At 55.9% G+C, this 115,343-nt stretch carries 100 protein-coding genes (2 of these 100 only partly in view); 52 read left to right on the top strand and 48 right to left on the bottom strand.

Annotated features, from left to right (window positions below; all coding sequences use genetic code 11):
- From parE to IE102_RS14160, 5 genes are all read left to right on the top strand, one after another.
- Window positions 1–663 carry the final stretch of a DNA topoisomerase IV subunit B gene (gene parE / locus IE102_RS14180; protein ID WP_189487782.1) on the top strand. The gene continues 1,446 nt to the left of window position 1, outside the view, so only the last 663 of its 2,109 coding nucleotides appear in the window; its start codon lies off the left edge, out of view; it ends in the stop codon at window positions 661–663.
- A gap of 130 nt (window positions 664–793) precedes the next feature.
- Window positions 794–2,248 (top strand): DEAD/DEAH box helicase, encoded by a 1,455-nt coding sequence (locus IE102_RS14175; protein WP_189487781.1) that lies wholly within the window; start codon window positions 794–796, stop codon window positions 2,246–2,248.
- A gap of 101 nt (window positions 2,249–2,349) precedes the next feature.
- A complete protein-coding gene (locus IE102_RS14170; RefSeq protein WP_189487779.1) occupies window positions 2,350–3,411 on the top strand; it encodes a GGDEF domain-containing protein in 1,062 nt (353 codons plus the stop codon).
- A gap of 76 nt (window positions 3,412–3,487) precedes the next feature.
- Window positions 3,488–4,231, top strand: a complete 744-nt coding sequence (locus tag IE102_RS14165; RefSeq protein ID WP_189487777.1) for a lysophospholipid acyltransferase family protein — start codon at window positions 3,488–3,490, stop codon at window positions 4,229–4,231.
- Window positions 4,232–4,323: 92 nt separating this feature from the next.
- Entirely contained in the window at window positions 4,324–4,725 is a 402-nt protein-coding gene (locus tag IE102_RS14160) for a hypothetical protein (protein ID WP_189487775.1), read from the top strand.
- On the opposite strand, the gene IE102_RS14155 is transcribed toward IE102_RS14160, so the two are convergent.
- The 9 genes from IE102_RS14155 to IE102_RS14115 form a co-directional block, all read right to left on the bottom strand.
- Entirely contained in the window at window positions 4,703–5,089 is a 387-nt protein-coding gene (locus IE102_RS14155; RefSeq protein WP_189487773.1) for a HesB/IscA family protein, read from the bottom strand. The genes IE102_RS14160 and IE102_RS14155 overlap by 23 nt on opposite strands.
- Window positions 5,090–5,233: 144 nt before the next feature.
- Window positions 5,234–5,635, bottom strand: a complete 402-nt coding sequence (locus IE102_RS14150) for an SUF system Fe-S cluster assembly protein (RefSeq protein ID WP_189487771.1) — start codon at window positions 5,633–5,635, stop codon at window positions 5,234–5,236.
- Between the two features lie 10 nt (window positions 5,636–5,645).
- Window positions 5,646–6,863 (bottom strand): aminotransferase class V-fold PLP-dependent enzyme, encoded by a 1,218-nt coding sequence (locus IE102_RS14145; RefSeq protein WP_189487769.1) that lies wholly within the window; start codon window positions 6,861–6,863, stop codon window positions 5,646–5,648.
- A complete protein-coding gene (gene sufD, locus IE102_RS14140) occupies window positions 6,853–7,887 on the bottom strand; it encodes a Fe-S cluster assembly protein SufD (protein WP_189487767.1) in 1,035 nt (344 codons plus the stop codon). The genes IE102_RS14145 and sufD overlap by 11 nt, the downstream gene beginning before the upstream one ends.
- Window positions 7,887–8,636: a Fe-S cluster assembly ATPase SufC gene (gene sufC, locus IE102_RS14135; protein ID WP_189487765.1), complete on the bottom strand. Its 750-nt coding sequence runs from the start codon at window positions 8,634–8,636 to the stop codon at window positions 7,887–7,889. The genes sufD and sufC overlap by 1 nt, the downstream gene beginning before the upstream one ends.
- The gene (locus IE102_RS14130; RefSeq protein ID WP_189487764.1) at window positions 8,636–8,968 is read right to left on the bottom strand and encodes a hypothetical protein; all 333 of its coding nucleotides are present in this window, start codon (window positions 8,966–8,968) and stop codon (window positions 8,636–8,638) included. Before IE102_RS14130 ends, sufC begins: the two co-directional genes overlap by 1 nt.
- Before the next feature lie 5 nt (window positions 8,969–8,973).
- Window positions 8,974–10,440: a Fe-S cluster assembly protein SufB gene (sufB, locus tag IE102_RS14125; protein WP_189487762.1), complete on the bottom strand. Its 1,467-nt coding sequence runs from the start codon at window positions 10,438–10,440 to the stop codon at window positions 8,974–8,976.
- Window positions 10,440–11,585 (bottom strand): cysteine desulfurase family protein, encoded by a 1,146-nt coding sequence (locus IE102_RS14120; protein ID WP_189487760.1) that lies wholly within the window; start codon window positions 11,583–11,585, stop codon window positions 10,440–10,442. The genes sufB and IE102_RS14120 overlap by 1 nt, the downstream gene beginning before the upstream one ends.
- A gap of 4 nt (window positions 11,586–11,589) precedes the next feature.
- A complete protein-coding gene (locus tag IE102_RS14115) occupies window positions 11,590–12,153 on the bottom strand; it encodes an Rrf2 family transcriptional regulator (RefSeq protein ID WP_229807775.1) in 564 nt (187 codons plus the stop codon).
- Between the two features lie 230 nt (window positions 12,154–12,383).
- Between IE102_RS14115 and IE102_RS14110 the strand changes: the two genes are divergently transcribed.
- Window positions 12,384–13,028 carry an alpha/beta hydrolase gene (locus IE102_RS14110; protein ID WP_189487758.1) on the top strand — a complete coding sequence of 215 codons (645 nt, stop codon included), beginning with the start codon at window positions 12,384–12,386 and terminating at the stop codon, window positions 13,026–13,028.
- Window positions 13,029–13,034: 6 nt separating this feature from the next.
- Here the strand turns inward: IE102_RS14110 and IE102_RS14105 are convergent, their stop codons facing one another.
- Window positions 13,035–14,174 (bottom strand): anhydro-N-acetylmuramic acid kinase, encoded by a 1,140-nt coding sequence (locus IE102_RS14105; RefSeq protein WP_189487756.1) that lies wholly within the window; start codon window positions 14,172–14,174, stop codon window positions 13,035–13,037.
- A gap of 105 nt (window positions 14,175–14,279) precedes the next feature.
- On the opposite strand from IE102_RS14105, the gene tyrS reads away from it, so the two are divergent.
- The gene (gene tyrS, locus IE102_RS14100; RefSeq protein WP_189487754.1) at window positions 14,280–15,539 is read left to right on the top strand and encodes a tyrosine--tRNA ligase; all 1,260 of its coding nucleotides are present in this window, start codon (window positions 14,280–14,282) and stop codon (window positions 15,537–15,539) included.
- Window positions 15,540–15,585: 46 nt separating this feature from the next.
- On the opposite strand, the gene IE102_RS14095 is transcribed toward tyrS, so the two are convergent.
- Window positions 15,586–19,743 (bottom strand): YhdP family protein, encoded by a 4,158-nt coding sequence (locus IE102_RS14095; protein WP_189487752.1) that lies wholly within the window; start codon window positions 19,741–19,743, stop codon window positions 15,586–15,588.
- Window positions 19,744–19,852: 109 nt separating this feature from the next.
- Here IE102_RS14095 and IE102_RS14090 point away from each other — a divergent pair, with 109 nt between their 5' ends.
- From IE102_RS14090 to IE102_RS14075, 4 genes are all read left to right on the top strand, one after another.
- Window positions 19,853–20,377, top strand: a complete 525-nt coding sequence (locus IE102_RS14090) for a peroxiredoxin (RefSeq protein WP_308429930.1) — start codon at window positions 19,853–19,855, stop codon at window positions 20,375–20,377.
- Between the two features lie 202 nt (window positions 20,378–20,579).
- Window positions 20,580–21,722: a peptidoglycan DD-metalloendopeptidase family protein gene (locus tag IE102_RS14085; RefSeq protein WP_189487750.1), complete on the top strand. Its 1,143-nt coding sequence runs from the start codon at window positions 20,580–20,582 to the stop codon at window positions 21,720–21,722.
- Window positions 21,706–22,275: a bactofilin family protein gene (locus tag IE102_RS14080; protein ID WP_189487748.1), complete on the top strand. Its 570-nt coding sequence runs from the start codon at window positions 21,706–21,708 to the stop codon at window positions 22,273–22,275. Before IE102_RS14085 ends, IE102_RS14080 begins: the two co-directional genes overlap by 17 nt.
- A 133-nt stretch (window positions 22,276–22,408) precedes the next feature.
- On the top strand, window positions 22,409–23,323 hold the full coding sequence (locus IE102_RS14075; protein WP_189487747.1) for a YihY/virulence factor BrkB family protein: 915 nt from the start codon (window positions 22,409–22,411) through the stop codon (window positions 23,321–23,323).
- A gap of 23 nt (window positions 23,324–23,346) precedes the next feature.
- Here IE102_RS14075 and prfB read toward each other — a convergent pair.
- The 3 genes from prfB to IE102_RS14060 form a co-directional block, all read right to left on the bottom strand.
- A protein-coding gene (gene prfB / locus IE102_RS14070; RefSeq protein WP_189487745.1) for a peptide chain release factor 2 occupies window positions 23,347–24,469 on the bottom strand; the annotation gives its coding sequence in 2 pieces (ribosomal slippage) (window positions 23,347–24,399 and window positions 24,401–24,469; 1,122 coding nt in all).
- Window positions 24,470–24,529: 60 nt separating this feature from the next.
- On the bottom strand, window positions 24,530–26,875 hold the full coding sequence (locus IE102_RS14065; protein ID WP_229807774.1) for a penicillin-binding protein 1A: 2,346 nt from the start codon (window positions 26,873–26,875) through the stop codon (window positions 24,530–24,532).
- Window positions 26,876–27,160: 285 nt separating this feature from the next.
- Window positions 27,161–28,432: an N-acetylmuramoyl-L-alanine amidase family protein gene (locus IE102_RS14060; RefSeq protein ID WP_189487743.1), complete on the bottom strand. Its 1,272-nt coding sequence runs from the start codon at window positions 28,430–28,432 to the stop codon at window positions 27,161–27,163.
- Between the two features lie 569 nt (window positions 28,433–29,001).
- On the opposite strand from IE102_RS14060, the gene IE102_RS14055 reads away from it, so the two are divergent.
- The 4 genes from IE102_RS14055 to IE102_RS14040 all read left to right on the top strand — a co-directional run bounded on the left by IE102_RS14055 (window position 29,002) and on the right by IE102_RS14040 (window position 35,323).
- Window positions 29,002–31,809 (top strand): Rne/Rng family ribonuclease, encoded by a 2,808-nt coding sequence (locus IE102_RS14055; protein ID WP_189487741.1) that lies wholly within the window; start codon window positions 29,002–29,004, stop codon window positions 31,807–31,809.
- Window positions 31,810–31,938: 129 nt separating this feature from the next.
- A complete protein-coding gene (locus IE102_RS14050) occupies window positions 31,939–33,324 on the top strand; it encodes a M48 family metalloprotease (RefSeq protein ID WP_189487739.1) in 1,386 nt (461 codons plus the stop codon).
- A 12-nt stretch (window positions 33,325–33,336) separates the two neighbouring features.
- A complete protein-coding gene (locus IE102_RS14045) occupies window positions 33,337–34,116 on the top strand; it encodes a DsbA family protein (protein ID WP_189487737.1) in 780 nt (259 codons plus the stop codon).
- A 103-nt stretch (window positions 34,117–34,219) separates the two neighbouring features.
- Window positions 34,220–35,323, top strand: a complete 1,104-nt coding sequence (locus IE102_RS14040) for a glycosyltransferase (RefSeq protein WP_189487735.1) — start codon at window positions 34,220–34,222, stop codon at window positions 35,321–35,323.
- Here the strand turns inward: IE102_RS14040 and IE102_RS14035 are convergent.
- Entirely contained in the window at window positions 35,316–36,113 is a 798-nt protein-coding gene (locus tag IE102_RS14035) for a thiazole synthase (RefSeq protein ID WP_189487733.1), read from the bottom strand. The two genes, IE102_RS14040 and IE102_RS14035, sit on opposite strands and share 8 nt — an antisense overlap.
- Window positions 36,114–36,233: 120 nt before the next feature.
- Window positions 36,234–36,434, bottom strand: coding sequence for a sulfur carrier protein ThiS (gene thiS, locus IE102_RS14030; RefSeq protein WP_189487731.1), 201 nt, complete (start codon window positions 36,432–36,434; stop codon window positions 36,234–36,236).
- A 113-nt stretch (window positions 36,435–36,547) separates the two neighbouring features.
- Between thiS and aroQ the strand changes: the two genes are divergently transcribed.
- The 4 genes from aroQ to aat are packed head-to-tail and all read left to right on the top strand — an operon-like array spanning window position 36,548 to window position 39,552.
- Window positions 36,548–36,991 carry a type II 3-dehydroquinate dehydratase gene (gene aroQ / locus IE102_RS14025; RefSeq protein WP_189487729.1) on the top strand — a complete coding sequence of 148 codons (444 nt, stop codon included), beginning with the start codon at window positions 36,548–36,550 and terminating at the stop codon, window positions 36,989–36,991.
- A 26-nt stretch (window positions 36,992–37,017) separates the two neighbouring features.
- Window positions 37,018–37,491: an acetyl-CoA carboxylase biotin carboxyl carrier protein gene (gene accB, locus IE102_RS14020; RefSeq protein ID WP_189487727.1), complete on the top strand. Its 474-nt coding sequence runs from the start codon at window positions 37,018–37,020 to the stop codon at window positions 37,489–37,491.
- A 7-nt stretch (window positions 37,492–37,498) separates the two neighbouring features.
- Window positions 37,499–38,851, top strand: a complete 1,353-nt coding sequence (accC, locus tag IE102_RS14015) for an acetyl-CoA carboxylase biotin carboxylase subunit (protein ID WP_189487725.1) — start codon at window positions 37,499–37,501, stop codon at window positions 38,849–38,851.
- Between the two features lie 50 nt (window positions 38,852–38,901).
- Window positions 38,902–39,552, top strand: a complete 651-nt coding sequence (gene aat / locus IE102_RS14010) for a leucyl/phenylalanyl-tRNA--protein transferase (RefSeq protein WP_189487723.1) — start codon at window positions 38,902–38,904, stop codon at window positions 39,550–39,552.
- Here aat and IE102_RS14005 read toward each other — a convergent pair.
- Both IE102_RS14005 and IE102_RS14000 read right to left on the bottom strand, forming a co-directional pair.
- A complete protein-coding gene (locus IE102_RS14005; RefSeq protein ID WP_229807773.1) occupies window positions 39,535–40,299 on the bottom strand; it encodes a DUF2155 domain-containing protein in 765 nt (254 codons plus the stop codon). The genes aat and IE102_RS14005 overlap by 18 nt on opposite strands.
- 12 nt (window positions 40,300–40,311) lie before the next feature.
- Complete coding sequence (locus tag IE102_RS14000; protein ID WP_373295608.1) at window positions 40,312–40,713, bottom strand: NADH:ubiquinone oxidoreductase subunit NDUFA12; 402 nt, start codon at window positions 40,711–40,713, stop codon at window positions 40,312–40,314.
- Between the two features lie 274 nt (window positions 40,714–40,987).
- Between IE102_RS14000 and IE102_RS13995 the strand changes: the two genes are divergently transcribed.
- Together IE102_RS13995 and IE102_RS13990 are read left to right on the top strand one after the other, a co-directional pair.
- Entirely contained in the window at window positions 40,988–43,768 is a 2,781-nt protein-coding gene (locus tag IE102_RS13995; RefSeq protein WP_189487719.1) for a TSCPD domain-containing protein, read from the top strand.
- A gap of 53 nt (window positions 43,769–43,821) precedes the next feature.
- Window positions 43,822–44,307 (top strand): pentapeptide repeat-containing protein, encoded by a 486-nt coding sequence (locus IE102_RS13990; RefSeq protein ID WP_189487717.1) that lies wholly within the window; start codon window positions 43,822–43,824, stop codon window positions 44,305–44,307.
- A gap of 121 nt (window positions 44,308–44,428) precedes the next feature.
- Here the strand turns inward: IE102_RS13990 and aspS are convergent, their stop codons facing one another.
- On the bottom strand, window positions 44,429–46,282 hold the full coding sequence (aspS, locus tag IE102_RS13985) for an aspartate--tRNA ligase (RefSeq protein WP_189487715.1): 1,854 nt from the start codon (window positions 46,280–46,282) through the stop codon (window positions 44,429–44,431).
- 160 nt (window positions 46,283–46,442) lie between these two features.
- Between aspS and upp the strand changes: the two genes are divergently transcribed.
- From upp to IE102_RS13965, 4 genes are all read left to right on the top strand, one after another.
- Window positions 46,443–47,072: a uracil phosphoribosyltransferase gene (upp, locus tag IE102_RS13980; RefSeq protein ID WP_189488037.1), complete on the top strand. Its 630-nt coding sequence runs from the start codon at window positions 46,443–46,445 to the stop codon at window positions 47,070–47,072.
- Window positions 47,073–47,153: 81 nt separating this feature from the next.
- Window positions 47,154–47,837, top strand: a complete 684-nt coding sequence (locus IE102_RS13975) for a P-loop NTPase family protein (RefSeq protein WP_189487713.1) — start codon at window positions 47,154–47,156, stop codon at window positions 47,835–47,837.
- 41 nt (window positions 47,838–47,878) lie between these two features.
- Window positions 47,879–50,149, top strand: a complete 2,271-nt coding sequence (locus tag IE102_RS13970) for an RNA degradosome polyphosphate kinase (RefSeq protein ID WP_189487711.1) — start codon at window positions 47,879–47,881, stop codon at window positions 50,147–50,149.
- Complete coding sequence (locus IE102_RS13965; RefSeq protein WP_189487709.1) at window positions 50,130–51,614, top strand: Ppx/GppA family phosphatase; 1,485 nt, start codon at window positions 50,130–50,132, stop codon at window positions 51,612–51,614. Before IE102_RS13970 ends, IE102_RS13965 begins: the two co-directional genes overlap by 20 nt.
- Here IE102_RS13965 and rnd read toward each other — a convergent pair.
- Complete coding sequence (gene rnd, locus IE102_RS13960) at window positions 51,611–52,759, bottom strand: ribonuclease D (protein WP_189487707.1); 1,149 nt, start codon at window positions 52,757–52,759, stop codon at window positions 51,611–51,613. The genes IE102_RS13965 and rnd overlap by 4 nt on opposite strands.
- 67 nt (window positions 52,760–52,826) lie before the next feature.
- Here rnd and purM point away from each other — a divergent pair, with 67 nt between their 5' ends.
- The 3 genes from purM to IE102_RS13945 all read left to right on the top strand — a co-directional run bounded on the left by purM (window position 52,827) and on the right by IE102_RS13945 (window position 56,611).
- Window positions 52,827–53,867 carry a phosphoribosylformylglycinamidine cyclo-ligase gene (gene purM, locus IE102_RS13955; RefSeq protein ID WP_189487705.1) on the top strand — a complete coding sequence of 347 codons (1,041 nt, stop codon included), beginning with the start codon at window positions 52,827–52,829 and terminating at the stop codon, window positions 53,865–53,867.
- Complete coding sequence (gene purN / locus IE102_RS13950; RefSeq protein ID WP_189487703.1) at window positions 53,868–54,446, top strand: phosphoribosylglycinamide formyltransferase; 579 nt, start codon at window positions 53,868–53,870, stop codon at window positions 54,444–54,446.
- Window positions 54,447–54,550: 104 nt separating this feature from the next.
- Window positions 54,551–56,611 carry a S46 family peptidase gene (locus IE102_RS13945; RefSeq protein WP_229807772.1) on the top strand — a complete coding sequence of 687 codons (2,061 nt, stop codon included), beginning with the start codon at window positions 54,551–54,553 and terminating at the stop codon, window positions 56,609–56,611.
- Between the two features lie 128 nt (window positions 56,612–56,739).
- Here IE102_RS13945 and ndk read toward each other — a convergent pair whose 3' ends face one another.
- Window positions 56,740–57,156, bottom strand: coding sequence for a nucleoside-diphosphate kinase (ndk, locus tag IE102_RS13940; RefSeq protein ID WP_189487701.1), 417 nt, complete (start codon window positions 57,154–57,156; stop codon window positions 56,740–56,742).
- A 108-nt stretch (window positions 57,157–57,264) separates the two neighbouring features.
- Here ndk and IE102_RS13935 point away from each other — a divergent pair, with 108 nt between their 5' ends.
- Window positions 57,265–59,160, top strand: coding sequence for an ABC-F family ATP-binding cassette domain-containing protein (locus tag IE102_RS13935; protein ID WP_189487700.1), 1,896 nt, complete (start codon window positions 57,265–57,267; stop codon window positions 59,158–59,160).
- A gap of 117 nt (window positions 59,161–59,277) precedes the next feature.
- Here IE102_RS13935 and IE102_RS13930 read toward each other — a convergent pair whose 3' ends face one another.
- From IE102_RS13930 to IE102_RS13920, 3 genes are read right to left on the bottom strand one after another with little or no spacing between them, the layout of a single operon-like run.
- On the bottom strand, window positions 59,278–59,628 hold the full coding sequence (locus IE102_RS13930; RefSeq protein WP_189487699.1) for a proteinase inhibitor i78: 351 nt from the start codon (window positions 59,626–59,628) through the stop codon (window positions 59,278–59,280).
- Window positions 59,625–60,074 (bottom strand): DNA polymerase III subunit chi, encoded by a 450-nt coding sequence (locus IE102_RS13925; protein WP_189487698.1) that lies wholly within the window; start codon window positions 60,072–60,074, stop codon window positions 59,625–59,627. Before IE102_RS13925 ends, IE102_RS13930 begins: the two co-directional genes overlap by 4 nt.
- A gap of 5 nt (window positions 60,075–60,079) precedes the next feature.
- Window positions 60,080–61,555: a leucyl aminopeptidase gene (locus tag IE102_RS13920; protein WP_189487697.1), complete on the bottom strand. Its 1,476-nt coding sequence runs from the start codon at window positions 61,553–61,555 to the stop codon at window positions 60,080–60,082.
- Between the two features lie 272 nt (window positions 61,556–61,827).
- On the opposite strand from IE102_RS13920, the gene lptF reads away from it, so the two are divergent.
- From lptF to rsmA, 6 genes are all read left to right on the top strand, one after another.
- On the top strand, window positions 61,828–62,979 hold the full coding sequence (lptF, locus tag IE102_RS13915) for an LPS export ABC transporter permease LptF (protein WP_189487696.1): 1,152 nt from the start codon (window positions 61,828–61,830) through the stop codon (window positions 62,977–62,979).
- Entirely contained in the window at window positions 62,976–64,118 is a 1,143-nt protein-coding gene (locus IE102_RS13910; RefSeq protein ID WP_189487695.1) for an LptF/LptG family permease, read from the top strand. Before lptF ends, IE102_RS13910 begins: the two co-directional genes overlap by 4 nt.
- A gap of 76 nt (window positions 64,119–64,194) precedes the next feature.
- Window positions 64,195–66,765 carry an LPS-assembly protein LptD gene (locus tag IE102_RS13905; protein ID WP_189487694.1) on the top strand — a complete coding sequence of 857 codons (2,571 nt, stop codon included), beginning with the start codon at window positions 64,195–64,197 and terminating at the stop codon, window positions 66,763–66,765.
- A gap of 59 nt (window positions 66,766–66,824) precedes the next feature.
- On the top strand, window positions 66,825–68,195 hold the full coding sequence (locus tag IE102_RS13900) for a peptidylprolyl isomerase (RefSeq protein ID WP_229807770.1): 1,371 nt from the start codon (window positions 66,825–66,827) through the stop codon (window positions 68,193–68,195).
- 15 nt (window positions 68,196–68,210) lie between these two features.
- On the top strand, window positions 68,211–69,212 hold the full coding sequence (gene pdxA, locus IE102_RS13895; protein WP_189488031.1) for a 4-hydroxythreonine-4-phosphate dehydrogenase PdxA: 1,002 nt from the start codon (window positions 68,211–68,213) through the stop codon (window positions 69,210–69,212).
- Window positions 69,202–70,083, top strand: coding sequence for a 16S rRNA (adenine(1518)-N(6)/adenine(1519)-N(6))-dimethyltransferase RsmA (gene rsmA / locus IE102_RS13890; protein ID WP_189487692.1), 882 nt, complete (start codon window positions 69,202–69,204; stop codon window positions 70,081–70,083). Before pdxA ends, rsmA begins: the two co-directional genes overlap by 11 nt.
- Here rsmA and IE102_RS13885 read toward each other — a convergent pair.
- The 8 genes from IE102_RS13885 to fabD form a co-directional block, all read right to left on the bottom strand.
- Complete coding sequence (locus tag IE102_RS13885; protein ID WP_189487690.1) at window positions 70,016–70,669, bottom strand: DUF2971 domain-containing protein; 654 nt, start codon at window positions 70,667–70,669, stop codon at window positions 70,016–70,018. The genes rsmA and IE102_RS13885 overlap by 68 nt on opposite strands.
- Before the next feature lie 3 nt (window positions 70,670–70,672).
- Window positions 70,673–71,314, bottom strand: a complete 642-nt coding sequence (gene gmk, locus IE102_RS13880; RefSeq protein WP_189487688.1) for a guanylate kinase — start codon at window positions 71,312–71,314, stop codon at window positions 70,673–70,675.
- Window positions 71,304–72,200, bottom strand: coding sequence for a YicC/YloC family endoribonuclease (locus IE102_RS13875; protein ID WP_189487686.1), 897 nt, complete (start codon window positions 72,198–72,200; stop codon window positions 71,304–71,306). Before IE102_RS13875 ends, gmk begins: the two co-directional genes overlap by 11 nt.
- 14 nt (window positions 72,201–72,214) lie before the next feature.
- Window positions 72,215–73,273 (bottom strand): endolytic transglycosylase MltG, encoded by a 1,059-nt coding sequence (gene mltG, locus IE102_RS13870; RefSeq protein ID WP_189487684.1) that lies wholly within the window; start codon window positions 73,271–73,273, stop codon window positions 72,215–72,217.
- Window positions 73,274–73,275: 2 nt separating this feature from the next.
- Window positions 73,276–74,559: a beta-ketoacyl-ACP synthase II gene (gene fabF, locus IE102_RS13865; RefSeq protein ID WP_189487682.1), complete on the bottom strand. Its 1,284-nt coding sequence runs from the start codon at window positions 74,557–74,559 to the stop codon at window positions 73,276–73,278.
- Window positions 74,560–74,655: 96 nt separating this feature from the next.
- Window positions 74,656–74,895, bottom strand: coding sequence for an acyl carrier protein (locus IE102_RS13860; RefSeq protein ID WP_189487680.1), 240 nt, complete (start codon window positions 74,893–74,895; stop codon window positions 74,656–74,658).
- A gap of 180 nt (window positions 74,896–75,075) precedes the next feature.
- Window positions 75,076–75,816 (bottom strand): 3-oxoacyl-[acyl-carrier-protein] reductase, encoded by a 741-nt coding sequence (gene fabG / locus IE102_RS13855; protein ID WP_189487678.1) that lies wholly within the window; start codon window positions 75,814–75,816, stop codon window positions 75,076–75,078.
- 18 nt (window positions 75,817–75,834) lie between these two features.
- Window positions 75,835–76,776, bottom strand: coding sequence for an ACP S-malonyltransferase (fabD, locus tag IE102_RS13850; RefSeq protein ID WP_189487676.1), 942 nt, complete (start codon window positions 76,774–76,776; stop codon window positions 75,835–75,837).
- Between the two features lie 147 nt (window positions 76,777–76,923).
- On the opposite strand from fabD, the gene IE102_RS13845 reads away from it, so the two are divergent.
- The 14 genes from IE102_RS13845 to IE102_RS13780 all read left to right on the top strand — a co-directional run bounded on the left by IE102_RS13845 (window position 76,924) and on the right by IE102_RS13780 (window position 92,811).
- Window positions 76,924–77,538: a LysE family translocator gene (locus tag IE102_RS13845; protein WP_189487674.1), complete on the top strand. Its 615-nt coding sequence runs from the start codon at window positions 76,924–76,926 to the stop codon at window positions 77,536–77,538.
- A gap of 162 nt (window positions 77,539–77,700) precedes the next feature.
- Window positions 77,701–79,671 (top strand): alpha/beta hydrolase family protein, encoded by a 1,971-nt coding sequence (locus tag IE102_RS13840; protein WP_189487672.1) that lies wholly within the window; start codon window positions 77,701–77,703, stop codon window positions 79,669–79,671.
- Between the two features lie 115 nt (window positions 79,672–79,786).
- A complete protein-coding gene (locus IE102_RS13835) occupies window positions 79,787–80,335 on the top strand; it encodes a peroxiredoxin (RefSeq protein WP_189487669.1) in 549 nt (182 codons plus the stop codon).
- A 229-nt stretch (window positions 80,336–80,564) separates the two neighbouring features.
- Window positions 80,565–80,945, top strand: coding sequence for a 30S ribosomal protein S6 (gene rpsF, locus IE102_RS13830; RefSeq protein ID WP_189487667.1), 381 nt, complete (start codon window positions 80,565–80,567; stop codon window positions 80,943–80,945).
- Between the two features lie 13 nt (window positions 80,946–80,958).
- A complete protein-coding gene (gene rpsR, locus IE102_RS13825) occupies window positions 80,959–81,234 on the top strand; it encodes a 30S ribosomal protein S18 (RefSeq protein ID WP_189487665.1) in 276 nt (91 codons plus the stop codon).
- A 12-nt stretch (window positions 81,235–81,246) separates the two neighbouring features.
- Window positions 81,247–81,834, top strand: a complete 588-nt coding sequence (gene rplI, locus IE102_RS13820) for a 50S ribosomal protein L9 (RefSeq protein WP_189487663.1) — start codon at window positions 81,247–81,249, stop codon at window positions 81,832–81,834.
- A gap of 89 nt (window positions 81,835–81,923) precedes the next feature.
- Window positions 81,924–82,565, top strand: coding sequence for a TIGR02466 family protein (locus IE102_RS13815; protein WP_189487662.1), 642 nt, complete (start codon window positions 81,924–81,926; stop codon window positions 82,563–82,565).
- A gap of 267 nt (window positions 82,566–82,832) precedes the next feature.
- The gene (locus IE102_RS13810; protein ID WP_189487660.1) at window positions 82,833–85,238 is read left to right on the top strand and encodes a TonB-dependent receptor plug domain-containing protein; all 2,406 of its coding nucleotides are present in this window, start codon (window positions 82,833–82,835) and stop codon (window positions 85,236–85,238) included.
- A 179-nt stretch (window positions 85,239–85,417) separates the two neighbouring features.
- The gene (locus IE102_RS13805) at window positions 85,418–86,926 is read left to right on the top strand and encodes a replicative DNA helicase (protein WP_189487658.1); all 1,509 of its coding nucleotides are present in this window, start codon (window positions 85,418–85,420) and stop codon (window positions 86,924–86,926) included.
- An 81-nt stretch (window positions 86,927–87,007) separates the two neighbouring features.
- Window positions 87,008–88,378 (top strand): DNA repair protein RadA, encoded by a 1,371-nt coding sequence (gene radA / locus IE102_RS13800; RefSeq protein WP_189487656.1) that lies wholly within the window; start codon window positions 87,008–87,010, stop codon window positions 88,376–88,378.
- Window positions 88,379–88,485: 107 nt separating this feature from the next.
- Window positions 88,486–88,998, top strand: coding sequence for a CvpA family protein (locus tag IE102_RS13795; protein WP_189487655.1), 513 nt, complete (start codon window positions 88,486–88,488; stop codon window positions 88,996–88,998).
- A 126-nt stretch (window positions 88,999–89,124) separates the two neighbouring features.
- On the top strand, window positions 89,125–90,630 hold the full coding sequence (purF, locus tag IE102_RS13790; RefSeq protein ID WP_189487653.1) for an amidophosphoribosyltransferase: 1,506 nt from the start codon (window positions 89,125–89,127) through the stop codon (window positions 90,628–90,630).
- A 12-nt stretch (window positions 90,631–90,642) separates the two neighbouring features.
- Complete coding sequence (locus tag IE102_RS13785; protein ID WP_189487651.1) at window positions 90,643–91,386, top strand: SDR family NAD(P)-dependent oxidoreductase; 744 nt, start codon at window positions 90,643–90,645, stop codon at window positions 91,384–91,386.
- Window positions 91,387–91,467: 81 nt separating this feature from the next.
- Entirely contained in the window at window positions 91,468–92,811 is a 1,344-nt protein-coding gene (locus tag IE102_RS13780; RefSeq protein WP_189487649.1) for an aminotransferase class III-fold pyridoxal phosphate-dependent enzyme, read from the top strand.
- A gap of 75 nt (window positions 92,812–92,886) precedes the next feature.
- Here IE102_RS13780 and der read toward each other — a convergent pair whose 3' ends face one another.
- The 7 genes from der to IE102_RS13745 form a co-directional block, all read right to left on the bottom strand.
- The gene (gene der / locus IE102_RS13775) at window positions 92,887–94,509 is read right to left on the bottom strand and encodes a ribosome biogenesis GTPase Der (protein ID WP_189487647.1); all 1,623 of its coding nucleotides are present in this window, start codon (window positions 94,507–94,509) and stop codon (window positions 92,887–92,889) included.
- Window positions 94,510–94,548: 39 nt separating this feature from the next.
- A complete protein-coding gene (locus tag IE102_RS13770) occupies window positions 94,549–95,949 on the bottom strand; it encodes an outer membrane protein assembly factor BamB family protein (RefSeq protein WP_189487645.1) in 1,401 nt (466 codons plus the stop codon).
- 50 nt (window positions 95,950–95,999) lie between these two features.
- Complete coding sequence (locus tag IE102_RS13765; RefSeq protein WP_189487644.1) at window positions 96,000–96,803, bottom strand: tetratricopeptide repeat protein; 804 nt, start codon at window positions 96,801–96,803, stop codon at window positions 96,000–96,002.
- Between the two features lie 149 nt (window positions 96,804–96,952).
- Window positions 96,953–97,741: a 3-methyl-2-oxobutanoate hydroxymethyltransferase gene (panB, locus tag IE102_RS13760; protein ID WP_373295612.1), complete on the bottom strand. Its 789-nt coding sequence runs from the start codon at window positions 97,739–97,741 to the stop codon at window positions 96,953–96,955.
- 72 nt (window positions 97,742–97,813) lie between these two features.
- The gene (locus IE102_RS13755; protein WP_189487640.1) at window positions 97,814–98,251 is read right to left on the bottom strand and encodes a hypothetical protein; all 438 of its coding nucleotides are present in this window, start codon (window positions 98,249–98,251) and stop codon (window positions 97,814–97,816) included.
- Complete coding sequence (locus tag IE102_RS13750) at window positions 98,248–98,880, bottom strand: RNA polymerase sigma factor (protein WP_189487638.1); 633 nt, start codon at window positions 98,878–98,880, stop codon at window positions 98,248–98,250. Before IE102_RS13750 ends, IE102_RS13755 begins: the two co-directional genes overlap by 4 nt.
- Before the next feature lie 24 nt (window positions 98,881–98,904).
- Entirely contained in the window at window positions 98,905–99,282 is a 378-nt protein-coding gene (locus tag IE102_RS13745; protein WP_189487636.1) for a DUF6249 domain-containing protein, read from the bottom strand.
- 183 nt (window positions 99,283–99,465) lie between these two features.
- Here IE102_RS13745 and IE102_RS13740 point away from each other — a divergent pair, with 183 nt between their 5' ends.
- The 3 genes from IE102_RS13740 (at window position 99,466) to IE102_RS13730 (ending at window position 103,454) form a co-directional block, all read left to right on the top strand.
- Window positions 99,466–100,074 carry a PadR family transcriptional regulator gene (locus tag IE102_RS13740; protein ID WP_229807768.1) on the top strand — a complete coding sequence of 203 codons (609 nt, stop codon included), beginning with the start codon at window positions 99,466–99,468 and terminating at the stop codon, window positions 100,072–100,074.
- Window positions 100,075–100,881, top strand: a complete 807-nt coding sequence (locus IE102_RS13735; protein ID WP_189487634.1) for a siderophore-interacting protein — start codon at window positions 100,075–100,077, stop codon at window positions 100,879–100,881.
- Between the two features lie 191 nt (window positions 100,882–101,072).
- Window positions 101,073–103,454 (top strand): cadherin-like domain-containing protein, encoded by a 2,382-nt coding sequence (locus tag IE102_RS13730; RefSeq protein ID WP_189487633.1) that lies wholly within the window; start codon window positions 101,073–101,075, stop codon window positions 103,452–103,454.
- Window positions 103,455–103,595: 141 nt separating this feature from the next.
- On the opposite strand, the gene IE102_RS13725 is transcribed toward IE102_RS13730, so the two are convergent.
- From IE102_RS13725 to IE102_RS13685, 9 genes are all read right to left on the bottom strand, one after another.
- The gene (locus tag IE102_RS13725) at window positions 103,596–105,758 is read right to left on the bottom strand and encodes a TonB-dependent receptor domain-containing protein (protein ID WP_189487632.1); all 2,163 of its coding nucleotides are present in this window, start codon (window positions 105,756–105,758) and stop codon (window positions 103,596–103,598) included.
- 209 nt (window positions 105,759–105,967) lie between these two features.
- Window positions 105,968–107,323: a sensor histidine kinase gene (locus IE102_RS13720; RefSeq protein WP_189487631.1), complete on the bottom strand. Its 1,356-nt coding sequence runs from the start codon at window positions 107,321–107,323 to the stop codon at window positions 105,968–105,970.
- Window positions 107,313–107,996 carry a response regulator transcription factor gene (locus tag IE102_RS13715; protein WP_189487630.1) on the bottom strand — a complete coding sequence of 228 codons (684 nt, stop codon included), beginning with the start codon at window positions 107,994–107,996 and terminating at the stop codon, window positions 107,313–107,315. The genes IE102_RS13720 and IE102_RS13715 overlap by 11 nt, the downstream gene beginning before the upstream one ends.
- A 369-nt stretch (window positions 107,997–108,365) precedes the next feature.
- On the bottom strand, window positions 108,366–109,502 hold the full coding sequence (locus IE102_RS13710) for a carbohydrate porin (protein ID WP_189487629.1): 1,137 nt from the start codon (window positions 109,500–109,502) through the stop codon (window positions 108,366–108,368).
- Between the two features lie 355 nt (window positions 109,503–109,857).
- Window positions 109,858–111,816 (bottom strand): HAMP domain-containing methyl-accepting chemotaxis protein, encoded by a 1,959-nt coding sequence (locus tag IE102_RS13705; protein WP_189487628.1) that lies wholly within the window; start codon window positions 111,814–111,816, stop codon window positions 109,858–109,860.
- Window positions 111,817–112,311: 495 nt separating this feature from the next.
- Window positions 112,312–113,388 carry an alkene reductase gene (locus IE102_RS13700; protein WP_189487627.1) on the bottom strand — a complete coding sequence of 359 codons (1,077 nt, stop codon included), beginning with the start codon at window positions 113,386–113,388 and terminating at the stop codon, window positions 112,312–112,314.
- A gap of 57 nt (window positions 113,389–113,445) precedes the next feature.
- A complete protein-coding gene (locus tag IE102_RS13695; protein WP_189487625.1) occupies window positions 113,446–114,234 on the bottom strand; it encodes an SDR family NAD(P)-dependent oxidoreductase in 789 nt (262 codons plus the stop codon).
- Between the two features lie 55 nt (window positions 114,235–114,289).
- Window positions 114,290–115,300: an NADP-dependent oxidoreductase gene (locus tag IE102_RS13690; RefSeq protein WP_189487623.1), complete on the bottom strand. Its 1,011-nt coding sequence runs from the start codon at window positions 115,298–115,300 to the stop codon at window positions 114,290–114,292.
- A gap of 33 nt (window positions 115,301–115,333) precedes the next feature.
- Window positions 115,334–115,343, bottom strand: the end of a protein-coding gene (locus tag IE102_RS13685; RefSeq protein WP_189487621.1) for an oxidoreductase. 818 nt of this gene lie beyond the right edge of the window; 10 of the gene's 828 nt are visible here — the last part of the coding sequence; its start codon lies beyond the right edge, outside the window; the stop codon is at window positions 115,334–115,336.

Here is a 115,343-nt window from a genome sequence, read left to right as displayed (position 1 = left end):
GATACTGAACTGTTTCTGGTTGAAGGTGACTCCGCCGGCGGCTCCGCCAAACAGGCCCGCAACCGTAATACTCAGGCCATTCTGCCTCTGCGCGGTAAAATCCTGAACGTGGCGTCGGCCACCGGCGATAAGGCCAAGGCCAATCAGGAACTGTCTGATCTGGGGCTGGCGCTGGGCGTACAACCCGGCGCGCGCTTCAAGGAGGAAGATCTGCGCTATGAACGCATCGTCATCATGACCGATGCTGACGTCGACGGCGCCCATATCGCGTCCCTGCTGATTACCTACTTCTATCGGACCATGCCCGCCATGATCCGGAACGGAAACCTGTTCCTGGCCATGCCGCCACTCTACCGCATCAGCCATGGCTCCAAGACCGTGTATGCGCGTGATGACGCCCATCGCACTGAGATTCTGGAAAAAGAATTCAAGGGCAAGAAACCTGAAATCGGCCGATTTAAGGGTCTGGGTGAAATGATGCCGGCTCAGCTCAAAGAAACCACCATGGACCCCAAAACCCGCACCTTGGCGCGGGTGGTTCTGCCTGAGAGTGAGGATGCGGTCGAAAGTCTGGTCGAGACCCTAATGGGCCGCAAACCTGAATTGCGCTTTCGCTATATTCAGGAAAATGCAGAGTTCGTCAGCGAGGATCTTGACGTTTAAGCGTTCTGAATTTGCCCGCAAAGCTTTAAACTTCAAAGAAACCGGCTTTTTCACAGAATAGCTGTTACACCAAACGGCTATTCTGTGTATAAGGCCGGTTTATCGCGTATGCCCCCGGTTAAAGAGTTTCATGACAAAGTTCACCGATCTTGGATTAAGCCCCGAAGTTTTAAAGGCCATAGCTGAGACCGGCTATGACACGCCGACGGCTATTCAGGAACAGGCGATCCCCGTGGCCCTGACTGGCCTTGATGTCCTTGGCATTGCGCAAACCGGAACCGGTAAGACCGCCGCCTTCACCTTGCCGATGATCGAACGTCTGGCCGCTGGCCGGTCGCGCGCCCGTATGCCGCGCGCCATCGTTCTGGCCCCTACCCGCGAACTGGCCGATCAGGTATCCGAAGCCTTTGAAAAATATGCCAAGTATCACAAGCTTAACTGGGCACTTTTGATTGGCGGCGTGTCGATGGCCGATCAGGTGTCTAAGCTTGATAAGGGCGTAGACGTTCTGATTGCCACTCCCGGCCGTTTGCTGGATTTGTTTGAGCGCTCAAAAGTCATGCTCAATGGCGTGCAAATCATGGTGGTTGACGAAGCCGACCGGATGCTGGACATGGGCTTCATTCCTGACATTGAGCGTATTTTTAAGCTCACCCCGCCGACGCGTCAGACCCTGTTTTTTTCGGCCACTATGGCGCCGGAAATTACCCGCATCACTCAGGCATTTTTGAAAAATCCTGTCCGCATCGAAGTGTCACGCCCGGCCACGACGGCTGAAAATATTCGCCAGTTTGTCTACCGCGTCCCCGGCAGCAATGCCTTGAATGCAGCCAAGGCCAAGCGCATCGCGTTGCGCGCTATTATTTCAACGCTGGAAATCAAGAACGGCATCGTGTTCTGCAACCGCAAAACCGACGTTGATATCGTAGCCAAATCCTTATCGGTTCACGGCTTTAACGCAGCCCCAATCCATGGCGACCTCGATCAGGCCCTGCGTATGAAGACGCTCGATTCCTTCCGCAAAGGCGATCTGACCTTGCTGGTGGCGTCTGATGTGGCCGCGCGCGGGCTTGATATTCCCGATGTCGGTCATGTGTTTAATTTCGATGTCCCCCACCATGCCGATGACTATGTTCACCGCATTGGACGTACCGGTCGCGCCGGTCGCTCAGGCGAAGCCTATCTTCTGCTGTCGGGTGCCGATGAGAAAAACTACGATAAGGTACTGAAACTTACGAAAAAAGAACCGGAAACCCTTTCGATTGAAGTCGATTTCAGCGCCATGTCTGAAGATAGCGACCGTAAATCGTCGCGCCCAGACCGCAAACCCCGTCGCAGCGATCGGGATAAGCCCATAAAGGCAGTCACAAAAACCGAGCCCGAAGCCGAAATTCAATCCGAACCGGCCGTTAATGAAAACGCGGTTATCGAAAATATCGTTGATAAGCCCAGACCATCACGCCGTCGAAGCCGCACAGAGAAAGTCTCTGAAACTAAAGAAAAATCAAACGATTACGAGACAACGGCCGAGGGTTTTGGCTGGCACGTCCCCGCCTTCCTGTTGCGTAGCGTCGATTTAAAATAATAAAAATTTAGAAAAATTCTCAATCGCGTTAACCGCCTGTCAGAGAAGTTGGGCTAAGGTCGCCATTGTCACATAGAATCAGGTGACGCAAGGAAGACCAAATGAACAACGACATAGAAGTAAGTGTCCGTGGTCCAAACTCATACGCCTTAGCGCAGGACGCGTTGAAGCTTATGGAAGAACATGGTGTGTGGCCGACGCCACTCAACTATGAAATCTGGCTCTATGTTGCCGGTGACCCGCAATGCGCCTTGGCTCAGGAAGTCCTGAGACTTGTTGCCAGCGGAGAGAAAATCACCGAAGAAATCAGCGATAGCCTGGCGTCGAAATTCATTGCGCGCCTGAAGCTGAATGATGAAGTCCGCGACGCGGGCCTTAAGCTGTCCAAAGAATTGCATACGATCACTGAGGTCATCAGTGACGTGCAATCTTCCCAGAAAAGCTATTCCACGACGCTGGAAAGTGCACGTCAGTCTCTTAACCTAGCCGATGCGGGTGTGCTGAAAAATCTGGTCGACAACCTGTCGGCGGCAACCAATGTCGTCCTTGACCATCATCAGTCATTACAAACGCGCCTGAGCGATTCATCGCGTGAAATCAATCGCTTACGTAAGCACCTTGATCAGGTGCGTATGGAAGCTATGACCGACGCCCTGACTAATCTGGCGAACCGTAAGGCGTTTGATGAGCAATTGGATAAGCAGTGTGAAGGCGATGACGTCTCAAAACCGCTGACGCTGGCGGTAATCGATATCGACCATTTCAAGCGCTTCAACGACACCTGGGGTCATCAGACCGGCGATCAGGTTCTGCGCTATGTGGCCAGTGTTCTGGCCCGTATTGGCCGCCCGCCCGCCCTTGCCGCCCGCTATGGCGGCGAAGAGTTTGGCATGTTGTTCCCCGGCCAAACAGCTACCGAGGTCGCTCGTATTCTCGATGAAGCCCGTCAGGAAATTTCAACACGTGTGTTGAAACGCCGCTCTACCAACGAAGACCTGGGTACAGTCTCAATATCGGTCGGTCTAGCTCAACGCGAGTTTGCCGAAGACCCGTTTGATCTGATGGACCGTGCCGATAAAGCGCTGTATCTGTCCAAAAACAATGGCCGCAACATGGTGACTGTCGCTGAGTCCACTCAGGTCAAGGATTTTAATGTCGCCTGACGCGCGTTAACATAGGCTCGCCAAATCAGCTAAAGTCTTATACGTCTTTGAGAGCTATGACTCTTAAGGCCTGACCATGCGCAGTTTTCTGTTCGCCAGCGCTTACTGGCTCTTTTCGATATTTTACAGCCTTATGGCGCTGCTACTTACAGTTTTACCGGGCCGCCGCCCGGTGCTTTGGGTTATTCAGCGCTATACCCGCCGCATGGTCTGGGCGATGCAGCATCTGGCTGGCATCCGGCTTGAAGTCAGAGGCCGCGAACACATCCCGTCACAGCCTGTAATCTTTGCCGCCAAGCACCAGTCGTGGGGCGATGGCTATTGCATATATTCCCAATTCAATGATCTGGCCTTTGTGACGGGTGATCACCTCGAAAAATTTCCCTTTATGTCGACCATCCTGCGTAAGCTGGGGGCGATTGTTGTCAATAATTGCGGTGGCATCGAAGCCCGCAAGGCTCTGGCCGACCGTTCACAAAAAGCCAGTGATGATGGCCGCCACATTCTGATCTATCCGGAAGGCCATTTGTCAACGCCCGGCACCTATCACCGTTATCGCTCAGGTGTGTGGCACATGTACCGTAATTTCAATCGGCCCGTCGTGCCGGTGGCGACCAATCTGGGGCTATTTTGGCAGGAAGAACGCTATGAAAAGTCACCGGGTACGGCGGTCTTGCAGTTTATGGAACCGATCCCAACCGGCCTTGATAAGGTGGAGTTTATGGCACGCTTGCAGCGGACCATTGAAACCCAGACCCAAACCCTGATCAGCGAAGCCACCGGCATCCCATTCCAGCCATCGACCATAGTTTCTGAATAAAACTATTTGGGAAAACAACAGGTTTTGAGGCTTTATTAAGCTGGCTGCACTATGACAGTTCATAGTATCTATTTGCGTACAGGCCCAAAATCATGCCCGCGGGTTTTCGAGTGAGTTACCGCATCGACGAAACCAAAAATCGCCTGCTGGTGACGGTCAGAGGCGCTTACGAGGGGGCGACCCTGATTGATGCTCTGATTGATGTTTATGGGCAAATCGACCAGCCTTGGTCTTACGACCGGGTGATGGATATGCGCGCCGCCGAAGGCTTTACCACCCTGCACGATTTGATGAGAGCCGCTCAGGCACTGGCCGAAATGGCTGGTTCTCCACCCCCTCTACGTAAACGATTGGCCCTGATCTCAAAAGATCCGCTGGATAAACCGCGTTTGGCAGGCATTGGCGATATATTCGCAAAGGATTATATACAAACCTTTGAAAGCCTTGATGAAGCCCTGACCTGGCTGGATACTAATCCGCCTGAACCGGCGTGATAGTCACGCTTTCGCCGCACCCGCAGGCATCAGTCTCATTCGGGTTATTGAACACGAATTTTGAGGACAGTTTCGTCGTCTCATAATCAATGACCGTACCGACCAGATAAAGCACCGCCTTGGGCTCAATCAGGATGGTGACATCCTTATCGGTTACGACCTCATCCAACGGATCAGCCGCTTCGGCATAGCTTAAGACATATTCCTGCCCTGCACAGCCGCCGGCCTTCACGCCCACGCGCAGGCCCGCATAAGGCTTATCGGCTTTCGCCATAATCGCCTTGACTTGCTTCGCCGCCGCGTCCGTCAAACTGACGATCGCAGGCCTCGGTCGACGGGGTCGGAAAGAAACAGCGGTTTCCATGATCACTAAGCCTTAAAAGACATTCGCGGCATTGAGTTTACATAAATGCAAAAATTATCGAAGGGCCGCCCCAAGATAATTTTTTCGATCTAACAACACCCTCAAAGTACACTGAGCGCAGCGAAGGACTTTGAAGGTGAGTACCTAAAACATATTAAGCTGAAGCTTAGCTTCGTCGCTCATTTTCGATGAATCCCACGGCGGCTCAAAGATCAGATTAACATTGACACTGTTAACGCCTTGCACGCCCATAACGGCCTGCTCGACCCAGCCCGGCATCTCACCCGCCACAGGGCAGCCCGGCGCCGTCAAGGTCATGTCCACGGCCACATCGCGATCATCAGACACATCGACGCGGTAGATCAGCCCCAACTCATAAATATCAACCGGGATTTCCGGATCATAGACGCTTTTGAACGCCCCAATCAGGTCTTCGGTCAGGCGCGACAGTTCGTCCTCAGACAAGCCGGACGGGGCTTCGCGCGCGAACAGTTCCGCCTGCGGATGCTCCGGTTCCTCATGAAGATTGATGATGTGGTCGGACATATCGATAACCTTACTCAAAAAAACTTTGGGCCTTTTGGACCGCCACGATCAGAGCGTCGATCTCATCTTCGGTATTATAAAGCGCAATGGACGCCCGCACGGTTGAGGTCACCCCAAGGCGCGTCATCAGTGGTTCGGCGCAATGTGTACCGGCCCTTACCGCTATATTGTAGCGATCAAGGATTTGTGCAACGTCATGGGCATGTGCCTGACCTAAAGAAAAGGTCAGGATCGAGCCTTTATGTGCCGCATGGCCATGCACCTGCAGACTATTGATACCGCGCAAGCCCTCATAGGCGCGATCATACAGCGCCATTTCATGGGCAATAGTGGCATTACGATCAAACTGAGACAACCATTCGATCGCAGCCGTAAGACCGATGACCTCAAGGATCGCAGGTGTACCCGCTTCAAACCGATGCGGCGGTTCGGCATAGGTGATGCGCGCTTTGCTGACGTGTGCAATCATCTCACCCCCGCCCTGATAGGGTGGCATGGCGGCCAACAGATCGTACTTGCCGTAAAGTACGCCAAGGCCCGTTGGGCCATAAAGTTTATGGGCCGAAAAGACGTAGAAATCGCAATCCAGGGCCTGCACATCGACCGGCAAATGGACCACGCCCTGACAACCATCGATCAGGACCTTGGAGCCCACAGCATGAGCCTTAACGACAATCTCGGACACCGGATTGATGGTGCCCAGAACATTCGACATATGTGAGATGGCAACTAGCTTGACCTTATCCGTCAACAGTTGATCAAAAGCCGCCATATCGAGGCTGCCGTCATCCAGAATCGGCACCCATTTCAGTACCGCGCCGATGCGCTCCGCCAGCATATGCCACGGCACGATATTAGCGTGATGCTCCATTTCGGAGATCAGGATTTCGTCACCGACTTTGATAAATGATCCAAAACTAAAGGCGACCAGATTGATGGACTCAGTCGCTGACTTGGTGAAGATCACCTCTTCGACGCGCGCGGCATTGATAAAATGCGCCACGGTCTCACGGCCTTTTTCAAAGGCATCGGTCGTTTCATTCGCCAGCGCATGAAGGCCGCGATGGACATTAGCGTAGGATGTCGCGGCGTGCGCGCTCATCGCCTCCAGCACCTGACGCGGCTTTTGCGCGCTGGCCCCGCTATCGAGATAGATCAGGGGCTTACCCTTGATCTCCCGTGACAGGATCGGAAAATCGGCGCGGGCCTTATCGACGTCAAACGCCATAAAAGCCTCCGGCCTTAGCCTCAACAAACTCCAGCACCGCCGCGCGCAGTTGATCATCATCAATGGCTTCAATCACCGGGACGATAAAGGCCTGCATCAAAAGGCCGCGCGCGGTGGCTTCATCCATACCGCGCGACATGCAGAAAAACAGCGCGTTTTCATCCAGATTGCCGATGGTATTGCCGTGCGCACACTGCACGTCATCGGCATAGATTTCCAGTTCCGGCTTAGCGCGCACCCGTGCCCCGTCGTTCAGGATCAGGGCCTGATGGCGCATGCGGGCGTCGGTGCCGTCGGCACCTTTTTGCACCAGAATACGCCCCTGGAACACGACCTGAGCCTGATCCTTGACCAGCCCCTTGATCGCCTGCGTCGTCACACCATTGATGTGTTGATGATCAAGGCGGGTGGTGTAATCGAAATGGGTTTTGTTCTTCAAAAGGTACGCGCCGTCCATGCGGACTTGCGCCCCATGACCGGCGTGGGTGACGTGGCTTTCAAAGCGCTGAAAAGCAGAGCCGGTCGAAATTACGGTCTGCACATAGTGGGCATTTGGCGCGGTATCAATCGTTGATTGACGCACAGAGGTGGCCGTTTCTGGCTCATCCATGACCACAACCCGCTCAAGGCGCGCACCCTCGGCCAGAGTGAATTCAAGCTCACTGTGAACCGCGTAGTTACCTTTACCCTCGTAGGTTTCAAACAGGATCAGATGCTCACCAGCCGCAAGATCAACCCGGCCTGTGTTCTGGAAACCGGCCACCCCATCCAGACGCCCGCGCGCCCAGTGCCGCAGCCACAGCTTGCCATTTGCCGCCTTAACCGCCGCCTCAAGACCGCTGTAGTCCGCGCCAAAGACGTTATGGATATGAAAGCCATCCAGCACCAATTTAGGGGCTGCGATGTCCGTCGAAACCTCCAACTCACGCGGCGTGATCCGCAGATGACGCGCCAGATCGGAATATTTCCATTCCTCATCCCGCCTCGTCGGCCAGGTTATGGGATCGAACAGATCAAACGCCATTATGCCGCCTCGCCCAGGTACTCATCATAGCCGCGCGCTTCCAACTCATGCGCCAGTTCCGGCCCGCCCGAATGGGCAATGCGACCATCAACCAGAATATGAATCCGGTCCGGTGTAATATGATCCAGCAAGCGCTGATAGTGGGTGATAACCAGCATCCCGCGATCGGGCGCACGCAGGGCATTCACGCCCTCGGACACGACCTTAAGCGCGTCGATATCGAGGCCGGAATCGGTTTCATCAAGGATCAGAAACTTCGGCTTGAGCAGCGCCATTTGCAGCACTTCCATGCGCTTCTTTTCGCCGCCGGAGAAACCAACATTGAGCGGACGCTTAAGCATGTCCATGTCGATTTTCAGCGACTTGGCCACTTCGCGGGTCGTTTTCAGGAACTCAGGCGCTGACATTTCGTCTTCGCCGCGCAGCTTACGCTGGGCATTCAAAGCCGTGCGGATAAAGGTCAGGGCCGGGACGCCGGGAATTTCGAGCGGATACTGAAACGACAGATAAAGCCCGGCAGCGGCGCGCTCATGCACGTCCTTTTCCAGCAGGTCTTCGCCGTTCAGTGCTGCCGATCCGGCTGTCACCTCATAGTTGGAACGCCCCGCCAGCGTATAACCGAGAGTCGATTTACCGGCGCCGTTCGGGCCCATGATGGCATGGACTTCGCCCGCCGGCACGTCGAGCGTCAGACCCTTAAGGATGGTTTTGTCATCAACGCTGACGGTGAGATTTTGGATATTAAGCATTATTGAGAAAACCTTTTCATATGAAGGTCATCACCGACCTCACACAGGTATTTGAGTTTTGCTGTAGCAAGACAAACATTGGCGTTTACGAAGGCCGAGGGCGTATCATCCACTTCCAGCCATAGCCAATCGACGTCACCATTTGCAGCACCAAGAACGACGAGACGGATTCCCGGCAGAAGCCCGATTGGCCCATCACCATCAACGTAATATTGCTCGACAGCCTCTATTGGGGTGACAACCGAATACATCCTTACTGGATTCCCGGCAGAGTCGACAGCTTCACCATCAAACCACACGACATTGGATTCTCGAAGTTTCAGGTCAGCCATAACCGTCACCCCACACTCCCTTCAAGACTGATGGCCACCAGTTTTTGCGCCTCAACGGCAAATTCCATCGGTAGTTCCTGCAACACATCGCGCACGAAGCCATTGACCAGAAGGGCGACCGCTTCTTCCTGGCTCAAGCCACGCTGCATAGCGTAGAACAGTTGATCTTCACTCAGGCGCGTGGTCGTGGCTTCATGCTCAAACTGCGCCTTGGCGGTATCGGCTTCGACGTAGGGCACGGTGTGGGCCGCGCAGGTTTTACCAATCAGCAGGCTGTCGCATTGGGTGAAGTTCCGCGCCCCTGCCGCCCGCGCATGTGCCGAGACCAGACCGCGATAGGTGTTAGACGACTTACCCGCCGAAATGCCTTTGGAGATGATGCGTGAGCGGGTGTTTTTACCCAGATGGATCATCTTGGTGCCGGTATCGGCCTGCTGCATGCCGTTGGTGACCGCGATCGAATAGAACTCACCGACGCTGTCATCACCGCGCAGAATGCACGACGGATATTTCCAGGTGATGGCCGATCCGGTTTCCACCTGCGTCCATGACACTTTCGCCCGCGGTTCACGACAATCGGCGCGCTTGGTGACGAAGTTATAGATACCGCCGCGACCTTCCGCATCACCGGGATACCAGTTCTGCACGGTCGAATATTTGATCGAGGCGTCCTCTAAGATCACAAGTTCAACCACGGCGGCATGAAGCTGATTTTCATCGCGCATGGGGGCGGTGCAGCCCTCAAGATAGGAAACGTAAGATCCCTTATCGGCAATAATCAGCGTGCGCTCAAACTGGCCGGTTTCCGACGCATTGATGCGGAAATAGGTCGAAAGCTCCATCGGGCAGCGCACGCCGGGAGGGATATAGACAAACGATCCGTCCGAAAACACCGCCGAATTAAGCGCCGCGAAATAGTTATCCGACTGCGGCACAACCGTGCCCAGATATTTACGCACCAGTTCAGGATGCTCACGCAAAGCTTCTGAAATTGAACAAAAAATAACGCCTGACTTACTGAGTTCATCCTTGAACGTCGTCACAACCGACACCGAGTCAAACACAGCATCAACCGCATACCGTGGCGCACCTTCGACACCGGCCAGCACCATCTGTTCTTTCAGAGGTATGCCTAATTTCTCATAAACGCGCAGCAGTTCCGGATCGATTTCATCCAGCGATTTGGGTGCGACCTTTTGCTTAGGGGCAGCGTAATAATAGAGATCCTGATAATCGACGCGTTTGTAATTCAGCTTGGCCCAGTCGGGCTCATCCATCGACTGCCAACGCTCAAACGCTTCCAGACGCCATTGCAGCATCCATTCCGGCTCATTCTTTTTTGCGGAAATGAAACGCACGATATCGGCATTGAGGCCCTTGGGCGCAAACTCCATCTCGATGTCCGAGACGAAACCGTGCTCATAGGTCTCAAGTTTTTGAACCGTATCAATGGTTTCCTTAACGGCAGCCATCAGGCTTGTTCCTTTATATTCAACTTAGTCGACTGGCGGGCGCGAAACGCTTCGTATCCGCCCGACCACACTTCAAAAAACCGCTCCCAGTCCGTAGGCTGGCTAGACCAACCGGTCGATATACGCAAGACCCCGCCCGACAGGTTTTCCAGCCCCATAGCGTTCAGGACACGGCTTTGCTTGACCTTACCCGACGAACAGGCCGAGCCAGAACTGACGCAAATCCCGGCCATATCCATATGAATCAACTGCAATTGCGACGACCAGTCCGGCACCGCCAGACAGGTGATACCTGACACCCGCGCCACATCCTCACCTATGATACGAGCACCAAGCTCTTTCAGAGCTTCCTCAGTTGAGGTTTGCTGAGGCAACCGTTCACATAATTGTGCCTCCAAAGCTGCTGCTCCAAAGGCCGCCAACCCCGCGACATTTTCAGTCCCGGCCCGCAAGCCCTGTTCCTGACCACCGCCCGTGATCATGGGGATAATTGTATGGTCGCTATTATATACCAAAGCGCCCACACCCACCGGGCCACCAATTTTGTGCGCCGTTAAAGTCAGGCTATCCACACCCAAAGCCTCAAAATCAATATTGATTTTTCCTGCCGCCTGCACAGCATCGACATGCAACCATCCACCCGCCGCATGGACAATCTCAGCAGACTCAGCCACCGGCTGAATAATGCCGGTTTCATTATTGACCAGCATCAGCGCTACAAACGCCTTGCCCTCCACCTGGGCCAGCAGCGCTTTTAAGGCCTCAAGATCAGCCAGCCCTGATGGTAACAGCGGCCATTTCAGAACGGGTTTACCCACATAATTCGCGGCCGTATAAATACTATCGTGCTCACCGTAACTGATGATCAGGTGGGTTATGTTATCGCGAACCCGCGCCTGATGAAGGGCTAGATTATTGGCTTCGGTGCCACCAGAGGTAAACACCAGCTTGGCACCATGTCCGCCAACCAGATCAAGGACTTGCGCGCGCGCCTCTTCGACGATCATTTTCGCCTTGCGTCCCAGGCTATGTACCGATGAGGCATTTGCCCCAAGCTCAAATGTGGCAAGCATGGCCTCACGCGCCTGCGGCCTGAGCGGCGAGGTGGCGGCATGATCCATATAAAGAACGGTTGAGGCGGACATAGCTTTAAGACACCATCTCCTGATCGCGGGCAATTTTATCAATATTGATTTTATGACTACCGTTGAATGAAGCCGGGACATTAAGCGCATCTGCGTCCGTCGTCTTACGGGTGCGCTTAAGGATCACGTCGCTCAACGACACCTTCGCCAGATAGTCATGGATGGCAAGGCCCAAGTCTTCCCAGAGGTTATGGGTCAGGCAACGCTGACCACCGGGCATACAGCCGATTTCGCGGGCCGCATTTTCTTTGGACAGCCGCTTATTGGCCCCAAGCTTATTGGACGTCAGGGCACAGCGCGTCGCCTTGATCGGCTCATCAACCGCCACCACGATTTCGGCAACAAACAAGGCATCCGATGACCGGGCCAGCGAATAGCCACCACCGGGTCCCCGTGCACTTTTAACCAGCCCGGCTTTGCGCAGGCGGGCAAACAATTGTTCCAGATAGGACAGCGAAATCTGCTGGCGTTCCGAAATCTCAGACAGCGATATGGGCTTACCCTGACCATGCAGCGCCAGATCCGTCATCGCCATCACGGCATAACGCCCCTTGGTTGACAAACGCATATGAAATCCTTCGCCAAAAGCCTGAACCGGACTGTCATTTGCACAAATAGGCAGTGACCGAGCGTCACTGACAAAAATCTGCGCAAACTGAAAACTTTGTGCTATGACCCGCGCAGATAGCGGACAAAATGCCCGACTAATGCGCTAGGTTATTCGGACTTAATAATTCCGACCGCGTTAGTCAAGTAATTTGGCCGTCAAATTTGTTATATTTGTCACAAGGTGAATTAATGCCCGAAGTCATTCTGGCCGGAGCCGCAGGTCGCATCGAAGCCCGCTACACGCAAGGCAAAACAGAAAACGCCCCGATCGCCCTCATCCTGCATCCGCACCCCAAGGCGGGCGGCCACATGAATAATCCGGTCACGGTGCAATTGTTCCACCTGTTCATGACGCGCGGGTTTTCAGTTTTACGCTTTAATTTCCGCGGCGTCGGCAAATCCCAGGGCGAATTTGATGCCGGCATTGGCGAACTGGCCGATGCGGCCACCGCCCTCGATTGGCTTCAGGCCAAAAACCCGACCGCAGCGCAATTCTGGGTCGCGGGCTATTCGTTCGGTGCCTATATCGGTATGCAACTTTTGATGCGCCGCCCTGAAACCGATGGCTTTATTTCGGTATCGCCGCCGACCAATGCCTATGATTTCAGCTTTCTGGCCCCCTGCCCGGCGTCGGGCCTGTTCGTCAACGGCGCCAACGACAGCGTGGTGCCGCCGTCCGAAGTTGACCGCGTCGTGGCCAAGCTGCGCAGTCAAAAAGGCATCGTCATTGACCACGAACTGGTGCCGGACGCGACCCATTTCTGGATGGATCAGTTACCGGAAATCGAACAGCGCGTCGGATCATACCTCGATAAGCGCCTGTCGAACGCCTGACAACCTTCAGCGGGCGGAGGGTATATTCAGCCGCCCGCCCGTTAAAGGTTGAGGCACACCGGTCGTTGCGGGGAACGAGATCGGCATAGACCGCAGCGACCTCACCGCCATATAGGCAAAAGCCTCGGCCTCGATCGCCCCACCGCGCCAGCCAAGGTCTTCGGACAGATAAAGCTGGGTTCTCAGATCAAGTTTTGTGCGTAATCTGTTGACCAGATACGCATTTTGACGACCGCCACCAGCCAGAACGACGGCCTTGGGGGCAACACCCGACATCCGGATAGCGAGCAACAGACTTTCCAGCGTAAATTCGCACAATGTCGCCAGACCATCCTCAAAACCTAACCCGTCTACACCCGCCAGCGTAAAATCATAACGGTCTAACGATTTGGGCGCAGACGCTGAGAAATACGGGTGGCTGAGATAGGCCGCCACCAGCGCTGGGTCAGCCGTCCCGTGTGCTGCCCACGCACCACCCGCATCGTAGTGTCCCCGGCCATGCTTTTGCACCCACTGATCCATCAGGCCATTAGCCGGGCCGGTATCCATAGCCGATATATCGCCCGCCTCATCAATGACCGTGATATTGGCTACCCCGCCCAGATTGACCACCACCACAGGCAAGCCTAGTACCGCCTGCGCCACCAGAGCGCGATGATAAACGGGGGCCAGCGGTGCCCCCTCTCCGCCCGCGGCCACATCGTTGATGCGGAAATCAGACACCACCCGCACGCCGGTCATGTCCGCAAAAGCCTGCCCATCAAACAACTGCACGGTCCGCCCTGGCACGCCTGCCTTGGGGCGCTCATGCAGCACGGTTTGACCATGCACGCCCAGCAGATCGAAATCGCTAAAGCTCAGGCCCTGTTCAGCCAGAAAACCTTGCGCCGAAGAGAAATGATAATCCGTGATGACCTTGCGGGCTTCGTTGAAAATCTCAGGCTCCGGCGTTCCACGCGGCCAGCTAAGCGCCGCCTTCACCGTGGCTTGCAACACCGCGCGCACCGTATCCGGCATGGGGCGTTCAGCCCAAGGCCCAAAGGTCAGGCGCTGCTCACCATCGGTCTCAAGCACCGCCATATCGATGCCATCCAAAGATGTGCCGGTCATGAAGCCCAGAACCTTAAACACACCCGTACCTGACATACGATTCTTCCCTATGGTTTTCGCGCAGGTCTATGTTATGACGCCTTTCCCTTAAGGTCGAGGCGAATTAGTCCCGCTCTTTTTCTCCAACCATTCGATAGAGATATGACCGCAACCAGCTTCAAATCCGATTTCCTTAACGTCCTGAGCGAGCGTGGCTTCATCCACCAGTGCACCGACGCAGAGGCCCTTGATACGCTCCTTCTTGCGGGGCCAATCACGGGATATATCGGCTATGATGCCACGGCATCGTCGCTGCACGCGGGCCATCTGGTGCAGATCATGATGCTCTATTGGCTGCAAAAGACCGGCAATAAGCCAATCGTGCTCATGGGCGGCGGCACCACCAAGGTTGGCGACCCGACGTTCAAGGACACCCAGCGCCCGCTTTTGACCGATGAGCAAATCCAGTCGAACATGAACGGCATCAAGAGCGTGTTCAACAACTTCCTGACCTTTGGGGACGGTAAAACCGACGCCATCATGGTCAATAATGACGACTGGCTGTCCGGCTTTGGTTATATCGAGTTCCTGCGTAAGTTCGGCACACACTTCACCATCAACCGCATGCTGACCTTTGATTCGGTCAAGCTGCGCTTAGAGCGTGAGCAGCCGATGACGTTCCTTGAGTTCAACTACATGCTGATGCAGGCGGTTGATTTCCGCGAACTGAACTCAAACTATAACTGTGTCCTGCAAATGGGCGGCTCCGATCAGTGGGGCAATATCATCAATGGTGTTGAACTGACGCGCCGGATCAATCAATCGGCAGCGTTCGGGCTGACGACGCCGCTGCTTACGACCGCATCGGGTGCCAAGATGGGCAAGACGGTCGGTGGCGCGGTGTGGCTCAATGCCGACGCTTTGAGCCCCTACGATTACTGGCAATACTGGCGCAACGCCGAAGATGCCGATGTCGGTAAGTTCATGCGCCTGTTCACCGACTTGCCGATGGATGAGATCGCCCGCCTTGAGAAACTTGAGGGTGCGGAAATCAATGAGGCCAAGAAAATCCTGGCCGATGCAGCCACTCGCATGGTCCACGGCGAAGCGGCGGCCGCAACCGCCCGCGACACGGCACAAAAAGCGTTTGAGCAAGGTGTGCTGTCCGCAGACCTGCCGACGGTCGAAGTCGAAAACTCGGTCCTTAAGGCCGGGATTATGCTGGCGGCCTTGACGACCCAGATCGGGCTTACCCAATCCAACGGCGAGGCCCGCCGTCTGGCTCAAGGCGGTGGCTTGCGCGTCAATGACATCGCCATCACTGACGGCAATCAAAACCTGACACTGGCCGACCTTAATCCTGATGGGGTGATCAAGATCAGTCAGGGCAAGAAAAAGATCATTCTGGTTAAACCGGTCTGATAAAAATTTCCGGGGTTTGGGGGCCATGCCCCCAAGCCTTACCTGCCTAATCTTTGCTCTTCTTCGCGTCTGGTAAATTCAGCGGCGGGATTTCGTCCTCAAAATCCTTATCAAACCACTGCCGCAAGAAACCAGGTATGACCAGTGAGAACGGATCGACCTCGACCTGCGGCGTCGGCGGACGCCCCCGGACGCGGTATCTTAAGCCCACCAGCCCCTGCCCCTTTTTTGCTACGTCCCCGAACATGGAATTGACGGCATAGACCGGCAGCAGGCTGCCACGATAATCGATATAGTTATTATCGCGATCGAACGTCCCCCAGACATTGATGCCAACAGCCTCACCCTTGGCGTAACCGTCCTTGATAAACAAAAGCTGGTCGCTTACCCGGTAACGCACAGGTAGTTCATACTCATCAAAGGTAATGCCTTCGCCGGTTAAGGTGTTGGCCAGCCCCTGCAATGACCCTACCGTCAGCAATTGCGCCAGTATAGGGATCTGACGCACCTGAATATGCTCACCGCTGATCGTGGCATCGACCTGACCGCGAGTAAACACCCCCTTGATCTCGGTTTCGCCACGATGAACCTGAGCGGTCGCAAAGGCGGTTTTCAGGGCATCACCGGTATCGGCAAGCTTACCCTCAAAGCGGCTATAGGCGGGCTGCGCCGCCGTATCGGGCTCAGCTTCAAATCGAATAAGGCTGTTGTTTTCTGAACGCGCGTTTAAGCTTCCATCAAGGCCGTTGGCTCCATCCCAATCCACATTGATTTTAACGTCATGAAACGCACCGTCGCGCGAGAGTTTCAGCGTTTGCACATCCGCCACCAGACGCGTCGGCACCGCCGGAGATGGCGGGGGCGGCTCAACAGGCGGCTGATCGTGGGGAATATCGGCCACTATGATCGTAGTCTGGGGATTGGCCTTTGGCACAAGCCAGGGGCGCAGGTCAAAATAGCGGCCAGTTGCCGATATCAATCTGGGTCCGCCCTGCGTCGCCTCATAATATTTGACTGAACCCTCCGCTAAGTTTTTCAGATAAACCTCTGACAAATCAGCAAATTCAATCTTGCCATCGCCATCCAAAGAGGCGCGCCCCTCCAGTTTTACCGACGCCCCATTGCCATAGATGCGCGCGATGTTCATACCTTGCCCAGCACCCTTATCGTCAATCTCAAAGGCGAAATCGGCAGCCTCACCCGCAGGCTTAACCCAATCACTACCCAACACCTTAAGCTCGGCGTCCTGAGCATAGACATTGACCACGGTTACGTTGCGGTCGCCGCGCCGGTAAAGACTGGTGACCACATCGGCCTGCCCCGTCAGGGTCAGACGATCATGGGTATAGCCCAGCAGCGTCAAAAGCCCATCATTGACGCGGGTGCGTATCTGGGCCTGATAACCGTTCGACCCGACAATATTGTCCGGCACCGTAAAGTCGATAACATGGCCTTTCAGATCGATCTGCCCGCTCATGGCCGCGCCGGTTTGCAACCACTGAGCCTTGGCATCAATGGTTTCAGACGGCTTGAAAAAGGCTTCGGGCAGGCCCAGCGATGCCCAATCCTGCGGCGCGATTTTAGCGGTCAGTGTACGGGCAATATCGTTGCTGGCGTCGCGCTTGGCCCAACCGAGTTTCGCCTCAAACTGATCTACCCGGATGAGCGCCTCACGGGTTTGATCGTCAAGCCCGATATTGAGACTAAGCCGCCGTTGCGTCCGGAACAATGGCATCCCGCTCAGGCCCAGTTCACGGGCCTCATCCGGCGTAATAACCGACTGATAAACCAGCCGTGGATTTGCCCCTTCGATATAGGCCAAGTCGCCGGAAAAGGCCTGCGCCTGAATTTCCCCGCTCCAGATATCGCCTGACCGAATGAGCGATACCTGCGTGGGCAGCTTGGGCCCCAGATGCTGGATGAACGGCAGACCTTGGGCAGCCATGCCCTTGGCGTCGGTTTCACCACGGATGGTCACATGGTTCGGGCGTTCATCCGTGCCTTCCCACGCTACATCGCCGTCAAATATGCCGGAACGTATCTGACCTGAACCTTGCGTGCCTTCATCGCTTCCGCCTGTCAGGATAAACTCCCCCTCAATCGGCACCGGCTTATCCGGCGCGCCGCCAAACGGCTCAGCATCAAACTGACCTTTGAAAGTCACCTTGGGGTCGGCTTTGCTAAAGGCCGTATGATAAGCGATTTCACCCCGGTACGGGCCAAGCACGCCCGGCCCCGACGCCACAATACGGTTGGCGCGCAAATCACCGTCCACACGGATCGTCGCGTCCGTCAAATCCCACCCCAGCGCCGCCTGCTTCAGGGACGCATCGGTCAGGTCGGCATTGAAGGTCAGATCAAACGTGTCTGTACTCAGGTTCTGAAACGTCGGGAAGCGGATATCAACCCGCACATCCGCCTGACCGCCCAGACGCTCACGGTTGAGGCCGTTCTTCGCCAGATCGCCACCGGCAATCGGATCAACCGCTTCGATCACATCGACCGCATCGGCCTTCGCTTTGATCCAGATGTGGGTCAGGCTGCCTCTGCCTGAGCGACTGGAGTGGAAGCTCGGCACCAGCACCTGCCCGTCCGTGATCGCCGCCTTATCCAGCCAGCCGGATTCGACATCCAGATCAAACCGGCTACCCATAAGTACAGCATGGCCCTTGAGACCGGTTCCGTCCTTAAGGCGCGGATCAAATTCGATCGTCGCATCACGAAAATCAAAATCGAGCCGCAAATCCTCATTGCGCAGATTATCAGCCGTCAGATAGCCCGGCGGTGCCGACAAGGTGAAATCAGCGTTAGATAAGGTGCCGACCTTGATCCGGTCGATCAGGTTCAGGCGCGTCGCCTTTGTCAGACCTTCGGGCCAGAACGCAAAGACGGTTTCCTTGGTGAAATCACCGTCGATTCTGGCCGTCAGATTGGCCCCCAGCCCCTTATCGTCCGCATAAAGCCGCCCCTTAGTGGTGACGACAGCGGTCTCCAGACGGCCGCGGCCGGATTTGATAAACAGCTCGCGCGTATCGGGTGAATAGGCGCCGGTGAAATGGACATCATTCAGAGTCTGAGCCCGGAAATCGTCGGCCAGCTTGCCGGTCGCCTTTGGCCCTTTAAAATCAAAGTCAATCAGCAGTTTCCGGCCGACCTTCACATCAGACGGCCAGATTTTGACATGACCAAACAGGTCCGCTTCCAGCATTGGCGACACAACCCGAAAGCGCTTGAAATCGATGCGCTTGGTGCGGCGGGCATAGGTGGCCACGACATTCATGGCCTCAAACGATTGCTTCGATTTTCCGAAATCGTAATAGCCCTTACCGGCTGAGATATCGAGATCGGTCGTCTCAAAGCCGTGGCGGGCGCTGTATTTCACGGTGCCGGTGCCGTTGACCGGCGCATGAAATCCGGCCATTGGCCGGGTCATGCCCACCGACGGAAATACAGTCGATGGAATAAGATTACTGATTGTGGCGTCAATGGCTGCGGTTTTCAGGCCTTCAGTCGCACTCGCCCGCGCCGTCAGTTTCGATATCTGATTTCCACTTTTGATCGATAACCCCAGATTGGCACGGATACGTCCATCACGTTTGGTGTAGTCGATACTGCCGATATCCGCCGTCCAGGCCAGATTGGAATTGACCTGACGCAGATCAAGGCGACCCTGACGCAGGGCAAACTGGCGGGTATAGCTGATAGGTGAGCCTAGCTTTTCGGGCCCGACCAGTTCACGGAACAGCCGATCAAGCGCTACGCCACCGCGCGCCTGTGGCTGCCCCTTGGCCTCATAGCCCAGTTCATAGCGCCCGCGCTCAGATACCGTCGCCGCCAGGAAAAAATCCTTCGCTGTCAGACGCGCTGGCGCGATATGCAAGGCAAACAGACTGTCGATCGCCAAGGCCGCTTCAAGGGATTTGGCCGACGCCACGACACGCTTCCTACTGTCGCGAATAGTCAGACCTTCAAAACGCCACCCCAACGCATTGGCGTCATGAAACCACACCAAATCCATGTGACCGATATCGGCCTTATGCCCCGGCAAGGCATTTTCCAGTCGCGAAATGATGATCGGCTTAAAATTATCAAGCCTGACCGGCGCCGAATAGATACGCAATCCGCCCGCGATCAGACACAGGCCCGACAGAACGGCAAGACTTAACCGCCAGCGCTTTTTCACAAGGCGGGTTAAGGGGATCACAAAACTTGAAACTTCACGAGTAATCAGCAGAACCCTGCGGCGAAAATTTTTTAAGGATTTAGGGGTGTCAGCAGAACCAATTTGGCACACAAACGTACCTGAATCGATTATGTCATCCTTACGCATCCATAAAGGCTATGTCATGGCAAAAGCACAGATAAATCAAAACGAATTTGAACCTTTTACAGCACCGGATTTCACTCTGCCCTCGTCAAAGGGCGGCGAGGTTAGTTTGCGCGACCTCAAAGGCCAGTGGGTGGTGCTGTTTTTCTACCCCAAGGACAATACCGAAGGCTGCACTATCGAGGCGCGCGAATTTTCAGCTCTGGCTGGCGAGTTTGGGGCGCTGGACACAGCCCTGTTTGGCATTTCAAAAGACAGCCTTAAAAAACATGCCAATTTTATCAATAAGTTCGACCTTAATCTTACACTTTTGGCTGATGAAAGCACGCAGACCATTCAGGCCTATGGGCTGTGGGCCGAAAAGACGCTGTACGGAAAAAAATATATGGGCACAGAGCGCGCCACTCTCCTTATCGATCCGGATGGTATGGTGCGCAAGGTCTGGCGCAACGTAAAGGTGGGTGGCCACGCCGCCGAGGTATTATCGGCCCTGAAAGGCTTCAAATCCTGACAGCCATCCTGCGGCACCGATTTTGATACCCAAGATGCAGTCTTCCTAAAACGGGACGAAGCATCACAGAAGTGACATAAATTCCTTAATTTCAGACGGTTTTAGATGAAATTTCATCCAAAGCCAAAGAAACGAGGATTTATGGTCTTGCGCAATGGCGATGTTAAGGCATAGTTAACCAAGCTATCGGGTGCTGGCGGTGATGAGTAAGAAAAGCTTTGGACGCCTTCGTGACGTACTGGAACAAACCTTTCCGGAACGTCACCTCTATATTCGCTCAAACGGCGAAACCCGCGGCTATGTCCTGAGCTCAGGCAAGCAATTTGGGTTTACCGTGCTGGCTTCGGTCGCGGTTACATGGCTGGCCATATCCACAGGCGCCGTGATGTTTATCGCCCTGTCAGAAAGCGCATCCGAGCGGCAAATCAGCCTGATGAAGGCCCAGTCTGAACGCTGGGTGGCCGACCGTCAAGCCCGCCTCGACAGCGCCACCAAGCAACTGACTCAAGCGTCGGGATCGCTTGATGAACTGGCGTCAACCGTTGAAAAACGCCACGGCGCATTGATCCATATTCTGAAAGATTTCAAGAACGTACCCGGTGCTTCTGCGACCTTGTCTCCGGCGCCTGTTGATGAGGCCTTACCGCCCATTGAACGTATTTACGCCGTCCGTGCCGAGCAGGAACGCATGGTGGGTAAGGCCGAGAATTTTGCCAAATCCCGCGCCGAACGCTTAAGACTGGCCTTCCGTCTGGCCGGGCTTAACCCCGCCGCCTATGCGCAGGGCGGCTCAAACGCCAACCCGCTGCTGGAAGCCAAGGATTCCAAAGAGCTGGCTCAATATCTTGATGTCGACGAAGGCTTTGCGTCACGCATCCGTAATGCGGCGATCAATCTCAATGATATGCGCGGCCTGCAAAAATCGTCTGAGACCCTGCCGTTCAATCGCCCATCCTATAATGTCCGCACCACTTCAGGCTTTGGCGTACGCTTCGATCCCATTAATGGACGCCCCAGAAGCCATCTTGGCCTCGATTTTGCAGGTCCCTATCTTACCCCAATCTACTCAACGGCACCTGGCATAGTTTCGTTTTCAGGTGTGCGCAGTGGCTACGGGAACGCGGTCGAAATCGACCACGGCAATGGATTTAAAACTCGCTACGCTCATATGCAGTCTATGTCTGTACGTGCCGGCCAACGTGTGGCGGTCGGTCAAAGACTGGGGGCTATGGGTTCAACTGGTCGCTCGACCGGCGTGCATCTTCATTACGAAGTGTGGCTCAATGGTCGTCCTCAAAACCCTGCACGCTTTGTAAAGGCTGGAGATTATGTTCAACAAAACTAAACCAACCCGCGCCCAACAATCCGAAGCGGCTGTGGCTCCGCCGCTGGATCTCAATTCGGTCAATATGAATTCATCAAAATCAACGCCGATGATGGCCCCCGCACCAAAGGTCGGTTCGGTACTGTCGTCGACTCTGACGATTGATGGCAATATTACCGGTTCAGGCGATTTGCACCTGGAAGGCACTGTACGCGGCGACGTGAAGGCGGGTCATCTGGTCGTCGGCGAAGCTGGCAATGTCGAAGGCTCAATCGAAGCCGAAACCATTGAAATCCGTGGCCGTGTAGTCGGCGGCATTTCGGGCAAGCAGGTTCGCTTGTCAGCCACCGCCTATGTCGAAGGCGACATCACCCATGAACAGTTGTCGATCGATGTCGGCGCTTACTTCGTCGGCCGCTGCCTGCAATCGCGCGCACGCCCCGAAACCGTTCATGCAGCCCCGGCTCCGGTTCAGCCCGCAGCCGCCCAATATGCAACCACGCCTGACTACGGCGCACCGTCACTGAGCAGCTATGACATGAACGCCCTGTCAGATCTTAAACGCTCTTACTAAGCATTCACGCTAACATATTGGTACATAAAAAAGACCGTAAGAAACTTCAATTTCTTACGGTCTTTTTTATGGAGATTTAATCACACAATCGCCAACGGCACCTGTATGATGGGGCATTAAATCACGGACTCTCATGCCTGAAGCTTTATCCGACAGACCCGAACTGACCTTAAACTTCATGTGGCGATTGCTGCGGGAGACGTTTGACGAGTGGCTGGCCGACAAAGCCCCGCGTCTGGGGGCCGCCCTTGCCTTTTACAGCGTCCTGTCTATCGGCCCGCTGTTGCTCATCGTCGTGTCCGTAGCCGGGTTGGCGTTTGGCGAAGACTCGGTGCGGCTTCAGCTTGTCACCGAAATCAGAAACCTTATCGGAGATACCGGCGCGCAGGCCATTGAAACGATCATGACCAATTCTCACAATCGTGAGGCGGGAATCGTCGCGACCCTGATCGGATTTGCCACACTGATTATCTCAGCCACCGGCTTTTTCGCGCAATTACAAGACGCGCTTAATGCGATCTGGAATGTCGAAAGTAAGGAAAATGACCACTGGACATGGTTCCTGAAAAAGCGAGTTTTGTCTTTTGCCCTAATCGTCGGCATTGGGTTTTTACTGCTGATATCACTGGTGGTTTCAGCGGCACTGGCGGCGTTTGGCGGCATGTTCGCTAACGTACTGCCCGCCTTTATGCTGCACAGTTTTAATCTGGCCGTGTCATTTGCCGTCACCACATTTTTGTTTGCGATGACCTTCAAGATGCTGCCTGATGCCCATATCGAATGGCGAGACGTATGGATAGGTGCTGTCATTACCGCCCTGTTGTTCTCGGTGGGCAAGCTCTTTATCGGCATCTATCTCGGTCAAAGCGCGCTCAGTTCCACCTATGGCGCGGCAGGGTCGCTGATCGTGGTTCTGGTGTGGATCTATTATTCGACGCAGATTTTCTTTTTCGGCGCTGAATTCACCCAAGTGTACAGCCGCTATTTTGGTTCACACATCACCGCAAAACACCGACGCGTCAAAACACAAAAAACCCCTGAGATGTAATCTCAGGGGTTTTTTGTTTAGGTTTATACTTCAGCGGCGTCGCGCGTGGCCCCAACCCTTTGCGCCAGAGACGCGGCCATGAATGGATCGAGATCACCATCCAGCACAGCTTGCGAATCCGAAGTCTCGACATCGGTTCGCAGGTCCTTGACCATCTGATAGGGGTGCAGAACATAGGATCGGATCTGATGCCCCCAGCCGATATCGGTTTTCTGATCCTCAAGCGCCTGCTGCGCCGCCTCACGCTTTTGCAGTTCGACCTCATAAAGCCGCGCCCGCAGCATCTTCCAAGCCTCATCACGGTTGGCATGCTGAGAGCGACCGGCCTGACAGGCGACCGCAATACCCGTCGGAATGTGGGTTAAACGCACCGCCGAGTCAGTCTTGTTGATATGCTGGCCACCCGCGCCTGATGCGCGGTAGGTATCGGTGCGCACATCCGCCGGGTTAATATCGATGACAATCGCATCATCGACCACCGGATAGACCCAGACTGAGGCAAACGAGGTATGGCGGCGCGCATTGGAATCAAACGGTGAAATCCGCACCAGACGGTGTACGCCGCCTTCGGTCTTAAGCCAGCCATAGGCGTTCGTGCCCTTGACGGTCAGGGTCACCGACTTGATGCCCGCCTGCTCACCCGGTGTTTCTTCTTCGACCGATACGGTCATGCCATGGGCGGTCGCCCAGCGCATATACATCCGCATCAAAATCCCGGCCCAGTCGCAGGATTCCGTCCCGCCTGCGCCAGAATTGATTTCGAGATAGGCATCATTACCGTCAGCTTCACCTGACAGCAGGGCCTCCAGTTCGGCACGGCCCGCATAGTCCTTAAGGGATTTCAGCATGGCGCGTGCTTCCTCCAGAAGCTCTTCGTCGCCTTCCATATCGGCCAGTTCAGCATAATCGAGCGCGTCTTTGAGCTCCTGCTCCAGCTTTTTAACGGCATCTACGGAGTTACCAAGCCGGGTACGCTCACGCATGACGCTCTGCGCCATTTCAGGATTGTCCCACAGCGTCGGATCTTCGACGCGCGCATTCAACTCATCGAGACGTCTTAGAGCGACATCCCAGTCAAAGACGCCTCCTGAGCAATCCAATGGATTGCTCGATGTCGCGGGCCTGAGCCTCAACATCCAGTCGCATACCAGTATCCTTATGAAATTAAGAGGGCGGGATACATCCCCGCCGCTATGAAGGCAAGGTTTAATAGAGAATGGGCTCAGCCTCATCCACATAGGGCTTTCGCTCAGGAGCGGCGTCCTGAGACGGCACCTCTTCGGTCAGGCCATCGCGCCAGACTTCGGTATAGGGCTTGGGCCCTTCGATGTCGGAAGGTGCCGCCGTCACGACCGGCTTAGGCTCAGTACCCGGACGGAACGCTTCTTCATAGCCACGCACCGAGACAAACACAGCATCCTTGGGCTTCATGAACGGTTTAACGGGTTTGTTCTTCAACGCCTGCTGCATGAAATCGACGAAGATAGGCAAGGCCGAAGCCCCACCGGTCTCCCCCTCGCCCAGTGAACGGTTATCATCAAAACCGACAAAGACGCCAACCACCAGATCGGGTGAATAGCCGACAAACCAGGCGCTGCGGTATTCATTGGTGGTGCCGGTCTTACCCGCAATCGGGCGACCGAGAACCGAAGCCCGTGCGGCCGTACCACGCTGAACCACACCCTCAAGATAAGAGGTGATCTGATAGGCCGTAATCGGGTCAATAACCGGGGAACCATCCGGCAACAGCTTAGGCGATTCTGTGCCGTCAAAGGCGCGCTTACAGGCGCCGGGGCATTTACGGGCTTCGGCCTTATACACCACCCCGCCCTCACGATCCTGAACCACTTCGATAAGATGCGGGCGAATTTTACGTCCGCCATTGGCAAACATAGAATAGGCCGCGGTCAGCTTATAAGGTGTGGTCTCTCCCGCCCCAAGTGCTATCGGCAAGACGGCGGGCAGGTTATCGGAAATGCCATATTCGGCGATCTTTTGCGAGACGGTCTTGATGCCGACCTTTTGTGCCAGCCGCACGGTCATAGCATTGCGTGAGTATTCAAGACCCTTGCGCAGGGTCTGCGCGCCGTAATAGCGGCGGGTATAGTTTTGCGGCGACCATTTCGCGCCATTGGCACCGGCCATGGAAATAGGCGCATCCATAACAATCGACGCCGGTGTAAACTCATTCTCCAGCGCCACCGCATAGACGAACGGCTTAATAGCCGAACCCGGTTGACGCTTAGCCTGAACGGCGCGGTTAAATTTAGACAGAGAGTAGCTATAGCCACCCACCATAGCCACGATCCGCCCGGTCCAGGGATCAACCGCCACCAGGGCGCCATTGACCGCAGGCACCTGATGCAGCCTGAAAAGCCCTTTGGATTGTTCAGACACGAAGATCAAATCACCAGATTTCAGGCCCTTGCCCGCGAAAGCCCAGATGACATCATTATCGGCCAGACGCCCGCGTGTGCCATCGGTTGCGGTGATTATGCTGACCGAAGACGACGACGCCTTTTCCACAATGGCATGTTGCCACTCTTCGCGTTCAGCCGGAGCCGCGCGTTTCAGAGCGACGGCCTGCCAGCCATTACCCATATCGATATTGTCCCAGCCGCCACGCCAGCCGTGACGGCGATCATACTGCTCCAGACCATCCATCAGCGCGATCCGCGCCACGGTTTGCAGCTTTGGGTCAAGCGTGGTTCTGAGGTAATAACCGCTCGAATAAATCTCATCGCCAAAGATGTTCTGGGCACGGCGCTCTACCTCACCGACGAAATAGTCGGCATCGCGGTATTTGGCGCGCGCAGGTGCCGCCTGAACTACAAGGTCTTCTTTGGACGCCGCCAGTGCCTCGGCCGGTGTGACCCAGCCGACCTTGGCCATTTCACCCAAAATCCAGTTGCGGCGGTCGATGGCCTGTTCTTTACGGCGGGTCGGATGATAGTTCGACGGCCCCTTTGGCAAGGCAGCCAAATAGGCCATTTCACTCAAAGACAGTTCATCGACCGACTTACCGAAATAGTTATAGGCGGCGGTACCGACCCCGTTGGAGCGATAGCCCAGAAAGATTTCGTTGAGATAAAGCTCAAGGATTTGCTTCTTATCCAGCGATGCCTCAAGCCGGCGGGCCAGAATGACCTCTTTCAGTTTGCGGCCCAGAGTCTGCTCATTGGTCAAAAGGACGTTCTTGGCGACCTGCTGTGTGATGGTCGAGCCGCCCTCAAGACGGTTGCCTTCCATGAAATTGCCGACGTTCTTAGCTGCGGCCCGGCTCAAACCACCGACATCAACCCCGGAATGGGCGAAGAAGTTACGGTCTTCGGCGGCCAGAAAGGCTTGCGCCAGCCGTGGTGGTATGCGGTCATACGGCACATAAATCCGGCGTTCCTTGGCAAATTCCCCAATAAGCGTGCCGTCCCAAGCAAATACGCGCGTCGAGGTCGCCGGACGATAATCCGCCAGTTCCGTACCATCGGGCAGGTCATGAAACAGCCACGCGGCATAGATTGCGATCGCAAAGCCCGCGACGGCGATCACCGTCATGAGCACGACCCCTGCCATGGCAAACCATCGTTCGGCTGATTTCAACTTACTGCGCCTCCGATCCTGACCGTTCAAGGCCGCCTGACAAAAACGCCGTCACGCCCCCCGCCTGAAGCCAGGATCACCTTAATTAAGGCTACGTATTTATCAAACCTGCCAACTTAGGCAATCGCATTTCGCGTGAATGGCGTCAAAGGCGCCTCAGCCTGACAATTCCGCCACAAGTTTGCAGATAAATAAAGGCCCCGCGCTTAACCGCAGGGCCTTCGGTCAGATAAATTAATCTTAGCGCATAGCCTTGGGCATCATGACAAATGAGGCATAGCGCACATCGTTTTCAAAATACTGATCAATCGATTTGGCTACCGATGTCATCATGCGGTTACGTTGCGCCGAATCGTTAAGCAGCTTTTCATCCAGCGCATTGGTAATAAAGCCCATTTCCAGCAAAACCGCTGGCACATCCGGCGCCAGCAGCACCACAAAACCGGCCTGACGGTGGCTGGTTTTCAGCAAGGGCGTGGTATCGCCAATGTTATTGAGCAAGACCTGAGCAAAGGTTGCCGAGCGGTTCTTGGTGGCGCGTTGCGTAAGATCAATGAGGATACGATTGACCATCTGATCCGCCGGACGCTCAGCCAAAGACCAATCGCCGCGCACCAGGGCCTTACGTGCCGCCCGTTCCGTACCCGAATCAGACAGAGTATAAATACTGGCCCCACGGGTTGACTTATCCGGCCCCGAATCGGAATGAAGTGAAATAAACAGATCGGCATCAGCACTGCGGGCAATCCGGACGCGCGCCGAAAGATCGACAAACCCATCGGTTTCGCGCGTCATGATGACCTTATAGCGCCCGGTCGATTCGAGCTTGGTCTTCAAGGCCTTGGCCGCCGCCAGATTGACGTCTTTTTCATAAGAAAACGTCCCCAAAGCGCCGGAATCTTTCCCGCCGTGACCCGCATCAATGACCACAATCTTTTTCAATGAACGCCGCAGCGGCACTTCGGCCTTTAACTGGGTCGCCGCAGAGGCTTTGGTGGTGTCCGGTATCAGAAGGCGCGTAGCCTCATCACCCGGAGGTGTGACCGCAGCGGGCACCACATCGATCACATAGCGGTAAACGCCCACGCCATCGGCGGGCGGCAGAATGAACCGGCGCGCAATTTTCGCCTGCCCCTGATAGCTGAGTTTAAGGCGCACCGCCCCGCCCTGATTTTCAACACGCCAGCCGGAGACCAGACCCCGGCCCTCACCGCTTAATGGGCCATCCATGCGCACATCGCTTAAGTCCAGAACGGCCGATGAGGCCGTATCTGCCGATAAAAGCTTACCCTTGGCGGCGCGATTAAGCTCAAGCACGATCCGGGTCTGAGCCTTATCACCGCCCAGACGCACCTTAACCACATCGCCGGAAGCGGTCGCATCCGTGGCCGCCCGCACGGAGGTCACTTCGGACACACCGATGCAGATCACGGCGGCCAGAACCGACGCGGTCGCTATTTTTACGGCCTTATGAAAATCATAGCCGACCAAATGCCTGAGCACCCGGATCATTCAAAACTCCACACATCTTATTTTTTATGTTGGAGCGACTATAACCCCGCACGGGTAGCCATTGCGTTAACACAAGAAAATAATTGACGAGAATGCGTTTTTAGAGCCATGTTGCAAAGTGGCTTCACATGAACCCGAAATGTTGTTTAGCGATGGCTTATGGCAATTTTTGGTTCAGACAGCGTCTGTTTTTATAAAAAGCTCAATGAAACGGCTTTTATACAAAGGCAGACAACACATATATCTGGCTGAACCGCATTGTCTGCGGAACACCCTAAAATGGCGAACTTAAGCGGCCTTAAGGTTAGCAAACCTTGGTCTCTGAATGAGCGCCACCTGAAAAAGATTTCGCGCGGGCTCTTACGTCTTGCGCAAAAGCGTAACGGAAATACCCAATATGGGCTGTGCCTATTTTAATTTATCCCGACCGTTAAACGGTCTACGCGCCTTGAAGCGCGGACAGGATGAATGTGCACGCCCGTCACACCCTAAAAATGAGCGCCCCCTAATTATACCCAAAGGTTTGAGCCTTTGGGTCTCAGGGCCTGTGCGCTTCGGAGAGTCTATTAATGTCGAAAACTATGTTGATCGACGCGACCCACTCGGAAGAGACTCGCGTCGTCGTAATGAACGGAAGCCAGGTCGAAGAATTTGATTTCGAAAGCCATTCCAGAAAACAACTTCGCGGCAACATCTATCTGGCCAAGGTTACGCGGGTAGAACCCAGCCTTCAGGCCGCGTTTGTCGAATACGGTGGCAATCGTCACGGCTTTCTGGCATTCAACGAAATTCACCCGGACTATTACCAGATTCCGGTGGCCGACCGTGAAAAGCTTATGGCCGAACTGGCAGCGCAAGCCGCGGCCAATAACCACCACGATGATGATCTCGAAGACGAAGACGACGGCGATGATCTGCCCGACGAAGAGCGCCGTCTGCGCGCTCACCTGATCAAGCGTTATAAGATTCAGGAAGTCATCAAGCGCCGTCAGATCCTGCTGGTTCAGGTCGTCAAGGAAGAACGCGGCAACAAGGGGGCGGCCCTCACCACCTATATGTCGCTGGCCGGACGCTATTGCGTGCTCATGCCCAACACTGCGCGCGGCGGCGGCATCAGCCGTAAAATCACCAATTCTGCCGACCGTAAGCGCCTCAAAGTCGTCGCCCAAAGTCTTGACGTGCCGCAGGGCATGGGCCTGATTGTCCGCACCGCCGGGGCCAAGCGCACCAAGCAGGAAATCAAGCGCGACTATGATTATCTGCTGCGCGTGTGGGAAAACATCCGCGAAACCACTCTGAAATCCAATGCACCGTCGCTGATCTACGAAGAAGAAGATCTGGTCAAACGTGCCATTCGCGACCTGTTCGATAAGGATTTCGAGCATGTCATGGTCGAAGGCGAAGAAGGCTACCGCTCGGCGCGTGATTTCATGCGCATGATCATGCCGTCTCAGGCCAAGAAGATACAGCTTTACCGTGCCAATGCGCCGCTCTTTGCCCGTCATGGCATTGAGGACATGCTGCAAAAAATCTACTCGCCGACGGTCCCGCTCAGATCGGGCGGCTATCTGGTGATCAACCAGACCGAAGCGCTGGTTGCCATCGACGTCAACTCGGGCAAGTCGACCAAAGAGCGCAATATCGAAAATACCGCGCTCAAAACCAACCTTGAAGCCGCCGAAGAGGCCGCCCGTCAGATGCGCCTGCGCGATCTGGCTGGCCTCGTGGTTATCGACTTCATCGACATGGATGAGCCGAAGAACAACCGCGCGGTTGAAAAGAAGCTCAAAGACGCGCTCGAAAACGACCGCGCCCGCATCCAGATGGGTAAGATTTCCGGCTTTGGCCTGATGGAAATCTCGCGCCAGCGGCGTCGCACTGGCTTCCTTGAAGGCACCACCTCGCCCTGCCCGCACTGTGAAGGTACGGGACGGATTCGGTCGGTCGATTCGTCGGCACTGGGTGCCATGCGCGCTATTGATTTAGAGGCCATGCAAAATGGCGCCGGGGCTGTCATCATTAAGCTGCCGCAGCCTGTGGCGCTTTATGTGCTTAACGAAAAGCAGGGCCATCTGGCCAAACTGCGTGACGAATGGGGCCTTAAGGTCACTGTTGAGATCGAAAATCATCTCTCCCACGCTGAGTTTGAAATCACACGCACCGTTCATGCTGACGAAGTTGAGTTCGTACCGCCGGTTCGTTCTATGCCTGCGGCCGACCTTCTGCTCGATGCCGCCGACGAAGTGTTTGAAGACGAAGAACTGGACGCCGAAGACGAAGAGGCCATTGCCCGCGAAGACACCGACGATGATGGTGCCGCGGAGCGTGCGCAGTCTCGCGATGATAGCCGTGACGGCGGACGTGATGGTCGTGGCCGTGGCCGCAACCGCCGCCGCCGCCGCAAGGGTGAAAACGGCAACCGCGAACAGGATGGCGAAGCTGAGGCCGACACTGAAACCGTTGAAGCGGCTGACACTGAGGCTGATGACGATAGTGACGGCAGCGATGGCGACAGTGATGACCGCCGCAACCGTCGTCGCCGTCGCGGTCGCCGTGGTGGCCGCCGCACGGGTCAGGAAAACCGTCCGCGCGAACCTTATGGCTGGGTACGCGCCCGTACGCCGTCGCTCGAAGAACCCTATGTCTGGATCGATGCCTTCGATGAGCAGCAGCAAAAACGCGTAGACCCGCCTGCATCAGATGCTATCGCGGCGAGTTCATCAGTGCCAGCCCCGGAAACAGGGATGGCGGACTCAGGGCCGGTCGCATCTAAAGACGCCCCCAAAGACGGGGCAAGACGTGAGCGTTCGCGTAACCGCCGCAACCGAGCATCCGCCCCGGATGCTATGGATGTCATCACGCCGGTTGGTTCTGTCGAGGTCGCTCCCCGCGCCCTTACCGAGCCGGTAGATGGTTCGGCACCGACGTCGCTCGTGCCCGAAGACGTGGTTAGTGACGCGCCGGTTCGCCGCAAACGTCCAACCCGTTCCCGTAAGGTTGCCGCTGAGACCGTGGCCGATGATGCAGAGACCATATCCGTCGAAGCTGAACTGGCGATCGCGCCCGAAGCCGTTGCGGTGACGCCTGACCCGTTGATTGCCGAAGACGACGTGAAAACCACGCGTAAGCCCCGCGCCCGTCGCAAGAAAACGGATGTGGTGGCGGAAAGCTTAACCGAAACGGTAACGGCTCCCTTGGCTGAGGCGGAAAACACGGCCCCGGAAGTTGAGACCCCGGCTCCTGTTGAAGCGGCAGTATCTGTGCTGGAACGGCCTTTGGTTGAAGTTCAATCCTTTGAACCGGCGCCGTCCGTGGTCGATCCGGCGGAAATCACCACGCCACCGGAAAAGCCCAAACGTGGCTGGTGGCGCAAATAATCATTGACTTCAGGCGTCGGAAACCTCTCCGGCGCCTGAGTTTTTTAAAGCCTGCCCCTTAACTTAGCCGCAAATAGATCACAATTTAGGTTAGGATGGGACAACAGGTTTCCGGTGAAGGTCGCAAGGATGACACCACAGGCATTTAAAGGCATAGGCAAGGCAGCCATAGCGGCCGTGGCGCTGCTGGCCGTATGCGTGCCCGGCCTTGGTCAGACTCAGGCCGTCATTCGCGACACTGAGATCGAAGCCTTCCTGAAAAAAGAATCGCGCACGGTTTTAGAGGCATCATATCTCGATCCTGACCGAGTGCAGTTCCTGATTGTCGCCTCCAACGATCTCAACGCCTTTGCCACGTCGCGCCAACGGATCGGGCTCAACACCGGCCTGATCATGGAAGCCGAGACCCCGAACCAGCTTTTGGGCGTTATCGCGCACGAAGCCGGCCACCAGAGTGCCGGCCATACCGTGCGTTCAGACGAAATCTATCAGGCAGCCAAGACTCCGATGGCCATATCGTTGGGCCTTGGCATCATCAGTATTCTGGCCGGTGCGCCGGATGCGGGGGTAGCCCTGCTTGGGTCGTCCTCGACATTCGGTACATTAGGCGCTTTGCGGTATATGCAAACCCAGGAATCGGCTGCCGATCTGGCCGGGATCGCCGCTTTAGAGCGCGCGGGCATGTCCGGTGAAGGCATGGTCGAGTTCTTCGATAAGTTCCGGCAATCCGAAACCTTTTCCAACGCCGAGCGCTACAAATATTTCCGCAGCCACCCGTTGTCGCGCGAACGCATCCAAACCCTGCGGGCGCTAGTGACCAAGCAATCTCATTACAATGCCAAAGATGGTCAGGCGACGATTGATGAGTTTGCCATCGTGCGCGCCAAGCTGTCAGGCTTTCTCGACCCGGCGCAGTTCGTGTTCCAGAAATATCCCGAAACCGACACCACTTATCCGGCCCGTTATGCCCGCGTGATTGCCTACTATAAGCAGACCGAGGTGCAAAAGGCGCTGACCGAACTCGATAAACTCATCACTGAGCAACCCAACAATCCTTATCTATGGGAACTCAAAGGCCAGATTTATTTCGAGACCGGTCAGGCCGAACTGTCCAAGCCCGCCCATTTGAAATCGGTCGAACTGATGCCGGGCGCGCCCCTGCTGCACCTTAATCTTGGCCAAACCCTGATTGCGACCGGCAACAAGGACGACGCAGAAGAAGCCATCCGGCAGCTTAAACTGTCGCTGCAGGCCGAAGACGACAACAGCTTTGCTTGGCGGCTGCTGGCGCAAGCCTATGATGGTCTGGGCCGCGCCGGTGAGGCCCGCCTCGCCTCAGCCGAAGCTGAGTTCTTCAACGGTAATTTCCGTCAGGCGCGCACCTTTGCGGTATGGTCACAAAAGAATCTCGATAAGAACTCCCCTGAGTTCCGCCGCGCCCGCGATATCGTCATCACCACCTCTGCGGCCATGGGCATAGACCCGGTCGAAGAGGTCACCAAAACCAAAAAATAAGAAGTCCTGCCCGTGACCGACACGCCTCCTGAGACTAAAACATCCCCCACCACTGTAGCTTCATGGTTCAGCAAACCCAACATCGCCATAGCCTTGGGCGTCGTGGCCGTTATGCTGGCCGGTGCGCCCTATGTGGTGCCGGGGATTCAGAGCCTGCAGGTGCGTCAGGGCCTCACCAACCAGCCCAAAATCCTCGAAGACACCATTAAAAAACTGGATGAGGTTAAGGCCGCGGAAAAGCAAAAAGCCGCTGATATCGCTATTAAGGCCAATCATGAAGCCCTATATGACGATGCCCGCGATCCGGTTATGGGCAATCCGAACGGGCCGATCACGATCGTGGAATTCCTCGATTACAACTGCGCCTATTGTAAATTGTCGACGCCGCAGGTCGAACAGCTTCTGGCGGAAAACAAGGACGTGCGGGTGGTCGTGAAGGAGTATCCGATCATCGCAGACTCCTCGCGCGCTCTGGCTTCCTATGCGCTGGCGACCAAGGACAGCGGCCGCTACGCCGAAGTCCATCACGCCTTTATGGCGTCGAAATTCACCACCGAAGCCGAGGTCGCACAGGCCTTGACGAAGCTGGGCTTCGACGCTCAGGACATCGCAGCCAAGGCCAAATCCGAAGCGGTTCAGGATCACATTAACGCCGTTGAAAAGCTGGGCACCCAACTGGAAATCAACGGCACCCCGACCTTCATTGTCGGCGGCGTGGTCGTCAATGGTGCCGATATGAACGGCCTTAAAGCCGCCATCGAAGCGCAGCGGGCCAAGCTCGCCACAAAATAGGCTTTGCTGCACCGCGACAATTCAGTAGTTTTTAAGGCCGGCTATGGTAGGGTTAGCTAAAGCAATCATTGATTGCTCCTTACACCAAACCCTCGGACCGATCTTGACCCAATCTGCCGCAACGCCTTTGTTCGACGTCGAATTTTCCCTGTCCATCTATAACCGGACGGGTAAGTATTTCATCGGTAAGGATATTATCGAGGCTTGCGGCGATCTGCTGGGGGAAACCTATTACGGTTATTACCACAGCAAGACCCCGCCTCAGCGTCTGTTTGGTAAGGCCTTGGGCCGCATCCAGCACCTTCAGGTGACGGGGAAGGCTTTGGGCGGCCCGTTCGGGCTGTTGCCACCGCATCGGCCAGCGCGGCCCTTGCTGCATATGGACCCGTTCAGTATCCCGTCGACCCGTCTGAGCGAAAAGGATGCTGTCATCTGCCACGATGTAGGCCCGATCACGCACCCTGATCTGTTCGATGCCAACACCCGCCCGATATATGATCATATCTATAAACAAATCGCCGCCGTCGGCCCGCACGTCATCTTCGTCAGTCAGGCCACGCAAAAGGCGTTTGCCGCCTGTTATCCGGGGGCTAAACTGGCCAGCGAACGGGTGATCTATCCCGCCATCCGTCAGGATGTCTCCGGCGGCGAGGCTGAACCGGTCGAAGGCGTCAAAGGCCCATTTTTGCTCACCGTTGGCGCTTTGGGTACCCGTAAGAACCAGATCCGGTCGATGAAAGCGTTTACACAATCGGGCCTTGCCAAACGCGGCGTGACCTATGTGTTGTGCGGTTCTAATGAGCCCGGTTTTGAGGCGGTCCAAAAGGCCGCATTGGAAACCGAAGGCGTGGTCATGCTGAAATATGTCTCGGACGCGCAACTGGCCTGGCTGTATCAGAACGCTTCGGGCTTTGTCCTGCCGAGCTTGCTCGAAGGGTTTGGGATGCCGGTGGCCGAGGCCATTCGTTATGGTCTGGTGCCTGTGGTCACAAAAGACAGCGTCCTCGAAGAAGTCGCCGGCGATGGCGCGCTGGGCGTTGATGCCGAAAATGAGGCCGAAATTGCCGCCGCCATGATCCGGCTGATCGATATGCCAGACGCTGAGCGCCAAGACCGCCGAACCCAAATGACCGCCGCCATGTCGCGCTTTGTACCTGCCGCCATCGCCCAGCAATGGCGCGAGACGCTGATAGATATGGCTAGATAAGTCCCGCCAGCGGCGATGACGGATCGGCATAAAGCTTTTTCGGCATACGCCCGGCAAGGTAAGCTTCGCGACCGGCAATGACGGCGTGCTTCATCGCCACGGCCATGCGGATCGGATCTTTGGCCTCAGCGATAGCGGTGTTCATCAGGATGGCATCGCAGCCCAACTCCATGCCGACCGCCGCATCCGACGCTGTGCCGACACCGGCATCGACCAGCACCGGCACTTTGGCGTTCTCAATAATAATGCGCAGGGTGACTTTGTTCTGGATACCTAAGCCCGATCCGATCGGCGCGCCCAACGGCATGATGGCAACCGCCCCCGCCTCTTCCAGTTTCTTGGCGTAGACCGGATCGTCCGAGCAGTAGACCATCACGTCAAATCCGTCTGTGACCAGCAGTTTTAACGACCGCAGGGTTTCTTCCATATCGGGATAGAGTGTCTTAGGGTCGGACAAAACCTCAAGCTTGACCAGATTCCAGCCACCGGCTTCACGCGCCAGACGCAAGGTTCGCACCGCGTCTTCGCCAGTAAAGCATCCGGCGGTATTGGGCAGGTAGGTGAATTCGTCCTGTTTCACGTAATCCATCAGCATCGGCTGGTTTGGATCGGTCAGATTAACCCGGCGTACCGCCACGGTGACGATCTCAGCACCCGATGCCCGTGCCGCCGCCGCATTCTGGGCATAGTCCTTATACTTGCCCGTACCGACGATCAGACGCGACGAAAACGTCCGCCCCGCCACGGTCCATGTGTCATCTGCACTCGTCACAATCTGATCCAACGCCATTATATTTTTCCTATTAAAGCAAATCTCAAACGAAGGGCCGCCCCGAGTTTGAGATTTTCGATATTGAACCACTCAAAACGTATTTGGCGGCTTATGCCGCCGAAACTTTTGAGTGAAACGCTATCCCCCACCGACGAAATGAACGATCTCGATCCGGTCGCCGTCATGAATAGCCGTCGCATGATACTGTGAGCGCGGCACAATTTCGAGATTCTGCTCGACCGCCAGCTTACGGGCTTCGATTCCGATCTCTTCGATCAGGGCCAGAATATTCGCCGCGCCAACCTCTCTGGATTCGCCATTCAGCAGGATTTTTACCATTTTTCGCCGCTTTTCGGCCCATTTTGGCCACTTTTCACGCCGTTTCACCGATGTTCGGCTTGTGGACGTGGGTTTCACACGATACAAGAACCGTCCAGTCAATTGGCGGTGTCATGTCTAAGTCCATATATGTCCTTAATGGCCCCAACCTCAACCTTCTTGGGGTCAGGGAACCGGAAATTTATGGGTATACTCGCCTTGACGACATCAAGGCGTCTTGTGAAGCTCTAACGACGGCGGCCGGTTACACTCTGGTCTTTCATCAATCGAATCACGAAGGCCAGTTGATCGACTGGATTCATGAAGCCCGCACAGCGGCTGCGGCGCTCATTATCAATCCCGCCGGTTACGGTCATACCTCAGTGGCGCTGCTGGATGCGCTGAAAACCCTGACCGTGCCGATCATCGAATGTCACCTGTCAAATCCCGCGGCGCGCGAAGCGTTTCGCCATCACACCTATGTGTCTCATGTGGCCAAAGGGGTGATTGCAGGTTTCGGCCCCATTGGTTATGAACTGGCCATATCGGCAGTTCTGCGCCTTATTGAACAACCATAAGAATTAACAAGCTTTTAGGTAAAAAAATGTCTTCTCCCAAAGGTTCCTCCGACCCCATCGATCCGCGTCTGGTACGCAAACTTGCGGACATCCTCAAGGAAACGGATCTGTCCGAAATCGAAGTCGAACAGGGTGAGTTGAAGATCCGCGTCGCGCGTCAACTGACCGCGGCCCCTGCGGCAACCTACGCTGTGGCGTCCGCACCTGTGGCTGCCCCCGCAGCCCCGGCTGCCGCACCCGCCGCTGAGGCTCCAAAAGCCGCCGCCAAGGATGTGGTATCTTCGCCTATGGTCGGCACGGCTTACCTGTCGCCGCAGCCCGGCGCGCCTGTGTTTATCAAGGTTGGCGATCGCGTTAAGGCCGGTCAGACTATCATGATCGTCGAAGCCATGAAAACCATGAACCCGATCCCGTCGCCCAAGGATGGTGTGGTCGCCGAAATTCTGGTGGCGGACGCAGCCCCCGTCGAATTTGGCGCGCCCCTGATCGCGTTCGAGTAAACACAAAATGTTTGATAAGATTCTCATTGCCAATCGTGGCGAAATCGCCCTTCGCGTCATTCGTGCGTGTAAGGAAATGGGCATTGCGACCGTGGCCGTGCACAGTGAAGCCGACCGCCATGCCATGCATGTCCATCTGGCCGACGAAAGCGTCTGTATTGGCCCGCCCGCCGCGTCCAAAAGCTATCTGAATATCCCGTCGATCATTGCCGCCGCCGAAATTACCGGCGCGCAGGCGATCCATCCGGGCTATGGCTTTTTGTCGGAAAACGCCCGTTTTGCCGAAATCGTCGGCGCCCACGGCATGACCTTTATTGGCCCGAAGCCTGAGCACATACGCCTTATGGGCGATAAGATCACCGCCAAGCAAGCCTCAAAGGATTCCGGCATTCCCGTCGTTCCTGGCTCCGATGGTGGCGTTGCCACGGTCGAGGAAGCTCTGGCGGCCGCCGAACACATCGGCTTCCCGCTGATCATCAAGGCTGCCGCCGGTGGTGGTGGTCGCGGCATGAAGGTCGCCAAGGACCGCGAATCCTTGTCCGAAGCGGTGATGAGCGCGCAATCCGAAGCCGCTGCCGCCTTTGGCGACGGCACGGTCTATATGGAGCGCTACCTCCAGAAACCCCGCCATATCGAAATTCAGGTCATCGCCGACAGCCACGGCAATGTCGTCCATCTTGGTGAACGCGATTGCTCCCTGCAACGCCGCCACCAGAAGGTGCTAGAAGAAGCGCCCTCGCCCGCTATTGACGATGCCGCCCGCGACAAAATCGGCAAGGTCGTCGTCGATGCTATCCGTAAGATCGGCTATCTCGGCGTCGGTACGATTGAATTCCTTTACGAAGACGGTGAGTTCTTCTTTATCGAGATGAACACCCGCCTTCAGGTCGAGCATCCGGTGACTGAGTTCGTCACCGGTGTTGATCTGGTGCGTGAACAGATCCGCATCGCCGCAGGCCTGCCGCTATCGTTCACGCAGGATGATATCACCATCAAAGGCCACTCGATCGAAGTGCGCGTTAATGCTGAAAACGCCCGCACCTTTGTGCCCTCACCCGGTACGATCACCGATTATCATGCCCCCGGTGGCTTAGGCGTGCGCATGGATTCGGCCATCTATAACGGCTATGCGATCCCGCCCTATTACGACTCGATGGTGGGTAAACTGATCGTTCATGGCCGCGACCGTCCCGAAGCTCTGGCTCGCCTTAAGCGCGCCCTGTCGGAAATCGTGGTGGCCGGTATCGACACGACCATTCCACTGTTTATCGATCTGTTGAATGAAAAAGACATCCAAAGTGGTGACTACAACATTCACTGGCTGGAAAACTGGATCAAGGCTCAGGAAGCAGGGGCGTAAAGCCCTTGCTTCCAGTAGCTCTGGCACCCGTTCATTAAGGCGGGATATCCGTGGCTGATTTTACGCTTGATGACCTGATCGACAGCTATCGCAACGGCATATTCCCCATGTCGGATGCGCGTGATGATGACTATCTGTTTCTGGTCGATCCGCCCAAGCGCGGAATATTGCCGCTTGATGGGTTCCATATCCCTTCGCGCTTACGGCGCACGGTGCGCACCACACCGTTTGACGTGCGAGTCGATACGGCCTTTACTCAGGTTATCGAACTGTGCGCCGAAAGCGCCTCGGATCGGCCCAACACCTGGATCAGCCACCCGATCCAGAGCCTTTATCAGGCCCTGTTCGCGCGTGGTCTAGCCCATAGCATCGAGGTCTGGCATGACAACCGGCTGGTTGGTGGACTTTATGGCGTGGCTATAGGTGGCGCGTTCTTCGGCGAAAGCATGGTGTCACGCGCCACGGATGCGTCCAAAATCGCTCTCGTTCATCTGCTGGCCCGGCTAAAAAGCGGCGGCTATAGCCTGCTGGATTGCCAGTTTCAAACCGATCATCTGAAACAGTTTGGCACCGAGGAAATCGATCGGGCAGCGTATCACGATCGCCTCAAAGAAGCCCTTACCATTGAAGCCGATTTTTATGATTTGCCCGCGCGCACTGACGGCCGAACCGCGCTGAAAGTTTTAGGATTTACGGACTAAGGGCGCGCGGCAGGAAATCACCCAGGCATCATAAACCGGGTGCTGAAGCCCGTTAAGGCCCGGCGACGACGCATAGGTCCAGCCGCGAAAAATCGATTTAGGCTTGGGCATGATCTTAGTGGTTTCGGTGATCTGCGGCGAGGATTGGACTTCCATATAGGCGATGATGTCCGGTTGCGCCTCTTCGTCAGTGGTCGTCTCACACGCCTTGACGGTATAGATCAGGCCCTTATAGCGCACAGGTTTACCGACCCGCGCTTCAAACCGCACCGTTTCGGCTGTGACCTTATCCAGCGCCTGTATGATGGCCGCCCCATGACGTTGGCGCTTGGCCGGAACCTTGGGGGCTTCAACGGCCTCAGACGCCTCTTCGCCGTTGCCTACGGGGCCCTTCAAGGTTGGCGCGCTGGCTACCGGCGTCGGTGCAGCCGCATCAGCAGCCCCAAGCACAGGCTGACCGCTGGTAATGCCACGCGTCACAGGCGCGGTTTGCGGGGCTACCGGGCGGGTGTCTGTGTGGTTGGTCGCCTTGCGCGCCCCTTCCGGGACATAGGGCTTAAATTCAACCCCATCAACATAATAGGGCTCAGGGTCGTAGTTCTGGGAATCGACATACCTGCCCTGACGCGCGGGCGGTTCCTCATCGGGCGGGATCTGGGCAATCGCGACACCGGCCACAGCCATAACCGGCACAAGCCCCCACAGGAGCCTTGTTTTTAACGTACCGGTTTTGGGTTTATTGACCATGTCGCTCTGGGCCTACGGTTTCCAGGCTTCGTAATCGCCGGTCGATTTCTGACGATCAGTCTGCGCGTTGAGCGATCCCTTTGGGTATTGCGCCAAAGGTGTACCGCTCATGTTCGGCATATGCGGCTGCTCCCAGCTTTTGCGCGGCAGAGGCGTATCCGATGGCGGCGTATCATAGACATAGTGCATCCAGCCGTGCCAATCTGGCGGAATTTTTGAGGCATCGGCATAGCCTTTGTAGATCACGAACCGGCGCTTTTTGTCGCCATAGCTTTCCTTGGTGTCGCGGGCTTCATAGTATTTGTTGCCGAACTCATCGGAACCGACAAATTTGCCCAGACGGCCAATCGTCCATAAGGTTCCGATCGTGGCGCTGCTCCACCAGGTAAACATATTAGCTAACACGGCAAACATCCTGTAACTGATCCGAAAATCCCCATTCACGACCGTGAATCACAGACCCGGCAGATCTTTAAAAACTTGCAGTTACTATAGTGATCCCCGATGCCGAGGTAAAGCCACAGTCCCTGAAATTTCCTCATATCGCGCCGGTGACTTTAATTATCCACACCCGCCCAGCCGATCAATATGTTGTGGATATAAGACCCGAACAAACTACATTTATTGATAAGTGGTTAATGCGGCCCTAGGATTGCCCCCTAGCCCACATTGCACGGGACACGACGCCATGCGCTTAGAGTCGGATTTTTCCAACCGCCTGATCTATGACATCAGTCTCGAAGACCGCTTTATCGAACGGCCCGGCGGTTATGATGAGGTTTTGGCCCCGCGCGACTGGTCAAACGCCCGCTTAGAAGCCTGGCTGGATTGGGCCGATACCCTGCCCGAAGATCAGCCGCAACTGGCCCCCGATATCGACCACCGTATAGTTCATGACGATCCATTCGATCTGGCTTTGGGCGGTGCAGTTGAGCGTTATGCGCAGCGTCTGACGGCGTGGGGCTATGCGCTCGGTTATTTTGAGGATTCCCAAAGCGCTGCCCATTTCCTGCGTGAACTGCGCGCCAGCCTCCTGCTCGGCTATGCCGCGCCACCCTTATCCCTAAAAAGCGGTCATCGTATCCACCCACTGGCCGGTGACCGTGTGCCGGAACCACCTGAGACCAAGTTCTGGCAGCTTGATGATCCGGCCTGCGACCGTGATCTGCGCCAGTTTCTGATAGCCTATCGCTCAGACCAGATTTCCAGAACCACCCGCACCCAGTTACACGACGCGCTGAACGAGATTACCACTGCCATCGCCCGCGCTGAAGGTGATCACCGCACCAGCCTGCGCCATAACCCGGCTCTGGCCCGCGCCGCCATGACCGCCCGTAAGCTTGGCGCCAGCGATCATTTGATTTCCCTGACCATTCAATCGGCGCAAAATGCCGCCACCGATGCCGTTTTGCCGCCATGGTCGCAGCAGACGGTGGACGCCAATTCTCCCCCGCATGAACCCAAAATCGCTCTGGCTTCACGCGCCCTGATCGCGGCCGGTGATCCGTCCGCGCGGCTGGCGGCGCAGGTCGCTCAGGAAACCGGGCAGCTTTATCTGGCCTTTGATCCGTTGGATGCGCAAGCGCTGTATGGGCAAGGCTATGCGCCCAGAGCGGCCATTAATATGTTCGGATTTTATGATGCCGATAAGGGCTTTGACGCCACCGCCTTTAGCCAATGCGTGGCGTTGTGGACTCTTGCTCTAGATATCGAGACAGCCACAGCTTTCAGTGCGACCGAGGATCATGCCCTGAGACGATACTATGACCGCCCGATTGCGCTAAGTATAGGCGGAGTATCAGAGTTATTGATGGCCCTGAACCTCACTCCCGCAGATGCGGATGGGCTTGATTTTGCCGCGGGGCTAATGGCGGCCATGCAGGCCCAAAGCCTATACACATCAGCGCAACTGGCCACATCGCATGGGGCCTATAAGACATTTGGGGCGGATAAAGACCAGATTTTACATAGTCTTTCGCAGCAAATCTATCGCATTTCCAGCCTCAAATGTCACGCCGACCTTAAGGCCCACAGTCTGACGCTTATGCAGGACGCGTTGAAAACGGCTAAAAAATCGGGCCTTCGCCATGCCCAGACCACGGCCCTGTTTGACGATCCGGAACTGACGTTGCGACTTGGCGTTAGTCTGCATGATCAGCCGGTGTCTGGCCTGACCTCGGTACTGGAAACCGAAGACGGTGAGATTATTGAAACCTTGTCCGAAGCCACCATCGCAGGTCTGATAAGGGCGGGTGCCGTACTTTCCGATGCGCGCCGTCATGTCTTGGGGGCGCGTTCCTTGTTTGAGGCCCCCTATCTGTCGCCGCCCCAGCTTAAGGCGCGGGGTTTGACCGATTTTGAGATTGGGCGGCTTGAGGCAGCACTTCTGACCGCCCGTAACCTGACCGACGTTTTCAACACGATCGATAAGGATTTCGTGCGCGACATCTGGGGTGTCAGCGATGAAGATATCTCAAGTCCTGATTATAACCTGTTGACCGTTATGGGCTTTACCGCCGCGCAAATCGCCGAAGCCGAAGCCTTCATCTTTGGTCATCAAACATTAGCTGATTTTGACGGCTTAACCGAAGATCAACGCGGTATCTTTGTCGCTCCCGGTTTAAAGACGCGGCTATTGATGCGACAAAAGCTTGAAAGTTTCTCAAGCGCGCCGTCGGCCGCGCGCATCCATATTCCGTTTGGCCAGAACCTGCCGGACAGTTTGAAACTCCTGTCGATGGCGGCGAATATGGATTTGCGCGCCGTCAGCCTGCAACCGACCACGCCGCCGGATGATTTCTACCTCGATATTCCGGTTATTGAGGATGCGCCCAAGCGTAATCTGCTTGAGGCCCGCCCTCAGCCTGAACCTGCGCAGGCAAAAGTGGTGGAAAAGATCGTTGAGCGTGACCGCTCCCGCCAAAAATTGCCTGATCGCCGCAAAGGCTATATCCAGAAGGCCTCCGTCGGCGGCCACAAAGTCTATCTGCACACCGGTGAATATGACGATGGCAGCGTCGGTGAAATCTTTATCGACATGCACAAAGAAGGGGCTGCCTTCCGGTCGATGATGAACAATTTCGCCATCGCCGTATCCATCGGCCTTCAATACGGTGTGCCGCTCGATGAATTTGTCGATGCGTTCGTATTCACCCGATTTGAACCGGCCGGCCCGGTCAGCGGCAATGATTCCATCAAATCTGCCACATCCATTCTGGACTATCTGTTCCGGGAACTGGCGATTTCGTATTTGGATCGCACGGACCTTGCCAATGCTGATCCGGATGCGCTCAATGCCGATGGCCTGGGCGACGGGGAGTCCGCAAGCGAATCCGAAGGCATCCGCGCGTCACAGCTTATATCCAAAGGCTTTGCGCGCGGCGCCAATACCGATAATCTGGTGGTCATCCCCTTCGCCAAAAAAGCGTCAAATGATGATATCGGCATGGATTTACCCTCTGACGGTTGATTTTTGGCACCGGTCTTGCTTAGTCACGACCAAACAGATTGAGGTGTCTTAAGATGAAACGCTTGTTCCCGGTATTGGCAGTTATGGCCGTACTCGCTTCCCCCGTCGCCGCACAAAATGCCGGTCAGATCGGGAGAGCCCAAAGCGGAGCATCGTGCGCAGGCTGCAACCTGTTTCAGGCCGATTTCAGCAACCGAAAACTTAAGAGCAAGAACTTTGCCGGGGCGCGGTTGCGTCAGGCCGATCTGAGCCTGGGGTCATTTAACCGCACGTCGTTTGCGGGTGGCGATCTGCGTGATCTGAATGGGTTTGGCGCTTTGTTTTCAAACGTCAGTTTCGCCAAGGCTAATCTGACCAATGCGACGTTTGTGGGGGCCTATCTTGAGGGCGCTAATTTTGCTGGAGCCACTCTATCGGGGGTGAACTTCTCCGGTGCTGAGATGTCGTCAGCGCGTGGGCTGACCCAACGTCAGCTTGACAGCGCGTGTGGCGATCGTGAAACGCAATTGCCGCGCGGGCTTCGCATTCCAATCTGCTAAGTTATGGGGTTTGGGGCCAATGGCCCCAAGTCTTCTCATTCAATAAAAAACCCGGTCAATATGACCGGGTTTTTTATTGAAATAGCAGGTTTGTGGGGTCACAGACCCCACGCCCCGTAATTTAGCCGACTTTAATAGGGAGTGCCGTCCGGATCGACAATTCCTTCAACTGCTTATCAAGCGCTTCCGAAGGGGCCGACATCATCACATCCTGCCCTTGCTGGTTCAGCGGGAAGGCAATGATTTCACGGATGGCCGTCTGACCGGCCAGCAGCATCACGATACGGTCGATACCGGGCGCCAGACCACCGTGGGGCGGTGCGCCATATTTAAACGCATTGAGCATCCCGCCGAACTGCGCTTCAACAAACGCTTCGTCATAGCCCGCGATTTCAAACGCCTTGAGCATGATGTCCTGCTTGTGGTTACGGATCGCGCCGGAGCACAGTTCATAGCCGTTGCAGACGATGTCATATTGGTACGCGAGGATATCGAGCGGGTCTTTGGTCAGCAACGCCTCCATCTCGCCCTGCGGCATCGAGAACGGGTTGTGCGAGAAATCGACCTTCTTTTCGTCGTCGTTCCACTCAAACATCGGGAAATCAACGATCCAGCAGAAGCGGAACTGATCTTCGTCGACCAGCCCCAGATCGGTGCCGACCTTGGTGCGCGCCAAACCTGCGAACTTATAGAACTCATCCGGGTTACCGGCTACGAAGAACACGGCGTCGCCGGATTCAAGCCCTAGTTGGATGCGGAGAGCCTCGGTCCGTTCATCGCCAATATTCTTGGCAACCGGCCCAGAGGCTTCTATCTGAGATGAAGTAGACTCAATATCTACTGAAATACTACTACCTTGATTGGCAGTTGTAGTTGTAATCGAATCTGACGGTCGCCAGAAAATGTAACCCAAACCCTTTTGGCCTTCGCCCTGCGCCCATGAGTTCATCCGGTCGCAGAAAGCACGCGACCCGCCGGTTTTGGCAGGAATTGCCCAGACCTTGTTTTTGGCATCGGCCTCAAGGATCGACGCAAACACCTTAAAGCCTGAACCACGGAAATGCTCGGACACGTCCTGCATTTCAATCGGGTTGCGCAAGTCAGGCTTATCAGAGCCATATTTGGCAATGGATTCACGATATGGAATACGCTGGAACGGATAGCTCGATACGCGCTTGCCTTCGCCAAACTCGGTGAACAGGCCATGCATCAGCGGCTCAATCGCTGCGAACACGTCTTCCTGCGTTACAAAGCTCATTTCGACGTCGAGTTGGTAGAACTCAAGGCTACGGTCAGCGCGCAGGTCTTCGTCGCGGAAGCACGGCGCAATCTGGAAATAGCGGTCAAAGCCCGACACCATCAACAACTGCTTGAACTGCTGCGGCGCCTGCGGCAGCGCGTAGAACTTGCCCGGATGCATACGCGATGGCACCAGGAAATCGCGCGCGCCTTCGGGGGATGAGGCCGTCAGGATCGGGGTCTGGTACTCAAGAAAGCCCTGCTCGACCATACGGGTGCGGATCGACTGGATTACGCGCGACCGCAGCACAATGTTCTTATGCAGGGTCTCACGACGCAGGTCGAGGAAGCGGTTCTTGAGGCGGATTTCTTCGGGGTATTCCGGCTCACCAAATACCGGCAGTGGCAACTCAGCCGCCTCACTCAGGATTTCAACCGATGTGACCTGCACTTCGACTTCGCCGGTCGGCAGATTGGCATTGATGGTATCTGAGGTGCGCTTCACGACCTTGCCATCGATGCGGATAACGCTTTCGGCGCGGACGCGTTCGACCTTATCAAAGCCCGGTGTGGCCGGATCAAACACCAACTGCGTCAGGCCGTAATGGTCGCGCAAATCGATGAACAGCAAGCCCCCATGATCGCGCTTGCGGTGAACCCAGCCCGAAAGACGAACAACGGCCTGATCATCGGTGGCGCGCAGGGCGCCGCAGGTGTGTGAGCGATAGATGTGCATGGAAAACTCTGAAAAAAGCGGTCGTTTCTGACAAAATTATGAGGGCCGTAGGGACATGACCCGCCTTGAATTGTCAAGCCTTAATGCACGCTCACCCTTGCGCACATTAGCGGTGCCGCAGACGATCCGCCGTGCTAGTCTTGGCGCAAAGGAGACCGCTATGGCCGATGTCACCCTGATTGATCACCCGCTGGTGCAGCACAAACTCACGCTGATGCGACGCAAGGACACCCCAACGGCGGTGTTCCGGCAATTGCTTCGCGAAATTTCGACCCTGATGTGCTATGAGATTACGCGCGATCTGAACATGACCCTGGAAGCGATTGAGACGCCGCTGACCGCCATGCAGGCCCCGGTCATCGCTGGTAAAAAGCTGGTGTTTGCCTCGATCTTGCGCGCCGGGAATGGCCTGCTGGAAGGGATGCTCGATCTGGTTCCGTCCGCGCGCGTCGCCCATATCGGCGTGTACCGCGACCACGATACGCTTGAGGCGGTTGAGTATTACTTTAAGGCCCCCGAAGATATTTCTGAGCGGCTAGTGATCGTGGTCGACCCCATGCTGGCGACCGGCAATTCATCCATTGCCGCAATCGACCAGTTAAAGGCCCGCGGGGCAAAGCATATCCGCTTCCTGTGCCTGCTGGCCGCCCCCGAAGGCATTCGTCACTTCACCACCGCCCATCCTGACGTGCCGGTGTTTACCGCTGCCATCGACAGCCATCTGAACGTCAACGGCTATATCGTGCCGGGTCTGGGCGATGCGGGCGATCGGATGTACGGCACGAAATAACGGCCCTCCCCGTTTTCCCCGTTATCAACAGGCGCACGGCCATTGCCTCAAACCGCACAGCGCTCTAAACTCAAGCCAACCATGTCCCACCAGATTCCCCTGAAGCTTGAGCGGCCCGAAAGCTATGGCCTGACCGACCTGATTGTGTCGGAAACCAATCAGGGTTTGATCGATCTGTTGCGCGCGCCCAAAGACTGGATCAACCCACATCTGATACTCATTGGCCCGTCCGGCAGCGGCAAAACGCATCTGGGCCACATATTCGCCGATATCAATCACGGGCAGTTTCTGAGCGCATCCGAAACTCACTATATGGAACCCTCAAGCCTGCCTGAGTGTGCCGTCGTAGTTGATGATGCCGAACAGGCCGACGAAGAACTTCTGTTCCACCTGTTTAACCACAGCCTTCAAACCGAGCAGCCGTTAGTGTTGTTGTCGAAAACCCATCCTTTAAACTGGCAAACCGCCCTGCCCGATCTGGCGTCACGGTTAAAGGCCATGAGGGTCGTCGATATTCCGGAACCGGATGAAGCGATACTGAGCGGGGTTTTGAAAAAACTATTCGCCCATCATGCCATTACGCCCTCAGCGGATTTTTTTGATTATATCAGCCGACGGATGGAACGCTCTGTCCCCAAGGCGCAAAAAATCGTCACAGAAATCGAAGATTATGCCAACGGCCGCGCCTTTACCCGCACTTTGGCCAAAGACTTTCTCGAAAAAAGCGAAAATTTGTCTTGGTTAACTGATCAGGATGACTTTTAATTTACAACACAATCGCTGTTTTACCCTTTAAGGTTCCATAGATGTCTGACGCAGAACTCGTTCAAAAACCCCAGACACCCGCACGCGCGCAGGCCGCAGCGGTGGTTCTGCCTGCGGACATCGAACCCCTTGCGGCCGATGATACCTTAAGCGTTGACCTCAACAGCGACGATCCGCTGGGCTATGAGCTTTATATCAACCGCGAACTGTCGTGGCTGGCCTTTAATCAGAGGGTGATCGAAGAGGCTGAGAACCCGCGCCACCCGCTGTTGGAGCGCTTAAGGTTTTTGTCGATTTCGGCCAACAATCTCGATGAATTTTTCATGGTGCGCGTTGCTGGCCTTCAGGGGCAGGTGCGCGAAGGCGTGCGCGTCATGTCTCAGGATGGCCACACCCCGGCTGAACAGCTTGAAATGGTCAATAAGGCCGCCTTTGACCTAATGGCCAAGCAGCAACTGATCTGGTCGCGCCTGCGTGAAGAAATGACCGATGCCGGTGTGGCCCTGATTGACCACCGTGAGATCAATAAAACCGATGCCGCCTGGCTTGAAAACCAATTTGACAATCAGGTTTTCCCGGTTCTGACGCCGCTTGCCATCGACCCGGCCCACCCGTTCCCATTTATCCCGAACCTTGGCTTTTCTATCGCCATCAAACTGACGCGCCGATCGGACAACAAGGCCATGTACGCGCTGGTGCCGATACCGACGCAGGTCAAACGCTTCTGGGAGATCGGCACTGCCGCCGCACGACGCGGCACCGGGCCGGTCAAGCGCAAGTTCATCACCCTGGAAGGGCTGGTGCTGCTGTTTCTGGATAAGCTGTTTCCGGGCTTTGATATCCATGCGCGCGGCGTGTTCCGCATCATCCGCGACTCCGACATCGAAATGGAAGAAGAGGCCGAAGATCTGGTGCGGGAGTTCGAAGCGCTGTTGAAACAGCGCAGGTTGGGCTCGGTCGTGCGCGTCAAGATCAACGCCAACATGCCCGAAGACCTGCGCGAATTTATCATTGAGCAACTTCATGCCGAACCGGAACATGTGGTGGTGGTTAAGGGCATCCTTGGGATGTCGGAACTGTCGCAGCTTATCCCCGCCGACCGCAACGATCTGAAATTCAAGCCCTATGAGCCGCGCTTCCCTGAGCGTATTCGCGACAATGGCGGCGATGTGTTTTCCGCCATCCGCGAAAAAGACATTCTGGTCCACCACCCGTTTGAGAGCTTTGATGCGGTCGTGCAGTTCTTACGGCAAGCCGCGCGCGACCCGAATGTCATCGCCATCAAGCAGACCCTGTACCGAACCTCAAAAGACAGCCCCATCGTCGCGGCCCTGATTGAGGCGGCCGAACAGGGGAAAAACGTCACCGCTCTGGTCGAAATCAAGGCCCGCTTTGACGAAGAAGCCAATATGCGCTGGGCGCGCGCCATGGAACGGGCCGGTGTTCATGTTGTCTACGGGTTTGTGGAATATAAAACCCACGCCAAGCTGTCGGTCGTGGTTCGCCGCGAAGGTGAGACTTTGCGCACCTATTGCCACTTCGGCACCGGCAATTACCACCCAATAACGGCCAAGGTCTATACCGACCTGTCGCTGTTCAGTGCCGATCCGGCGCTGGGTCGCGATGCCATGCGGGTGTTCAACTTCATCACCGGCTATGCCCGCCCGGATAAGATGGATAAGCTCTATTTCTCGCCGGTGACGCTAAAACAAGGCCTTGTCAGCCTGATTGATCAGGAAATCGCCAATGCCCGCGCGGGCAAACCCGCCCAGATCTGGGCCAAGCTCAATTCGCTGGTCGATCCGGTCATCATCAAAAAACTGTATCAGGCCTCACAGGCCGGGGTTCAGGTTGACCTGATCGTGCGCGGCATTTGCTGTCTGCGGCCGGGGGTGAAGGGGTATTCCGATAATATCCGCGTCAAATCAATTGTGGGCCGGTTCTTGGAGCACACCCGCATTGTCTGTTTTGCCAATGGACATGCGATGCCGTCCGATCAGGCGCGGGTGTTTATATCTTCCGCCGACTGGATGAGCCGCAATCTGGATCGCCGCGTCGAAGTGCTGATCCCGGTTGAAAACCCGACGGTTCATCGTCAGGTTCTGGATCAGATTATGGTCGCCAACTTCAATGACGAAGCCCAGAGCTGGCAATTAGCTATTGACGGCAGCTATAAACGCATAGATGTAAGTCACCTCGATAACCCCTTCTCGGCTCACGATTATTTCATGACCAACCCTTCACTATCGGGGCGCGGTCGCGGGGTTAAGGACTTGCCTCAAGCCTTTGATCATGTTGGTTCCAGAAAATAATCACAACACCGCCGTTATCGACATCGGCTCGAACTCCGTTCGTCTGGTCATCTACCGGATCGAAGGCCGTTCGATCTGGCCGTTGTTCAACGAAAAGATTTTGGCGGGGCTGGGTCGTGACCTGCGTCAAACCGAATGTCTGCACCCGCAGGGCAAAAAAGATACGCTTATTGCCCTGAGACGTTTTAAGGCCATTCTGGAATCCTATACCCTGTCCAAGGTTCATGTGGTCGCCACCGCCGCTTTGCGCGACGCGGCTGACGGCCCTGAGTTCGCCCATGAAATCGAGCGTGTGACCGGCTTTAAGGTGCGTACCCTCACCGGTCGCGAAGAAGCCCACTATGCCGGTCAGGGCGTGCGCTGCGGCCAGTTGGAGGCCGAGGGGTTTGTTGGTGATCTGGGCGGTTCCAGCCTTGAACTGATCAATCTTGATCCGCAATCGACGTTTAAGGGCCTGACCCTGCCGCTGGGGCCGTTTGCCTTGGGTGCGCCCAAGCCGATGGATGTGGAAAAAACTTACGGCCTTATCCGCACCCAGCTTGATCCGCTCCGGTCGCAATTCAGAGCCAAAACCTTTCATGCGGTGGGCGGCGCATGGCGTAATCTGGCCCTGATCTGGATGATGAAGGTCAACTATCCACTTCAGATTATTCAGCAGTTTGAACTGTCCGCCCGCGATGCCCTGACCATTGCGCGTCTGGTGGCGATTCAATCCCCGACATCGCTTGAGAAATTCCCCGGCGTTTCCAAACGACGCATGGAAAATATCTCCTATGCCGCGCTGGTGCTTCAGGGGCTGATCGAATGTTTTGAGATTGAAACGATCTGTTTCTCGGCCAATGGTCTGCGCGAAGGCCTGCTATTTGATGACCTGCCCGATACCTATAAAAACCTTGACCCGCTGATCGAAGGCTGCGCCAATTTCGGCGCCCGCCACGGCATCAGCGAAAATTTAGGCCCCGCACTGGCGGCCTGGGCCACCGAATTTTACGACAGCGTCGATGTCGACCGCCCCTCGGAAAAACTGATCAAGGCGGCGGCCAAACTGGCTGATATCGGCGCGCGCCTGCATCCGGATCACCGCGCCGATCTGGTCTGCGATCAGGTTTTGCGCGCCCCCATCCCCGGCCAAAACCATGCGGAGCGTGTGTTTCTGGCCTGCGCGCTCTACACCCGCTACAGTGGCGATGCCTACACCAAGGAGCCGGTGCTGGTCAGCCGGATATTGGGTGATGAGCGCCATCTTCAGGCCACCCAATTGGGCCTGACCTTAAGGCTCGGCTGCGACCTGTCAGCCAAATCGGCTAAACTGCTGAAAATGGCCCACATTCGTCAGGACGACAAAACCCTGATCGTCAGCGCCAAGGCCGGGTGGGATGACCTGCTGCTGGGCGAACAAACCCGCAAACGCGCCCGCGCTTTGGCTAACGCGCTTAAGCTTAGTTTGCGCACCGAAAGCTACTAATCCAGTTCGACCAGTTCGACCTTGGGGCCATTGAGCACCAGTGCCAGTTCACCGCGCTTGAGCCGCAGAGCATCTTCACCAAACACCTTACGACGCCACCCTTGCAGGGACGGCACATCGGCATTGTCATCCAGCGCGATCTTTTCCAGTTCGGCAACGGTTGCGATCAGTTTCGGCGCCACACCCTCTTCTTCGCAACGGATGCGCAACAGGACTTTGAGCAACTCCACCACCGACGCGGGCACCTGAACCGGCGGGGCCGACTTATCCATCTTGGGCGCGAATTTTTCGGGTTCTTTGATCGCGGCCTGAATGATCTCGATCAGCTCAACCCCGAATTTCGACGCCCCAAAACCTTTGGGGGTCGAGCGCATCCGGTCAAAGGCCGCCGGATCAGTCGGTAACTGGGTGGCGATCTCGTCGATACCCTCATCTTTTAAGATACGCCCGCGCGGCTGATCGCGCTCCTGCGCCGTGCGTTCCCGCCAGGCTGCCGTCTGGGCAAACACCGCCAGATATTTGGGTGATGATTTGCGCGGCCGCAACCGCCGCCAGGCATCAAGCGGATCAGTATTATAGAGCGACGGATCGATCAGGCCCTTCATTTCTTCAGACACCCACTCGAATCGCTCAACCTTTTCCAGCGACGCTTTTAGCTTGGGGTAGACCTTGGCCAGATGGGTGACATCGCCCAGCGCATAGGTCAGTTGCTGCTCACTGAGCGGGCGGCGCGACCAGTCGGTAAAGCGTGAGCCCTTATCGATTTCGACCTTTAATACCTGCCGCACCAGCGAATCATAAGCGACCTGATCGCCGTAACCGGCCGCCATCGCCGCGACCTGAGTATCGAACACAGGCGCCGGCAAAACGCCCAGATTATAAAAGATTTCAATGTCCTGACGGCAGGCATGAAACACCTTGAGGATATCGGAATTAGCCAGCACATCCAGAAATGGCTGGAGATCCAGATCTTTGGCCAGCGGATCGATGATCGCGGCATGATCGGCACTTGCCGCCTGAATAAGGCACAGCTTGGGCCAATAGGTGGTTTCGCGCATAAATTCGGTATCGACCGTGATAAATGGCGCTTTGGAAATCAGCTCACAGAAGCTAATAAGCTCATCAGTGTTTGTAATTGGACTCATTTTGTAGCTATAGCAAACCACAATGGGCTTTAGGCAAGCCCAATAATAGAATCGAAGGTAAGTTTTTATGTCGGAACCGGCGAATAAGACACACAAGAACGGTCTTACATACGCACAGTCGGGCGTGGATATTGATGCGGGCGAAGCCCTTGTGGACGCTATTAAGCCTCTGGCCAAGGCCACGCGCCGCTCTGGCGCCGAAGCCAGTCTGGGCGGATTTGGCGCTTTGTTCGACCTGAAAGCCGCCGGTTACGACGATCCGCTGCTGGTCACGACCACGGACGGGGTTGGCACTAAGCTTAAGATCGCCATTGAAACTCATCGCCATGATACGGTCGGCATTGATCTTGTCGCCATGTGCGTCAACGACCTGCTGGCGCAGGGCGCTGAGCCGCTGATGTTCCTTGATTATTACGCAACCTCGAAACTTGATGTCGACACCGCCCGCCGCGTGGTGGCCGGTATTGCCGAAGGCTGCAAGCGTGCAGGCTGTGCGCTGGTCGGTGGTGAAACGGCCGAAATGCCGGGCATGTACGGTGAAAACGATTACGATCTGGCCGGTTTTAGCGTTGGCGCCGTTGATCGTGATAAGGTTCTCCCAAAGCTGGACACCCAAAAAGCCGGTGATGTGATCATCGCGCTCGGATCATCTGGCCCACACTCCAACGGTTATTCGCTGGTGCGCAAGGTGATTGAGGTCGCGGGTCTGTCGTGGTCGTCTCCTGCCCCGTTCGCTAAGGACCAGACCTTGGCGCAGGCCCTGCTTGAGCCCACAAAAATCTATATCAAATCTGTCCTGCCCCTGATGAAAGCCCGTCTGATTAAGGGCGGCGCCCACATTACCGGCGGGGGCCTGATCGAGAACCCTGGCCGCGCTATCCGCGACGGTCTGGTGGCCAATTTCGATTATAGCTCATGGGAGTTCCCGCAGGTGTTTAGCTGGCTGATGGAAACCGGCGGCATCGAACAGCATGAGATGCTGCGGACGTTTAATTGCGGGATCGGTTTTGTGCTCTATGTCGACCCGACCCATGCCGATGCGGTTCTGGCAGCCCTGTTGAATGCCGGTGAAGATGCCTTTGTCTGCGGTCAACTGGCGGACGCGTAAATGACACCCAAGCCCAAAGCCGCGATCTTTATTTCCGGTCGCGGCTCTAACATGATGGCGCTCATCGAAGCGTCGCGCGACGCTGATTTCCCGGTTGAGTTCACGCTGGTGGTCTCCAATGATCCGGGTGCGGCGGGTCTTGCATGGGCGGCCTCCCAAGGCATTGCCGCGCTGGCGGTTGATCACAAACCGTTTGGCAAAGACCGTGAGGCCCATGAGCGTGAGATTGATGCGGCGCTTAAGGCCGCGGGCATCGAACTGATCTGTCTGGCCGGTTATATGCGTATCCTGACGCCTTATCTGGTGGGCCAATGGGCGGGCAAGATGATCAATATCCACCCGTCCTTACTGCCGAAATATAAGGGCCTGCACACCCATGAACGCGCCATTGAAGCGGGTGACAGCTTTGGTGGCTGCACCGTCCATTGGGTATCCGAAGGCGTCGATGACGGCGACATCATCCTTCAGGCACAGGTACCGATCCTTAAGGGCGACACACCGGATGATCTGGCCGCCCGCGTACTGATCGAGGAGCATAAGCTCTATCCGGCGGCGGTTCGTCACCTCTACGCGCGTTAATCTCCGCGCTTGTTAAAAAAGTTTCATAATTAACATAAAGCGGTTGCCACACGCGGCACATCCAGTATCAATTCCTACAATTGTAACTGCATGGACTGCTGACTATGGCCCGATTCAAGCTGGCGCTTGCCGCCACCACCGCCTTCACCCTGATGGCCGCCACATCCGCCCAAGCCGAAGAAGGTATGTGGACCTTCGATAACTTCCCCGCCGCTAAGGTCAATGAAACCTACGGCACCAAGATCGACGCCAAGTGGCTGAATCACATCCAGTCAGCCGCCGTGCGGTTATCCAATTGTTCGGCCTCGGTCGTGTCCCCCGAAGGGCTCGTTCTGACCAATGCCCACTGCGTCATCGCCTGCGCGCAGGATCTGTCGTCCGCGGAAAATGACTATACCCAAAACGGCTTCTTCACCGCTGCCCGCACCGAGGAAAAGACCTGCCCCGGCCAGTCAGCGGAAATCCTGACCGGCATCAGCGATGTGACTAAGGATATCAATGCCGCGACGTCAGGCCTGACCGGAGAAGCCTTCGTCAAGGCGATGAACGCCAAGGCCTCGGAACTTGAAAAAGCCGGTTGCGGCGCCGATCAGACTATCCGGTGTCAGGTCATCAGCTTCTATCAGGGCGGCGAATATAAGCTCTATAAATACCGCCGCTATTCAGACGTGCGGCTGGTGTTCTACCCGGAATATAAGTCCGGCTTCTTCGGCGGTGATCCGGATAATTTCAACTTCCCGCGCTATAACCTCGATGCCGCATTTCTACGCGTTTATGAAAACGGTAAGGTCGTCAAAACCCCGAACCACCTGAAATTCAACCCGAATGCGCCCAAGGAAAACGACGTCACCTTCGTGGCCGGCAATCCGGGATCAACCCAGCGCCTGATGACGGTGGCGCAGCTTGAAACCAACCGTGATCTGCTGATTCCTGTGTCGCAGCTTCAGCGTTCGGAACTGCGCGGCCGGATCATTCAGTTCATGGCCCAAAGCCCGGAAAACAAGCGCATCGGCACCGATGTCCTGACCAATCTTGAGAACGGTTTTAAGGTGTTTTACGGCCAGCAACTGGCTCTGAATAACCCTGCCGTCATGGATGCCAAGCGCGCTGAAGAAGCGGCGCTTAAGGCCGGAATGACCGCCGAAGATAAGGCCACCTTTGGTGATCCGTGGGCTGATATCGCCGCCGCTCAAAAGGATGTGGGCGATCTCTATTTCCCTTATTTCTTCCTGGAATCCGCGCCAACCAGTTCGTCCCTGTTCACGACCGCGCGCACCATTGTGCGTCTGGCCAAGGAAAGGCCCAAGCCGTCAACTGAGCGCCTGCCGGAATTTGCTGACACCCGCCTGCCCGCGCTGGAAAAGCGTCTGCTTAACCCCTCGCCGGTCGAAAAACCGCTAGATCAGATTCAGCTTGAGTTCCGCCTGTTGAAAGCGCGCGAATATCTGACGGCGGATTCAACCGTGACCAAGCTGCTGCTGGATAAAGAATCGCCAGAGGCTTTAGCCAAACGCCTGATCGACCGCACAAAACTGACCGATATCGCCTATCGTAAACAACTGATGGATGGCGGTTTGGCGGCGGTTCAAGCGTCCGACGATCCGATGATCCAATGGGCGTTGAAAATCGACGACGAGGCTCTGGCCGTGCGCAAGCAATATGAAGCCCGCGTGACCGGCCCGACCCGCATTGCGTCAGAAAAGATAGCCAAAATCCGGTTCAAGGCCTATGCCACCTCGACCTATCCGGACGCAACCTTCTCCCTTCGGCTATCCTACGGCAAGGTCACGGGTTGGGACTATCGCGGGGTGAAGATCACGCCGTTTACCGATATTGCCGGTCTATATGAGCGCGCCACCGGTGTTGAACCGTATGAACTGGCCACGTCATGGAAGACTGCGGAACCCAAGGTCGATAAATCGAAGGTGTTCAACTATGTGACCACCAACGACATCATCGGCGGCAACTCCGGCTCTCCGGTGATCAACGCCAAGGGCGAAGTGATTGGGGCAGCGTTTGATGGCAATATCCACTCACTGGGCGGTGCCTATTACTATGACAGTGCGCTAAACCGCACGGTCGTGGTGTCGTCTTCGGCCATCGCGGAGGCGCTGAAGACGGTTTATGACCGTAAGGCGTTATTGGCCGAATTGACGGGGAAATAGTTCTGGGGCGTGGGGCCATGGCCCCACAAACCTTGTTCTTATCCAAAGAAAAACCCTGCCAGTTTCTGGCAGGGTTTTTCTTTGGAAGGGTAAGACTTGAGGCCATTGGCCCCAAACCCCGGAACTGCTTAACCGACGATTTCAGCGTCCGTGAAGAACTGCGCAATCTCAATAGCCGCGTTCTCATCCGAATCCGAACCGTGGACCGAGTTTTCACCGATCGACAGGGCGAACAGCTTGCGGATCGTGCCCTCAGCGGCCTGCTCAGGATTGGTGGCGCCCATGACTTCACGGTACTTCGGCACAGCGTCGTCAGCTTCCAGAACCTGAACTACAACCGGCTCAGCCGTCATTTGACCGACCAGTTCACCAAAGAACGGACGCTCTTTGTGCACGCCGTAAAAAGCTTCAGCCTGAGCCGTCGACAGCTTAACGCGCTTTTGCGCCACAATGCGCAGACCAGCCTCTTCGATGACGGCGTTGATCTTGCCGGTCAGGTTACGGCGGGTGGCGTCGGGCTTAAGGATAGAAAAGGTACGTGACATATGTAGGTTCCGTTTTAGGCCAAATTCGTTTGGCGTTTGGGTTTGGCTGGCTTATAGCGAGGCAATCTGATTTCGCCAAGCCCTATAACCTGTTTAAGTATCCGTTTTATGTTGCAGATCACCAACCTGACTTTTGACGCCTACGGGCGCCGTTTTTTTGACGGCGCGACGCTAACCCTGACGCCAGGGACCAAGGCCGGTCTGGTCGGATTGAACGGTGTCGGTAAATCAACCCTGTTCAAGCTGATCCAGGGTCAATATCAGGCCGGGGGCGGTGATATCACTACCCCTAAGGCCTGGCGCGTCGCGTCGGTTGAGCAGGAAATGGCCGCCTCCCCGCAGCACTTGATTGATGCGGTTTTGTCGATCGATACCCGCCGTGAAAATCTGCTGAAAGCGCTGGAAACCGCCGACCCGATCCATCAGGCCGAAATCCACGCCGATCTTTATGCGATTGGGGCCGATCGCGCGCCGTCACGGGCCGCGGAAATTCTGTCCGGTCTCGGTTTTTCAACCGCTGATCTAACCCGGCCAATCGCAGCTTTTTCGGGTGGCTGGCGGATGCGGGCGGCGCTGGCCGGTGCGCTGCTGGCCGAACCCGATCTTTTGCTGCTGGATGAGCCAACCAACTATCTCGACCTCGAAGGGGCGCTGTGGCTTGAGGCCCGCCTGAAACGCTATCCCAATGCGGCCCTGATTATCTCCCACGACCGCGACCTGCTGAATGAATCGGTCGATGCCATCGTCCATGTGGCGGGGCAAAAGCTCGAACTCTATACCGGCGGTTATGATGACTTTGAGCGGATGCGTGCGGAGAAAGCCCGCCTGCAAGCCGCCAGCCGTGTGAAGCAAGAGGCCGAGCGCGCCCACCTGCAAAGCTTTGTCGATCGTTTCCGCGCCAAGGCGTCCAAGGCTGCCCAAGCCCAGTCGCGCATGAAACGGCTGGAAAAACTGCCGCCGATTGCCGATACGATTGAAGATCGGGTGGCCCCGTTTATTCTGCCGTCGCCGGAAAAACCATTAGCACCGCCGATCCTGCGCCTCGAAGAGGTCAGCGTCGGCTATGATGATAAGATCATTCTGCGCGATATTACCCTGCGGCTCGATCTCGATGACCGGATTGGCATACTGGGCGTCAATGGTGCCGGTAAATCGACCTTCGCCAAGATGATCGCCGGCGCGTTGAAAGAAAAGCACGGCACCCACTGGCGTGACCGCCGCCTGACGGTCGGCTGGTTCCATCAGCATCAGATCGAAGCGCTCGATCCCGAAGACACGCCTCTGGAGATGATGCGTCGCGCCCGCCCGGATGAGACCGAATCCAAGCGCCGCGCACGATTGGGCTCATTCGGCATGCGGGTCGATAAGGTCGAAACCAAGTGTAAGGATCTGTCCGGCGGTGAGCGCGCCCGCCTGCTGCTGAATATGGTGGCGATGGATGCGCCGCACCTGTTGATCCTCGATGAGCCGACCAACCACCTGGATATTGATTCGCGGCGTGCGCTGCTGGAAGCCCTTAACGATTATGAAGGCGCGGTGCTGATCATCACCCACGACCGCTCATTGATCGAAATGGTCGCCGACCGGCTGTGGCTGGTCAATGACGGCACGGTGAAGCCTTATACAGGCACGATGGATGAATATTCCAAACTGGTCATTGAGCGCGCCAAAACCGCCACGCAAGGCGATGAGCCGGTTGAGAAAAAACAGGCCGGGGTCAATTCAAAAGACGCGCGTAAGGCGGCTGCCGCCGCCCGCAATGCAATTGCCCCGCTCAAGAAAACCGCCGATGAACTGGAGCGCCAGATTGAGACCATCAGCAATAAGATCAAGCTGCTGGATCTTAAGCTGGGCGACGCCGATCTTTATGTAAAAGATCAGGCCAAGGCCATATCTTATGGAAAAGAAAAGGCTAAGCTTGAAGAAGATATGGTGGCGTTAGAATCCAAATGGATGATCGCCGCCGAAACCTATGAAACCGCCAAGGCCGAGGCTGGCTTATAAAACACGAACTGTAAAAGGCGAGATTTGAGGCGAGTAGCAGGAAACAAGCGCAGCGGGTACACTTAGTACCTGCAAGCGAAGTTGACGAACTAGTCGCCCAAAGACCGCCTTTTACTTTTACCCGCATTTGATGGATTGAATTATCCCCGTATTCACATCAAAGGTAATCGTTTGACGGTCTTCGCGGTAATCCATGGTCGCGGCACAGGTCGAACACAACACGCGGCGCTTTGACGGATTAACCGGCACCGGAATTTCGGTACGCGGCTTACCGACCAGATACTGCAAAGGCTTGGCACCGCACTGATCATTGTTATCGGCGCGCGGACGCTCCGGCTTGGGCTCCGGCGGATTGGGGATTGGTTTCATGGTTTGGTTAGGCACGGGGGCTGGTGCGGGCGCCGGACTGGCGCAGGAGACCAGAGCGAGTGCTACCACAGCCATGATAAGCTTAAGTTTGATCGTCATTGCATCTTCTCCCAGCGGCCCAGATCGTTCTGTTTCCAGTAGGCCATGTCAAAATTCTGCGTTTTCAATTGCTTCCACTGCGCCCGCGCCCACCCGATATGGGCGTCATCGCGACCTTCAAACACAATCAGGCAGCGCTGATAGGCCGTCAAGTCCGGCAGATCGCCCGGTGTGACCGAAAATAGCACCTGCGCCTCATTGGCCCGACCACCGGTTTTTCCGAGTAAGATCGGCTGGCGATCGGCAAACTCAGCGGTTTCGAGACCGTGGCCCAGAAACGCCTCATCGCGGTAGGCCCACAGATGCGTGTTCAGTTCCTCCAGCAGATCATCATCCTGCCCCAGCACATAGGCGCGCCAACCGCGTTGCAAGGTTTTTTCCAGCAAATCGGGCAGCGCCGCCTTTAACGCCGTGGTCTCCAGATGATAAAACCAAACTTCTGTCAAAGATATTAGACCTCGTAATGCGCCTTGACCAGCGCATCAAGGGTGCGCACACCCCAGCCGGTGGCACCTTCCGGCACGGTCGGCAGACGCTGCTCATTGGTCCAGGCCGTCGGCGCGATATCCAGATGCGCCCACGGTACATTGTTGACGAAGCGTTGCAGGAACAGAGCCGCCGTGATCGAGCCGCCCGGACGCCCGCCGATATTACGAATGTCGGCGATTTTGGAGTCGATTTGCTTTTCGTACTGGGTCGGCAACGGCATACGCCAGGTGTTTTCCGATACCGATTTAGACGCTTCAGATATTTTCTCAGCTAAATCATCGTTGTTACTGAAAACACCGGCATAATCCATACCGAGCGCAATGATCATAGCCCCCGTCAAAGTCGCCAGATCAATCATGAACTGCGGCTTGAAGCGATCCTGAGTATACCACAATGCATCGGCCAGAACGAGGCGACCTTCGGCATCGGTATTGATGACCTCAATGGTCGTGCCGGACATGGCCGTGACCACATCGCCAGGGCGCTGCGCATTGCCGTCAGGCATGTTTTCGACCAGACCCACGACGCCGATGGCATTGACCTTGGCCTTGCGACCCGCCAGCGCCACCATAGTACCGACGACTGTAGCCGACCCGCCCATGTCCCACTTCATGTCTTCCATGCCTTCGGCAGGCTTGATCGAAATGCCGCCGGTATCGAAGGTGACACCCTTGCCCACAAAAGCCACCGGTTGCGCGGCTTTATCGTCCGCGCCCAGCCATTGCATGACCACCAGTTTGGACTCTTTGCGGGAGCCTAAGCCCACGCCCAAAAGTGAGAACATACCGAGCTTTGTCATCTCGTCTTCACCCAGAACCTCAACCTTGAGGCCAAGCGATTCAAAGCCCTTGATGCGGTCGGCATAGGATTGCGGGTAAAGCACATTGGCGGGTTCAGAGACCAGATCACGCGCCACGATCACACCATCAGCAATCGCTTTCAGTGGTGCAAAGGCGGCTTCAACTTCGGCCACATCATCACAGATTAGGGTCACAGATTTAAGTGACGGTGCCTTTTCAAGCTTGGCGGCACCGAAATATTTATCGAACCGGTAGCTGGCCAGAGTCAGGGCAAACATGGCATGGGCGACCTGCTCGGCCGGAAAGCTGCCCATATCAATCGCCAGATCCGCAAAGCCCGCTGATTTGGTGGCGTGATAAAGACTGGCGACCACCGACTCAACATCAGCCCCCTTGAGGCCCGTCAGATCACCTGCGGCCAGTACCGCCAGCGCCGTATAGGGCTGATCGGGCAGAGCGCTTAAAATCTGCACTTTGCCTTTGGCGGATTTGAAACCCAGCTTTTTCAGACTGCCCAATATATAGCCCGAAGAGATAGTATTAAGTTTTTCAGCCCCGGCGCTTAGAGCGTCACCATCACCGATCAGAACGGCCAAGGCATGGTTTTCGGGATATTGGGTGGCCAGTTGAATGTGCATTATATGTACTCCGGTATCCAGAATCTGGGCGTAAAAAGGCGCGGCATCCGCGCTCCAACACCTTTATGTGAGGGTTTATGCCCACAAACGCCCGCAAAGGTTAAGTGTTTTTTCGTGCATAAATGTCCAGCACCTGACGATAATCACGCAAGCTCAGGTTTTGGGTGCGTTTTTTGGTTTTCAGCTTGATCTTAGCGTCCGAAGTCGTCAAAAAAGCGTCTGTTTTAAAGCTTTTAGTCTCATCAAACATTTTATTCGGATATCCCCACCCGATGCGCACCGTTGAACGGTACATTTCCCGTCAACTGAGGTTCCCTGTGATCGCCGCCATTCTGGCGCTCACGGCGGTGGCTATGTTGTCGCAAAGCCTCAACCAACTCGACGTCATTGTTGAGCGGGGGCAAAGTGCGTGGGTGCTGTTGAAAATCAGCTTTCTGGCCCTGCCTCAGCTTACCAGCCTGGTGTTTCCGATCGCGATTTTCGTCGGCACATTGGTAGCCCTCAACCGTCTGCATAATGAGCATGAAATCGTAGCGTGTTATGCCTCTGGCATGAGTTTGTGGCGGATCGCGTCGCCGGTTCTACGCCTAGGCGTCTATATTACCATGCTGAGCCTGGCGATGAACCTGTTTATTCAGCCCGCGGCCTCGCGCCTGATGCGGCAGGAACTTTACAATGTCAAAACCGATCTGGCCTCATCCCTGATCCGGGAAGGTGATTTTTCCACCACGCAGTCGGGCCTGACCATCTATGTACAGCGTATCGACCAGAACGGACTGCTGCGCCAGATATTCATTCGAACCCCCGGTGGTGATGGCATGGACCGCACCTACAGCGCCAAGGAAGGCCGCATCCTGCGCAAAGACGGCACCTCAAGCCTTGTCATGCGTAAGGGTTCGATGCAGCAGGTCTCAGACAAAGGCGTGCTAAATCATCTGACCTTTGAAGAATATGCGTTTGATATCACGAACTATTTCTCCTCGGACGATTTCCTGCATTATAAAGAATCCGACCGCTGGATGCATGAACTGTTTTATCCCAACATGGCGATGGACTGGGAACGCGGTAACTGGAAAAAGCTGTTTGCCGAAGGTCACAGCCGCCTCGCGTCGCCGCTCTACAATATCGCCTTTGTCCTGCTGGCGACCCTTGGGGTCTTGGGTGGCCGGTTCAGCCGCTCAGGCTATACCAAGCGCATCATGATCGTTTCATCCATTGCCGCAGGGGTGCGGATATTGGGCTTTGGGGTTGAAGCCGCCTGCAACAACTCGGCGGGGATGAATTTTATGCAGTACGTTATCCCGCTGACGCTGATCTTCCTGTGCGCTAAAACGATATATAAAAACGACCGGATCAAGGGTGCTAAGTCATCAACACAACTGATTGAACTGTCACCGCTTTCATCGGGAGGTCAATCGCGATGAGTAATGGCATAACAGGCATGAACTGGCTGCGTTACATAAACCCGATCAAACGCGGGCGGCTGGAAAATTACGTCATGACGCGCTGCATCATCATGGCGGGTGTGGCGCTGGCGGTGATTTCCAGCATTATTTTCCTGATCGATTTTGTGGAAATCTCAAAATCCCTCGGCGTCAGAACGGAATTATCGAGCCTTCAGATTTTGGGCCTGATGCTGCTGAAATCGCCCAATGTGATATTGGTTCTACTGCCGTTCGCCTTTCTGTTTGGCACATTGGCCGCCTTTGTGAACCTGAACCGCCGCTCAGAACTGATCGCCATGCGGGCCGCCGGTATGTCAGCCTGGCGGTTCGTGACCCCGGCATCGGTCACCGCCTTTATGATCGGGGTGATTACCGTCACCGCGCTTAATCCACTGGCGACCTATCTGTCTGATAACTATGAGCGTGTGCGTGCCCGTATCGAAGGCACCGCCATGGCCAAGGAAGGCGACATCTATCTGCGTCAGGGCGATACTGAGGGTAAGACCCAGACCGTTATCCGGGCAGCCTCACAAAAAAGCATCGGCCACCTGATCGATGCGACCTTCTGGGTCTATAATATTGACTCGACCGGCGTGCCCAGCTTCACCAAGCGCATCGATGCCCGTGAGGCCATACTCCGCCCCGGCATGTGGGATCTCAAGAACGCCCGCGAAGCCTCAGCGGGGGAACCTGCGCTGTTTTACAATGCCCTGTCGATCGATTCTAATTTGAATCCACAGACGGCGTTTGAGAAATATATATCCGCCCAATCGACGCCGTTCTGGTCGCTGGCGCCCACTATTGCCGAGATTGAACGCTCCGGCTTTTCGGCCACGTCGTATCGTCTGAGGCTGCATCAATTGCTGGCGACACCGCTGATGTTTGCGGCCATGTCGGCGCTGGGGGCGGTGTTTTCGCTGCGGCTGATGCGGTTAGGTGGCATGGCGAAGCTGGCGATATACGGCGTCAGTCTTGGGTTTGCGGTCTTTTTCTTTAACCAGCTTTGCTCAGCCATGGGTAAGGCCGAAGTCATTCCGGCGTTTATGGCGGGCTGGGCGACCCCGATTATTGCCCTTCTGGCGGCCATGTCATTGCTGGTTTACACTGAAGACGGATAAGCTGCCGTAATCAGGCCATATTGCCTTGTCACGCTTTGCGCTTTAAATATTAAGTTCCTGTTGATCATATTTCTCTATGCCGAGTATCCGTAATTCCACGGCCTTTCGCGTCTTTAAGCGCCGCGCCGACAGCCTGAAAGGTAACGCCTTAGCGTCCGACATGCACAAGCCCGCGCTGAAAAAATTCGTTTATTTCCTCACGGTTGGCATAAGCCCGCTGCTGGCGGCGGGTGTACTGGGCGGCGTCGCCCACGCTCAAAACGCACCGACGCCAGAAGCCTCTCCGCTGCTGAAAAGCACGCCGTCTGAGCGGCCGGTGATCACACCGGCTGAGGGCTATGTCGTTGGCGAAGACGGCCTGACGCAGGACGGGGCCTATGTCGAAGCCGACGAAGTGGTGACTGAAAGCGAAAACGTGATTGTCGCCCGCGGCAATGTCGAAGTCCGCCATCATGGCCGGATCATCCGTGCCGATATGGTGCGCTACGACAAAACGACGGGTAAGACCCTGGCGCAGGGCAATGCCGTCATGATCAATCCGGACGGCTCGACCCAGTATGCCGACACGCTGGAGGTCAACGAAGACCTGACCGCCGGTTATGGCACCAATTTCGCCTCGGTCCAACCTGACAACACCAAGATATTTGCTGAGCGGGTCGAACGACGCGATGAAGACACCAACGTCCTCAACAACGCGCTTTATACGCCGTGCGAAATCTGCGTGAAGCCCGGTGAGCCCACCAAGGGCCCGACCTGGTCGTTTCAAGCCGGCGAAATCATTCAGGATAAAAAACGCAACGTCGTGATCTATAAAAACGCCATCTTTAAGATGCGCGGCGTACCGTTGTTCTACACCCCGATCCTGTGGCACGCCGACCCCAGCGCCAAGGCCTCGTCAGGCCTGCTGATGCCCAAGATCGGTTCGTCACAACGGCGCGGCATGTCCTATGAGCAGCCCTATCTGTGGGTCATTTCGCCCTATCAGGATCTGGTCATCTCGCCTCAGTTCAACGAAAAAGTAGCCCCGCTGTTGAATACGACCTGGCGACGCCGGTTCTATTCCGGTGACGTCACGGTGCGTGCCGGTTACACCCGTGAGGCCTTTTTCGATAATGATGGCAATAAGTGGGGTGAGAAAGCCGACCGCTCCTATATTCTGGCCGACGGCGAATTCAAGATTAACCCGGACTGGCGCTGGAGCTTCACGGCTGAGCGCGTGTCCGATTCCGGCAGCGCCAACTTTTTCGAGCGCTATCAGGTCGGCGATGTCTATGAGTATCGCGGTGTGTTTACCCCCGGATCGCGCCAACTCATCAGTCAGATTAACCTGACCCGCCAAACCGACACCGCGTTTGTGTCGGCGACCATGGCGACGTTCCAGAACCTGCGCATCGCCGCCTTGCAGGACATCGGCACCTCCAGCAACCGACCGGTGGCAGGCTCAAACAAGCGCTATCCGCTGGTGGCCCCGGTGATCGAGGCTCAGTGGAACCCGATCAATGAATTCGCAGGTGGCCGCTTCAAGTTCAACGCATCAGGTGTGGCCCTGTTCCGCGAAGATTATGTTGGCGATCCGATTGCGCCTGACGATTCCGACGGCACCAGCGGCTACGATTCGGCGCGCCTGACCCTTGGAGCGGAATGGCGCCGGGATTTCGTGACCAATCATGGTATAAAGGCTGCCCCCTTCCTGTCGGCGCGCCATGATCAATACCGCATCGACGACCTTGATTCGGCTGGCCGCAGCGCCAATGTTTCGCGCAGTCTGGCCACCGCAGGTCTCGACCTCAGCTACCCGATGATTCGCAAATTCGATGGCTTTGATGTGGTGCTGACGCCGATTGCCCAACTGGCGGTGTCACCCAAATCAAAATCGTCGAGCCTGATTCCCAACGAAGACAGTCAGGTTTTTGAATATGACGAAACCACCCTGTTCAAGGCCAATAAATCACCGGGTTATGATCTTTACGAAGGCGGTGCCCGCGCCAGCCTCGGCCTAAAGGCTCAGGTTCAGCTTGATGACGGCACCACCCTCAAAACCCTGGTCGGGCGCACATTCCGCAACGAGGTCGAAGACACTTATCTGTTGACCGCCACCTCTCCTGCGGGCGTCAAAGTGTCTTACGATCCGTCGGGGCTGGCTAAGACCTCATCCGACTGGGTGGTGACCTCTGACTTCAAAACCGGCGATGGTGGCTATTATGGCTATTCAAAGCTGCGTCTGGATTCTGAGGACGGTGGCATCCGCCGCGGCGAAGTCGGCTTTACTGTCAACCGCCCCAACACGGTCGCCACGGTTCGCTACATCGTCGACAACACCGCCGTGCAGTGGGACACGACCAATACCGTCGTCACCGGCTTTGAAGGCAGCCGCTATGAGGACGTTCAGCTTTACGCCCGCCATTTCTTCACCAAGAATTGGGGCGCGTCGATGCGGATCAACCGCGATCTGAAGACCGATTCCTGGCGCCGGTCTGAAATCAGCGCCATTTATCGTGACGACTGCACCTGGGTCGAAGTCGTCTATGAGCGCGACGAAACGGCGATTTTAGGCAACACCAATGGAAAAGCGTCAAGCGGAATATCTTTGCGCCTTAACCTTGCCATATTAGGGTCATCAGGTTCAGACTTTAATGATATTCGCTGATGGCCGTGGCTTCACATTCATGACCAACTACGCTATCGGTCACCATGAGAAGACTGTCCATGCCTTTTGCCTGCCGTGCGGATACAACCCGACTGATGATCATGAGCCTGAAAAAAATGATGTTTAAGACGACTGCTCTGGCTATGAGCGCAGGCTTGATGATGGTGAGTGCCGCCCCAGCCGTCATGGCACAGGCCGAAGCACCACAGGCGCAACCGGCACAGGCTCAACCCGCTTTGGCACAGCGTCCGGCCCTGCGCGAAGGCATTATAGCCGTCGTTAATGATGAACTGATTTCGTCCTACGATCTTCGCCAACGTATGCTGTTGCTCATCGTGACCTCCGGCGTTCAGGTGACCGAGCAAAACTATGAAGCCTTCCAGCAACAGGCCCTGCGCAGCCTGATTGACGAACGTCTCGAACTTCAGGAAGCCAAGCGCTGGGAACTGACAGTTGACGAAGAAGAAATTACCGAAGAAATTACCCGAATGGCGGCCCAGAGCAATCTGAGCTACGACCAGTTGGTGGCCGAACTGCAACGGGCGGGCGTTGATCCGCAAACCCTGCGCAGCCAGATCCGCGCCGAAACCGGCTGGCAACGTCTGGTGGGAGGTCGTTTTAATTCCAAGGCCCGCGTCGGTAAGGATCAGGTCGATTCGTACATGGCCAAGATCACCGCTGACAGTCAAAAACCGCAATATCTGGTCGCTGAAATCTTTCTCGACCCCAATCTGGCCGGGGGCCTCACCGAAGCCCAGGCCGGAGCCCAGCAACTGTTCCAACAGATTGCCAGTGGCGCCGCTCCGTTTCAATCGGTGGCGCGTCAGTTTTCCAACGCCCCGTCTGCGGCTAATGGCGGTGATGCCGGCTGGCTGATTTCCGGCACAATCGACCCTAAGATCGAAACCGTCCTGCAAACCATGAGTGGCGGTCAGATGACCCAGCCGATCACCACGGACGAAGGAGTCTATATCTATTACCTGCGTGAAAAAACCGACGGTAATTCCGACTCAGTTATGGCGCTGAAACAGGCCGCCATATCGCTGGGCGCAGACGCTCCGGCCTCACGGGTTGAGACCGCGCAAAAAGCCTTGGAATCGTTCCGCAACAGTCAAAAAGGCTGCGGTGCCCTGACGGATACGACCATTGACGGCAATGTCGTGGTGACCGACCTTGGGGAAACTCCCTTAAGCGAACTGCGTGACGACTATGCCGCCGCACTGAAGCCGCTTAATGTCGGCCAAACCACGGCCCCGATGCGCAATGATGCCAACATGAACGTGCTGATCGTCTGCGACAAACGTCTGGCCGGTGAAAACGCCCCAACGCGGGAACAAATCGAAGACCGCCTTGTCAATCAGCGCCTGTCGATGCTGGGCCGCCGCTATCTGCGCGATGTCCGCAATCAGGCGACCATCGAGAACAAATAAGTTTAAAGGATTGAGATCATTCTCAAACCGCTTGTCATCACCATGGGCGAACCGTGCGGTATCGGCCCTGAGATTATTCTCAAAGCTTGGGACACCTTAAAGCGGTTTCCTGAGCTTTGTTTTTACGTGATAGGTGATGCGCAAGCGCTCAAGACGGTCGGGGCTGATGTCGCTGTGATTCAGGACATATCTGACGCCCATAAGGTGTTTGCGGCCAGCCTGCCGGTCCTTGACCGGCCATTGACCGCGCCGGCCGTTGTCGGCCATCCCGACAGTGTCCATGGCCCGCATATTGTCCGCTGGATCGAAGAGGCGGTTTCGCTGTGTCTTGAAGGTAGAGCGCGCGGGCTGATTACGGGCCCAATCGCCAAATCCGTGCTCTATGCTACGGGGTTTAGCTTCCCCGGCCATACCGAGTATCTGGGCAACCTGACCGCCGCCGCCCCTTACGACGGCGCGCGCGGCCCGGTTATGATGCTCACCGCCAAAGATCTTCGCGTGGTGCTGGCGACGATCCATGTCCCGCTATCGGATGTAAAAAAGCGCCTGAACGCTGATGATCTGGCCCACACGGTGCGCGTTACTCATCAGGCCCTGAAAACTGATTTCGGGATCAAATCGCCGCGTCTGGTTATGGCGGGGCTGAACCCTCATGCGGGTGAAGACGGCACCATCGGCCGCGAAGAAATCGACCTGCTTAAGCCGGTGATCGCGGATTTGCAGGCGCAGGGCATCGATATCAAAGGCCCCTTCCCCGCCGATAGCCTGTTCCACGATGAAGCCCGCCTGACCTATGACGCCTGTATTTGCCTCTACCATGATCAGGGCCTGATCCCGCTTAAGACTCTCGATTTCTGGGGCGGGGTCAATATTACGCTGGGCCTGCCGATTGTGCGCACCTCACCCGACCACGGCACCGGCTTTGGGATTGCGGGACAGGGCATTGCCCGCCCCGACAGCCTGATTGCGGCCACCCATACCGCCCACGATTTGAGTATGAAGCGCTATGACGCCTAAAACGCAAAATGAGTTACCGAGTTTGCGCGAAAGCCTTGAACAGCATGGGCTGATGGCCAAGAAAAGCTTTGGCCAGCACTTCCTGCTCGACCTCAACATAACGCGCAAGATCGTGCGGTTGGGTGGTCCGTTTGATGGCGATGTGGTGATTGAAGTCGGCCCCGGCCCCGGCGGTCTGACCCGTGCTCTGCTGGAAAGCGAGGCCCGATCCGTTCTGGCCATCGAAAAAGACGCCCGTTTTATCGAGCTTTTGAGCGAGCTAAATGACGCCTACGGTGCGCGCTTTGACGTGATCGAAGCCGATGCGGTTAAGGCTGATGAACGGGCCTTGCTGGCCGAACGAGATCTGGGTGAGGCCGCCCATCTGGTGTCCAACCTGCCCTACAATGTCGGCACACCGCTGTTGATCAAATGGCTTACGGGCCCGTGGCAGCCGCTCAGCATGACTCTGATGTTTCAGCTTGAAGTCGCCCTGCGCGTGGTCGCCCCGGTCGATGATAATGACTATGGCCGTCTGAGCGTGATTGCGCAGGTGCTTTGTGACTGTGAAAAGCTGATGGACCTGCCCGCCCGCGCCTTTACGCCGCCGCCCAAAGTCGATAGCGCGGTCGTTAAACTGACGCCCAAGGCCGACCGGCCGGATGCGCAACTGATCAAGAACCTGGAAAAAGTCACCGCCGCCGCCTTTGGTCAGCGCCGCAAGATGCTGCGGGCCTCGCTTAAACCGCTGGGGGGTGAAGCCTTACTTGAAAAAGCCGGGATCGATCCGACCGCGCGTGCCGAGACCATATCGCCGGATCAATTTATTCAATTAAGTCGAGTACATCTGCAAACTCTCCAGTCCACTTCCAATCACTATTTTCGAGAATAGTAGACCTAAAAACTGGAATTTTTGAAACTCCTTCAATCAACTTTATTGTATCTTTAACATTTTTCGCCAAGGGAATTGGCATCCAAGGACTTAAAGTAATTCTATTAATACAAGACAATTCTATGGACACATCAGCATATTTTACTTTTTCTGAAAATCCCTTTATAATTCTATACTCCATCTCTGCAGAATATGAATTCCTTTTAATAAATGGAAGATCATCTACGTAATCAATATTGCTCTTTAAATATTCTTTTAAATTCCTCACACTTTTATAAGAAACTTTTTTATGAATAAATTCTTCTTTAGAAAAATGATTCAATAATTTTTCTCTATCAAAACTTATACAAACCCCTCCACTCCCTTTAGAAAAAACACTCCATTGATTATATGTTTGAAGTGTTGAATCTGACAAACACATCACCAATACAGATTCAAAATTTCTGCGTTTTTTGTACAAATCAATAAAATAAATATCATTCCTATCATCCCATAAATCAGGATTTAGTAGAGTTATTTTTTTATTGTGCAAAATATAGAATAGAGAAGTTAAATCAGTATATCGTAAAAGTGGCTTTTTTTTCATTTATTAAATAATTTCCCCCATCAACTCATCGACAAACGGTGCAATCCACAAACCGCGCGACCGTCGCGCTGCTTCAGCGTGATAGATGTGGGCTAGTTCAGCATAGGAACGGTCAAAATCATCATTGAGAATGACATAATCATATTCGGCCCAATGGGCGATTTCACCCTTGGCCCGGCTTAGGCGTCGCTCAATTACATCCATGCCGTCCTGAGCCCGCGCGACCAATCGACGCTTAAGCTCAGACATTGACGGTGGCAGGATGAATACCCGCACCACATCGGACGGGGCCTTGACCGAAATGCGCTGCGCCCCTTGCCAGTCGATATCGAACAAAACGTTTTTGCCCTGAGATAACGCCTTTTCGACCGGCTCGCGTGGGGTGCCGTAGCGAAACTCATGCACCGCTGCGGTCTCCAGCAAGGCATCCTGGGCAATCAATTCATCCATCTGGGCATCGCTGATAAAGTGATAATCACGCCCATGCTCCTCCCCCGGACGCGGGGCACGGGTGGTCACCGAAATCGACAAATCCAGATCTTCGTGATCGGCCATCAGGCGGCGACATAGCGACGTCTTACCCGCGCCTGACGGGGCGACGACGATCAGCATAAGGCCACGGCGGATGCGGGGATTATTCAACATTCTGGATTTGCTCACGAAACTGATCAATCGTTGATTTTAAATTCAGACCGATGCTTGTAAGTTCGGTCAGGGTCGATTTGGAGCACAAAGTATTGGCTTCGCGCATAAATTCCTGCGCCAGAAAATCGAGCTTACGGCCCTGTGAGGTTTCCGCCCCCAACAAGGCATGGGCCGCCTCGATATGGGCCCGCAGACGATCCAGTTCTTCGGTCACATCAGCCTTAACGCCCAGCACCGCCGCTTCCTGCAGGATGCGATCCTGAAACTCAGCCGTATCGCCCATGATCTCCGTCAGGCGGCGCTCAAAGCGTTCGCGGATGTGCGTCAACTGTTGTCCGGCGAGCGCCTCGGCATCATGGCGCGCAATGGTTAGGGTTTCCAGATGGTGGTTGAGGATGTGCAACAGCGCCTCGCCCTCATGGCCACGCGCGGCTTTAAGGTCTTCAAGTACACTATTCAGATCGTCAATCAGACTGGCTTCAAACGCCCGTCCCTCATCAACCGTATCGTCGTCCGCCGCCGTTTCCAACACCCCGCGCAGCGACAATAATCCATCCCAGCGCGGCGGCTTAACGCGGCCGCTTTTGATCAACTCATCGCCAGCGCGCAGATAAAAATCAATCATGGATTCATTGATCGTCACCGCAGCTCTGGGGGCATCCGTGCTGATTTGAAAATTCACCGCAATCTGCCCGCGCTGAAACTTGACCTTGCACAGCTCTTTGGCCAGCCGATCCAGATGCTCATAGCCTGCCGGATAGCGGCATTTGACATCAAGGCTGCGGCCATTGACGGAGCGCACCTCAATCGTCCAGCGCGTTTCACCCAAATCATCGCTATGACGGCCATCGCGTCTGGCAAAGCCAGTCATGCTATAAAGCGCCATGCGCAAATTCCTTTTTAGTTGGCTTTGCTGCTCAGGGCCGTGACGGCAGAATCGCGCGGCTGGTTCTCGATCTTGCGCCAGTTGGCGACATTGACCAGATGCTGATCATAGGTTTCGGCAAAAACATGACCACCCGTGCCATCAGCGACAAAGAATATATCATTGGTCTGGGCCGGATTGAGCACAGCCTTAATGGACGCCTTACCAGGATTAGCAATTGGCGTGATCGGCAGGCGCGAAATCAGATAGGTGTTCCACGGTGTCGCCGTATCCAATTCTGACCGGCGCAGGCCCCGCCCCAGCGGTTCACCTTTGGAGACACCGTAAACCACAGTCGGATCGGACTCCAGCCGCATACCCTTGCGCAGACGGTTGACGAACACGGCCGCGACCCGCGGGCGCTCCTCAGCAATACCAGTTTCTTTTTCGACCACAGACGCCAGTATCAGCGCTTCTTCGGGTGTATTGATCGGCAGACCCGGCTTACGTTTGGCCCACAGATCGTTCAAAGTCTTGCGGCCCGCGTCCAGCATCCGGTCAAGCACAGCCTGACGGGTCTCACCGGGCTCATACTGATAGGTCTCCGGCAGCACCGAACCTTCGGGTGGGATGTCGACATCGCCCTTTAACGCCTCAACCGCCATAAGAATCCGCACGGCCTGAGCCGAGGTGCGGCCTTCGGGGATGGTGACGAAGTGCTGCACGACCTTGCCGTCCTGGATCTGTTTCAGAACGCTGAACAAGGGCTGGCGGCTATCAAATTCATAGGTGCCGGCGCGCATGGCATTATCACGGCCGCTGACCTTGGCGGCCAGACGAAATGCGGTTTCAGAGCGGATAACGCCCGCACTTTTAAGGGTTTTGGCAATGGCGATAACGCCCATGCCCTGCTTGAGCGACACCGAGGTCACCTCAGCATTGTCCCGCGCCACCGGCCCCGGGCCAAACGCCTGAGCATAGACGCCCAGCAGCACGGCCAGAAACAGCAGAAACAATCCCGACAACAGGCCCGCAACCGGCGCAATCAAACGCTTGGCTTTTCGCGGTTTGGCCGGCCTGCCTTTTTTCGTCATGGTTAGTCGACCTTACCCAATATGAGCGCGGCGTTAGTGCCCCCGAATCCGAAGGAGTTTGACATAACCTTATCGATCTTCATAGGCTTGGCCTTATTGGGCACCAGATCGATGGGGGTTTCAACATCCGGATTGTCGAGGTTGATGGTCGGCGGGGCAATCTGATCGCGTATGGCCAGTGCGCAGAACGCGGCCTCAACGGCGCCAGCCGCGCCCAAGAGGTGGCCGATAGCGGATTTGGTCGACGACACCGTGCCGGTGGCTGCACGTTCGCCCAGGAATTTCTCGATGGCTTTCAACTCAATGCCATCAGCCATAGTCGAGGTGCCGTGCGAATTGACATAGTCGATCTCAGTCGCTGAGATGCCCGCATCTTTGAGCGCCAAGCTCATAGCACGAAAACCGCCATCACCATCTTCGGACGGGGCGGTGATGTGATAGGCGTCGCCCGACAGGCCATAGCCCAATACTTCGGCATAGATCTTGGCGCCGCGCGCCTTGGCATGTTCATATTCTTCGAGCACCAGAATACCCGCGCCCTCACCCATGACAAAGCCATCGCGGTCTTTGTCATAAGGGCGAGAGGCCTTTTCCGGTGCATCATTAAAGGCGGTACACAGGGCGCGGCAGGCAATAAAGCCTGCAATACCTACCGGCACAATGGCCGATTCAGCCCCACCAGCGACCATGACATCAGCGTCGCCGTATTTGATCAGGCGGGCCGCATCACCAATCGCGTGGGCTCCGGTCGCACAGGCGGTCACGACCGAATGGTTAGGCCCTTTCAGGCCGTGCCGGATCGACACCTGCCCCGACGCCAGATTGATAAGGGATGACGGAATAAAGAAGGGCGAAATACGCTTGGGGCCTTTTTCCTTAAGCTCAAGCGCAGTGGCGGCGATAACGCCCAGACCGCCAATGCCGGAGCCGATCATCACGCCGGTGCGCACCTGATCCTCTTCGGATTCGGGGTGCCAGTTGGCATCGCTCAGCGCTTCATCGGCGGCGGCAATCGCGTACAGGATAAAATCGTCAACCTTGCGGCGCTCTTTATTGGACAGGACTTTCGAGGCATCAAACGAGCCTTCGATGTCCGGGCCACCACCACCGCGACCATCTACGGTCGGGATTTCACAGGCGACGGTGCAGGCATAGTCGGTCGTATCGAAGGCGGTGATCGGGCCTGCGCCGGACTTGCCTTCCAGCAGACGCTTCCACGAAATTTCGGTCCCATGCCCCAGCGGGGTCAACAGACCAACGCCAGTAATCACGACGCGACGAGCCATATGCGTATCCTTAGAACTTTGGGCAAAGCCATGCCCGATAGACATGACGCGGCCCTGCACCCAAGCAGAGCCGCGCCCTATTTCACCTTAACAGGATTAAGCGGAAAGCTTTTCCTGAATATAGTTCACCGCATCACCGACCGTGAGGATGTGCTCAGCGGAATCGTCGGGAATTTCGATGTCGAACTCTTCTTCGAAAGCCATAACCAGCTCGACGATGTCGAGGCTGTCGGCTTCCAGATCGTCGATAAAGCTCGCCTTATCCGTGACCTTGTCCGGATCGGCATCCAGATGGTCGATTACGATCTTACGAACACGTTCAAGAACTTCAGACATTTTAGGCCCTCTAGAGGTTTAAAAACTTGGCCGCGAGGGCCGCTTAAGAAACTTAACTAAGATTCTAGGCGTTTGCTTGTAGCCATACAGGTGTAAGGATTCAAGCGAATTTAACTGCGCTGCGTAACACACTATTTTACGACACAAAAGCTTTTGATAAAACGAGTGGCTAAACGCCGCTTAAATCATCGCCATACCGCCGTTGACGTGAAGGGTCTGGCCGGTGACATAACCCGCCTCAACGCTCGCCAGATAAACGCAGGCTGCGGCGATATCGCTGCCCTCCCCCAGCTTTCCGGCGGGTATCTTGGTCAGAATGGCATCGCGCTGCGCGTCATTGAGCACATCGGTCATCGGAGAAGCGATAAAGCCAGGGGCGACCGTATTGACGGTGATATTGCGTGACGCCACTTCCTGAGCCAAGGCCTTGGAAAAGCCGATCATACCGGCCTTAGAGGCGGCATAGTTGGCCTGACCTGGGTTGCCAGTCACGCCCACGACCGAAGCAATGCCGATGATGCGGCCAAAACGGCGCTTCATCATGCCCTTCATGGCCGAACGCGACAGGCGGAAATAGGCTTCTAAGTTGACCTTTATAACCGTTTCCCAGTCTTCATCCTTCATGCGCATCAACAGGCCATCGCGCGTCAGACCGGCATTGGAAACCAGAATATCGACCGGCGAGCCGGCAGCCGCTTCGGCCTTGGCCATCAGGCCATCGACTTCGGCAGAATCAGACAGATTACACGCCGCCACAAAGGCGCGCTCGCCCAGTTTAGACGCCAGTTCCTGCAAAACGGCTTCGCGGGTGCCGGACAGCACCACATTAGCGCCTTGGCTATGCAGGGCACGCGCTATCGAGGCCCCAAGGCCACCCGTGGCGCCGGTCACCAGAGCGGTTTTGTTAGACAGATCAAACATTCGGTTCCTCACAAATTCTCAGAGCGAAGCCGCAAAGGCTTCAAAATCGGCCGCGTTATTAAGCGCTAAGGCGGTCGCATCGGGGGCAATCCGCTTGATCATGCCGGTCAAAACCTTACCCGCGCCCAGTTCCGCAAATTGCGTCACCGCCCCCTCACCCGACAGCCACTGCACGCTTTCGCGCCAGCGGACACGGCCCGTCACCTGCTCAACCAGAAGCGGGGCGATCTGCGCCACATCGCTGACCGGGCGGGCGCTGACATTGGCGACCAGAGTCGATTTCGGTTGCAAAATCGTGACCTTGCCAAGGGCTACCTGCATCTCATCGGCGGCCGGCTGCATCAGTGGACAATGGAACGGTGCCGATACATTGAGCAGCATCGCCTTGGCGCCCAGTTCCTTGGCTTTTTCAATAGCCAGTTCAACGGCCGCCTTGGCGCCGGAAATCACAATCTGACCGGCATTGTTGTCATTGGCGACGACCACCACGCCCGCCGACGATCCGGCCTGACAGGCGGCTTCGGCCAGTTCAAGATCAGCCTTACCGATCAGGGCGGCCATAGCCCCGACGCCAACCGGCACGGCCCGCTGCATAGCCTGACCGCGCAGCTTCAACAGACGGGCTGTGTCGGTCAGGCTAAAGGCCTCTGCCGCCGCCAGTGCCGAATATTCCCCCAAAGAATGCCCCGCCACGAACGCGGCCTTTGCGATATCCACCCCGAAATCAGCCTTCAGAACGCGTACAACCGCCATAGAGACGGCCATCAGGGCGGGCTGGGCATTCTCCGTCAGGGTCAGGTCGCTTTCCGGCCCTTCGCGCATCAATTGGGACAGCTTTTGCCCCAAAGCGTCATCGACCTCAGCGAAAACCTCACGCGCGGCCTGAAAATTATCGGCAAGATCTGATCCCATGCCGACAGTCTGGCTGCCCTGACCGGGAAATACAAAGGCAAGTGTCATGAATAATAAGGCCCCGTTTAGAGTCTGTTTGAGGGGCCTTGGGTTAGGTCAAATAAACGGACGGAGCAAGCAAAAAGGCAAACCCGCACATCAGCTTCCCCCAACCGCCGTTTCGGGGCATGGTGCCGTACCAGACGGATACGACCGATGATTAACCTCTTAGCCTTTGCTTTCACCGCCCTTTTAATTGAACTGACCCCAGGGCCGAACATGGGCTATATTGCTATAACCGCCCTGTCGCGCGGGCGGGCCGCCGGGTTTGCATTGATCTTTGGCATCGCTCTGGGTCTGTTGCTAGCGGGCCTGTTGGCGGCGACGGGACTTGCGGTGTTTATCCAGTCGAACGACACCGCGTATCAGATACTACGCTGGGCCGGCGTTTTTTATCTGTTGTGGCTGGCATGGGACGGATGGCGCTCAGCGAATGAGACCTCGCCCCATATTACCGATACCAAATCCACGGGAACAACCTATTTCCGGCGTGGCCTGATCACCAACCTGCTGAACCCCAAGGCCGCCGTCTTCTATATAGCGACCCTGCCCCAGTTTATTGATCCCGGCCGCGAAACCTTGCCGCAAAGCCTCACCCTGACACTGATCTATGTGGCCATCGCCACAGTCATCCATGCCGTCATCGTCATCACCGGCACACAGGCCGGATCGTTCCTCGCCAATGAGGCCCGTATGGTAAAAATCCGGCGCGTCCTGTCAGGCCTGCTGGCGGTGACCGCCATCTGGCTGGCTGTCTCAACCCATCACTAGCCGGTTTGACCGGCCCAGCTCACACTCAACGCACGGTGACAAAACACCCTATTTCCACTTGATGCGACCTTTAAGGATATGTATATGTTTACATGGATAATTTAAAACTTACGCCAACATTTCAGTTTAAGTTCAAGGCGTTCGGGTTGGGGGATATGCATAATGATGTCATACTTAAAAACGCTGACCGCATCCGCGGTTACGCTGTGCATGGCGGTGGCCGTATCGGCGCAAACCCCAAACGCAAACCCAGATAACAAGCTCGGCGCGCCCCCGCCCCTGAGCGCGTTTGGCAAGCTGCCGGACATTGAAAACGTCGCCTTATCGCCCAATGGCGAGCGTGTCGCCCTTATCAAGGATCATGGCGGCGAGCGCGCTATCTTCGATTACGATCTGACGACGGGCAAATCAGCCGGGCTGATCATGGAAAAATCGAAGCTGCGCAACCTGTTCTGGGGCGATGATGACCGGATCGTACTGATTACCTCAACCACCGCCAATATTCGCGCCTTTCAAGGTGATCGCAACGAATATGCGCAAGGCTACATTCTGGATGTCCATGCCGGTAAGCGTTTCCTCATGTATCAGGATATGGAGCTTTTCTCTCCGATCGTTATGGGCAACTTCAATCGCATCAAGAGCGATAAAGGCTACCGGGTCACCGCTTCCAACGTCAAGCTTGATGTCGATGGCTTCCGCAGCCTTTACGGTTTTTCCTTAACCACCGGCAAAGGCTTCAGGATTGACGAAGACCCGCACGGCATTAGGAACTGGGTACTGACACCCGACGGAGAGTTGATTGCCCGCTCAGAGTTCGACTGGGACAGCAAGGTATGGACCCTGCGCTATCGCCAGAACAAGCGATGGAGTGTCATATTCACCCAGAAGGAAGCTATTGATTACCCCTCGCTCGTAGGACTCGGTCGCGACGGTAAATCCTTGCTGGTTTATATGGATTCCGGCCCCAAGGCTGGCGATTATTACGAAGTCAGCCCTGAAGGCGTTTTCAGTGAAGCGCTGGAGATCGACGGCAATAGCCGCTCGGCCATATTCCATCCTCAGACTCAGGTCTTGGCCGGATTTGCCAATTACGGCGAAGGGGGCACGACCTATAGTTTTTATGACCCGGTTATGGCCAAACTACCGAAGCTGATCGATAAAGCGATGGCCGGTTACACCATCAAGAACATTGTCGGATATGCAGATAACCCGTTAAAAGTGATCATCTATGGCGAAGGCAAGGACGATCCCGGTACTTACTATTTTATCGACTTTGCGACCGGTAAGTTCAAGATTGTCGGCGAAACTCGGCCACAAGTCCCCAGCGAATGGGTCGCTGAACAAAAGCTGATAAAATACAAAGCCGCTGACGGGCTCGAAATCTCCGCCCTCATCACCCTGCCGCCAGGCCGGGATGCGCAAGACCTGCCATTGATCGTCCTGCCGCACGGCGGGCCGCAAAGTCACGATACGTTTGGCTTCGACTGGATGGGACAGGCCCTGGCCTCCCGCGGCTATGTGGTGCTGCAACCTAATTTCCGCGGCTCCAGTGGATACGGCGAAGACTTTACTAAAGCCGGACACGGGCAATGGGGCCGCAAGATGCAGACTGATTTGTCGGACGGTGTGCGCCATCTGGCTAAGGAAGGCCTGATCGACCCGAAGCGCACCTGCATCATGGGTGCCTCCTATGGAGGGTATGCCTCTCTGGCCGGAGCGGCCATCGATACCGGCGTCTATAGATGCGCGGCCGCGATTGCCGGCGTTTCCGACCTTACGGCCATGGTAAAGTGGGAAATCATGGAAAATGGCATGGATAAGAACGCCTCCACGGTTCTGTACTGGAAGCGTTTCATGGGCGATGAAAGCGGCTGGGATGCAGTCTCCCCCGCCCAGCAGGCCGCAAAGGTAACCATCCCCGTTCTTCTGATCCACGGTAAAGACGATGATGTCGTACCGGTCGACCAAAGCTACCGCATGCGCGACGCCCTGCAAAAGGCAGGAAAGCCGGTGGAATATATAGCCCTCAAGGCCGAAGATCACTGGCTGTCAAAGGAGCCAACGCGTGTTCAGACGCTGGAAAGCGTTGTGACCTTCCTCGAAACACATAATCCCCCCTATCAGAAAGACTGAATATCTGGAGAATATGTAACTTCGGAGTCGTCCAAAACGTATTTAAGACGTATCAGTAACTAAAAGCCGTTAGCGGTACGTGTAGCGGTACGTGCAAAATCCGGAGGAAAGCCCCATGTCACTATCCAGAACTACATTCGTGTGTGCGGCCCTGGCCACATCCCTGTCTCTGGCTGTTGCCGCATCCCCCGCCCTTGCCGCGCTTAAGGCGGGCGATAAGGCCCCGGACTTCAAGCTGGCCACGGCCACCGACGGCAAGACGGGCGCCTTTTCGCTCAAGGACAGCCTGAAAAAGGGCCCCGTCGTCGTTTATTTCTATCCCAAGGCTTTCACGGGGGTCTGCTCACTTGAGGCCCGCACCTTTGCCGACAATATGCCAAAGTTTAAGGCTCTGAATGTCACGGTTATTGGTGTTTCCACCGATACGATCCAGAAAGTCACCGAATTTTCCAAGGCCGACTGCCAGGGCAAGTTCCCGGTTGCCGCAGACACTGACGCCAAGGTCGCCAAGGCCTATGATGCCAAGATGGCTGCCGTGAACATGGCCGCGCGGGTATCCTATCTGATCACACCGGATAATAAGATTTACGCCACCCACGAAGCCGGTGACGGCGTATCACACCCGATGAAGATGCTGGAAGCCGCTCAGAAACTGAAAAAATAAAAGGTTGTTTTAAGTCAGGTTCGCCGCAAAGGCGGCGGCGGGAGCTTGCCCTTGCCAAACTCAAAATTTGAGTTTGGAGGTTTTACCTTGCCAAACCGAGCCTTATGCAGTAAAGCCCGCGCTCCCTGAGAGGTGGTCATAAGCCGTATGCGGCTATGAACCGTCGCGAGGGGCGGAACCTTCCGTCCGCCCTGCGTGCCACCTCTCGCCCCTACGGAAGAGGATAGATATGGCCTATTACGAACATGTCGTCATGGCACGACAAGATATTTCGCCTCAGCAGGCGGAAGCTCTCAACGACACCCTGAAAGCTTTGATCGAAGAAGGTGGCGGTTCCGTCGCTAAGATCGAATACTGGGGTCTTCGCAACCTGACCTACCGCGTCAAGAAGAACCGCAAAGCGCACTACTCGCTGCTGGCGATCGACGCACCGGCGCCTGCCGTCAAGGAAATGGAACGTCAGTTGTCGATCAACGAAGACGTCATCCGCTACCTGACCATTCGCGTCGAGGAACTTGACCTCGAACTGTCGCCCGTCCTGTCCCGTCGTGACCGTCCGGAACGCCCTGAGCGTTCTGACCGCGCCCCGGCCGGCGAATTCGCAGAATAAGGGAGCTTGACAGATGTCTGATGATACCAACCCAACTATCGGCACGCCCGTCGGCAACGCTCCGGCCCGCCGTCCGTTCTTCCGCCGCCGCAAGGTTTGCCCGTTCTCGGGTGAAAACGCGCCGAAGATCGACTATAAGGACGTTAAGCTGATGCAACGCTATATCTCTGAGCGTGGCAAGATCGTCCCTTCGCGTATCACCGCGGTATCGCAAAAGAAGCAACGTGAACTGGCCAAGGCCATCAAGCGCGCCCGCTTCCTTGCCCTGCTGCCCTACGTTGTGAAGTAAGGAGCGCCCCACATGAAAGTAGTTCTGCTGGAACGCGTTGAAAACCTTGGCCATATCGGTGACGTTGTCGCCGTTAAGGACGGTTTTGCCCGTAACTTCCTCCTCCCCCGCCACAAGGCCCTGCGCGCCACGTCTGCCAACCTGAAGGTCTTTGAGGCCCAAAAGGAACAGATCGTTGCCCGTAACACCGCTGCCAAGGCCGCCGCTGAGAAGCAAGGCTCTGAGCTTGATGGTTCGCAATACATCCTGATCCGTCAGGCTGGCGAAACCGGTCAGCTTTACGGTTCGGTCACCGCCCGCGACGTGGCTGATGCCATCGCTGAGAACGGCGGCAAGGTCGAGCGTAGCCAAATCAGCCTGGATACCCCGATCAAGACTCTGGGCGTTCATGCGATCAAGGTGCGCCTGCACTCCGAAGTGTCGATCACCATCACCGTCAATATTGCGCGTTCGGCTGATGAAGCTGAGCGTCAGGCGGCTGGCGAAAACGTCATTACGTCGCAATTCGAAGAAGACCGTCTGGCTGATGAAGCCGCTGCGGCCGACATGATCGAAGGCGGTGCCGGTCAGGCTGGTGCCGACGCCGATTACGACGCCTAAGTCTTAGTTTAAGACGTACTAAATTACCCCTGAAGCCTTGCGGTTTCAGGGGTTTTTTATATTCTGCGGCTCTACAGGGAAAACAAAATATGCGCGAACTTCCAGCCGCCGCCACCTTGACGCCGCTCTTCGTCACCGAAGTCTATCGTACCGAATTGGGTGGCACCGGGCTTGACAGCCTGATCGTGCAACTGGACAAAGTCTGCGAGAAAATGGCGAGCCAGGACGCCGAAGGTAAGGGCTGGGCAGACCGGCAGGGTTATATCGGCTACACCTCGTATGGCTCCATAGATGACCTTGTGGCTTTTGATCCGGCATTTGCCGACCTGAAATCCGTTCTGAATGTCCAGATGCTGGCCGTCGCCAAGATGCTGGAGATGGATTTGCGCGGTGGTACGCTTGAACTTACCAATATGTGGGTCAACCGACTGGCACCGGGCGGTGCCCATACCGGCCATATTCACCCCCACAGCGTTTTTTCCGGCACGCTCTATATCAATGTCCCGAATGGCTCCGGTGCCTTGCAGTTCGAAGACCCCAGACTGGGCTTCATGATGCACGCGCCGATGCGCACCGCCAATGCCCGCCCCCATCGTCAGATCAGCGTTCCGATCGCCCCTCAACGCGGCACATTGCTAATCTGGGAAAGCTGGCTGCGTCATGAAGTGGCAACCAATCGGGCCGCAACACATCGCACATCGATTAGCTTCAATTATGACTTAAAGACCTGAAGCACATCACGCGTATCCGTTACCCATTTGTCACAATTTCCTATCTTTTTAGTTTTATATTAGCGCTGCAAAATCAAACCCATGCGCAAATCGCACTCATAACAAATTGAAAATAATCATATTTTAAAAATCGCTTGCACCCCGATTAGAAATTCTAATCTGTGATCACAAAACAATTACACATACAGGGCTCTTTAAATCGGCCTATGACCGCACACCTTAAGGCCATCTTATCATCACGTTTTTTCCACATTTGGAGCCTCCCCCATGTCCAAATCATTCATTGCCTCCACCGCCCTTGTGCTCTCCCTGACCGCGTTTACCGCCACGGCCCAGGACGTCGCCACGGCTGATGAGGCCGTCACCGAAGTGGTCGTCACCGGCTCGCGCGCCGCCCCACGGTCGCGCCTCAATACCCTTGCCCCGGTCGATGTCATCAAAAGCGACAGCCTGAACCGTCAGGGCTCAACCGAACTGGCACAGGCCCTGTCTACCCTGGCCCCCGCCCTGACCTTCCCGCGCCCGTCAGCCACCGACGGCACGGATAATGTCCGTCCGGCCACGCTGCGCGGTTTGTCGCCGGATCAGACTCTGGTGCTGGTCAATGGTAAGCGTCGCCACACCTCGGCTCTGGTCAACATCAATGGTTCCGTCGGGCGCGGCTCCGCAGCCGTGGATCTGAATACCATTCCGACCTCAGCGCTGGGCACGATTGAGATCCTACGTGACGGGGCCTCGGCACAGTACGGCTCGGACGCCATTGCCGGGGTTGTCAATCTTCGTCTGCGCGAAGCCCGCGACGGTGGCAATGTCACGGCCAGCTTCGGCCAGTATTACACTGAGGTTGAAACCGCCCGCCAAAGCCGCGATGCCCGCGACGGCCAGACCTATGTGGTCAGCGGCTGGAAAGGCCTGCCGCTGGGCGAAGACGGCTTCCTGACCGTCTCCGGCGAACTGAAAAAGCGCCGCCCGACCAGCCGTGGCGATAACGATCCGCGCGTCACACCGGCCTCGGTCACCTCACGCTACGGCGACCCGGCAGTTGAGGACGCGACCCTGTTTGCGAACGCGGGCCTGCCGCTCGACAACGGTTTCGAGCTTTACGGCAATGCCGGTTATCAAAAGCGCGAATCGGAAAGTGCCGCCTTCTTCCGCCCGAACAACGGCACCGGCGTTTACGCACCGGCCGCCGCCGCTGCCAATATCGCCTCAATCTATCCCAACGGCTTCCTGCCCCTGATCGGCGTCGATACTCAGGACTATTCGGCCACCGGCGGCATCCGTGGTAACTGGGGCGATTGGGCGACCGACCTCAGCCTGACCTATGGCCGCAATGAGCTGGATTATACCACGTCCAACAGCGTCAACGCCTCATACGGCACTAACTCCAAGCGCAGCTTTAATGACGGCGGCCTGGCCTATGATCAGATCGTTCTGAACGGATCGATCGCTAAGCCCTTCGACGTCAATGGCCTGCACGGCCCGCTCAATCTGGCGCTCGGCATCGAAGCCCGCCACGAAAGCTTTGAAATCAAAGCCGGCGAAGAACAATCCTATGCCCGCGGCCCGATCACGGCAGCCCCACTCGGCGCACAGGGTTTCGGTGGGTTCCTGCCTGCCAACGCAGTTGATGTTAATCGCGACAGCATCGGGGCCTATATCGACCTCGAAGCCGAGGTGACCGAAAAGCTGACCGTAAGCGGTGCGGCCCGTGCCGAGAAATACTCCGATTTCGGATCGAACCTTTCCGGTAAATTATCGGCCCGTTATGCCCTGAATGATATCTTTGCAGTGCGCGGATCGGTCTCTACCGGCTTCCGCGCCCCATCGTTACAACAGCAGTACTTCACGGCAACCTCAACCAACTTCACCGGCGGCGTGCCGTTTGAAACCGGCACCTTCCCGGCCACCAGCGCGGTCGCCCGCGCCCTTGGGGCCTCAGACCTTAAGGCTGAAACCTCGACCAACTATGCTTTGGGTTTTGTCGCTAAACGCGGGCCGTTTGAACTGACCGTCGATGGCTATCAGATCGAAATTCAGGACCGTATTGCCCTCACCGAAAACCTCGGTGGCCGTGCCGATATCACAGCGCTTTTGGCACCTTATAATGTCACTCAGGCCCGCTTCTTCACCAACGGCCTTGATACCACCACGACCGGCATTGATCTGGTGGCCGCCTATCGCCTGAGCACCGAAAGCTATGGCCGCTATGACTTTACCTTCAGCGCCACCAGCGCCAACACGACCATCGATAAACTGCCGACCAATGGTACACTGACGGCGCTTACCCCGCCGCCGGTACTGTTGAACCGCATCCGCCAGTATATCATCACCAACGGCACACCGGAAAATCGCGCCAGCTTAGGCCTTGACTGGACCGGCGGTGCCTGGGGTGTGACCGCGCGTGCCAACTATTATGGCGACGCCTATGAGCCTGCGGCCACGCCTGCTGACGACATCACGACGGGCAATAAGACGATCCTTGACCTCGAAGGGCGCTACACCTTTGCGGAAAAAACCACGGTGACACTGGGGGTCAATAACCTGCTCGATACCTATCCGACAGCCACACCAGCCTATCTGAACTCGACCGGCACGCTGGGCTTTACGCGCTTCTCACCGTTCGGCTTTAATGGCCGCTATGTCTATGCGCGAGTCAGCCATAACTTCTAAGCGTCTTTGACAAAGACTTTATACGGCGTCAGACTTAGCTCTGACGCCGTTTTTTGTTTGAAGCGATTCGCAAAACAGACAGCGTTTATCCCCATTACTAACAGGCTGTGGAAAGTCGCCCGGTGGATGGGGTATTTTTGACCTTAAAAGTTAACACCACCCCCAGTTAGATGCGTACCATGTCTTCAGATATTTTAGCTCTCGCTTTCCCGCCGATCGATCAGACCGCCGATACTGTCGGCGCGATCTCGACCATGCCGCACAACCTTGACGCCGAACAGGCGCTGCTGGGGTGTCTGATGTTCGATAACGGGGCCTATGAGCGGCTCTATGACGGCCTACAAGGTCGGCATTTCTATGAGCCGTTTCATGCTAAACTGTTTGGGATAATCGAAGACAATATCCGTGTCGGGCATCTGGCCGATCCCCTTGTTTTAGTTGATAAATTTAAAAACGATCAGGCCTTTCAGGATCTGGGCGGCATCCGCTATCTGGCTGATCTGGTCGATCGTGCCCCGCCCGCCGCCAATGCCTCAGATTATGCACGCATCATCTATGATCTGGCCCTGCGCCGTGATCTGATCCGTCTGGGCGGTGAAATCGCCAAGGCCGCCATCGACGAACAAAATGCCCGCGATCAGATCGAAGCCGCCGAAGCCCGCCTCTATGACATGGCTGAAAAAGGCACCTCTTCGACCGGCTTTAAAACCTTTGGTGAAGCGGTCTCCGGTGCACTGGAACATGCCGAAGAAGCCTTCCACCGTGACGGCGGCCTGTCGGGGATATCCACAGGCCTCATTGATATGGATAAGAAAATCGGCGGCCTGCACAAATCCGACCTGATTATTCTGGCGGGTCGTCCGTCGATGGGTAAGACGGCGCTGGCCACCAACATCGCCATGAACGTCGCCAAAAAATACCGCATGGAAATGCAGCCCGACGGGGAGCGCAAAACCGTCGATGGCGGGGTCGTGGCCTTTTATTCGCTCGAAATGTCGGCGGATCAGTTGGCGACCCGTCTTCTGGCCGATGCGTCGGGCGTATCCGGCGACCGCCTGCGTAAGGGGGAAATTGACGCCTCTGAATTCGCGCGCCTCAAAGACGCAGCCATGGATATCGCGTCTTTTCCGCTCTATATCGATGATACCGGCGGTATTTCTCTGGCCAAACTGACGGCGCGTGCCCGTCGACTGAAACGCACGGCGGGCCTTGACTGCCTGATCGTCGACTACCTTCAGCTTGTGACCCTCGGTGAGACCGGGGCGACCATGAACCGCGTGCAGGAAGTCTCGACCATCACCATGGGCCTGAAGTCCCTTGCCAAGGAACTGCAAATCCCGGTCATCGCCCTGTCACAGCTCTCGCGTCAGGTCGAAAGCCGCGACGATAAGCGCCCCATGCTGTCCGACCTGCGTGAATCCGGCTCGATCGAGCAGGACGCCGACATGGTCATGTTCGTGTACCGCGAAAGCTATTATTTGGGCCGCTCTGAACCCAAGGAAGGCACGCCGGAACATCTGACCTGGCAGGAGGAAATGGACCGTACCCGCGGTACCGCCGAAGTCATTCTGGCCAAACAGCGTCACGGCCCGATCGGCACGGTAAGGCTGGCGTTCGATGAAAACGTCACCCGCTTTGGCAATCTGGCGCCCGAACGCTATAACGACTTCCGAGAAATTCAGGAATAGACTTGTTCTTTTTTTGTTCTTTTTTCTGGCCATTAAATTCAGATCGCGCTAGGCTTACCCAAAATCAACTAAGGGTGACTCGTGGCGAAAGATCAGGCGGTATTTATATGTCAATCATGCGGTTCGGTGCATTCCAAATGGAATGGCCAATGCACCGGTTGCGGCCTGTGGAATACGCTGGTTCAGGAAAGCTTTTCGACGCCGCCCGGCGGGTTAAAGCCGGAAACCTCACCGTCGAAAATCTCAAGACTTACAAAGCTTAATTTCCAAACGCTTGAAGCCGAAGATAAGACCCCGCCGCGTATGGAAACCGGCATCGCTGAGTTCGACCGCGTCTGTGGCGGCGGGATTGTGCCAGGATCAGCCATATTGCTGGCCGGTGACCCAGGGGTCGGCAAATCGACCCTGCTGCTGCAGGTTACCGCTCAGGCGGCAGTTGGGGGTTTACGCGTTGCCTATATTTCCGGTGAAGAATCAGCCGAACAGATCCGAGGCCGTGCCGCGCGGATGGGGCTATCGAAAGCCCCCGTCGAATTGGCGGCGGAAACGTCGCTGCGTACCATTCTGGATGCACTCAAACGTGAAAAGTTCGATCTGGTTATCATAGATTCCATTCAGACCCTGTGGAGCGATGCTATTGACGCTGCCCAAGGATCGGTCTCGCAGGTACGCGCCTGTGCCGGGGAACTGGTGCGGTTAGCGAAAAAGCAGAACATTGCCATGATCTTAGTCGGCCATGTTACCAAAGAAGGTCAGGTTGCGGGCCCGCGCGTGGTTGAGCATATGGTTGATGCGGTTTTGTCGTTTGAGGGCGAACGCGGCTATCCGTTCCGAATCTTACGCGGCTCCAAAAACCGCTTTGGCGCCACTGATGAGATCGGCGTGTTTGAAATGGGCGATATCGGTCTGCGCGAAGTCCCCAACCCGTCAGCGCTATTCCTGACATCGGGCGAACGCACGGCAGGCTCAGCGGTCTTTGCGGGGATCGAAGGTACGCGTCCGGTGCTGGTAGAATTTCAGGCACTGGTGGCCCCATCGGCCTACGGCACCCCGCGCCGGGCTGTGGTCGGCTGGGATTCCGGTCGATTGGCCATGCTGCTGGCGGTGCTTGAATCCCGCTGCGGCGTCGGTTTTGGCCAGAAAGACGTTTATCTCAATGTCGCCGGTGGCCTGAAAATCAATGAACCTGCCGCCGATCTGGCCGCCGCTATGGCCCTGATGTCGTCCCTGCTGGATGTCGCCTTGCCCAAGGACTGCGTTGTGTTTGGTGAAATCAGTCTGTCGGGGGATATCAGATCTGTATCGCGCATGGATTCGCGCCTGAAAGAAGCGCTGAAACTCGGCTTTGGCTCGGCCATCGCCCCCAAGGCGGCGGCCGACAATGCCCCGTTCGAGGTCAAATCTTACGACTATCTGCTGGAGGCCATCAAAGGACTGGAGACCACAGACTAAGACGCTTATTGACCTCTGGCGCACCGGTTAAGGTTAATGTATGGTGCCGCCAGAAATACACATCCGGCCATTTCTGCGGGGGCCCTCTTAGCTGAGGGAAAATGACCATGACCTTGTATGACCTGATCTTTCTGGGCGTCTTGCTGTTTTCCGTTATTGTCGGCCTGATGCGCGGGGGTACGCGCGAACTGGTCACGCTGGTGTCGTTCATCGCCTCATTTCTGATTGCGATCTGGATCATGCCGTGGCTGAAAGACGTATTTAATCTTAAGAACATGACCGCCTTCATCGCGTTCGGCATCATCTTCGTGATTATATATCTCAGCATCCGCATGTTCGGGAACAACCTGTCGGAAAAGATGCATAAACAAAAGGCGCTGGATTATGTTGACCGCGCCTTGGGCTTTGGCTTCGGAATCCTCCGTGCACTGGTGTTTTTAGGTGTATTCCATTTGCTTTTTGCCGCCATCTTCCCTATTGGGAGCCGTGCAGAATGGTTCACCGAGGCCAAGGTTTATCCCTTGGGCGTTACGGCCGCCAAAACCCTGCAAGCCGTGGCCCCAAAATTGGCGGTGTTTGCGGATCAGGTGGCGCCATCTGTGGAAGATTCGACTAGCTGACGCCTCTTTAAGTTCAGGGCGCGCCAACTATATATGGGCAAGGTTTAACGACTAAACCCATCGTAAATCATAAGGTCTTATAGTGATGTCTGGCCTTTTCGCGTAACCTTAATGCAGAGCCCCCATATGCGCCCCACCGGTCCGAAGCACACTTATCATGAAGTTGATAATTGGGTGGAACGCGATCCAGACGATGACACGCCGCGCCTTGAGTGCGGCGTTTTTGGTATCTACGGCATGGAAGACGCCAGTGCGGTGACCGTGCTGGGGCTGCACGCCCTGCAACACCGCGGTCAGGAAGCCTGCGGCATCGCCTCCTGCGACGGTAAGCGCTTTTACACCGAACGCTCCCACGGTCTGGTTGGTGATGTGTTCACCGGCCCGGATCTGACCCAGCGCCTTCAGGGTAACGCCGCCATCGGCCACACCCGCTATTCGACCGCGGGCGGCGCCTTTATCCGCAACGTCCAGCCGATGTTTGCCGATCTCGACACCGGCGGCATTGCTATTGCCCATAACGGCAATCTGACCAACTTCATGCACCTGCGCACCAAACTGGTCGCGGGCGGCTCCATTTTCCAGTCGACTTCCGACTCTGAGGTTATTCTGCATCTGATCGCCCGTTCACGCGGCATCAAGATCATGGACCGCTTCATCGAGACCATGAGTCATATCGAAGGCGGATTTGCGCTGGTGGCGCTGACACGGACGATGATGATCGGCGCGCGCGATCCGCTCGGCATCCGTCCACTGGTGATCGGCCGCCTCGGTAATGCCTATGTACTGGCGTCAGAAACCTGCGCGCTCGATATGATCGGGGCCACCTTCGTGCGCGATGTCGAACACGGCGAAGTCGTGCAAATCGACCAGGACGGCCTGAAATCTTTTAAGCCGTTTGAACGCAAAGCCGCCCGTCCGTGCCTGTTTGAATATGTTTATTTTGCCCGCCCCGACTCGGTTGTGAACGGCAAATCCATCTACGAAGTGCGTAAGGCCATGGGCCGGCAACTGGCGATCGAACATGCCGCCGATGCCGATATTATTGTGCCTGTGCCCGATTCCGGCGTGCCCGCCGCGCTTGGGTTTGCCGAGCAGTCCGGCCTGCCGTTTGAATTGGGCATCATCCGCAATCACTATGTTGGCCGTACCTTTATCCAGCCGACCCAGAACATCCGCGATCTGGGCGTTCGTAAAAAGCACTCCCCCAACAGGGTTGTGCTGGAAGGTAAGCGCGTCATCCTGATCGACGACTCGATCGTGCGCGGCACCACTTCGGTCAAAATTGTGCGCATGGTTCGTGCCGCTGGCGCTAAGGAAGTCCACCTGCGCTCGGCCTCCCCGCCGATCATGTGGCCTGACTATTACGGTATCGACATGCCGGATCGTGATAAGCTGATGGCCGCGACCCACACGATGGAAGAGATGCGCAAGAAGCTGGAGTGCGATTCACTTGGCTTCCTGTCGGTCGATGGTCTCTACAAGGCAATGGGGCACAATGGCCGCAACCCCGACACACCGCAATATACCGACCACTATTTCACCGGCGATTATCCGACCCGTCTGACCGATAAGGAAGACGCTGTGAATGAAAAAGAAGGCAACGGCCAGTTGTCGCTTCTGGTCAACGTCTAGGAAAATCAAAAAATGCAGACGTCCCCTGTCGGCCCTCAGCACGGGCGCGTGGCCCTTGTCACGGGCGCTTCACGCGGCATTGGCCGTGCCAGTGCGCTGGGTCTGGCCAAGGCAGGCGCGCACGTCATCGCCTGCGCCCGCACTCAGGGCGCGCTTGAGGAACTTGACGACGAGATTTTTCAGGCCACCGGTCAGCATGCGACCCTGATCCCGTTTGATCTGATTGACGGGGCCGCCTTAACCCGACTGTCGAACGCCCTGGCGCAACGCTTTGCTAAGATTGATGTCTTTGTCCATGCGGCGGCGACTCTGGGCACACTTAGTCCCGTTTCGCACTATGAGCCCAAAGACTTCAGCCGCCTGATAGCACTTAATCTGGGGGCGACACACCGGCTGATCGGGGCGCTGGAACCGATGATGCGTTTGTCCGAAGCGGCACGCGGCATATTCTTCACCTCCGGCGTGGCCACCAAACCGCGCGCCTTCTGGGGGCCTTATGCGGCCTCGAAGGCCGCGCTTGAGGCGCTGGTGCGCACCTGGGCCGATGAGTTAGAGATCACCAATATTCGCCCGGCCATCGTCAACCCCGGTGCTATGCGCACGCGTATGCGCGCCGAGGCCTATCCAGGCGAAGACCCAAACACCCTGCCCGCACCGGAAGAAATTGTGCCGTTGATTCTGGAACTGGCTGACCCGGCTAAAGTGCCGACGCTGGATACGATCCATTTCCGTGAATGGGCGCAAATTAAGCACTAAACCGCAATCAATTTGTCATAAATTGCCATCATTTTGTAAATTTTTATTTTCAAAATGATTTTTTCGGCGCACATTTGGGATATGAGCACCTATCCTAAACCCGCCAGTGCGGCCATGCTTGATGAGCTGGGTCGCTACGTCATCGCCGAACCCTTTCCGTTTTGCGTCGATATCAAGGCCTCACGCGGGCTTAAGCTTGCGACCGTCGATGGCGGCACGATCACCGACTGGAGCGGGCTCTACGGATCACGTCTGCTCGGTTATAATCATCCCCGCCTTTATGAGCCGGAATATGTCGCTGACCTTGTGGCCGCGGCCAATAATAAGATGGCGAACCCTGACTTTCTGACGCCGGAGTGTTTGAGTTATTACCGCCTGCTACACCGGCTGCACCCGATCTGCATGGAGGGCGAACGCGTCGAGGTATATGCCGTGAACTCCGGCGCTGAAGCCGTTGAAAACATGATGAAATACTTCATCAACCTGCACCAAAAAAAGAAGAGTGCCAAAGGGGTTCACCGCTTTATTTATTTCGAGCAGGCCTTTCACGGTCGCACGGTTTACGCGCTCAATATCACCAATCTCAGCCACGATCCGGTGGCCACGCGCGACTATCGCGGCATCATTCCTGGCAATCTTCAGGTGCCCTTTCCGGAATATGATGAACGCCGCAGCGAAGACGAAAACCTGAAAATCGCCGAAGACTGCCTCGCCAACCTCGAATATCTGATGCAGGCATACGGCGATGACATTGCGGGCGTCATCATGGAGCCGCTGCAAGGTGCGGGCGGACATCGCATGGCCCTGCCCTATTTTTATCGTGAACTGTCGCGTCTGTGTCAGCGTTACGACATCTGCTGGGGGCTGGACGAAGTGCAAACCGCCGGTGGCCAGACCGGCACCGTATTTGCCATCGATCAGTTCGATGTCCCCTATCCGCCCCAAGCCATTGCGGTGGCTAAAAAATTCGGCAATGGCGCGGTCTACATGCTCAATCCGATGGATGATATTGGCGTCCTCGATTCGACCTGGGGCGGCAGCCTGACCGACATGGTCCGCTTTGTTCAGGAATGGAAAATCGTTGAGGACGAAGGGTTGCTGGCTGCTGTGCCCGCCAAAACCGAGTATCTCATCGCGGGCCTACAGGGGCTGGTCGCGCAGTATCCTCGCCTGATCGGCAATGTGCGCGGCCTTGGCCTTTATCAGGGTTTTAGCCTGTGCACCCCCGCCCACAAAGGCCAACTGGTCGATATGGCGCTTGAGCAGGAAGACCTGCTGCTGCTGGGCGCCGGCACGGATTCCATTCGCCTGCGCCCACCGCTTGATGTCACCCTGGCTGATATGGATCAGTTGATCGGGACGTTAGAGCAACTTCTGATCCGCCTCAGCCAGGCGGTCACGACTGAGGCGGCCGTCAGAGTATAGAGCGTTTTCCCATCAAATGAGATCATTTGATGGATCAGAAAGAGCGACAACACAAAAATTTAGAGCAAATTTGCTCTAGCGCTTACCCCGTCCGGCGGGTTTGCCTGAACGCCCCCCCGGACCTGCGGCCCCCGGCTTGGTGCTGGGGCCTGCCGCCTTGGCCTTAAAGGTTTTCAGCTTGGCGGCTTCGGTGCGCGGCTTGGCTTTTACCTTGGGGGCCACGATGGTGCCCTTGGGCTTTTGCTTGACGCGGTTGGGGTGTGCGGGTTTCTCGCCCGGTTTTTTCACCTTAGACTTGGCGCGCGCCCGTGCCGGACCGCTGGTGCCGGTCGCACCACTGCTGTCGTCATAGGGGTTGACGCTGGAATTGGCCTTAACCGTCAGTCGAATGGGCACACCCGGCATATCAAAAGATTCGCGCAAACTATTGATAAGATAGCGCTGATAGTGCGCGGGCATGGCATAGGCGCGTGAGGCAAACAAAACAAAGGTCGGCGGGCGGCCTTTGGTTTGGGCCATATATTTCGGGCGGATGCGCTTGCCGTCGACGGCGGGGGGCGGATGCCTCTGAATCGCCAAAGCCAGCCAGTCATTAAGGTCGCGCGTCTTTACCTTGGCCGACCAGTTGCGATAGGTCTTAAGGATGGTCGGCATCAACCGCTCGATCCCGCGTCCTGTTGCCCCCGACAGGGCGACAATCTGCGTGCCTTTAAGCTGCGGCAGGATGCGGTCGGACTCGTCCATGATCTCTTTGAGCTTGGCCTGCGGCTCCTCGACCGTATCCCACTTGGAGATGACGTAAATCAGGGCGCGGCCTTCGCGTTCCACAAGATCGGCAATCTGCAAATCCTGAGTTTCAAAGGCGTTGGCGTGATCCATGACCAGCACCACGACCTCGGCAAAGGTAATGGCGCGGATGGTGTCGGCGGTCGACAGCTTCTCCAGCTTTTCCTGCACGCGGGCTTTGCGACGCAGACCGGCGGTATCGACCAGACGGATCTGGCGGCCTTCATATTCCCAGTCGACCGAAATCGAATCGCGGGTAATCCCGGCCTCCGGCCCGGTCAGTAGGCGATCTTCGCCCAGCATTTTATTGATCAGGGTCGATTTACCGGCATTAGGTCGGCCAATGATGGCGATGCGGATCGGTTTGGTCTCATCATCTTCACCGTCGTCATCGCCCTCGACGTGATCGCCCTCGATAAGCTGGCGGTATTTCTCGATCGACTCATAAAGGTCGGAAATGCCCTCGCCGTGCTCAGCCGACAGGTGCAGGGGCTCGCCAAAGCCCAGCGAATAGGCCTCTTCGGCCAGAGCCTGCGCCCCGTGGCCTTCGGCCTTATTGGCGATCAACAGCACGGGCACATCGCGGTGGCGCAACAGGTCTGCGAAAATCTTATCGAGCGGCAAAACCCCGTCGCGGGCATCGACCATGAACAGGGCAACATCGGCTTCGTCCAGCGCCTTTTCGGTCTGCTGGCGCATACGCGATTCTAAGGATTCATCGTCGGCATATTCAAAGCCGGCCGTATCAATCAGCATCAGGTCGATATCGCCGATGCGGCCGGTGGCATAGCGGCGGTCACGGGTAACCCCCGGCTGATCGTCAACGATCGCCAGTTTCTTGCCCGCCAAACGGTTAAACAGGGTGGATTTGCCGACGTTCGGACGTCCGACAATAGCAATTTTAAGTGTCATGGCCCGTCTTTACAGACAGACGGGCCTAAATGCCAGTATTTACTGTATCGCGACTAGCTTGGCATCATTGGTGACAACGAACAACTTATCGCCGACCGGGATCGGCGCGATGAAGGCCGCGCCTTCGATCTTAAGCTCTTCGGTTTTCTTGCCGGTTTTGGGATCAAACGCCACAGCCTTACCTTCAGAATTGACCAGTATCAGACGCCCGGACGCCAAAATAGGCCCGGTCCAAACGGTGCGAATACCGATTTTCTTTTCTTTACCCAGACCAAAGAAGCTTTTCTTGGTCTTGGGTTCGCCTTCATTGAGGTCGGCCAGCCAGTACACCTGACCGGAATCGCGGTTGACAGCCATCAGTTCACCCTGAACGGTCGCCAGATAAACCACATCACCGGCGGGCAAAGGCGTGTTTATGCTGTCGGCATTGACGGTCCAGCGTGGCTGACCAGTTTTAAGATCCATGGCGGCAAACACGCCCGAATGGGAGGCCGCGAACACTTCGTTGCGATAGATCACCGGATGACCGGAAATATCGCGGATTTCAGATAGAGCGTTGGTGCGGCTGGTACGGGCCAGAACCTGCTGCCACACCGGACTGCCGGTATTGGTGTCCAGCGCAATCAATTCCCCCGACGAAAACGGGGCATAGAGCACATTGCCACCGATCACCGGAGAGGACGATTTCAGAATACGGGCGGGTTCCACAATGGCCTGATAGGTCCACATTGGATCGCCAGTTGTGACATCGAACGCCATCAACTGGTTGTCGACATCGGTCACAAACACATATTTGGCATTATAGATAGGGGCGGCATGCGCGGGCGAATCCAGCGTCTTTTCCCACTCGCGCGCGCCTGTCTGGGCATTCAGGGCGACCACCAGACGATAGCCGGACGTCACAAACAGCTTATCGCCATTCAGGGCCAGACCACCGCCAAAGGCGTCTTTATCGCGCTTGATGTCAGGGTTAAGGTTCTGCTCCCATACCCGCTCACCGGAATTGACGTCAAAGGCGCTGACGTGGGCATTGCCGTCCATGACATAGATCAGCTTACCGTCAGATACCGGCGGCGCCAGAACCTGCGACAGGCCCTTGGACTTTTCACCGATCGATTTCGTCCACGCGACTTTGAAATCTTTAGCGGCATCGACATGGTCAATTTCAACACCATCCGGGCCACCGGCCTTGGGCCACGAGGCCACCGTCTTAGGCTCAGGCACGTAAAAATCAATGCCCGCCAGACTTTCCGACGGTGCCATCTTCTGATCGAAGGCAACGATAGAAATCCGCTCACCCTGTGTCGCCACAGCTTCGGGGCCTTCGTCACCCTTTTTGAGGGGATTAAGGCGGCTGATCGTCGAGCAGCCGGAAAGTCCCACGGCCAAGGCCAAAGCCATAACGCTGGCGGTCTTTATGTAAGCCTTAGAGTGCATCATTGGGGTTTCCGTCTCGGATGTATCTGGAGTTTATAGTGTGTCGGGTAGCGTTATTGCGGCGCAGGCGCCTGACCTTGTGCCGCCGCCTGAGCCTGCATCTGGGCTTGCATTTGCGCCTGCTGCATCGCCTGAAGCTTCATGACCTGTTCGCGCAGTTGCTCATCCGACGGCTTGGGCAGGGCGACAATCTTGCGCGCCAGATCGGCCGCACCGGAATCGATCGCCTGAACCGCCTGCTGGGCGCGTTCCTTAACACCATCAGGGGTGCCGAGCGTAATCGCCAGGGTTTCAAGATCAGCGCGCGCCCCTTTGAGGTCGCCATTCTGGATCTTGGCCATGGCCAGCGCTTCCTTGGCCAGGGCCTGATAGGGACGCCCGTCCTTGGTCAGCGGCATCAGGCGCTTTTCAAGATCGGCAAAGGTCGCCTTCTCATCAAAGGCGATATAGGCGGCCTTAAGTGACGCCAGATCTTTCAGCAGCGGATCACCGGTTACTTTGGCGGCTTCATCAAGCTTGGCCAGAGCATCCGCCGGTTTATCGTCACTGAGCGCAATGGCGGCAAGCTGGGTCAACGCCATGGACTCATAAGCATCGGCGCCGGTCTTGACGGTCTCATCAAAATCCTTAGCGGCCTTAACCTTATCGCCCGATTGCAGGGCCTCAAGACCCGCAGCGTAAGTCTCAGATGCCTTGGCGGCATCCTTGGATTGCATATGGGTAAAGCCCCAGACACCGAGGGCGGCCAGTAGCGCCAGTCCCAGACCACCGCCCACCCAGGGCGCGCTCTTTTTAGCGATGCTGGTCCATTTTTCCGTGCGAAGCCCTTCTTCGGCTTCTTCAAAAATATCGCTCACGAATAATCCTCAATAATCTCAGGCCTCGCAATATGCCGAGGTGTTTTAACCCTGTTTTGCGCGCGAACCTAGCGACAAGCACGAGGTTGCGCAACGAATTTAGCCGGGGATTTAGCGGTTAAGCCCCCACACCCATCGGTTTGGGCTATTTATTTGGCAAAATATGTCTCTTGTGGGGCGGGAAAGCTGCGATCGCGGACATCTTTGGCATAATCCTCAGCCGCCTTTGAAATTGCTCCACGCATATCGGCATACCGGCGCACAAACTTGGGCGACCAGTCGAACAGCCCCAGCATGTCATCGGTCACCAGAACCTGCCCGTCACAGCCCGCCGAAGCCCCGATTCCAATCGTCGGTGCCTTGACAAGGACGGTGATTTCGCGCGCCAGATCCTCGGCCACGCCTTCGACGACAATGGCAAAAGCACCGGCGGCGTCGGTATCCAGCGCTTCCTGAATGACTTTTTTGCGCTCGCTCTCAGTGCGGCCCTTGGCCTTGAAGCCGCCATCGACGTTCACCGCTTGCGGGCGCAAACCGACATGGCCCATGACCGGAATACCGCGCTGAACCATATAGGCGACGGTTTCATGGACCGTCGGCCCGCTTTCGATCTTAACGGCCTGAGCACCCGTCTCTTTCAGCAGCCGCGCGGCATTATGAAACGCCTCTTCGGGGCCGGCTTCATAACTACCAAACGGCATATCGACGACCACGAATGCCTTATCCGATCCGCGCATGACGGCCTGCGCATGGAGAATCATCATGTCCATAGTGACCCCGATGGTCGATGGCAGGCCGTGCACCACCATGCCGACACTGTCGCCCACCAGCAGCACATCGCAGTGCTCGTCAAGGATTTCAGCCACCGGCGCTGTGTAGGCGGTCAGGCACACCAGCGGCACCTGCCCTTTGCGGGCATATATTTCAGGGGCGGTCATACGCTTGACCTTGGAGTGAATGCTCAAAGCCGAACCTCTTAATGCGCGCCGGGAATTGGCGGCGCTGAGGACTTATATGCGTTCCTGAGCATCATTCAACAAGTAGAGCACCAGAATGCACGAACAGAGCGCAAAGCTTACCCAGAAAAACTGCGGTGTCTGCATCCACTGCACATATCCGCCCACGGCAAACAAACTGTCAGCCAGTCCGCGGGCCATGATGTCAATAAACTCAACCCCGGCCTCAACCGTGGCATCGGTACGGCGGGTCGCCATCTGAAGTGAGCCGGTGTAAAGCCCCCCTCCTTTGAGCGACCATTCCGGCATACGCACGAATTGCGTCAGGGCATAAAGCCCGCCGATCAGCCCGGAAATCACCACCAGCCCCTGCCTGAGCCACGATTTGAGCGTCAGCCCCATCATGACTTTTTGCTGAAAAACAGGCGCATCGTCATAGGCTGGACTTATGTCAAAGAGCGCGCGGATATAGTGATCTTTGTCGTCGGTCATCTTCGTTCGTCCATGAATGTCGGCGTCGCGGAACCCGCCGCGCCATTTTGAGATGAAGCAATTGGGTGAGATGAAGAATTTGGCACCGTGAGCGCGGATTTAAGCTGATCCAGCCCGCGTTTAATATGGCTTTTTACCGTCCCCAGCGGCAGACCGGTCTCAGCGGCCACGTCAACATGAGACAGACCGGCACTGAAATTAAGTGTCACGCACACCCGCTCTATCGGCTTAAGCTGTAAGAGCGCACTATCAAGGTCATGCAATCGCATATCCGGCGGCGGCGCCTCATCAGGCGTCTCAAACAGGGTGGCATCATCGGTAAAAAGATACTTTTGCGCCGCTTTCAGCTTTTTCAGATACCGGCGCGAGGCGATCATCTTCAACCAGGCAATAAACGGCCCTTCAAAGCGGAACTCAGACAGGCGCTCAAATGCCGCCATGAAAGTCTCCTGCGCGATATCGTCAGCATCTGAGCTTTGCGCCCCCATCCGTCGCAAATGCGTGCGCAAAGCTCCGCTGTGACGGCGGACAAGTTCGCCGAAAGCGGTATGCGATCCGGTAACCGCCCGACCGATGAGGTCGATATCGGATTGATCCTGCGCAGAATTGTGACCGGGTGACTGAGGCATGAAGACTCGCGAGCTTAAGCCCGCTTAATCCTTTGTCTTTTGAGCCAGCCCCATCAGACCGATGAGTAACAGCGCCAGCCCGATAAAGCCCGGAATAGCTCCAATGCCGATTAGCGGATACAGGGCGTCACTTTCCTTAAAGCTCAGGAAATAACCGAACACGCCGATACCGATGCCCACGAACATAGTGATCAGTCCGTTGCGGATATCATTCATCGGCGTTTTGACCTTCACATTGTTGCGCAGAATGTCGAAGTCCTCTTTCGACAAGTTCTGGCCCTTTTCGATGGCCATACGCAGGGTCTTGTGAATCTCAGTCTGCTCTTTGTTTTTGTAGATTTTTGACACCACAACAATGGCGATCACCATGATGAATGGGGCCAGGGGAATCAGAATTTCCATATTCATACTCCTCAGTAAAAAGTTGCGGACCAATCCTTATAACCGGCCCTTTGATGACTAGAGCCTCTGACACCGCCATTTGGATGCAGATTCAGACATTAAATAAAATTTATGCACCTCATCTTGATTTAGATGCAATTTAGATATATCTAAACATTGTCTAAAATGAAGAAAGATATAGAAATGCATAGATTTGCACACATGCGCCATGGCGGCGCACACATCCTGCGGCAACGCGACGACATCTTTGGCGGCATGGGCGCAGGCCGTCATGGCCCAAGAGGTCGCGGCTTTGGCGACGCTCCTGAAGGCAGAGACGGTAAACGGCGCGGTGGCGGGCGCATTTTCGGCCATGGCGGCCTGCGTCTGGTGCTGTTGACCTACATCAGTGAAAAACCAAGCCATGGCTACGAACTGATCAAGGCGATCGAAGATAAACTCGACGGCACCTATTCCCCCAGCCCCGGCGTGGTCTATCCGATCCTGACCTGGATCGAGGAACTCGGCTATGCGACTATTGCCGCGACCGAAGACGGCCGCAAGCTTTATACCATAACGCCCGCAGGTCTGGAGTTCCTGACACAAAACGCCGACGCGGTCGCGGACGCCATGGGCCGCCTTGAACGCGGCAAGGCGCGAATGACCGACCGGCCGCCTCAGATTGTGCGGGCGATTGAAAACTTCAAAACCGCCCTTCATCTGCGTCTCAACCGTGAGCCGCTGACCCTGGCCGAAATCGAAGCCATCGCCGACATTCTGGATGAGGCCGCCAAAAAGGTGGAGCGTATCTGAATGACCGAAACCGATTCACGCACACCTGTGCGGGTACGCCATAATCTGGGCCCGGCCCGTCACCTGAAAGTCGTGTCAAAACATCATTTGTCACCAAACATGATCCGGATTGTGCTCGGCGGCGATGACCTGACCGGCTTTACCAGTATGGGGTTCGACGACCATGTAAAGGTCTTTTTCCCCGATCCTGTGACCGGTGAGATTGCCACACCTGTGCTGGGCCCCGACGGTATAAGGCAGATGCCGGAAGGCCAGACCGTCATCGCCCGCGACTATACCCCGCGCGCCTATGACCGCACAAACAACCACCTCACGCTCGACTTCGCCGTCCATGAGGCGGGGCCAGCGACCACATGGGCCCAGACCGCCAAAGTCGGCGATGATCTCAGGGTCGGCGGGCCGCGCGGCTCGTTTGTGATCCCCATGGCCTTTGACGGTTATATTCTGATTGGCGATGACACTGCCCTGCCCGCCATCGGCCGCCGTTTGGAAGAATTGCCGGCTGGTGCCAAAGCCGTGGTGCTGGTCGAAGTCGAATCCGAGGCCGACCAACTCCGCTTCGATACCCCCGCCGATGTCACTATACACTGGGTTTATCGCCGTGAAGGTCAGACGCTAAGCGAAGTCTTAAAGACCATCCACCTCCCGGCGGGCGACTGCTACGCCTGGGTTGCCTGCGAGTCCGCCACCGCCAAAGCCTTGCGCACTCAACTCATTAGAGACCACGGCATCAAACCGAAATGGCTTAAAGCCGCGGGCTACTGGCGGCGCGGCGCGGTTGCCGCCCACGACACCATTGAGGACTAATCATAAGTCATAAGGGGGTCGTCTGGTCGCAGCCCTGCACAATAGGCGAATAACCCACAATTGACTTGACCTGTATGGAAACCCGTAGCTTTTCTGGTATAATATTATCAATACCAGATTAAATTAAGCTCAGAAACGTCATGAATAGGACGTCTATGGGCCGCCAAACCTAAGTCCTGGGAGGGATTGCAATGGTCACAATGTATTCACCGCAAAACCGTGTTTTGGTTAACAGCTATACCAATGGCGATCAAGGTGGCGCCAAGGTTGCCAATCTGACCAACGGAGGTTTTGTCGTTGTGTGGTCGAGTACGGGGCAGGACGACGGCGCCACAAAAGGCGTCTACGCTCAGGTCTACTCGGCGACCGGCGTCAAGGTTGGAGGTGAAGTCGCTGTCAACACGACCGTCGCCGGCGATCAATCCAACTTTGCCGTCACCGGCACAGCGAACGGAGGATTTGCGGTCACCTGGGAAAGTGATGGACAAAACGGCCCCGGCGTTTGGCACTACGCTCAGGCCTTCAGTGGTTCGGGCACCAAGATTGGCACTGAAACTCTGGTCAATACGGCCGCCGCTACGACCGGCTATTCGCCTGAGATCGCAGAACTTTCCGGCGGAGGCTATGTCGTAACCTGGACGGCACCTGACGATGGAGATATCGGCATTTTTACCCAGCGCTTTGATGCCTCCGGCAACACGGTGGGTGCAAATGCTCAACTCAATACGTACGCCCCCTCCCGGATATATAACGACCAATACAACTCGGTTGTGAGCAATACCAATGACGGCGGTTATGTTGTGGCCTGGAGTGACCACGATTATCCCACATCAAATATTTTTTTGAAACGCTATGACGCAAACGGTGTGGCGATTGGCTCGGAAGTATCAATTGGTGGTTACAGCACAATAAATCAGCGCAATACCATTTATGATGTGCACATAGATACGCTGGCTAACGGCAATTTTATCATTGCCTACTCTGGCAATAATTACGGGCACGCCAATCCATCGGGCTATGATGTAACCTTTGCGCTTCATAGTGCGAACGGAAGCCTGTTGCGCCCCATTGGGCCTCCACCCGCTCAAGGTGCGCAGTCAAACCCCAATGTAAAGGCCCTGCAGGACGGCGGTTTCATAATTTGGTGGCAGGATGCCACCCAGTATGAAGGCTACCTTCTACAAAGATATACCGCTGCAGGCGACCTGATTGGCACGACTTACAGCTTTGCCTATCCCTTTGACATCACCGAACTGTCAGATGGACGCCTGGTCGCAGTCTGGACCGAACAGAACTCAGCCACCGGCAGCACCGAGGTCTATCAGTCAGTTCTGCTGGAAAACAGCGCCCCAACGCTCACCGGAGAACCCTTTAGTTTTCCGGTCGGCTATGAAGACACGGCCTATATCCTCACGGCGGCGCAACTGGCGGCGGGCTATATCGACCCTGATGGCGATACGATGAGCATTAGCGGTTTCACCGTGACGCACGGTACGATCAGCAATATTGGTGGCGGCACCTACAGGTTTATCCCCGATGCCAATTATTTTGGTCCGGTGCAGTTTACCTACACTCTGAGCGATGGCCGAGGCGGCGAAACCGTGGTTAACCGAACCGTCACCTTCAACGACGTCATAGATGTCATTAACGGCACCGCGAATACGGACTCTTTGGTCGGCACGTCTGGCTCAGACATCATGTCCGGACTGGCCGGTGATGACATGTTGCAAGGCGCAGACGGCAATGACTATCTGTACGGTGGAACTGGCAACGACACGCTGATCGGCGGCTATGGTGACGATAGCCTGATGGGCGATGAGGGGCAGGACACGCTGTTTGGCGAAAGCGGCAACGACACGCTCATGGGCGGGGCCGATAATGACGTACTTTACGGTCAGTCTGGCAATGACATGCTGCTCGGAGATAGCGGCCATGACATACTCATGGGTGGCATCGGCAACGACATTGTATTTGGCAACGACGGCAATGATACATTGTTTGGCGAAGATGATGACGACCTCCTGATCGGAGGCGCAGGCAATGATGTCATGTATGGTCAGACCGGCAATGACATATTATTCGGCGAAGCTGGCGATGATAGTATCGGTGGCGGAACGGGTGACGATCGGCTTTATGGTCAAGACGGCAATGACACACTGCAAGGCGATCAAGGTGACGATATCCTTGATGCCGGATCGGGTAACGATTTCCTCGTCGGCGGCGCGGGCGAAGATGAACTGACCGGTGGTGTGGGTGCGGATTATTTTTATTACGACGCAAGGAATGAACCGGCCGACTACGTATTCGACTTCAGCCATGCCGAAGGCGACAAATTTGTATTCAAAGGCTCAGAGTTCAATATTCCTGCCGGTTTTAGCCTGACATCAGGCCTTGGTCTGTTGCAAGGCGCCGGGGCAACCCCCGTGGCGGCAACGGCGACCTTTTACTACGACACCAACACCAGAGCGCTGTGGTACGACGTTGATGGCACCGGTGCCAGTGGCGCGAATGTCATCGCTTTTCTGATGAACACCCCAACCCTGTCTGTTGATGATTTCCTCTTTGTCGCGTGATGATGACTTTAGGGGCTTATGCACCCCAAGGTAAAGCCGCGTAACAGTATCTATTGGCCCGAAAAAGGGATCATGGCTAGGAATGCCCGATACCTTATAATTACCCTAAAGAAAGGCCGGGATTGCTCCCGGCCTTTTTATTTAAAATTCAGTTGTAATCGACAGCCACAACCGGCGTGGTTCTTGATTGTTTGAATAAAGGTTAGTGTAGGAAATTGCACCAGTATTGGTATTGCTGACATAGCCGCCGTAGCTGACGAAATCTTTGTCAAAGATGTTATAGATCACCGCATTGACTGTGACCTTATCGGTGACCTTATATGACCCGCCGGTATGGAAGATCCCGTAAGGCTTATAGTCACCGAAGGTACGCTTGGCGGTCGATGTCGTACTGTCTTCCGATCTATATCGCTCTGAGCGATATTCGCCCCGCAGCCACAGGTTCAGCTTATCACTGGCGTTCCAGCGCACTGAACCGTTGATCATGTGGGCCGGTGTGTTGTTGAGCGGGCGGCCTTTGGCGCTGCCGCTTTTTTGCTCGGTGTCAGTATAGGTATAGTTGCCGGTCAGGCTCCAGCCCTCGGCGATCAGATAGCGGAACGCGCCTTCAACGCCCTGAGTTTCTGCTTCATCGACATTGACGCTTTGCGCAAAGGTGTCGACCAGGGGCCAGATGCCATAGTCGACGCACCCCGGACGGTTAGGTGATACGGCGAACGAACAGTTGTCGAGCGGATCACCCGTGGCAATCTTGTCTTCGAACTTGTTATGGAAGACGGTAACATTGGCGCGGAAATCACTGCGGTTGTCGTAGAAGACCGCAAATTCAGTGCTGGTCGAGGTTTCAGGCTTCAGGCCGGGCGAGCCGATGGTTGGGCGGGTGCCTTGACCGGTGAAGCCGGTAATACCGGGTGCAATCTGGTTCAACTGCGGCGTTTTAAAGCCCTGGCTTACGCCGCCCTTGAGGGTCCAGTTCGGTGTGGTGTTCCACACCAGATAGGCGCGCGGTGAGGTATGCTTGCCAAAGACGCTATGGTCATCGGCACGAACGCCCAGCGTCAGGGCCAGAGTGGGCATAAGACGCCATTCGTCTTCGGCAAACAGGGCCCATTGCTGATGCTCATAAGGCGCTGGGGCCACACCATCGACCATTTCAGCATCCCAGTACTGGCCGCCGACGGTGAAGGTATGGTTGCGCCATTGTGAGAACAGCTTAGTGTCGAAAATGCTGTTGGTGGCTTCTAGCGTGCGCGGATCACCGGCATTACCGCCCCCTGGCACATCGCTTGGCAAAATACGCCCGATGGTTTCGCGGACACCGCGTGACAAGGTCGTTTGCAACTCACCAAAGCCAAGACGCCAATTATGCGATAAAACCATTTCTTCGTTATTGAATTCCTGCTCAGGCGCATAGCCACTGGTGCCGATCGTACCCAACTGTGCAACTGAGTTATCGTACCACTGCTTATTGATGTCATAATCGAACATCAGGTCGTGGTTCTCGGTCGGGGTGAAGCTTAGGCGCGCGCCCGCTGACCAGATTTCATTCTCAACCGGGCTTGGGCCCCGAGTGGAGACAATCGCCGTACCACCGTTGATATTTTCGTAGGTGAGGCTTGATTCTTCGCGTGTCTGGTAGCTACCACGCACGGCAAGGCCCAGTTTGTCCTGAACCAAGGGGCCGTTGGCGTAGAAGTTACCGTTGTAGATATTGCCAAAGCTGTCGTCGGCCTGAAGCGTAGCACCGGCGGTTGCGGAACCCTGCCAGATCTTGCCGACTTTACGAGTAATGATGTTGACGACGCCGCCCATCGCGTCCGAACCATAAAGCGTGGATACCGGCCCGCGCACCACTTCTATGCGATCGATGGCTGACATCGGCGGAATGAAGCTGGACGAGGTTTCACCAAAACCGTTTGGCGTGATGGAACCGGCAGCATTCTGGCGGCGCCCGTCGATCAGGATCAGCGAATATTCACTGCCCATACCACGGATATTGATGTTGAGGCCGCCCGTCTTGCCGGCCGTGTCGCCAACATCGACGCCCTCAACATTGGCCAGCGCTTCGGCCAGGCTTTGGTGACGCTCCTGCTCAAGTTCCTTACGTGACAGAACGCTTATGGAAGCCGGAGCCTGTTCGATATTTTGCTTGAAGCCTGATGCCGTGACCACAACTTCGGTCACGCGCTCTTCTTCGGCGGCATCAACAGGCTGTGCATGTGCCGGGACGGCGGCGAGCCCCAGAATGAGCGCGGTGGATGTCAGGAGGTGAATGCTGAGGGACTTAATCCCCGTGATTTTCATTGGTAATATCATAATAGCCCCAACAGATTATCAAATATTTCAGAAAAACCCGAAATAAAAATGAGTTTCATTATGAGGCCGCTATCACAATTGAAAATGCGTCGCAATAATTGCGAACCAACATACGCAAAACATAACCTTTCCGTCACATTACGGTAATGTTGACAGCACGATACTAGGTTTGGAGACCAATTTTGGGATACGTGGGTTTACGTCATTCCCAGGGGAAAATGGATACTCACCCGCAAGCCCGGTGCATTGTCATGTAGCGATACGGTCGCACGGTGGGCTTCGGAAACGGCGGCCACCAATGGCAAGCCCAAACCGTAACCGACGCGCGACCGGCTGGCATCCAGACGGTAAAACCGTTTCATAACGTGGGGTTTGAAGTCATCCGCAATGCCCGGGCCGTCGTCAGCCACCGTCAGTTCAACCCCATCAGCGCCCCCTGCGACTGACACAATGATCTGGGTCCCATCCGGCGTATGTGTCAGGGCGTTTTCGATCAGATTGGACATCACCTGACGTAGCAATCGTTTATCCCCTGACACCTCACACGCACCGGTCGCTATCAGCTCCAAGCGATGGCCATCATCCTCGACCGAGGGCAGATAGGCATCGATCACCTCCCGTGCCACGTCAGCCAGATTGACGGTTTCGCCGCTGAGGCGGGCTTCACCGCTTTCCACCCGTGTGATGCGCAACAGGGCCCCAAACAAGCGCAGGATTTCGTCAATTTCCTCTATGGCGATCCGGATTTCTTCCTGCTGAACTTCCGGCTTTGAGTGTTCAGCGGTTTCGAGGCGCAAGCGCAGACGCGTAAGCGGCGTGCGCAGATCATGGGCCAGGTCTGCCGAAACCTGTCTGAGCGAGGTCACCGCCACTTCCAGCCGCTTGAGCATCAGGTTAAGATTGCCCGCCAGTTCATCAAATTCCCGGCCATAGCCAATCGCCGGTATGCGCATATCCAGACGGCTATCCATGATCCTGACGATCGTATCATTCACACCGTCAAGCCGTTTCAGGAACAGATAGCCAGAGACCGCACCGGCGCCGATGGACAGCACGACCAACCCTATACCACCCCATAGTGCCACCCGGTTCAGTCCGGTGCGCAGTTGCGCCAGCGCCATTGTATCACGCCCGACCGCCAGAAAGGTGCCGTCGGGCATACGCTCGGTCATGATCAACAAAGTAGTGGCCCTGTTTTTAAGGCGACCGGCACCATCTATGTCTTCGGCCTCAACGCCTAAGCCATTGCTAAAGACCACACCCGCAGGCGTCACCACGCGGTAGCTGTAGCGCCCCAGACTGTCGGTGCGGCTATGTTCTTTGAGGACATTGGACAGGGCGGCGGCCCCTTCAAGCTTCACGTCGGCGCGCATGATGGCCAGTTGATGGCGCAGGGCGTCCTGAATTTCACTTTCGGCCAGGCGCACGATGGTGAGGTTTAGGATTACCAGAAACACACCACTGCCGATCCCGAAAATCAGCGAAAAGATCACCGCCAGACGAAAGGTGCCCGTCTTCCAGATACGATTCTTCCAGACGCTGTTAATCGGCATCGTCAATCACATAGCCAAATCCGCGCAAGGTTCTCAGCAGAGGGCGCCCCCCCGGAACATCCAGTTTGGCACGCAGGCGGCTAATGTGAGCCTCGACAATATTGGTCCGCGGATCGAAATCATAGCCCCACAAGTTTTCCAATAGCATGGCCCTCGTAATCGTTTCTCCGCGTCGCCGTACGAGATACTCAAGCAGCTTAAACTCTTGCGGAGTTAGATCGATGCGGCGGCCGGCCCGTGTCACCCGGCGGCGGTACAGGTCGAAATGCAGATCACCAATATGGATGTCATTGGCAAGCTCCTCCCCCGGCGCGGCCGCCCGGCGATGCAGGGCCCTGACGCGTGCCAAAAGCTCAGTAAAGGCGAACGGTTTTGCCAGATAATCATCCGCCCCGCTTTCAAGCCCCTCGACCCGATCATCGACCGATGACAGAGCGGTTAACATCAGAACGGGGGTGTTGATATGGCCACTGCGCACCGCCTGAACCAACTCCAGCCCAGAGCATTTCGGCAACATGCGGTCGATAATCATAACATCATAGGCCGTACGGGTCGCCTGAATCAGACCATCTTCGCCATCTGTTGAGACGTCCACCGTATGCCCAGACTGCGAAAGCCCCCGTGCAATGAAATTCGCGGTTTGTACGTCGTCCTCGACAACTAAGATCTTCATATTGTACCGGAGTAACAGCACTGCTCTGTGATTTGCGAATTAGACGCAATAATACCCAGCGTCAACGCTTAATGAGCTAAGCGACCATCCAAACTACTGAGACAGGTCATAGTCGCCCTGAAGTATATGATTGTTTTGTGCGCAATACGGACGTTTGGAGGATACCGAAATATCCGATTAACGGACTCTTGCCTGCCTCAGTGAACTCAAGAAAGGGGACATCGCAAGTGCCAGAGCTAACTTTAAACTCGATTTAGTCCAGGAGACAATATCTAGCATTGCAAGCAACAGGCTCTTAAGGCGCAGGCGTACTGGAGGGGAAATGATCGCGACTGAATTCGGAGCACAGGTGAGTACGCCGGGGCGCCTTTAGTCGAACGCCTGAAGCCCTACGCGCAAGCGCACGCCCAGCACCAGAGCCCCCTTAGTATCCGGGTCGCCAGAGGGGTTTTGGACATATTGAATATCCGGCTGCACACTTAGGCCATCGCGAATGGCATAACGATAGCTTAATTCCAAGGCCGTTTCTGGCTTTAGCGCAACTCCTTGCGCGGCCGCATAAGGTGTGCCCAAATCCGCCTTGGCGATGGCGATACCCACGGCGTCGGAATCCCGCCCCGCCAGTGGGGCCGTCCACACCAATCCGCCCCCTATGTAGGTTTCAATCGCCTGAACATCCTCGTTGGCCTGCCCCCAGCGTAGCCATGCTGATAGGCCGCGATCGCTCTCAGGATCGGGGCGATAAAAATCATATTTCACTTGAACATATTGACCGCGATTAGCGTGTGATGGTCCAGAACCATCCAGACGCTCCGTCTCGGCCGTGTAGCCCCAGGCCCCCACCTTGACATAGCCACGGCTGAAATTTTGCTCGGCTTCTACCACCCAATGGGCCCCGTCTGCCTCACTCAGCTTTATGCCTATAAAACGGCTCTGATGTGAGGGGTCGCCCGCGACGCCATCGAATAGCCCCCCGCGTAAACGCAAAGTATCCGTCGCTTGCCAGTCGCCGACGACACCCAGCGCCGCAAACGGAAAAATTGACGGCCCGGTCTGGGAATAATCAGGGCCGATGCCGTGTGATGCATTTAAGAAGAGCGCGCCAGCCTCTTGTACATCAAAGATTCCATTGAGGTTAATTAACCCGCCGGTCACAGACCAACGATCGCTTTCTGCGGTCCGGCGCACCCAGGCCTCAAACAAGCGCACGCCTTTCGGGGCGTCGATATTAGATACAACCTGAGCGTCGCCGCTGTAGCGCTCAGAGAAGCCGCCCCCGGCGTCGGCCAGGACGTAGGCAAATCCATCCCAATTTGACGGGCCTTGCCATGCGGCAGATAAATCAAGATTGCTCATCACGCGTGAGCCTTCACGCAGGCCGCCTGACTTATTGTGCAGAAGATCGGTTGTGAGCACCGCATCATATTCGATCTCAGCGCGGGCCGTGCCGCTTGCCGCTAAAGCCACTAGCACACATGTCAATCGAAAGGCTGAAGCTCTGAACATAAAACGTCCCCGTGATACTGGGGGTCACGCCCCAGATATCAATGTTACGCTAAAAGCCCTAGATTAAGGTTTACAAACAGGGTTAACCGGAGATGACTTCGCGCGGCGTAAGGTTTGCTTTGGTAGCGCTAAGTGAGTCAGGAATCTCAAAATGAAACTCTTATTGCGTCTTTTAAGCCTGCTTTTGCCGCTGATGCTTGCGTCCCCAGCTTCGTCCGCACCGAGTATCTGTCGTATTGACGCCGTAAACAGCGTAAAGCAGACTGCGGCCTGGCGGCATGGCTCAATTCGTGAAAAACAGGCGTTAGCGCGCGGCTCCCAAATTCATGCGCGTCTACGATCTTGTAAAAGGTAGTTACCCCCCTTGCACGGACCGGTTTAGACGATCCAGGAAGTGCGCAACACGACCATTCAGGACGTCGGTTTGCTTCGATAAAGCCTGAGAGGACCCAAGCAAATGGGCTGATGCATCTTCGCTTTGGGAGGTTGCGGACGACACATGCTCAAGATTTTCGCTTATCGTGCGTGTGCCATCAGCGGCGAAGGCCATGTTGCGGGCAATGTCTTGCGTTGTTACGGCCTGCTCTTCTACGGCCGCGGCCACCGATGTGGTTGCGTTTGTAATAGCATCAACGGCAGTGCGAATTTCAAAGAGCACATCAATAATGTCGCGGGTCGCGCCGCGCATATCATCAATGACCAAATTAATCTCGCCTATGGATTTCTGGGTTTGGTTGGCCAGATTTTTGACTTCGCCGGCCACCACGGCAAAGCCTCGCCCGGCTTCGCCCGCCCGCGCGGACTCTATCGTAGCATTTAAAGCCAGCAGGTTGATTTGACTAGAGATATTGCTAATCACGGTCGTTACCTCGGTGACGCGATCTGATGCGCCCGACAGTTTCTGAGCGACCAAATCTGCATCAAGTACTTTTTGAGAGGATTCGGAAACCAGTCGGTTCGTGGTCTGGACCTGATCAGAAATTTCACGAATTGACGCCGCCATTTCCTCGGCGGCCGCAGCGACGGTTTGAACGCTTGAGGTGGTTTGGCTAGCGGCGGAGGACGCGGAAACGGCCAGGTCAGCGCTTTTCTTAAGTTCTCCGGTCACGGTTTCCGCCATATGCGACATATCGATGGCCGATGCCGCCAATCCCGACACCACATCCTGAACCTGAACTTCGAATTCGCGGCTGAGACGCGCCTGCGCCGTCACAATATCCCAGACCAGCATGGCACCCGCATACTGGCCCTTTTGGTCAAACACGGCAGATATCTGAAGATCGATGCTCTCGTCACCAAGCTGTATGCGCGCCCGGTGCGGCAGATTAGCCGGGTCGGAAAGCATACGGCGTTGATGTTCGGGTTTTTGGTGGAAGATGTCGACGGATTCTCCGGCCAAGGTGCCCTTATACAAGGGGAAATGCGCTTTGAGCTGTTCAACCAGATTTTGGCTGGCCGTATTCACATAGGAAATGCGAAAGTCGTTGCGGATGTCGACCGCCATCACTGGCGTTGGCATGGACTGAACCATATTATTGACAAGGAAAGCGTCTTTGGCTTTTTCCCTGAGCGTGAGCGTCGCGCGGGCCAGCACCCCAATTTCATTTTTTCGTGCGACAAAGTGCACATCGGTATCCGTATCCCCCTCCGCAATACGAGATATCGTGTGCGACAAACCTGCTAAAGGACGCAGAATGTCCCGCCACAGCAGTACGCTTGTGGCAACGACGCTGGCGACCGCCAGTCCGGACAAGCATATAACTATCAGTCTGATGCGGTCTTCGTCAGCACGGGCCAAGGCTGAGGTCGCATCCATCCAGACGTCTATGTCATTGGAAAGCAACTCATTGCTGCCCTCCATCGTCGAAAATTGCGTGTCAAAAACCGAAATATCAATGTCCGGATGTGAACCGGCCAGCGACGTGAAGACGGCGTCACCGGATTGACGATAGTCTTTCAAGCTTTGTAAGGCCTCGTCGAAACGCGGCTTGAGATTAAGTGGCAAAGCTTCAGCCTGATTTTGTTTTAAATTAGTCTCGAATTTCACGGCATGGTCGCGAAAGTCAGCTTGCGCCTGAGATTGTGCAGAGGTATCGCCCCGATGATTTGCCACAAGCGCAGCCAGCACATCGGCCCTCATGGCGTCATGCATCATGTCGCCCTCCATGTGCCTCTGCGTTATCCGTGAAATTGTCGAGGCCTGGACCATATGGGCACTCGCCAGTTGGCCTGACTGCCAACTTGCCCCGACCATACCGAGTACGAGTAAAGCGCTCATGGCGCCTATGATCATAAATTTTTCGCGAAGCTGCATGGGGTAGCCCTCCCGCTCGTGCCGCTTAGTTGATCCCTGATGGATTTCGCCGTTCGTAGCGCTAGGCACTTCACATAACTATTGGGACACAATGGTTAACGCGCATTTAAGGTAACAGCGTTCGCCATTAACCATGCCGCGGTGTGACGAACACGACGAACTACGACCGGGTTTTGGAGATCATTGAATTCACGATCACGTCACGTCGGCCGTTCTGGAGCGGACATTTGCCGCTTCCCACCCCCACCTTATGTGCGAATTCCGATCGGATATCTGGTATGCTGCCGATATGCAGAAGTGAGTTGCGTTGGATGGGCTGGAAAATAACAATCATGTCCGAAAACCCATTCCTTACTCACAGACAGACCTGCTAGGCCGGTATAAATACATGAAGCCCCTAATTAGATATATTAGAGGCCTCATATTGTTTTATAGACTTAGGCGTGACACGTTATTGCAGCAAACCAAGTCATGACTCAGGAAAATCTACCAAGGTCAGAGCGCAGGATAGTCCGTATACCCTTCGGCGCCGCCACCATATAGCGTAGCTGGATTAAGCTCCGCCAGCGGTGCACCGGTTTTCAGGCGCTCGACCAAATCCGGATTTGAGATAAACGGCCGACCAAATGCAAACAGATCCGCCTTGCCCTCGCTGAGGCGCGTTTCTGCCAGTTCAAGATCATAGCCGTTGTTGGCGATATAGGTTTTGCTGAAACGTTTACGCAAAGCATCGTAGTCAAACAGTGCCACATCGCGCGGACCACCGGTCGCCCCTTCGACGACGTGAAGGTACACGATGCCCAGTTTCTCAAGTTCCTCAACGATGTAATTGAACTGCGTCTGAGGATCGCTTGCCGCCACTCCATTGGCTGGCGACACTGGCGAAATTCGGATGCCCGTGCGGTCCGGGCCGATTTCAGCGGCAACCGCTGCGGTAACCTCTAACAGTAAACGCGCCCGGTTTTCGACCGACCCGCCATAGGTATCCGTGCGGGTGTTGGCACCGTCCTTGGCGAACTGATCGAGCAGATAACCATTCGCGCCATGAACCTCAACGCCATCAAATCCGGCGGCGATGGCATTTGCCGCCGCCTGACGAAAATCCTCGACAATGCCGGGGATCTCTTCAAGGCTCAGGGCGCGCGGTTCCGAAACATCGACAAAGCCATTGTTCACGAAGGTTTTGGTTGCTGCCCGAATGGCCGACGGGGCGACAGGCGCACCGCTATTTGGCTGGAGATCAACATGCGACACCCGACCGACATGCCAGAGCTGAAGAACGATATGACCGCCTTTGGCATGAACCGAGTCGGTGGCTTTGCGCCAGCCATCAATCTGCGCCTGCGTGTAGATACCCGGCATGTCCTGATAGCCTTGGCCCTGCTGAGAGATCTGAGTGGCTTCCGAAATCAGAAGCCCCGCCGAAGCGCGCTGACTGTAATACTCGACGGCCAGATCGCCCGGCACAAAGTCCGACCCGGCGCGATTGCGGGTTAGCGGCGCCATTACAATGCGGTTGGCAAGGGTGAGCGCGCCCAGATTGTAGGGCTCGAAAATAGCGTCTTTTGTCATGTTTTACCTATGAGGTTTATGCAACGGTCGTAGCCGGGAAAGTCGAACCTTGGCCATCTAGGCCTGTGTCAGGTAGCGCTCCGCAGGCTCGGACTGACGGGTGTTCGGAAGTATGGCCACACGCGCCGCCTGATAAGCCTCCCATTGACCGGCATCGGGAAGCACCGGAATGGTCACGGTCTCGCGACGGTCAAAGCCGACAAGTGCGGCATCCACCAGATCACCGACCTCCATCACCCCGGTCAGGGTATTGACGTCTACACCAGAATGTTCCCAAATTTCCGTGCGGGTCGCAGCCGGCAGAACGGCCTGGACGTAAACGCCCTTGGGGCCAAGCTCTACACTTAAGCCTTGCGACAGGAACGTGACGAACGCCTTGGTGGCCCCGTAAACCGACATCGCAAACTCCGGTGCCAGCCCGACAACCGATGAAATGTTGATGATGGCGCCTTCCCCCGCCTCTGCAAAGCGTGGCGCCACAGCGCTGGCGAGACGGACGACAGCGGTCGTGTTCAACGCGACCAGTTTGGCAATATCATCGGTCGTTTGCGTTACAAAACTTCCGGGCAGGTTGCCGCCGGCATTGTTGACGAGCACGCCGATATTATGGTCATCGCGCAAGCGTGTTTCTACGGCCGTGAGATCATCAAGATTGGTGAGATCGGCCTGAAGGATGTCGATTGCAACGCCGGTCTCTTCGCGCAAACGGGCGGCGACGTCGTCCAGTCTGGCCCTATTGCGGGCAACAAGAACGAGGTCATGCCCGCGGCGTGCGAAACGATCGGCATAGATGGCACCAATACCGGTTGACGCGCCGGTAATGAGGACTGTGGCTTTATTAGTCATAATACTATCTCTTTGGTTTTTTACAGGATTGAGCCCGATTGAGGGCGGTTTAGGTTTAGACGCCCGGTGTAACGGTGATGACGACCTTGCCCTTGGCGCGGCCGCTTTCGACATATTCCAGAGCGTCCGGGGTTTTCTCAAAGGGGAACACCTTGTCCACGACAGGCCGGATGATGTTGGTTTCGACCAGGGCCGTGATGTCTCGTAATTGTGCACCGTCAGCGCGCATGAACAGGAACGCGTAGCGGACACTCAGCTTACGCGCCTGCTTGCGGACCTTGCCGCTCAGCAGGCCCATGACAAACTTCAGCACAGGGTTCAGTCCCTGAGCCTTGGCGAAATCGGTATCGGGCGGGCCGGAAATAGAAATGGCCAGACCTCCCGGTTTCAATACACGCAGTGATTTTTCGAGGGCGGCGGCGTCCTGACTGTTGAGTACCAGATCGTACCCGGACAACACCGTCTCGAAATCCTGCGTCTTATAATCGATGAAAACATCGGCCCCCAGTTGCCTGACCAGATCGGCGTTCGTAGCGCTGGTCGTGGTGGCAACCTTTGCCCCCAGGTGCTTGGCGAGTTGAATGGCAAAGGTGCCAACGCCGCCGGAGCCTGCCTGAATGAAGACCTTCTGTCCGGGCTTTACCTTGCCGACTTCGACAAGGGCTTGCCACGCCGTCAGCCCTACCAGAGGCAAAGAAGCCGCCTCTTCCATGCTAAGATTACGGGGCTTAGGTGCCAGATCTGCCGCCTTGACGGCGATGCTGTCTGCAAACGTACCGAACTGGAAGTCGCGGGGGCGGCCATAGACCGCGTCACCAACGCTGAACCCTTTAACCTTAGCGCCCATCCGCACGACCGTGCCGGCCAGATCGTGGCCGAGAACGAACGGAGGCTTATAGGGCAAAAAGGCTTTGAACTCGCCGTCCCGGATCTTGGAATCGAGCAGGTTCACCGCCGTGGCGTGAACTCGCACCAGAACATCGTCGTCCAGGATTTTGGGTTCCGGCAACTCGGCTAAACGCAAAGCACCTTTTTTTTGATATTTATCGACAACGAAGGCCCTCATGGCGCTTTCTCCCATTCAAATAGTGTTGCGATCTCAGGCGATG

Origin of the sequence: Asticcacaulis endophyticus, assembly GCF_014652575.1 — a bacterium.
Classification (GTDB): Bacteria; Pseudomonadota; Alphaproteobacteria; order Caulobacterales; family Caulobacteraceae; genus Asticcacaulis; species Asticcacaulis endophyticus.
Note: the sequence above shows the minus strand (reverse complement) of the source record. Positions and strands in the feature narration are given on the sequence as shown.

Bases quoted from the DNA above. Each gene is read 5' to 3' on its own strand.
- IE102_RS14175 (WP_189487781.1), top strand. From the start codon at position 794: ATGACAAAGTTCACCGATCTTGGATTAAGCCCCGAAGTTTTAAAGGCC.
- IE102_RS14170 (WP_189487779.1), top strand. From the start codon at position 2,350: ATGAACAACGACATAGAAGTAAGTGTCCGTGGTCCAAACTCATACGCC.
- IE102_RS14165 (WP_189487777.1), top strand. From the start codon at position 3,488: ATGCGCAGTTTTCTGTTCGCCAGCGCTTACTGGCTCTTTTCGATATTT.
- IE102_RS14160 (WP_189487775.1), top strand. From the start codon at position 4,324: ATGCCCGCGGGTTTTCGAGTGAGTTACCGCATCGACGAAACCAAAAAT.
- IE102_RS14155 (WP_189487773.1), bottom strand. From the start codon at position 5,089: ATGGAAACCGCTGTTTCTTTCCGACCCCGTCGACCGAGGCCTGCGATC.
- IE102_RS14150 (WP_189487771.1), bottom strand. From the start codon at position 5,635: ATGTCCGACCACATCATCAATCTTCATGAGGAACCGGAGCATCCGCAG.
- IE102_RS14145 (WP_189487769.1), bottom strand. From the start codon at position 6,863: ATGGCGTTTGACGTCGATAAGGCCCGCGCCGATTTTCCGATCCTGTCA.
- sufD (WP_189487767.1), bottom strand. From the start codon at position 7,887: ATGGCGTTTGATCTGTTCGATCCCATAACCTGGCCGACGAGGCGGGAT.
- sufC (WP_189487765.1), bottom strand. From the start codon at position 8,636: ATGCTTAATATCCAAAATCTCACCGTCAGCGTTGATGACAAAACCATC.
- IE102_RS14130 (WP_189487764.1), bottom strand. From the start codon at position 8,968: ATGGCTGACCTGAAACTTCGAGAATCCAATGTCGTGTGGTTTGATGGT.
- sufB (WP_189487762.1), bottom strand. From the start codon at position 10,440: ATGGCTGCCGTTAAGGAAACCATTGATACGGTTCAAAAACTTGAGACC.
- IE102_RS14120 (WP_189487760.1), bottom strand. From the start codon at position 11,585: ATGTCCGCCTCAACCGTTCTTTATATGGATCATGCCGCCACCTCGCCG.
- IE102_RS14115 (WP_229807775.1), bottom strand. From the start codon at position 12,153: ATGCGTTTGTCAACCAAGGGGCGTTATGCCGTGATGGCGATGACGGAT.
- IE102_RS14110 (WP_189487758.1), top strand. From the start codon at position 12,384: ATGCCCGAAGTCATTCTGGCCGGAGCCGCAGGTCGCATCGAAGCCCGC.
- IE102_RS14105 (WP_189487756.1), bottom strand. From the start codon at position 14,174: ATGTCAGGTACGGGTGTGTTTAAGGTTCTGGGCTTCATGACCGGCACA.
- tyrS (WP_189487754.1), top strand. From the start codon at position 14,280: ATGACCGCAACCAGCTTCAAATCCGATTTCCTTAACGTCCTGAGCGAG.
- IE102_RS14090 (WP_308429930.1), top strand. From the start codon at position 19,853: ATGTCATCCTTACGCATCCATAAAGGCTATGTCATGGCAAAAGCACAG.
- IE102_RS14085 (WP_189487750.1), top strand. From the start codon at position 20,580: ATGAGTAAGAAAAGCTTTGGACGCCTTCGTGACGTACTGGAACAAACC.
- IE102_RS14080 (WP_189487748.1), top strand. From the start codon at position 21,706: ATGTTCAACAAAACTAAACCAACCCGCGCCCAACAATCCGAAGCGGCT.
- IE102_RS14075 (WP_189487747.1), top strand. From the start codon at position 22,409: ATGCCTGAAGCTTTATCCGACAGACCCGAACTGACCTTAAACTTCATG.
- IE102_RS14065 (WP_229807774.1), bottom strand. From the start codon at position 26,875: ATGACGGTGATCGCCGTCGCGGGCTTTGCGATCGCAATCTATGCCGCG.
- IE102_RS14060 (WP_189487743.1), bottom strand. From the start codon at position 28,432: ATGATCCGGGTGCTCAGGCATTTGGTCGGCTATGATTTTCATAAGGCC.
- IE102_RS14055 (WP_189487741.1), top strand. From the start codon at position 29,002: ATGTCGAAAACTATGTTGATCGACGCGACCCACTCGGAAGAGACTCGC.
- IE102_RS14050 (WP_189487739.1), top strand. From the start codon at position 31,939: ATGACACCACAGGCATTTAAAGGCATAGGCAAGGCAGCCATAGCGGCC.
- IE102_RS14035 (WP_189487733.1), bottom strand. From the start codon at position 36,113: ATGGCGTTGGATCAGATTGTGACGAGTGCAGATGACACATGGACCGTG.
- thiS (WP_189487731.1), bottom strand. From the start codon at position 36,434: ATGGTAAAAATCCTGCTGAATGGCGAATCCAGAGAGGTTGGCGCGGCG.
- aroQ (WP_189487729.1), top strand. From the start codon at position 36,548: ATGTCTAAGTCCATATATGTCCTTAATGGCCCCAACCTCAACCTTCTT.
- accB (WP_189487727.1), top strand. From the start codon at position 37,018: ATGTCTTCTCCCAAAGGTTCCTCCGACCCCATCGATCCGCGTCTGGTA.
- accC (WP_189487725.1), top strand. From the start codon at position 37,499: ATGTTTGATAAGATTCTCATTGCCAATCGTGGCGAAATCGCCCTTCGC.
- IE102_RS14005 (WP_229807773.1), bottom strand. From the start codon at position 40,299: ATGGTCAATAAACCCAAAACCGGTACGTTAAAAACAAGGCTCCTGTGG.
- IE102_RS14000 (WP_373295608.1), bottom strand. From the start codon at position 40,713: ATGTTTGCCGTGTTAGCTAATATGTTTACCTGGTGGAGCAGCGCCACG.
- IE102_RS13995 (WP_189487719.1), top strand. From the start codon at position 40,988: ATGCGCTTAGAGTCGGATTTTTCCAACCGCCTGATCTATGACATCAGT.
- IE102_RS13990 (WP_189487717.1), top strand. From the start codon at position 43,822: ATGAAACGCTTGTTCCCGGTATTGGCAGTTATGGCCGTACTCGCTTCC.
- aspS (WP_189487715.1), bottom strand. From the start codon at position 46,282: ATGCACATCTATCGCTCACACACCTGCGGCGCCCTGCGCGCCACCGAT.
- upp (WP_189488037.1), top strand. From the start codon at position 46,443: ATGGCCGATGTCACCCTGATTGATCACCCGCTGGTGCAGCACAAACTC.
- IE102_RS13975 (WP_189487713.1), top strand. From the start codon at position 47,154: ATGTCCCACCAGATTCCCCTGAAGCTTGAGCGGCCCGAAAGCTATGGC.
- IE102_RS13970 (WP_189487711.1), top strand. From the start codon at position 47,879: ATGTCTGACGCAGAACTCGTTCAAAAACCCCAGACACCCGCACGCGCG.
- IE102_RS13965 (WP_189487709.1), top strand. From the start codon at position 50,130: ATGTTGGTTCCAGAAAATAATCACAACACCGCCGTTATCGACATCGGC.
- rnd (WP_189487707.1), bottom strand. From the start codon at position 52,759: ATGAGTCCAATTACAAACACTGATGAGCTTATTAGCTTCTGTGAGCTG.
- purM (WP_189487705.1), top strand. From the start codon at position 52,827: ATGTCGGAACCGGCGAATAAGACACACAAGAACGGTCTTACATACGCA.
- purN (WP_189487703.1), top strand. From the start codon at position 53,868: ATGACACCCAAGCCCAAAGCCGCGATCTTTATTTCCGGTCGCGGCTCT.
- IE102_RS13945 (WP_229807772.1), top strand. From the start codon at position 54,551: ATGGCCCGATTCAAGCTGGCGCTTGCCGCCACCACCGCCTTCACCCTG.
- ndk (WP_189487701.1), bottom strand. From the start codon at position 57,156: ATGTCACGTACCTTTTCTATCCTTAAGCCCGACGCCACCCGCCGTAAC.
- IE102_RS13935 (WP_189487700.1), top strand. From the start codon at position 57,265: ATGTTGCAGATCACCAACCTGACTTTTGACGCCTACGGGCGCCGTTTT.
- IE102_RS13930 (WP_189487699.1), bottom strand. From the start codon at position 59,628: ATGACGATCAAACTTAAGCTTATCATGGCTGTGGTAGCACTCGCTCTG.
- IE102_RS13920 (WP_189487697.1), bottom strand. From the start codon at position 61,555: ATGCACATTCAACTGGCCACCCAATATCCCGAAAACCATGCCTTGGCC.
- lptF (WP_189487696.1), top strand. From the start codon at position 61,828: ATGCGCACCGTTGAACGGTACATTTCCCGTCAACTGAGGTTCCCTGTG.
- IE102_RS13910 (WP_189487695.1), top strand. From the start codon at position 62,976: ATGAGTAATGGCATAACAGGCATGAACTGGCTGCGTTACATAAACCCG.
- IE102_RS13905 (WP_189487694.1), top strand. From the start codon at position 64,195: ATGCCGAGTATCCGTAATTCCACGGCCTTTCGCGTCTTTAAGCGCCGC.
- IE102_RS13900 (WP_229807770.1), top strand. From the start codon at position 66,825: ATGCCTTTTGCCTGCCGTGCGGATACAACCCGACTGATGATCATGAGC.
- rsmA (WP_189487692.1), top strand. From the start codon at position 69,202: ATGACGCCTAAAACGCAAAATGAGTTACCGAGTTTGCGCGAAAGCCTT.
- IE102_RS13885 (WP_189487690.1), bottom strand. From the start codon at position 70,669: ATGAAAAAAAAGCCACTTTTACGATATACTGATTTAACTTCTCTATTC.
- gmk (WP_189487688.1), bottom strand. From the start codon at position 71,314: ATGTTGAATAATCCCCGCATCCGCCGTGGCCTTATGCTGATCGTCGTC.
- IE102_RS13875 (WP_189487686.1), bottom strand. From the start codon at position 72,200: ATGGCGCTTTATAGCATGACTGGCTTTGCCAGACGCGATGGCCGTCAT.
- mltG (WP_189487684.1), bottom strand. From the start codon at position 73,273: ATGACGAAAAAAGGCAGGCCGGCCAAACCGCGAAAAGCCAAGCGTTTG.
- fabF (WP_189487682.1), bottom strand. From the start codon at position 74,559: ATGGCTCGTCGCGTCGTGATTACTGGCGTTGGTCTGTTGACCCCGCTG.
- IE102_RS13860 (WP_189487680.1), bottom strand. From the start codon at position 74,895: ATGTCTGAAGTTCTTGAACGTGTTCGTAAGATCGTAATCGACCATCTG.
- fabG (WP_189487678.1), bottom strand. From the start codon at position 75,816: ATGTTTGATCTGTCTAACAAAACCGCTCTGGTGACCGGCGCCACGGGT.
- fabD (WP_189487676.1), bottom strand. From the start codon at position 76,776: ATGACACTTGCCTTTGTATTTCCCGGTCAGGGCAGCCAGACTGTCGGC.
- IE102_RS13845 (WP_189487674.1), top strand. From the start codon at position 76,924: ATGATTAACCTCTTAGCCTTTGCTTTCACCGCCCTTTTAATTGAACTG.
- IE102_RS13840 (WP_189487672.1), top strand. From the start codon at position 77,701: ATGATGTCATACTTAAAAACGCTGACCGCATCCGCGGTTACGCTGTGC.
- IE102_RS13835 (WP_189487669.1), top strand. From the start codon at position 79,787: ATGTCACTATCCAGAACTACATTCGTGTGTGCGGCCCTGGCCACATCC.
- rpsF (WP_189487667.1), top strand. From the start codon at position 80,565: ATGGCCTATTACGAACATGTCGTCATGGCACGACAAGATATTTCGCCT.
- rpsR (WP_189487665.1), top strand. From the start codon at position 80,959: ATGTCTGATGATACCAACCCAACTATCGGCACGCCCGTCGGCAACGCT.
- rplI (WP_189487663.1), top strand. From the start codon at position 81,247: ATGAAAGTAGTTCTGCTGGAACGCGTTGAAAACCTTGGCCATATCGGT.
- IE102_RS13815 (WP_189487662.1), top strand. From the start codon at position 81,924: ATGCGCGAACTTCCAGCCGCCGCCACCTTGACGCCGCTCTTCGTCACC.
- IE102_RS13810 (WP_189487660.1), top strand. From the start codon at position 82,833: ATGTCCAAATCATTCATTGCCTCCACCGCCCTTGTGCTCTCCCTGACC.
- IE102_RS13805 (WP_189487658.1), top strand. From the start codon at position 85,418: ATGTCTTCAGATATTTTAGCTCTCGCTTTCCCGCCGATCGATCAGACC.
- IE102_RS13795 (WP_189487655.1), top strand. From the start codon at position 88,486: ATGACCTTGTATGACCTGATCTTTCTGGGCGTCTTGCTGTTTTCCGTT.
- purF (WP_189487653.1), top strand. From the start codon at position 89,125: ATGCGCCCCACCGGTCCGAAGCACACTTATCATGAAGTTGATAATTGG.
- IE102_RS13785 (WP_189487651.1), top strand. From the start codon at position 90,643: ATGCAGACGTCCCCTGTCGGCCCTCAGCACGGGCGCGTGGCCCTTGTC.
- IE102_RS13780 (WP_189487649.1), top strand. From the start codon at position 91,468: ATGAGCACCTATCCTAAACCCGCCAGTGCGGCCATGCTTGATGAGCTG.
- der (WP_189487647.1), bottom strand. From the start codon at position 94,509: ATGACACTTAAAATTGCTATTGTCGGACGTCCGAACGTCGGCAAATCC.
- IE102_RS13770 (WP_189487645.1), bottom strand. From the start codon at position 95,949: ATGATGCACTCTAAGGCTTACATAAAGACCGCCAGCGTTATGGCTTTG.
- panB (WP_373295612.1), bottom strand. From the start codon at position 97,741: ATGACCGCCCCTGAAATATATGCCCGCAAAGGGCAGGTGCCGCTGGTG.
- IE102_RS13755 (WP_189487640.1), bottom strand. From the start codon at position 98,251: ATGACCGACGACAAAGATCACTATATCCGCGCGCTCTTTGACATAAGT.
- IE102_RS13750 (WP_189487638.1), bottom strand. From the start codon at position 98,880: ATGCCTCAGTCACCCGGTCACAATTCTGCGCAGGATCAATCCGATATC.
- IE102_RS13745 (WP_189487636.1), bottom strand. From the start codon at position 99,282: ATGGAAATTCTGATTCCCCTGGCCCCATTCATCATGGTGATCGCCATT.
- IE102_RS13740 (WP_229807768.1), top strand. From the start codon at position 99,466: ATGCATAGATTTGCACACATGCGCCATGGCGGCGCACACATCCTGCGG.
- IE102_RS13735 (WP_189487634.1), top strand. From the start codon at position 100,075: ATGACCGAAACCGATTCACGCACACCTGTGCGGGTACGCCATAATCTG.
- IE102_RS13730 (WP_189487633.1), top strand. From the start codon at position 101,073: ATGGTCACAATGTATTCACCGCAAAACCGTGTTTTGGTTAACAGCTAT.
- IE102_RS13725 (WP_189487632.1), bottom strand. From the start codon at position 105,758: ATGAAAATCACGGGGATTAAGTCCCTCAGCATTCACCTCCTGACATCC.
- IE102_RS13720 (WP_189487631.1), bottom strand. From the start codon at position 107,323: ATGCCGATTAACAGCGTCTGGAAGAATCGTATCTGGAAGACGGGCACC.
- IE102_RS13715 (WP_189487630.1), bottom strand. From the start codon at position 107,996: ATGAAGATCTTAGTTGTCGAGGACGACGTACAAACCGCGAATTTCATT.
- IE102_RS13710 (WP_189487629.1), bottom strand. From the start codon at position 109,502: ATGTTCAGAGCTTCAGCCTTTCGATTGACATGTGTGCTAGTGGCTTTA.
- IE102_RS13705 (WP_189487628.1), bottom strand. From the start codon at position 111,816: ATGCAGCTTCGCGAAAAATTTATGATCATAGGCGCCATGAGCGCTTTA.
- IE102_RS13700 (WP_189487627.1), bottom strand. From the start codon at position 113,388: ATGACAAAAGACGCTATTTTCGAGCCCTACAATCTGGGCGCGCTCACC.
- IE102_RS13695 (WP_189487625.1), bottom strand. From the start codon at position 114,234: ATGACTAATAAAGCCACAGTCCTCATTACCGGCGCGTCAACCGGTATT.
- IE102_RS13690 (WP_189487623.1), bottom strand. From the start codon at position 115,300: ATGAGGGCCTTCGTTGTCGATAAATATCAAAAAAAAGGTGCTTTGCGT.